We start from the raw sequence: 115,343 nt of genomic DNA, 5'->3' as shown, positions 1-115,343 counted from the left end.
CGAGGTGTGCCGCACGGCGGCGGCTCCCGTCGCCGCCAAGTACACCGGTGTCCTCGCCGCCGCCGACGTCTTCACCACCACCAACGCCTTCTCGCTCGTGGAGTCCATGCGCCTGGATCTCGGATACGCCAACCAGATCCACCCCTGACAGCCGGCGCCGGGACTGTCACCCGAGCCTGCTGCGCCGAAGGCCGGCAAGGCCCGTCACCGGCTGATGTCCCGGGCTGTTGAACGCCGTGCGCCCGCCCGCCCCCATGCGCGCGCGGAGGCGGGCGGGCACACGGCACCCACCACATCTCAGCACGAACGACGCCGCGCCCGGCAGGGAAACCGCGGAGGCGGACGGCGTCCCGCAGACAAAGGAAAACGTCACCATGTCCGATCTGAAGATCGCCGTCATACTGGGCAGCACCCGACCGGGCCGCAACGGCAAGGGGGTGGCCGACTGGGTCGTGAGCAAGGCGGCCGGACGCTCCGGGGCGGACTACACGCTCATCGATCTCGCCGACTACCCGCTGCCTCACCTCGACGAGGCGATGCCGGCGTCCATGGGGCAGTACGCGGGCGATCACACGAAGAACTGGGCCGCCACGATCGCCGGCTTCGACGGATTCGTCTTCGTCACGCCCGAGTACAACCACTCCACGTCAGGCGTGCTGAAGAACGCCATCGACTACCTCTACAACGAGTGGAACAACAAGGCCGCCGCGTTCGTCTCCTACGGAGCCCTCGGCGGCGCCCGCGCCATCGAGCACCTGCGCGCCGTCAGCAGCGAACTGCAGATCGCCCACGTACGCCAGCAGTTGAGCTTCTCGTTGTTCAGCGACTTCGAGAACTTCTCGACATTCGCCCCGCAGTCGCTGCACGACGACGCGGCCACCATGCTGTTCGACCAGCTCGAGGCCTGGGCCGGGGCACTCAAGGGCCTGCGGCAAGCGGCATGAGTGACACCGCGAGGACAGTGAACGCAACCGGTCACGACGGTGAGCGGCGGGTCGCCGTCGTGACCGGGGGGTCCGGAGCGATCGGGTCCGCGATCGTCACGGCGTTGCGCGAGGCCGGCCTGAACGCCCTGTCGCTGGACCGGGACGGCGACGTGTCCGGTGACCTCTCCTCCGAGGAATCGACCCGGGCGGCCGCCGCGCAGGTCCTCGAACGGTACGGGCGCTGCGACGTGCTGGTGCACTGCGCGGCGGCGTTCGACCAGGCCGCGCTGGCCGACGTCGAGTTGAGTACGTGGCGTCATGTGCAGAGCGTCAACGTGGAGTCGATGCTGTGGCTGAGTCAGGCGTTCACCCCCGGGATGGCCGAGCGCGGGTTCGGCCGCCTCATCCTCATCACGTCGGACACCGTGTGGATGCCGCCCGATCCCGTTCTGCTGCCCTACATCACCAGCAAGGCGGCGCAGTTGGGCATGATGCGTGTGCTGGCTCGCACTCTCGGTCCCTCGGGCATCTCCGTCACGGCTGTCGCGCCCGGTCTCACCGACACGCCCGGTTCCCGCACGGTCAACAGCGACGAGCAGTTCGAGGCCGTTGTCGCCCAGCAGGCCCTGGCCCGCCGACTCGTTCCCGAGGACACCGCTGCGGCCGTGACCTTCCTGGCCTCGGACGACGCGGCAGCGATGACCGGCCAGGTGCTGTGCGTCGACGGCGGCCTGGTCATGCGCTGACACGGCCGACGCCCCGCACGGTCCGGGACGACTGACCTCGATCCACGCCGACGACCCACCGGGTGCACCGGGACTGGAGACTCTCATGACAACCATGCCGGTGATCCTGCTCGACGAGCAGCGTCGGATCGTCCTGTCCGAACGGCCCGTGCCCGCCCCCGGCTCCGGACAGGTCCTGGTGGATGTGGACCTGTGCGGGATCTGCGGCAGCGACCTGCACTCTCCCGACCTGCCCCAGGTCTACCTGGGCGGGTTCGTGCTCGGACACGAGGCGAGCGGAGTGGTCAGGGAGGTGGGCGCGGATGTCGAGGGCTGGGCGGTGGGACAGCGTGTCGCGGTCAACCCGAACGGCAACGTCTGCGGGGTCTGCGCCTACTGCCTTTCCGGACGCTTCAACTTCTGTCACCAGGCGACGATGAAGACCGCTCTGGGATTGCAGGCCGACGGGGCGCTGGCACCGGTGATGGTCGCGGCCTCCTCGACGCTGCGGGCGCTCCCCGATGCGATGGGCCGCGTCGAAGCGGCGTGGGTCGAACCGACCGCGACCGCCCTACGGGCAGTGCTGCTGGCCGGGGACCTGGCCGGCGCGACCGTGCTCGTCTCCGGCGGTGGACCGATCGGCCAGCTGGTCTGCCGCATCGCCGCCCACCTCGGAGCCGGCCGCGTCGTGCTGGTCGAGCCGACCCCCGAACGGCGCGGGTTCGCCCCTGCCTCCCGCGTCGACGTGGCCCTCACTCCCGCCGAAGCACAGACGCGGCTCACCCACGCCGACGACCCCCTGCGAGCCGACATCGCCATCGAGTGCTCGGGCAACGCCTCGGCGACCACGCTGGCCCTGACCGCGCTGCGACCGGGCGGTGTCCTCGTCGTGGTCGGATCCGGAGTGGGGGCGACCCTGGACCCGCTGGTCATCCTTCTCAACGAGATCACCGTGCGTGGCTCGTTCACCTACGTCGACGAGTTCGAGCAGGCCATCGACCTCCTCACCAGCAAGGCCATCCGCGTGGACGACCTCACGACCGCCGTCGTCCCCCTGTCCGAAGCCCTGGCGGCCTTCGAGTCACTGCGCGCCGCCCAGACCATGAAGATCCTCATCGAGCCGCACCACTCTTCCTGATTCGCCGGCCGGAGAGCCCGAGCAGACCAAAGCGTGTGACTGGCATGAGTACAACCGGACAGAACGAGCTGTTCGACGTCATCGTCGTCGGTGGAGGGCCCGTCGGAGCGGTCCTGGCGAACAGACTGAACTCCAGCCCCTCCCGCGCGAGTACACCGAGGTGCCGAGCGACGCACGGGTCGGGGGAGACCGGCGACCACTGACTGGGGATACGTCGCAAGCACCGTTCGACCCGACCAGCAGATCCCGTGACTGTCCGGCCCCCGCATCATCCGCCGGAGCGGTACGGAAACAAGCCACAACCCTCTTTGTCGGAGGCGTCTGCCCCGCGCGTCTTGTGACGGCTGCCATGAGGAAGCTGGCGGAATCCCACGCCTCGCTTGCCGAAGACGACATAGAGGCCCCCCACATGTCTCTGCACATCCCAAGGAACCCCTGTGCCCTTCACCCCCCACAGCGCCCTCCCTCCCGGCGCGAAACGTGTGTTCCGTGCCGCCATCGCCGCAGTCCTCGTGGCAGTCGCCGCCGCGATCGGCCCGATACCGGCGGCCTTGGCCGGCGAGACCGTGTCCGCCGCTGTCTCGTCCACAACCGTCCCGTCCGCCGCCGTCCCGTCCGTCGGCGGCGCCAAGCCCGCCGAGGACAAACTCGGTTCCAAGGACGCCGAGTTGCTCTCCGAGAGCAAGGCCGACGGCGACAAGAACGTCACCATGATGATCGCCACCGCTCCGGGACAGACCGAGCAGGTCGCCCAGCGGATGGACGCGGTCAACGGCGGTTCCGTGGGCCGTACTTACGACAGACTCGGGTACGTCCGCGCCACCGTCCCCACCAAGAAGGCGGACGCGGCCATCGCCGCCGCCGCGAAGCTCTCCTCCGTGCACGGCATTGATCTGGGTGAGCAGATACCACTGGACGACCCGCCACTTGGGGCCGCCAGCACGAAGAGCGCGTCTACGAAGGCGACCGCGGGCACCTATCCCGGGCCCGACGCGAACACCCCCGCCAAGAACCCGTACAACCCGTCCTTCGAGACGGGCGCCGTCGACTTCGTGAAGAAGAACCCCAAGGCGGACGGCCGCGGTATCACCATCGGCATCCTCGACACCGGCGTCGACCTCTCCCACCCAGCACTGCAGAAGACCACCACCGGCGAGCGGAAGATCGTCGACTGGGTGACCTCGACCGACCCGGTCACCGACGGCGACGGCACCTGGCGAGCGATGACGAACCCGGTCTCCGGGCCCGTCTTCACCTACGGCGGCCGCACCTGGCAGGCCCCGGCGGGCGACCACCTGGTCAACGTCTTCCGGGAGTCCGTCACGGCTCGCGGCGACGCCGAGGGTGACGTGAACCGCGACGGCGACGCCACCGATGTCTGGGGCGTGCTGTACGACGCGGCGGCCGGCACGGTCACCGTCGACGTGAACGACAACGGCGACTTCACCGACGACGAGCCGATGAAGCCGTACAAGGACGGCTACCAGGTCGGCTACTTCGGCACCGACGACCCGTCGACCGACGTCGCCGAGCGCCAGCCGTTCGTCGTGGAGATCCGCAAGGACGTACCCATGGACCCGTACGGTGGCGACTGGGTCGGCAAGAAGGCCGACTTCGTCAACATCGGCATCATCTCCGGCGCGCACGCCACCCATATCGCCGGCATCGCCGCCGCGAACGGACTGTTCGGCGGCAGGATGAACGGCGCCGCGCCCGGCGCGAAGATCGTCTCGTCCCGCGCCTGCGAGTTCGGCCCGGGCTGCAGCACGGTCGCCGAGACCGAGGGCATGATCGACCTCGTCGTCAACCATGGCGTCGACATCGTCAACATGTCCATCGGCGGCCTGCCGGCGCTCAACGACGGCAACAACGCGCAGGCCGAGCTGTACACACGGCTCATCGACACGTACGGCGTCCAGCTGGTGATCGCCGGGGGCAACGATGGCCCGGGAGCCAACACCATCGGCGAGCCCGGCCTGGCCGACAAAGCCGTCTCGGTCGGCGCGACCGTCTCCAGGGACACCTGGGCCGCCGACTACGGCTCGGCCGTGGAGAAGAAGAACAACCTGTTCACGTTCTCCTCGCGCGGCCCGCGTGAGGACGGCGGCTTCACGCCGACCCTGTCCGCGCCCGGCGCCTCGGTCAACGCCACACCGACCTGGCAGCCCAGCGTCACGACGGCCGAGGCGGGCTGGTCGCTGCCGCCGGGCTACTCGACGCACTACGGCACGTCAGCCGCATCACCGCAGGCCGCGGGCGCGAGCGCGCTGCTGCTGTCGGCGGCGAAACAGCGGGGCATCGACCTCACCCCGGTGAAGCTGCGCACGGCCCTGACCTCGACCGCCCACCACATCGAGGGCCTTCAGGCGTACGAAGAGGGCGCCGGCCTCATCGACATCGTGGACGCGTGGAAGGCCATCAGAGCCGGGGCCACCGCGCACGAGTACACGGTGAAGGCCCCGGTCGACACCGCGCTCGACCAGGCACTGAAGACCCCGGGCTTCGGCACCGGCATCTACGACCGCGAGGGTGGCCTGAAGGCCGGGCAGAAGAAGACGTACGACGTCACCATCACGCGTACCTCCGGCGCCGACAAGGCAGTCCGTCACACGCTGCGCCTCAAGAACAACGCCGGCGACACCTTCGAGATCGTCGGTTCCGACGAGGTGCGGCTGCCGCTGAACAAACCCGTGACCGTCAGGATCCAGGCGGCTCCGCGGGCCGCGGGCGTCAAGAGCACGATCCTCCAGGTCGACGACCCGAAGACCAGGGGCGTCGACAAGCAGATCCTGTCGACTGTCGTGGTCTCCACGCCGGTCGAGTACACCTTCTCCGCTTCGGACTCGGTGCAGCGCAACAGCTACAAGTCGTACTTCGTCACCGTTCCCGAGGGCGCCCACACCCTTGAGGTCGCGCTCGGCGGGCTGAAGGACAAGAGCCGGACCAGGTTCCTCGCCATTCACCCGTACGGCATCCTGCCCGACGGCGAATCGACGGAGGGCTGCTACAGCAACTACCTCGACGACAAAGGCTGCCGTGCTGACCTGCGTTCGTACAGCGCTCCGCAGCCGGGGGTCTGGGAGTTCGAGGTCGAGGCGCACCGTGCGTCGCCGCTGCTCGACAACCCGTACAGGCTGAGCGTCGAGGTGCTCGGCGCGGACTTCGCCCCGGAGACCGTGAAGGTCCCCGAGGCCAGGGTCGGCACCCCGTCGGCGGTCTCCTGGCAGGTGACGAACAGCCACGCGCCGGTCGACGGCACGGTGGAGGGCGGCTCGCTCGGCTCCGCCAGGACCGCGCGGCCGACCATCGGCGAGGGCGCCACGCAGACCACCACCGTCGAGGTGCCCGAGGGCGCCACGTCGCTGGACGTCGTCATCGGCGGTGCCTCCGACACGGCCGCCGACCTCGACCTGACGGTCTACGACAAGGACGGCAACCTGGTCGGGCAGGATGCGGACGCCGACTCCGACGAGGCGGTCTCCGTCCTCGACCCGGTCGCCGGCGAGTACACCATCGAGGTGTACGGCTTCGCGGTGCCGGGCGACTCCACCGCTTACGACTACCGCGACACGTACTTCTCCGCCACGCTCGGCACGGTCGAGGTCAGCGGCTCGGCGCCGGTGAAGCTCGGCACGGGCGACTCGGCGGCGGTGGCCGCCGACGTCACCGCCGCGGGTACCGGACCCGACGGACGCGACCTGATCGGACAGGTGCGGCTGGTGAACGCGCGCGGCACGATCGCGGGCGTCGGCACCGTCCTGATCGAGAAGGTCACGCCCTGACCTTCGGCTGCTGACGAGGGTGGGCGCCCCGTACACCGGACGCCCATTCGTGATCCACATACTGCTGGCCGACCGACACCACGCGGGCCAGACATAAATCGCACACGAGAGGAATACTTACGATGTCCAAGACCATGGGAAACCGTTCGTCCGCCAAAACCTTACGACGCACGGCTGTGCCGCTGTTGGCGTTGGGGCTGCTCATCGGCGGGGGCCCGGCGGCCACTGCCGCTGCCACGGGTGGCGCCACCAGCACTACTGCCACTACCGCGGCAGCCGGCGCCTTTACCGGGCAGGAAAAGGTCATCACACTGCCCGGCGCCACCTCGGCCGAGGGCATCGCCGCCGGAGCAGGGTCGACCTTCTACGCAGGCGACCTCTTCCGCGGCGACATCTACCGCGGTGACATCCGCCGCGGCACCGCGGAGCTCTTCATCGACGTACCCGAGGGCCGGGTGGCGGCCGGCATGAAGGCCGATGTGTGCCGCGGTCTGCTCTTCGTCGCCGGCGGAGAGAGCGGCAAGGGGTACATCTACAACACCCGCACCGGCGCGACCGTCGCCACCCCGCAGCTCAGTGCCGTCGGCGCCGGCTTCATCAACGACGTGGCCCTCACTCGCGGCGGCGCCTGGTTCACCGACTCCTCGCAGGCGAAGCTCTACTTCCTGCCCATCAACAGACACGGCACGCCGGGCAAGGTCCGCACGCTGGACGTCACCGGCCCGGCCGGCGGGACGAGCGGCGCCTTCAATCTCAACGGGATCCAGGCCACCCCCGACGGGAAGACCCTGATCGTCGCCAACACCAGCACGGAAGGGATCTACACGGTCAACCCGGCCACCGGGGTCAGCACACTCATCGAGGGCATCGGCCGGCGGCCCAACGCCGACGGCCTCATCCTGGACGGCCGACGGCTGTGGGTGGTGCAGAACTTCGATAACAAGATCGCACGCTTCGAACTCAGCAGGGACCTGAGCCACGGCACGCTGCAGAAGGAGATAACCAGCCCGCACTTCGGCGTCCCGACCACAGCGGCGCTCTTCGGCCCCCACCTCGCCGCGGTGAACGCGCACTTCGACACCGGAGTACCGCCGACCGCACCCACCTACGAAGTCGTCGTCGTCAAGTCCTGAGGACGACGTGACCGCGGGGTCCTGCCCACGCAACAGCGTGGCAGGACCCCGCAGTCACCCATGTACTGACCGGCTCACAACAACACGTACGTCATCGACGGCGACAATAAAGGGCTGTCCCGTAACGGCCGGGGTGTGACAGTCGGGTTCAGACTGCGCCGTGGTCTGCGCGGCAGCCCAGCGACGGATGTGCTGGTCGGGATGGGCCTGGGAAGACGATCGTGGCCGTTAATAAGGACGCCGACGCCCCGATCTTCGACCTGGTCGACTACGGCGTGGTCGGTGACCTCTTCGACGTCGTCCCCCAGCTCACCGAAGAGATCAGGAGCCGCAGAGGCTGACCCGGGGAACCGTCTCGTCCAGCCTGGTTCCATGGACGATCGCCATGCGGTTTCGCCGGCATCCAGGAGTCGAGGTCGCTGCCGCGGCACTCGGTCATGAACCGGCCTGCCTGTGGAAGAGGTTGTGGCTGCCCATGCGCCCGAGGCAACGGATCTCCCGCAACAGCCGCCCGACCGGTACACCGCGGGATCCTCGGCACGGCTCCGGGCAAGTGGTCGCGGCAGGGGTCGGCCCGGCAGGCACGGTACGGGGGCGGCGACACAGACATGAACCGGCCCGGCGCGGGCTCCGCCGGCCAGCCGCACGCGACCGGTGCTTCGCCCTGCCCTCGCCTCACACCCCTCTATTTGTTGACACGTCAAGCACCTTGGCCAATAATTGACACATCAACAAGTCGCTGCTGTGTGGCAGCCGAGCGGGATGACAGTCGCGGCCCTCGAAGGGGGGCTTGGCTTTCGGCATGTCGAGCACTACCGCCCGGTCCACAACGACAGTGCCTCTCCCCCCCACACAGAGGTGAAGGATGACCATGACCAAGCGCGGCACGCGCCGTCTCGCCCGCCTGACCGGAACAGCCGCGGCCGGCGCGGCACTCGTACTGACCGCCCAGGCACCGGCATCGGCCGCCGGCCCCTACCCGGTCTACTTCAAAACGAGCACGATTCCGGATGAGTTCAACAGCATTCGGCCGGTCCACCCCAATGTGAGTTACCCCTGCAACACGGTAGTGCGGTCCGCGTCCAGGACCGCTGCGGCGGGAAGCTACGGCCCGCTGATGAAGGCAAAGGGAAACAAGCAGGAGTTCCAGGGCTACACGAGCACGGACTGCTCCACGGGCGGGGGCACCTCTGTCACCGTGACGTTCGGCGATCCGACGATGACCGAGCCCAGCAACGGCCAGCCGTACTACCTGCTCGACTGGCGCTGAGACCGACCCGCAAGTGTCCCGGGGCCGGGCTGGATCGCCCGGCCCCGGGGCGGATCGGGAGTGTCTAATCAACGGCGGATCTGCTGATCAAGGAGATGCGTCTGATGACGGAGACCGTCGTGGAGAACGAGCAGGCCGAGCAGGTGGTTCAGGCACCGACGAGTGCGGTGTCGGACGAGCAGCTCGTTGCGATGCTCGTTGACCGTGCCCGAAACGAGGGGCTGCAACTGACCGGCGAGGGCGGGCTGTTGCAACAGCTCACGAAGCGAGTGCTCGAGTCCGCTCTGGAGGGCGAGATCACCGACCACGTCGGCTACGAGAAGCACGATCCGGCCGGGAAGAACAACGGCAACAGCCGCAACGGGACCCGGGCGAAGACCGTGCTGACCGATGTCGGCCCGGTGGAGGTGAGGGTGCCGCGCGATACCGCCGGCAGCTTCGAGCCGCAGATCGTCAAGAAGCGCCAACGGCGTCTGACCGGCGTCGACGAGATGGTGCTCTCCTTGTCCGCGAAGGGCCTCACTCACGGAGAGATCTCCGCTCATCTCGCCGAGGTCTACGGAGCGGAGGTGTCCAAACAGACCATCTCCACCATCACCGATAAGGTCATGGACGGCATGGCCGAATGGCAGAACCGGCCCCTCGACCGCGTCTACCCCGTCCTGTTCGTGGACGCCATCAACGTGAAGATCAGGGAAGGAAAGGTCGCGAACCGTCCGATCTACGTGGTGATGGCGGTGACCGTGGACGGCACCCGCGACATCCTCGGCATCTGGGCCGGCGACGGCGGCGAGGGCGCGAAGTACTGGCTGCACGTGTTCACGGAGCTGAAGAACCGCGGCCTGGACGACGTGCTCATGCTCGTCTGCGACGGGCTCAAGGGCCTTCCCGATGCGGTGGAGGCCGTCTGGCCCCGCACGATTGTCCAGACGTGCGTGGTTCACCTGCTGCGCAATTCGTTCCGTTACGCCGCCCGTCAGGACTGGGACAAGGTCGCAGGGGCGCTCAAGCCCGTCTACACCGCACCCAGCGAGGATGCGGCGACGGAGCGGTTCCTGGAGTTCCAGGAGTCCTGGGGAGGGAAGTATCCGGTGATCGTGAAGCTGTGGTCGGACGCCTGGGCCGAGTTCGTGCCCTTCCTCTCCTTCGACGTCGAGATACGCAAGGTCATCTGCAGCACGAACGCGATCGAGAGCGTTAACGCCCGCATCCGCAGGGCTGTCCGCGCCCGCGGGCACTTCCCCAACGAGGCCGCCGCTTTGAAGTGCATCTACATGGCGCTGATGAGCCTGGACCCGACCGGCAAGGGCCGCAAGCGGTGGACCATGCGCTGGAAGGCGCCCCTGAACGCCTTCCAGATCGCCTTCGAAGGCCGCCTCACCCCGAGCAACAACTGACCTTCAACAACCAAGATCAGCCGTTAAGTTGACACACCCTCAGGCGGCTTTGAGTGGACGTCCGCCTCAGCGGATGCCCTTCCCGCTTCGGGTACGAGCGCGTTCCTTGCGTTCGGCAGCCAGGACGTCGCGGTGGCGGGCGTTGGCGTTACGCCAGCGCAGGTAGGCGTGCAGGACCCGGTCCTTGTTGGTGGCGGTGCGGCGGGCCAGGGACACGACACTTGTCGCCGTCGATGACGTACGTGTTGTTGTGAGCCGGTCAGTACATGGGTGACTGCGGGGTCCTGCCACGCTGTTGCGTGGGCAGGACCCCGCGGTCACGTCGTCCTCAGGACTTGACGACGACGACTTCGTAGGTGGGTGCGGTCGGCGGTACTCCGGTGTCGAAGTGCGCGTTCACCGCGGCGAGGTGGGGGCCGAAGAGCGCCGCTGTGGTCGGGACGCCGAAGTGCGGGCTGGTTATCTCCTTCTGCAGCGTGCCGTGGCTCAGGTCCCTGCTGAGTTCGAAGCGTGCGATCTTGTTATCGAAGTTCTGCACCACCCACAGCCGTCGGCCGTCCAGGATGAGGCCGTCGGCGTTGGGCCGCCGGCCGATGCCCTCGATGAGTGTGCTGACCCCGGTGGCCGGGTTGACCGTGTAGATCCCTTCCGTGCTGGTGTTGGCGACGATCAGGGTCTTCCCGTCGGGGGTGGCCTGGATCCCGTTGAGATTGAAGGCGCCGCTCGTCCCGCCGGCCGGGCCGGTGACGTCCAGCGTGCGGACCTTGCCCGGCGTGCCGTGTCTGTTGATGGGCAGGAAGTAGAGCTTCGCCTGCGAGGAGTCGGTGAACCAGGCGCCGCCGCGAGTGAGGGCCACGTCGTTGATGAAGCCGGCGCCGACGGCACTGAGCTGCGGGGTGGCGACGGTCGCGCCGGTGCGGGTGTTGTAGATGTACCCCTTGCCGCTCTCTCCGCCGGCGACGAAGAGCAGACCGCGGCACACATCGGCCTTCATGCCGGCCGCCACCCGGCCCTCGGGTACGTCGATGAAGAGCTCCGCGGTGCCGCGGCGGATGTCACCGCGGTAGATGTCGCCGCGGAAGAGGTCGCCTGCGTAGAAGGTCGACCCTGCTCCGGCGGCGATGCCCTCGGCCGAGGTGGCGCCGGGCAGTGTGATGACCTTTTCCTGCCCGGTAAAGGCGCCGGCTGCCGCGGTAGTGGCAGTAGTGCTGGTGGCGCCACCCGTGGCAGCGGCAGTGGCCGCCGGGCCCCCGCCGATGAGCAGCCCCAACGCCAACAGCGGCACAGCCGTGCGTCGTAAGGTTTTGGCGGACGAACGGTTTCCCATGGTCTTGGACATCGTAAGTATTCCTCTCGTGTGCGATTTATGTCTGGCCCGCGTGGTGTCGGTCGGCCAGCAGTATGTGGATCACGAAGGCGACGAAGGCGAAGCACCTGGTCGCGTGCGGCTGGCTGGCGGAGCCCGCGCCGGGCCGGCTTCGGCGGCCCTCGCGATTCCGTCGTTCGTGAGGAAGAACCGTCGATATCTGTATGCTCGTCCGCACTCTCCGAGCGCGAGCTTCCTGCGCTCGAAGGCTGGTGCGCTCCTTCTTGTGCTCCTTCTCGGGGTTGTGGTGGGCGTCGGCTCGTGCGGAGCGGCGGTTGCGGACGAGCGGGAAGGGGTTGACCAGCAGCGATCCGGTGTCGCGGTCCAGGTGGAACTCGTAGAACTGCCGACGGTGGGCTTGCCGGTCACCGGGTTCGGCGTTCCCTGCCTGGGGCTATGAAGATCTTCGCCCGCGTTCAAAACGGTACCCGCGCGCAGACCGCAGAACTCAGCCCCGTGCTGGACGCGGAAGAGACCGAGCCGGGCCGCGCCGGCAACCCGGCACCACGCACTGCCCGGCGGCCGGGCATCCATGGACCGCGGCAGTGTTCAGAACGGGTACCGCTCGATCTTCGCCTGCGCGGTCACCCACTGCACCTCTGTGAAGGTGTCGAGGTTGGCTCCGCCTCCGAAGCGGCCGCCGGCCGCGGAGGCCTTGGTGCCGCCGAAGGGGGCGACGGCCTCGTCGTCGACGGTCTGGTCGTTGATGTGGACGGCGCCGGACTCGATGCGTTCGGCGAGTTCCAGAGCGCCGAACACATCCTGGGTGAGGATGGCGACCGACAGGCCGTACTCGGAGGAGTTGATGATCTCGATGGCCTCCTCGACGGTCTCGTAGGTGGTCACGGGGGCTACGGGGCCGAAGATCTCCTCGGTGAACGCGGGCGCGTCGTGAGGAACGCTGGCGAGGACGGTGGGCCGGTAGAACAGCCCGTCGTAGGTTCCGCCCGCGGCCAGGCGCGCGCCCTGGGACACGCTGCGGGTGACGATGCCGTGGACTCTGTCACGCTGGCGTTCGTCGATGAGCGGGCCCAGGGCGTTGTGCGGGTCGGCCGGGTCGCCGACGGTGATCGCCGCGGCCTTCTCTGCGAGCTTGGCCACGTACTGCTCGGCGACGGAGGCGTGCACCAGGTGCCGTCCCGTGGTCATGCAGATCTGGCCCTGGTGCAGGAACGACCCCCACGCGCCGGCCGACGCGGCCGCGTCGAGGTCGGCGTCGGGCAGGACGAGCAGGGCGTTGTTCCCGCCGAGTTCCAGGTGCACCTTCTTCAGCAGGGGTCCGGCCGCCGCGCCGATCGCCCGGCCGGCGGCGGTGGAGCCGGTGAAGGAGATGCACGGCACGGCCGGGTGGGTCACCAGCGCCTCACCGACATCGGCCCCGCCGGGCAGGACGTGCAGTACTCCCTCCGGCAGGCCTGCCTCGGCCAGCAGTTCGGCGAGAGCCAGTCCGCCCGAGACCGGGGTGCGCGGGTCGGGTTTGAGGACGACGGCGTTGCCGAGGGCGAGCGCGGGCGCCACTGAGCGCATGGAGAGGATGGCGGGGAAGTTGAAGGGCGAGATGACCCCGACCACCCCGAGGGGGATCCGGCGGGCGAACGACATCCGCGGCCGGGTGCTGCGCAGCAGTTCGCCGTAGGGCTCCGCGGCGAGCGCGGCGGCCTGGAAGAGCTCGGAGACCACCAGAGCGGTCTCGAAGGCGGCCTTGCCCATCCCGGACCCGGCCTCGGGAATGAGCCAGCGCACCAGCCGGGCCGGGTCGGCCTCCAGCAGGGCCGCCGCCTTGCGGAACACCTCCGCCCGCCGGTCGTAGGGCAGCCGGGCCCAGTCCCGCTGGGCCTTCGCCGCGAGCTCGGCGGCCCGGTCGACGTCGGCCGGGGAGGCGGCGCCGACCGTGGCGAGCACCTTGCCGGTGGCCGGTGCGGTCACGTCGACGGTCCCGCCCTGGCCCTTAGCCCAGGTGCCGTCGAAGATCTTGCCGTCCCATGGCGGACGGGCGTGGGCGGATGGCGGTTCAACTGTCGTGGTCAACGTGGTCTCCGGGGTTCGTGGGCGGCTCATGGGTGCGGGGGGATCAGTGCGCGTCGCGGAGGGCGGACACGCTCTTGTCGAGTACGGTCTGGTCGGCCCAGCTGCCGTGGAAGCCGAACGGCACGCGTACGGGCAGCCCGACCCGGGCCAGGGGCTGGGCGACGAGGTCGGACGCGTCGTGGATCAGCAGCTCGCTCAGACCCGTCTCGGGGTTCCACCACAGGGACAGCAGATAGCCGTCGTCCTCGCCGCGCGGGTCGGTCCGGGGGACGAACACCGGCTCGCTGGGGCTGGTGAGCGGGTGCGGTCCCTCGACGACGACCGTGGAGTCCTTGAGGTAGTCGTGGCGGGCCAGGCCGTCGGTCATGGTGTCGGGGGCCAGGTCACGGGTGGTCACGAAGTAGCCGTACCGGTGCTGCCGGCCGACGTAGCTGTCGTTGATCTTCGGGAACTCGCCGGCGATACCGGAGACCCGGCCGTCGGCGACCTTGCCGGTCGCCGTGTCGATCCGCCACTGCCAGGAATAGCCCGGGGGAAACCACTCGTGGGAGCTGAGCGGAGTGAGGCTGTCGGCGGGGCTGCCGATGCGGGAGATCCGGTGCATGTCGATGACGACCTCGTCACCGGTCTCGTAGGCGTTGTAGAAGTGCGTGGGCGCGAACATGCCACCGGCCTCGTACCACTTCACCTCGTGGGTGCGGCGGTCCATGAGCACGATCTGTGTGCCGTGCGGCAACGCAGACTCGTCCCAGACCACGCCGGGCCGGCCCTGGGCGACCAGGTCGAGGCGGAGCAGGTTGGGCGCGACGAAGAAGATCGCGTAGTTCTCACTCACGACGAAGTCGTGCATGAGGACCGGGATGCCGATGTCGATGGTGTGGGAGTCGATGACCTGTCCGGTCCGGACATCGGCGCGGTACCACGTGATGACGGGGCCGGTGGCGGCGAAGAACAGCAGGTCGCCGGTGGCCGGGTCGGTCTTGTAGTGGGCGGTGCACAGGACGTCGATGCCGCCGTGGAAGTCGTAGGTGCCGTACGTCTCCAGGGTCTGCGGGTGCATCGCCATCGGCAGACCGCCCTCGAAGCAGACGAGCAGGTGGTCGTCGAAGATGCCGACGCTGGTGTTGGCCACGTTCTTGGCGGGCGGGGCGCCCTTGGGCAGCCGCCCGGGCGTGCCGCCGTTGACGAAGCCGCTGTAGACGGCCTCGCCCTGCTCGACCTCGAACTTCATCGAGTCCGTCGCCACCCAGCCGGTACGGAAAGCCGCCTTGCCCTCACGCAGATAGAGCGCGGCCACCATGCCGTCGCCCTCCCACCAGTGGTAGCGGTCCAGGTTGCGGGGCTGGAAACGGGGGTTGGAGGAGACACGGAACAGGGCGCCGGCGAGATCGTCCGGGATCTGGCCCTGTACCGGGAGGTCGTAGCTGTGGCTCTCCTCCGTCCACGGGGCGAACGGGCCACGCAGCCACTTGTTGTCCGTCGGCCAGTTCTGGTCGGGGCCGCCGCGCGGGGCCTGCGGCGCGACGGACATCGGCGTGGTCGCGATGACGGGGACGGACGGGGTGTTCATAAGGTCCCTTTCACGGGGAACAGGCTCTGCGAAGAGGCTCGAAGGCCGCGCCGGTGCAGGTACGGCAGCTGCGTGGCGACCGGGGCGAAGGGCCGGTACGCGCCGGGCCCGCAGCCGCCGTGCTCTGATGTGCCGGGCAGGCGCGGGGACTTGGCGGCTCATACATCGCTCCGTAACCCGGTGGGCACCTCCTCGTGCCCGGCCCGGTCATCTTCCGGCGCCGCACGCCGGTCGTCCTCGGTGCCGGACGACAGAATCGGGGTTCGGTTTTGTCGCCGCAGCGCAGTCAGCGGCGGTACGGGGTGCGACAGCCGTGGCGAGGCCCGTGCGGTCTGCGGTCAGGGAGTGATGATCCGGCTGATCTCCAGCGCCAGTCGCAGCGGCAGATGGTCCTGCGGCAGGGGCCTGCCCATCAGCTCTTCGGCCCGCTTGACCCGGTAGGCGACGGTGTTGGGCGCCACGAACAGTTCCTCGGCGGCGAGGGTGCGGCTGCGGCCGTGCGCCAGATACCGGCGGAGTGTCTCGCGGATCTCGGCAGCCTTGGGGCCGGGGCCGGCCAGCGGTCCCAGGACGTCGCGCATGTAGCGCTCGGCGTGCTCGGTGTCGGCGGTCAGCAGCGACAGCTCGGCGATGTCGGCGTAGGCGTATGTACCCGGGTCGCCGAGGGCCTGTGCCACCCGCTGGGTCTCCCGGGCGGCGACGTGGCTGCCCCGGAACCCCTCGTCGCCCCGGGCCGGTGGTCCCAGAGCGACGTAGATGCCGCCGGGGTAGTGCTCTGGCCTCGCCCTCGTCTCCTTACGGATCAGGGAGACGAGATCCGTCGGCGGTGGGTGTGGCCAGCTCAGCCATGCCCACAGTTCGGACGTTCCCGTCGGCAGGACGAGGGAGCGCACGGCCTGCGAGACGCCGACGAGATCGGCGGCGAGCCGGTGCAGCGGCACGGAAGCGCTCTGCCCGTCCCCCTCGGCGTCTGTCCACACAACGGCGGCCATGTGGTGGTGGCCGAGGTCGAGGCCCAGGGTGTTCACCACTGTCGCCGGGTCGGCGTGGAGGCCGGCGAGGAGGTCGTCCACGAGTTTGCGGCGGGCGGCCATGAGACTGCCCGCCCAGTGCTCCCGCTCCGCCGCGTACTGGGTGGCGAACACCGCGGTCAGCTCTTCGACGTAGGCGAAGGACAGCCGGGCGACGCGCTCGCTCTCGTCGGGCCACCGTTCCGCTTTGACGAGGAGCCGCAGAGCGGACAGCAGCCGTCCGTAGGTGTGGACGTGAGAGGTCCACACGGCCCGCAGGATACGGTCCAGCGGCACGCCCCGGTGCACCAGATCGCGGTTGCCGTCGACTGCCTCGGGCGGGGCGTCGATGCGGCCGGCCGGCGTGTCGTTGAGCAGCCCTCGCAGGATCGCGATGCAGCACGCCTCCACCGATCGGCGTGCCGTCCGCAGGCCCACCGGTCCATCGGCGACTTCGGGAGACTGCCGGGCGCACTTCTCGGCGGCCCCGGCGGCCGTCTCCACCACCCAGGCCACGGGACCGGGGCCCAGGTCGGCTTCGGCCTCCGCGACCGTCGCGGGGGACAAGGCCGGCGCCGGGTGGTCCGCGTCGCTGTCCGGTCGCAGTCGCAGCAGCCATTCGCCGGCGCCCGTCATGACTCTCACCTCGCTCATCTGCGGCCCATCATCCTCCCGATCACGGCAGACGGTGCGATGTCAGTACTCATTCATGCGGGGCCGGACCGGGTCCGGGCGGGGCACTGTCGAAGAGGGGGGCCAGCAGCTCGCGCGCCTTCTCGGGGGTGATGACGTCCGCCGGGTCCATCTTCTCGATGCGGCGGCTGCCGGTGTCCTCGTAGATGTGCTCGCCGATCAGGCGGCAATCCGCGTCGTACGGCCAGAACGACGCCATGTAGTGAGTGAGCTGGTAGTAGGCGTCCGGGTCGTCGATGTCCTCGCCCTGCTCGGCCAGGACCCGGCCGGGGAGATGGTGGCCGAAGAAGGATTCGATGGCAAGGCCCCAGTCCGCGACGGCCACGTGTTCGGTGATCGGGCCGAAGACGTTTGCGCGGGCTTCGGTGATGCCCGCGTAGAAGGCGCCGATCTCGGCCGTGCCGCGCAGGCGGAGCGAGGTGCCGTTCTCGTTGATGCGGTAGCAGGGTTCGTCGACGGTCATGTCCGGCCGGAGAATCTCCTGCCAGCGCCCGGAGACCTCCAGCAGCGCGTGCCGGCGGAAGTTCAGCAGGATCGCCCGGTGCCGCTGGTTCTCGGTGACCGCGAGCAGCGCGTCGGGCTGTCTGACGATGTTGCGTACGTCGAACACGTTCATGTGCTGGCCTTTCGAGCCGAGTGGTTCACAGGCGGATCTGCATGGGGTCGCTGGCATCGACGCCGCCGTCGATGACATGGACGGCGCCGGTGATGTACGGCGCCTCCTCGCTCAGCAGGAAGGCGACCAGGGCGGCGACCTCGTCGGCCGTGCCCATGCGCCCGAGCGGGCTGTGCGTGCGCAGCGCGGCGGCGGCCGCCTCGCCACCCAGCGCTTCGGCGAGGGGCTGCTGCAGCGGCGTCTCGATCAGGCCCGGCGCGACGACGTTCACCCGCACCCCCAGGGGTGCTCCCTCGATCGCGGCGCTGCGGGCCAGGCCGATCACGGCATGTTTGCTCGCCGTGTAGGGCACGACCGCGGCGCTCGCCCGCAGCCCCGCGAGGGAGCTGGTGACGACGACGGCGCCGGGGCGGGCGGTGGCGCGGAAGTGGCGCAGCGCGTCGCGCAGACCGAGGAAGACACTGCGCTGGTTGACCGCGACGACCTGGTCGTAGTCCGTCACGTCGAGGTCGGCGAACGAGCCGAAAGGGCCGGGGATTCCCGCGTTGAGGTGGAGCAGATCGACGCGGCCGAAGTGGGCGACGGCGGCCTGGAGGTACTCCGCGGCGTCGGCCTCTGCCGACACGTCGGCTGCGATGGCCAGCGCCCGCCGGCCGCACTGCGCGGTCACGGCGGATGCGGCGTCACCGTCGCGGTCGACGAGAGCGACCGAGCAGCCCTCGGCGGCGAGGCGCCGCGCGGTGGCCGCCCCGATGCCGCTGCCGGCACCGGTCACCACCGCCACACGCCCGGTAAGCCCGGCGAAGGACATATTGACCCACCACGCCCTTCAGGTGTCCTGTTATTTAGGACTAGCATTTTGTTTAACAGGACACTAGCCTGCGGCCACACGTCGGTCAACGACATGGAAGGAGCCGCAACAGTGAACATTTCGGACACCGCCCTGACCGTGCAGGAACTGGGAAAACACTTCGGCGGCGTGACGGCGCTGGAGGGCGTGGACCTCACAGTGCGCCGTGGCGAGGCGGTGGCGGTCATCGGCCCGAACGGCGCCGGGAAGAGCACCCTGCTCAAACTGATCGCCGGGGTGCACCGCCCGGACTCGGGGAGCATCCATCTGGGCGAGCGCCCACTGGACCGGCTGGCGCCGCACCGCATCACCAGACTGGGGGTGGCCCTGGCCCACCAGGTCCCAAGGCCCTTCCACAGCCTGAGCGTCCGCGACAACGTGCGGATCGGAGCCATGGCCGCCGATCCGCCCATGCGCGCACCGGAGCTCACCGACCTGCTCGCCCTGTGCCGACTGGACACCAAAGCCTCCCGCGCCGCGGACTCGCTGCGCGTCCTGGACCTGAAACGGCTGGAGGTCGCCCGTGCGCTGGCCACCCGGCCGCAGGTGCTCATGCTCGACGAGGTGGCCGCCGGGCTGGTCGGCCGCGAACTCGACGAGGCGATCGACCTGATCCGCCGGGTGCACCAGCGCGGCACCACCGTGATCCTCGTCGAGCACATCGAACGGGTCGTACGCGAGCTCGTCGACCGCGTCCTGGTGCTCAACTGGGGGCGTCCGATAGCGGAAGGCACCCCGGCGCAGATCGCCCTCGACGAGCAGGTGCGCGCGGTCTACCTCGGTGACAGCGGCTCATCAGAAGGAACCGGCCCCACCCCCCGAGCCGCCGGCCGTTCCCCTATGGCCGCTCAGGACACACAGGGCGTACAACAGGACACCGCGGCAACCGCCGCACAGGGCGACACGGACGACGCGCTGGTCCTGGACGGCGTCACCTCCGGATACGGCGACATGCTGGCCCTGCGGGACTTCTCGCTGCGCCTGAGGCCCGGGCAGATCGTCAGCGTGCTGGGGGCGAACGGCGCCGGGAAGTCCACGCTCTGCGGCACCCTCATGGGCACCGTCGGCACCCGTACGGGCCGCATCATGGCGTTCGGCCGGGACATCACCCGCCTGCCGGTGCACGAGCGGGCCCGCCTGGGCATCGCCTACTGCCAGGAGGGCCGCCGCGTCTTCGGTGACCTCACCGTCGCTGAGAACCTGCAACTCGGCGCTCCACTCTCGCTCGCCAGGGGTGAGGTACACACCCGGATGGAGCGGGTGCACGCCGTGTTCCCCGTGCTCGCCGAACGCGCCGGGCAGCGCGCGGGCACGATGTCCGGTGGGCAGCAGCAGATGCTCGCCGTGGGACGCGCCCTCATGGCGAACCCGTCCGTACTGATCTGCGACGAGATCTCGCTGGGCCTTGCCCCGGTCGCCATCGACGCGCTGTACCAGGCACTCACCGACATCAACGCCCAGGGCGTGGCGATTCTGCTCGTCGAGCAGAACGTCAAGCGCGCCCTCGGCATCTGCGACCACGCGGTCGTCCTCTCCCGGGGGCGCGTCTCCTACCGCGGCGGCCCGGCCGGTCTGCTCGACGACGCCGACCTGGACGCCGCGTACTTCGGCACCTCCGCCACAGACGCCGCCTCCTCCGCCACCGTCCCCCCGACGCACCTCGGCGTGCCCACCCGCACCCGCACCACTGGAGAACCCTCATGAGAACGCTCAGACCCTCCCTGCGTCTGGCCTGCGCCACCGTCTGCGCCGCGTTGCTCGTCGCCGGCTGCGCCGGCAACGACACATCGAGCGCGGGCAGCGCGAACAGCACCGGCCCCATCGTGATCGGCACCAGCATCTCCCTGTCCGGCAACACGGTGCTGGCCTCCATCAAGGACGGCTACCAACTCGCCGTCGACAAGGCGAACGCCGCCGGCGGGGTCACGGTGGGCGGCGTCAAGCGCAAGATCAAGCTGGTCGTGCTGGACAACCGCAGCGACACCAACACGATGGTGCAGCAGGTCCGCTCCCTGGTGCTCAGCGACCACGCGGTCGCCCTGCTGGGTTCCTGCTGCCAGCAGAACATCGACATGCAGGGCCAGGCCGACGCGCTGAAGACCCCCCTGATGATGGGCGCCCTCCCGGTGGAGCTGCTGCCCAAGGGCAAGGGCTACACCTGGGACTCCTTCCAGTCCCTGGCCGACGGCGCCGACAAGTTCTACGAACTCGCCGACACCACGTCCACCAACAAGAAGATCCTGGTGGTCACCAGCAACGACGCCCAGGGCAAGTCCACCGGGCAGCTGTGGGCCGGGCTGGGCAAGAAGAACGGCTACACCATCGCCTCCACCAAGGCGGTGCCCACCGGCACCACCGACTTCTCCGACGTCATCCAGTCCGGCAAGTCCACCGGCGCGCAGGTCCTCATCGCCTCCATGGCACCGCAGGACTGCTTCGCGATGTGGAAGCAGATGAAGGCGCTGGCGTACAAGCCGAAGCTCGCCATCGGCCTGCAGTGCGCCCAGACCCCCGGCTGGAGCTCGCTGGGCACACTCGGCGACGGCACGCTCGTCCAGCTGAACTGGACGGACTCCGCAGGACTCCCGGACACGCAGATGATCGTCGACAAGTTCGCCAAGAAGTACCCGGCCCTCAACGACCTCGGCTCGGTCGCGCTCGGCTACCACGAGGCCCAGGTCCTGATGAACGCCATCTCCCGCTCCGGCGACGCCACCGCAGCCTCCGTCAACAAGGCCCTCGCCGCCACCGACATGACGTCCGCTCTGGGCCCCGTGAAGTTCACGGCCAACAAGAGCACCACCCCGTCCTTCATCGGGCAGTGGGAGAACGGCAGGATCCAGCAGGTCTGGCCCGCCAAGGGCGCCGTCCCCCTGAAGTCCCTGGCCGGCCTGCGCTGAGCCGTCCGCCGCAACGACACAAGGGAGCCGAGACATGAGCCTCGACGTGCTGGCCGCCGGCATTCTGGCAGGCGGCCTGTACGCCCTGATCGGCCTGGGAATCTCCCTGGTCTTCGGGGTGCTCGGACTGATGAACCTGGCACACGGCGAACTCGTCATCGGCGGCGCCTACCTGGCCTCGCTGCTCGTCGTGGACGCCGGCTGGGACCCGCTGGCCGCGCTGCCGCTCGCCATGGCCGCCATGGCACTGATCGCCTACCCCCTGCAGCGCTACCTGCTCACACCCCTGCTGAGGGGCAGCAAGAGCGCCCCGCTGGTGGCCACCTTCGGCCTCTCGCTGCTGGCGCAGGCGCTCTTCCAGGCCGCCTTCGGCACCCACCCCAAGGCGCTGCCCGCCTCCTATGCCGACACCGGCCTGTCCGTACTCGGCATGCGGGTCCAGACCGTCTACGTCATCGCCTTCGGGCTCACCATCGTGCTGTGCGCCGCGACCCACCTGGTGCTCACCAGGACGCGGGCCGGCAGCGCGGTGCGGGCGGCCTCGGCCGACCCCGACACCGCGGCCGTACTCGGCATCGACGTCAACCGCGTCTACGCCATGACCTTCGCCGGTGCGGCGGCGCTCGCCGCGGCCGGCGGAGTGCTCACCGGCGTGGCTCAGAGCTTCACCCCCAACAGCGGCCTGCCGCTGTTGCTCACCGGCTTCGCCGTGATGGCCCTGGCAGGCATCGGCAGCGTGGGCGGCGTGCTGATGGCGGGCGTGGCGCTGGGTGTTCTGCAGTCCGTCAGCGTCGGCCTCTTCGGCGGCGGCTGGCGCGACGTGGTCGTCTACCTGGCCTTCTTCCTCGTCCTCGCGGTCCGCCCGCAGGGCCTGTTCCGAAAGGCGCATGCCGGATGACACTCACGCCCACTCTGCGGCGCTGGTGGCCGGCAGCCGCACTGCTGCTGGCCACCACGGTCTGTTTCGCCCTCGGGGGCGTGCTCGACAACGGCACCCTCGACCTCGGCGTCACCCTGCTGTGCTACCTGGCCATCGCCCAGGCATGGAACATCCTCGCCGGCTTCGGCGGCCTGGTCTCGCTGGGCTCCGCAGCTTTCGTCGCCACCGGCGGCTACGCCGCCGCGCTGCTGCTCGTCCACACCGGCCTGAGCTGGCCCCTCGCCGTGGCGGCGGCGCCAGTCGCCGCCATGCTGCTCGCCCTCCTGCTGTCCGCCGCGCTGCTGCGGCTGCGCGGCGACTACTTCTCCATCGGCACCCTGGCCATCGCCATCGCCCTCCAGGCACTGATCCGCAACTGGGACTGGGCGGGCGGCGCCAGCGGTGTCACCCTGCCGGTCGACGCCGTGCCCAGCGGCGGCAACCTCTACCAAATCGCCGTACTCGTCGCGGCGCTGGCCATGGCACTCACCCTCTACGCGCGCCACAGCGCTTTCGGGCTCCGGCTGGCAGCGATCCGCGACAACGAACCGGCCGCCGCCGGACTCGGTGTCGCCGTCCGCCGCCACCAGCTCGCCGCGCTGCTGCCCGCCGGCGCGATCACCGGGCTGGCCGGGGCGGTGATCGCCTTCCAGTTCGTCGTCATCTCCCCGGACAGCGTGGCCAGCGTCTCCTGGAGCCTCAACGCCGTGCTGATGGCCGTGGTCGGGGGAATGGGCACCGTGCTGGGCCCGCTCCTGGGCGTGGCCGTCGTCTACTACGGCCTCACCCGCGAACTGCAGAGCCAGCAGACGCTCTCCCTGGTGATCGAGGGCATCCTCCTCATCGCCATCGTCCGCTTCGCCCCGCAAGGCGTGTGGCCACTGCTGTGCCGGGCCACCCGCCGCCTGCTCGGCCCACGCCCCGGCAGCGGCCGTCCGGCGGCCGACAGCGGCAAGGAGACCGAAACCGCCCCCCCGGGGACCGAGCCTCTCGCCGTGGACCTCGCATGAATACGCGGGAGTTCGCCGGCCGCACCGTTCTGATCACCGGGGGCGGCGGCGGCATCGGCTACGCCACCGCGGAGCTGCTGGCCGAGCGCGGAGCCGCCGTGGTGGCCCTCGGGCCCGACGACCCGGGCCTGGACAAGGTCGCCCAACTGCCCCGGTCGGCCGCCGTTCCCGGTGACGCCGCCGACGAGAACGACGTACACCGCGCGGTCGGCGTCGCACTCGGCAACGGGGGCCGGCTCGACGCGGTGGTGTGCTGCGCCGGCATCGGTACCTTCGGCACCGTCCTGGACCCGGAGCCCGTCTGGCGGGACACGCTGCGGGCCAACCTGGACACCGCCTATGTGACAACGCGCCGCGCACTGCCCGCGCTGATCGACACCGGCGGGGCCATCGTGCTCGTCTCCTCGCTGGCAGGGACGCTCGCCGTGCCCGGCTCCGCCGCCTACACCACCTCCAAACACGCCCTCATCGGCCTCACCCGGTCGCTTGCCGCCGACTTCGGCCCCCTCGGGGTACGCGCGAACGTGGTCTGCCCCGGTGCCGTGCGCACCGCGATGCTCGACCGCGTGATGGACGAGGCCGGCTCCCGCTCCGGCCTGGACCGGGATGCCGCCTACCGGCATGCCGGCTCACTGGTGCCCCTGCGCCGGGCCGCGGAGCCGTCGGAGATCGCCGAGGTCATCGCGTTCCTCGCGGGTCCGCGGTCGGCGGTCGTCACGGGGGCCGTACTCATGGCGGACTGCGGTGTCTCCGCGGTCGACCTGAGCCTGTCGGCACTCGACCAGAACATGACCCATTAACAGAGACAGCGGTCCTGAAAAAGGAGATATCGGCAATGATCACCGGTCTGGGACACACCGGCTTCTGGGTGCACGACCTGGAGAGGATGCGCGACTTCTACAGCCGCGTGATGGGGCTGACCGTCACCGACGAGGACGAGGAACGGGGGATCGTCTTCCTGTCCGCACGCCCCGACGAGGAGCATCACGAGTTCGTGCTCCAGCGCGGCCGCACGGCACCCGACGGAGCCAAGCTCACGCACCAGGTCTCCTGGCGGGTCGACTCCCTGGAGTCGGTCATCGACTTCCACCACCGCTTCCGCGCCGAGGGCATCGAGGTCCAGCAGGAGGTCACCCACGGCAACGCCATCGGGATCTACTTCTTCGATCCCGAGGGCAACCGCAACGAGGTCTATCTGCGGCTGGAGCGCGACGTCCGGCAGCCCTTCCGCAAGACGATCGACCTCGACCAGTCACCCGATGAGGTCCTCGCCGAGGCCGAGCGGCTGCTGGCCGAAGGGGGCCCCGCGTACCAGCCCGTCCAGTGAGCCCGCCGCCCGTCCCGACGACCCCACGGAGCCCACTTCATGACCGAACCGACACCGGCAACCGGCCCTCTTCTGGCCCAGGCCCGGGCACAGACTCCGGCCGCTGCCGGCCCTGCCGTGCTGATCGTCGGCGCGGGCCCCGTCGGCCTGACTGCCGCCCACCTCCTGGGCTCGCTGGGCGTACAAGTCCTGCTGGTCGAGCGCAACTCCACCACCAGCGACGACGCCAAGGCGATCAGCCTGGACGACGAGTCGCTGCGAACCCTGCAGTCCGCGGACCTGGCCGGCGCCGTGTACCCGATCATCGTGCCCGGCACCGGCACCAAGTACTTCGGTGTCGGCGGCCGCACCCTGGTACACGCCCGAGGCAGCGGCGACCGCCGCTTCGGGCACCCCTTCAAGAATCCCTTCGCCCAGCCGGACCTGGAGCGCGTGCTGCGCACCGAACTCGTCCGGCACCCGAACATCGAGGCCCGGTTCGCCACCGGCCTGAGCGGACTCACCCAACTCCCGCACGGGGTCCGGGTGACGCTCCACCGGGGCGACGGCCGGCATACCGAGGAACTCACGGCCGACTACGTGCTCGGTTGCGACGGCGGACGCAGCACGGTGCGCCGGCTGCTGTCCGTCCCGATGCGGGGGCGCAGCTTCCCCGACGACGTGTGGCTCGTGCTGGACACCCAGGAGGACCCGCACCACGAGCGATACGGCATGCACATCGGCGACCCGTCCCGCCCGACGGTGATCGTGCCCGGCCGCGACGGCCGCTGCCGTTACGAGTTCCTGCTCCGGCCCGGCGAGGGCGCCGCCTGGCAGGAGCCGCCGTTCGAACTCGTGCGACGTCTCCTCCAGCCGTACCGGGAGATCACTCCGGCGCAGGTGGAGCGCGCGGTCGCGTACAGCTTCCACGCGCTGCTCGCCGAGCGGCTGCGGGTGGGCCGCTGCTTCCTGCTCGGCGACGCCGCGCACATGATGCCCCCGTTCGCCGGCCAGGGACTCAACTCCGGTGTCCGGGACGCGGCCAACCTCTCCTGGAAACTCGCGGAGGTACTGGCCGGGCGGGCCGGCGACGCCCTCCTGGACACCTATGACGTGGAACGCCGACCGCACGCCCAGGCCGTGATCGACCTGTCCGTCCGGCTCGGCCGGACCGTCATGACCACCAGCCGCCCGCAGGCGTACCTGCGGGACCTGCTGGTACGCGCCGCGTTGCTGACCGGCCCCGGACGCCGCTACTTCACCGAGATGCGCTACCGCCCCGACACCCGGGTACGGACCGGAGCCGTCGTCCGGCCGGGGGGCCGAGCACACCCGCTCGTCGGCGCGCTGCTTCCGCAACCGAGGGTCCTGCACGGGCCCGGCTACCGACTCGCCCTGCTCGACGACGTCCTGGGCACCGGCTGGAGTCTGCTGGGGGTGGGCCTCACCGAAGCCGACTGGACCTCCGCGAGAGGGGCCGGCCTCCCGTACGGCACCGAGGTGGACGTGGTCATCGGCGACCGGGCACTCGGCCGCGTCACCGACCGGCCCGAGATCACGGACGCCGACGGCGGGCCCGGGGCATTCCTCCAGGACCTGGCAGGGCACTTCGTCCTGGTGCGGCCCGACCGCCTGGTCGCCGCCGTCTTCCCGCCCCACCGAGCCGCGCAGGTCGGCCAGGAGCTTCGCCGCTTCGCGTTCGCCCCCACGGCGGACCCTCCTCCCAAGATCTTCGCCCCTGGCAGCCACACCGACACCGGTATCGAAGGAGCCACCCTGTGAAGCTGAGCACCGTCCGTCTTTCCAGTGACCGTGAGAGCACCACTGCCGCCCGGCAGGAGGGCGATGCACTCGTCCTGCTGCCGTACTCCGACGTCGGCGCCCTGCTGGCCGCGGGCGACGACTGGCCGCAGCTGGCCGCAGGGGACGGGGAGCGCGTCCCGCTCGACGGGGCGTCCTTCGCCCCCGTCGTGCCCCATCCCAACAAGATCGTCTGCCTGGGCCTCAACTACGCCACCCACATCAAGGAGATGGGCCGCCCGACCCCCGCGTACCCCACCCTGTTCGCCAAGTACGACGGCTCGCTGATCGGCCCCCATGACGACATCCACATGCCACCGGTCAGCGACGACCTCGACTGGGAGGCCGAACTCGGTGTCGTCGTCGGGCGCCGCGGCCGGCACATCCCGCGCGAGAAGGCCCTGGAGCACGTCGCCGGGTACACGGTTGTCAACGACGTCACCGTACGGGACTGGCAGCACCGCACCCGGGAGTTCCTCTCAGGCAAGACCTTCGAGGCCACCACCCCCGTCGGGCCGGCACTCGTCACTCCCGACGAACTCCCGCCCGGTGCCTCGGGGCTGACCATCTCCTGCCGCGTGGACGGCCACACCATGCAGAAGTCCAACACCGCCGACCTGCTCTTCGACGCCGCCGACGTCATCGCCTACGTCAGCGCCATCATCACGCTGCTGCCGGGCGACCTGATCTGCACCGGCACCCCTGGAGGCGTCGGCGCCGGCCGCGACCCCAAGGTGTTCCTGCGGCCCGGGCAGGAACTCGTCACGACCGTGGAGGGCATAGGCGAACTGCGCAACACCGTGGTCAGGGACCGGCTGTGAGCGTGACGGACATGCCCCCCACCGGACCGAGCCCGGCCGGTAGAGTGTCCGGCATGTCAGGAACAGCGTCCCCCAGTTACCGCGACCGTAACTCCACGGCCGACCGCGCCCTCGACATCCTGACCATGTTCGACGACACCCACCTCGTTATCTCGGGAACCGAAGTGGCCGAGCGGCTCGGAGTCGCCCGCTCCACCGCGTACCGCTACCTGCAGAGCCTGGTCGCCGGACGTTTCCTGGAAGAAGCGCCCGGCGGCGGCTTCCGGGTCGGCCTGCGGGTCCTGGAGATCGCCCGGCTGGCACGCCGCAGCTACGGTCTCTCGGAGGTCGCCCTCCCCTCGATGCGGAAACTCGCCGAAGAGGTGCAGGAGACCGTCCTGCTCACCCGCCGCGCAGGGGACCTGGTCGTGTGCGTGGACCTCGCGGAGAACGAGACCCGGGCGGTACGCATCTCCTACGAGCGCGGCAGCGCACTGCCCCTCAACGCCGGAGCGGCAGCCCTGGTCCTGCTCGCCTGGAGCGCCGAGGACGAGGCACGCCGACTGCTGGAGGCCGCCGAGCTGCACCGCTTCACCCCGGCCACCCTCACCGACGTCGACGCACTGGTCGAACGCCTGGGCCGCATCCGCCGGCTCGGCTACTCCATTACCCGCGGCGAACTCGACCCCGACATCGTGGGCATCTCCGCGCCGATCCGGAACGAGGACGGGCAGGTCGTGGCAGCGGTGAGCGTGGCCGCCCTCGCCTCCCGCCTGTATCCGGAGGCGGAGGCGGAGGTCGCCCAGAAAGTGCTGGCCATGGCAGGCGAGATCAGCGAACGTCTGGCCCTTGCCGCCGCCTGACGCCCTTGCCGCATTTGGGGATCGGCCTTCCCCCGCCCCGTCGAAACGGGACGGACTGCTTGGCGGCCGCGGCGCGTGGCGCAGGACGTCCCACGGTGTCAGACCGCATTGGGCAGGTACAGCCAGTCCGTATGGGTGTAGTCATCCACGGCCCGGCCGGTGAAGATGTGGTCGCGCAGGGTTTTGCCGATCCCGTCCGTGTGCCAGATCTCGCCCCAGCTGCGGGCGGTGCGCTGAACGCCGGTGGCGCGGGGCACGCGCTCCTGCTCGTAGGCGGCCAGCACCCTGCCGTAGTCACCGCCGTGAGCGCCGAGCAGACGGCCGAGGGCTTCGGCGTCCTCCAGGGCCTGGCAGGCACCCTGGCCCAGGTACTGCAGCATGGGGTGCGCGGCATCGCCGAGCAGCGCCACCCGACCGGCGGTGAAGCGGTCGGCGGGGTCGCGGTCGTACGTCTTCCAGTGCCGGCTGCGGTCGACGAGCCCAACGCCGCGACGCACCTGGTCGCAGGTGCCGGCGAACCGTGCGTCGAGTTCGTCCGGACCGCCCCAGTCGTCCTCGCCACGGGCGAAGGCGTCGCTGCGGAACACGGCGACGGTGTTGCGGAGCTCGCCGCGACGGATGGGGTACTGGATCATGTGCAGGCCGGGGCCGATCCACAGCACGACGCTGCTGGCGTCGATGTGCTCGGCGGCGCCCTCCGCCGGCAGGGTGCCGCGGTAGGCGGCGTAGCCGGAGCACACCAGCTCGTCCTGGACGACGAGCGGCCGGACGGCGGAGTTGAGGCCGTCGGCGCCGATCAGGGCCTCTGTCTCGTACGCGCTGCCGTCGGCGCAGTTGACGCGGACGGCTCCGGAGGCGGGGTCGCTGACCTCGGTGACCTCCTTGCCGTTCTCCAGCGTCACCAGGTCGCTGTCGCGGCACGCCTGGAGCAGGATGTCGAGCAGGTCGCTGCGGTGCATCACCACGTACGGCGCTCCGTAACGCTCCCGGAAGCCGGTGCCGAGGTCGAGGGCTGTCAGGTATTTCCCGGTCACGGCGTCCATGAACACCCCGCGCTCGGGGAAGACCGCGACCTTCTCGATCTGCGGGTAGAGGCCGAGACCGGCCAGGACCCGGATGGCGTTGGGTCCGACCTGGAGGCCGGCGCCGATCTCGGTGAACGCGGGGGCGCGTTCCAGCAGCCGCACCTGCTGTCCTGCGCGGGCCGCGGCGAGGGCGGCTGCCATGCCGCCGATGCCGCCGCCGACGATGAGCAGCGGGACGCGTGTCGCGTTCGTCATGATGCCGTCCTCGTGGGCTCGTCGGTCACTTGTGGCTGGGGGCGGGCGGCGGAACGGGGCCGCGGGAGGCTCCCGAGGTGGGGCAGGGCACGGCGCCCTCGGCCGACACCGCCACACGCAGGCGGCCGATGCGGGCGACGGTCAGTTCGACGACATCGCCGTCCTCGACGGGGGCGACGCCGGCAGGGGTGCCGGTGGTGAGCACGTCGCCGGGCTCCAGCACGGCGACCGTGGAGGCGTAGGACAGGAAGCGGGCGGCCGACCAGATGAGTTCGCTGGTGCTGGCCTTCTGCCTCGGTTCGCCGTTGACGGTCAGTTCCAGGTCGATGTCCTCGGGGGAGCCGAGTTCGTCCGGGGTGACGATCCACGGCCCGAGCGGGGTGAAGGTGTCGAAGGACTTGCGGGTGGAGCGGTCCTCGCCGCCGCGCATGGTGATGTCCATCAGGCCCGTATAGCCGAAGACGTGGTCCAGTGCCTGCTCGGGTGTGACATGGCTGGCCCGGCGTCCGACGACGAGCGCGAACTCGGCTTCGTGGTCGAAGCGCCGGTCGGTGTAGGGCAGGCGCACGGTGCCCTCGGGGTCGAGGATCGAGGACGGTGACTTCAGGAAGAAGCCGAGCGAGCTGATGTGGTACGCCTCGTTCATCTCCGACTGGTGGTCGCGGTAGTTGACCGGTGCCGCGACGATTTTCGTCGGGTCGGGGACGGGGGCCAGCAGCCGTACCTGGCCGAGCGGGAAGCCGTCGCCGGGGCCGGCGGCGGACGCTGTCTGTTCCAGCAGCGGCCGGACGGTGGCGAATTCGGTGATCAGGCGGCGGGCCAGGCTGTACGGGGCCGGGGAGAGGCGCTCGGCGAGCTGGTCGGTGACGTCGAGGACGCGGCTGTCACGGACGATGCCGATGCGATCCTCGTTGAAGCGGGCGATGCGCATGGGTCTCCCAAGGGTGAACGGTCAGTTGCCGGCGACGGTTTGGGCGTCTTCCGTGACCTCTTCGGTCCGGTACAGGGCGAGGGCTTCCAGGACGGGGGCGTCGCTGACGGTGAACAGGTCGAGGGCTTCGTGTGCGAGCACGCGCACCGCCGTCCAGGACGGGACGGCGATCAGGTCGCCGGGTTCGATGTCGTGGTGCGTGCCGTCGAGGGTGACCGTGCCCGAGCCCCGGAAGACGGCGACGAGGGACGAGCCCGTGCGCCTCACGGCGGGCGCGGTGTGGCCGGGCAGGTAGCGGTCCATCTCGCAGCGCATGGTCGGCATCACGTCGCGGCCGCTGGCCGGGTCGGCGTAGCGGATGTGCGCGTGGCCGGAGCGGGTGGCCCGGGAGGCCGGTTCGGAGAGTTGGCCGGCCAGGGCGCGGTCGGTGTCGGCCCATCGGTAGCGCAGCAGGGGGGAGTGCGCGGGCGGCGAGGCGGTGGTGCCGCCGGGCAGCAGGCCGGGACCGCCTCCGAAGCGGCGCTCGGACGCGGAGTGCCCGGCCGGTGAGGTGGTGGCAGCCGTCCTGCCGTCGCCGCCTTCGAAGAACACCGCGCCCAGTCCTTCCACGAGCGGCAGGTCGAGGGCGTCGAACCAGGTCATCGGGGTGTCGCCGGGGTTGTGGTGCTCGTGCCAGGTCCAGCTGGGGGTGAGGATCAGGTCTCCGGCGGACATGGCCAGCGGGTCGCCGTTCACCGCGGTCCACACTCCCTCGCCCTCCAGGACGAAGCGCAGGGCGGCGGGGGTGTGGCGGTGGGCCGGCGCCGTCTCGCCCGGTCCGAGGTACTGGACCGCGCCCCAGAGGGTCGAGGTGGCGTACGGCAGTCCGCCCAGGCCGGGATTGCTCAGGGACAGCACCCGCCGGTCGCCGCCGCGGCCCACGGGCACCAGACGTCCGGCCCGCTCGCCGAGGTCGCGCAGGTCCTTGCCCCGCCAGAGGTGGGGGACGGCCTTGACGGCAGGGGTGGGGGTCAGCAGCCCGCGCAGTCGCCACAGAGGCTGGAGATCCTTTTCCGCGAGGTCGTCGTAGAGAGCGTGCAGCGGGGGATCGGCAGGTGCGTCAAAGCGTCGAGTCGTCATCTTCCGTCTCCATCTCATGTCTCCCCGTTTTGCCTCTCTGCGGTCTTCTCCCGCAGGTCAGTTCGTGCAGTTACTAAATACGGAAGAAAAAGCCCGCGGCTACGGCCGGGTGATCCTCCTGAGCAGTGCGAGCAGTTCCCTGCGCTCGTCCGCGGTGAGTTCCGCGGTCAGTTCCTCCTGGACGCGCAGCACCGCGGGCGTGACGTCCCGCAGAACCTGACGTCCCTGCGCACTGAGCGTGAGCAGCCTGCGGCGGGCATCGTTCGGGTCGACGTCGCGCAGGACTTCACCGCGTGCGACGAGCCGCTTCACGATCTCGCCGGCGGGCGCCTTGGCCAGGGCGATGCGGTCGGCCAGCGTGGTCTGGTCGATGCCCGGCTCCCGCGCCAGGCGGTAGAGCACGCCGTACTGGGGGGAGGTCGGCCTATCGCCCACGGCGGCCGTCCAGAATTGGGTGTGGCGCTGCTGGGCCACTCGGACCAGGTGGCCGGGGATACGGGACGGATCCGCGGGCAGGCCGACGATTTCGGGCAGCTTCTGCCCAACCGGCTGACCGGTCGCCACCTCGGCGACCGTCCCCAGCAGCCGCAGAAACCGCCCGGTCCCGGCATCACCCAGCGGGGCGGTCAGCCGCAGTTGCACCTGCGCCGCCCAGGGCGCACAGGCCCGCAGGGCGGTGTCGCCGGCCACGGTGAGCCGAAGGCTGTTGCGGCGCGCGTCCGCCGCGGCGCGCTCTCGCTCGATCAGCCCCGACTGTTCGAGCCGGGCGACGAGCTCGGCGACGGTGGCCTTGTCGAGGCCGGCGGCCTCGCCCAGGGTGCGCTGGTCGATGCCCGGCCGCAGCGCCAGCCGGTGGAGCACCGCGAACTGCGGCGAGGTGCAGCCGCCGGGCACCAGCTCCTGCCACAGACGATCGTGCACCTGCTGCGCCGTGCGCAGCAGGCTGCCCGGAGCGAAGACCTCCTCATCGGGGACGAGCAGCCGGTCCGCCATCGCCGCACATCCTTTCGACGGTGCCACCGCGCCGCTGTTGGCTCGGAGTCTTTGGTTCGTGCCGTTACTAATACTGGCATGAAGGTTCCTCGCTCTGTCAACTCGCGGAACGGGCCACTCGTGCGGCGGGCGGAATGTTTTCAGCGCGGGCCCACGCCGGTCATTCGTGGGACTTGGCCGCCCGGAGCCCGTGACGGTCCAACCGCTCATCGGGACAAGCGACTTGATCGCTGTGCAGGACAACGTCGGCAAGGCCGTCCGCGGGACCGCAGAACGAACAGCTGACGGAGGCAGCCCATGTTCAGGATCCGGGCCGGGGCCGCCTTCGGCAAGGAGCATCATCACTGCGTGGCACTGGACACCCGAGGCGAACAGCGGCTTTCACACCGTACCGGCATCGACGAGCCCGAGCTGCTGGAGTTCATCCGGGATGTGCCGCTCGCGTGCTGGCCAGGGACCGCATCCGTGCGTGGCGGTCAGGGAGGGCGGGTGCCCTGCACCAAGCCCTGCGGGTACTGGACCAGGACGCCGGAAGGGCCCTTCACCGGTGGAAAGGGCCCTTCGGCGGCCTACTCCGAGCGCAGACCGTCCGGCCGCATCAGCCTCAGCAGCGGCGGCAGGCTGAGCATGGTCACCAGCAGGACGACGGCGGCGCCGATTCCGGTCATCGACAGCACACTCGTCCAGTCCACGTCCACCGGCCTGTTCATCATCTTCAGCAGGACCGCGCCCAGTGCCAGCCCGACCGCCGTGGCCAGCGCCAGGCCGAGACCGATAGGGATCGCCGTCTGCCACAGTACGGACATGCTCAGCGTGCGGCGCCGGGTGCCGAAGGCGATCAGCGACGACAGCAGCTTGCGGCGCTCGCGCAGCTGCTCCAGCTGCGACACCAGCAGACTCGCGCCGATCAGGGCCAGCACGCAGGCGGCGCCGACGAACAGGCCGGTGCGGATGGAGGCGTAGCTGTCCGCGCGCTTGCTGGACACCGACATCACCGGGTCGCCCGGCAGGCCGAGACGGCGGGCCGTGTTCCGCGCGTAGTCGGGTGCGTCCGCCAGCCTCTGGTCGAGCGCGAGGTAGATCCGCCCGGAGACACCCTGCGCGGCGCCCGAGGGCAGTGCGCCCGGCGTCACCAGGAAGCCACCGCGCTTGAACCCTTCCGGGTCCTTGATCGACTGCGCCTGCTTCATGTCCGCCGGCACGGTCAAGGGCGTCGGCCTGCGAATGCCACCGGAGCCGAAGACAACGCCGAACCACAGCGTGCTGCCGGGCTTGGACATGCCAGGCGCACTCTCCCCATCGCGGCCACCCCGGACGACGAAGGAGTCACCGTCCTTGCAGGAGGGTAGGGAAGCCACCATGCGCAGCGATGCGCAGTCGGCGACGGTGACCCGGGAGACATGGCGAGGGGATTCGCGCCGGTCGGTGACGTGACCCTCGTCGAAAGCGTAGGCGTTCGCAACGCCCTTGGTCGCCTTGAAGGCGGCCGCCGCTCGGGCGAGCGGGACGTGGTTCCTCACCTCCGTGTGCATCTGGGCCCGGGTGAGGTCGTTGGTCGTGGGCTTGGTGTACTCGGCCTCCAGTGCGGAGAACAGCATCTGCAGTGCGATGGCGCCTGCCACCGCGACCGCGATGCCGTTGACCATGCGGGCGGCCGTGCCGCTGCTCAACTGGAGCCGTCGGACGGCAAGTTGCCAGGCGATCCCCCCGGAGCCGAGCCGGCTCACAACCCTCTCCACGACCCACGGCAGCAGCGCGGTCACCCCGACGAGCAATAGCAGGACGCCACCGGCGACCTGGAACTGGTTGAACTCTCCGCTGTCGCGGCCTTTGCCGATCATCGGGTAGAGCATTCCGATCCCGCCCAGCGGCAGCAGCAACCGCCACCACAGCCGGCGCCGCGGAGGCTTCGCGGTGCGCACGACGCCGAGCGGCTCGATCATCACGCCCCGCAGCGCGAACAGGGTGACCAGCACGGCGGCCGCCGGTACAGCGACCGCGACCAGCAGGGCGAGCAGGGGGGAAGGGGTCAGATAGCTCGGGAACACGCTCACGTCGAACAGGTCCACGGAGCCGGCGATCTCCCGGCAGATCAGGAAGAAGACCGTGCCGAAGACCAGGCCCGCCACGGAGCCGGCGAGGGCCTCGCCCGCGGCGATCCGTCGGGTCATCCGGCTGTCCGAGCCCACCAGCCGCAGGGCCGCGAGTCGCCGGTCCCGGCGCTCGCCGCCGAACCGTACAGCCGCGGCGATGAAGACGCCGACCGGCATCAGCAGCACCAGGAACACGACGAGGGCGAGCAGGACGAGGACGGGGTCCGTCTTCTCCGGGGCCAGACGGGGGACACCGAAATGGTCGATGCGGGCGATCCAGCCGTTGTCCTCCGTGACCACGAGGTCATTGGCGCCGCGGTAGAAGGCGAGTTCGTGGGAACCGATCAGTCCGGGCTCGGCGATGGTGCCGACGATCCGCTCCGGCAGCCGCTCCCGCAGCATCTTCCCGTCGCCGGATGCCAGCAGCCGCTTCAGCGCGGGGGAGACCACCATCTCGCCCACGCCGGGGAACTTCGAGACCCCCGGCGGCAGATGCGCCTCGGGGCCCTCGGGCTGCAGCGCCCGCCCGCGCACCTCCTTGTCGCGGAAGGTCGTGCTAGCCACGCCGACCAGCAGTGTGTCGTCCGCCTTCTTCATCGGCGGGTTGCTGCCGGTGATGTCGGTGCGCGCCTTTTCCCGGTCGTGCCGGACGGCCAGCGCGTTCGGGATCGCGGTGGCGAGCAGCAACAGTGCCACTCCGAGTCCCACGCCGACGGCGGTGAGCAGCATTCGCGCCCAGCCGTCCCGCCCGCCAGCGAAGGCGAATTTGGCGCCCATGGTCAGGTCCCTGGGCCACTGACTTGCTCTCATACGGCGCGCTCCATGGCCCGGGACTTGCCGTCCCGTACGACGATCTCGCGGTCCGAGTAGGCGGCGACCCGTGCCTCGTGCGTGACGAGCACGACGGCCGCGTTGGTCGACCGGGCGGCCTCGGTGAGCAGCTCCATCACGCGCTCGCCGTTGAGCGAGTCGAGGGCGCCGGTGGGCTCGTCGGCGAACAGCACCCGCGGGCTGGTGACCAACGCCCGGGCTACAGCCACGCGCTGCCCCTGGCCGCCGGAGACCTCGCCGGGCCGCTTGCCCTTGAGGTCGTCGACCTCCAGCCGTTCCATCCAGGACAGCGCGGTCCGCTCGGCCTCCTTGCGGGAGGTCCCGTTGAGCCGGAGCGGGAGCGCCACGTTCTCGACGCAGGTGAGTTCCGGGACGAGCTGCCCGAACTGGAACACGAACCCGAACTCGGTGCGGCGCAGCTGGCTCCGCTGTGCGTCGTTCATGCGGGCCATCTCGCGCCCGTTGTACGTGATGGATCCGGAGTCGGGCGGCACGATTCCGGCGAGACAGTGCAGCAGGGTCGATTTGCCGGACCCGGACGGGCCCATGACGGCGACGACCTCGCCGGGGTGGATCGAGAACTCGGCGCCGTCGAGTGCGGTGGTCGGGCCGTAGGCCTTGCGCAGTTCGCTCGCGGCGAGCAGAGAACTGGGAGGGGTCGAGGTCATCGGGCCGTCACCGCCAGAGCGAGTTTGTCGAGGCGCGCGGCGGTGAGTTCCAGCCAGCGCAGATCGGCTTCGAGGTGGAACAGGGCGTGGTCGCAGATGAGCTGGTCGGCGAGGTCGCCCTTGCGCTTGCGGTCGGTGAGGATGCGCATCATCCGCAGGTGCTCGGCGCGCTGCGTGTCGAGGATGTCACCGGCGTTGCGGTGCGTGAGCAGCGCGAGGACGACCTTCGTGTAGAGGACCGACTGCAGATACGGCTCGGGCTTCTCGGGCGTCGCGAGCCACCGCTGTACGTCGGTGATTCCGGCGTCGGTGATGGCGTAGCGCTTCCGCTCGGGCCCGTCGCCGGCCTCGATGCCGTCGACCTCGACGAGCCCGTGCTTCAGCAGGCGGGACATCGTCGAGTAGACCTGCCCGTAGTGCAGCGGGCGATCGTGACCGAACTTCTCGTCGAAGGCCCGCTTCAGGTCGTAACCGTGTCGGGGGCCGGACTCCAGGAGTCCTAGAAGGGTGTGACCGATGGACATGGGGAGGACTATACGCACGAGGTATACGTCGCGTGTATACGCACTGTGTATAGATGACGATTGGGCGCATGTCCGTGCAGGTGGGAGCCGGTTGTCAAGATTAGGCAAAGGGAAATCGGCTCCGGCTGGTGTTGGGCCTGCAGGCCACGACGGTCACCTTGATCGCCGATTAGAACGGCCGCCCGTCCGGTGCCCTGCGTCCTGGCCGGGATGTACGAGGCCACCGCCGGAGTCAGCTCCGTCGAGATGGTGTCCCGCCGAGACACCGCTGGCGAATTTCGGTGTTGTCAGGCGGGTCGGATGCGGGTGATGTGCGGGGTCCTGGGGTGCTTCAATCTGTTCGGTCAAGGCCTGTGGGCTTGGTCAGGCTGCGTCCCTTGTCTGCGGGTGTCCTGTTCAGAACTGGGGCGCCCAGGGGCCAGGGGCGGATCTGCAGAGGCATCCATTGGGCCAAAGCCGCCCAGGCCGCAGCCGGGTCGTCACTTTGCTTGACCGCCACGAGCAGCTCCAGCAGCTGCGAATTTCACGCGTCCTTGCACGTATCGATCTCCTTGGCACGGTTCTTGCCCGATGCGTCTCCAGCCGGGAACCGCCCGGGCTCCCAGGTCCTGCGGGCCGGCGTTGCCGTACGCGAAGTGCTGTGCGCTCTCGTCACGGACGTTGGTGCGCAGCCGGATGTGCCGTAGTCCCTTGTACTGGTCGGCGTCGAGGGGCCTGTCGGGGTGGAACGCGAGCCGGTCGGTGACCAGGTGAGGGTTGGTCAGGGCCGGGCAATCCGACCGGATGTTCTGGGCCAGGACGAACAGGGGCGAGATCGCCACCGTCGCAGGACTCGGCCACGCAGTCGGCGAAGACTCCTGGATCTCCGGTTTGTCGAACGTGCGCAGACGGTTACATCCGGCCAGCATGACGACGGCCTGATGGTAGGTGACCCAGCCGGAGAGGGGCAGACGCACCATGACGTTGAGCCGGTCGGGCACGCTCGCCACGGCCAGGGGCATGACGGTTCGGAAATCACCGGTGCGGCGCACCACCCGCAGACCCAGGCAGGCAATGTCGGCCAGCTGATGCTCCGTGGTGCCCTGCCACGCCGGAGGCTGGATCAGGCCGGTCTGCCGGATCAGCAGGTCACCGACTGCCCTGCGGGTGCGTTCCCGCTGGCTCTTCGCGCTCTCCGCTTCCGTGCCGTCTTCCTCGTCGCCGCCGCTGTCCGGTGCGGCCGCGGCAGGTGGCACCGTGCCGCCGCCACCTCCGCCACGCCGCGCAGATCGAGGTGTTCCAGCGGCTGGTCGGCGTCCGCGTCCAGCAGCCACCGCCCGTGCCGCACGCACACCCGCTGCCGGCGCGGCAGATACCGCACCGCCCGCTGTGCCTGCCCGGTGCGCCGTGCGGTGCACGACCGGCAGGCGAACGCCGCGTCTCCCGCGACCGCGCCCGCCGCCTCGCCTGCGCCATTCGGTCTCCCGCCCGGTGCTGATCTTGGGATCGTCCACGGTGAAGGCGGGCAGAGCGCGCGCCAGCACCGCTGGTTCCACCCCGCACAGTTCGGCGAGCACATCCCGCCCGGCCTCGTTGAGGACGACCTCCGCGTCGGCCCGCACACCGCCGCCCTCGTGCCGGGCGGGGGAGTTGCGGCACGTCCACAGCCGCAGCACACCGGCGGCCGCCAGACCGTAGCGGTCCGCGACCCGGCTGATCAGTTCCCCGGCCAGCGGCACGGTCCGTACCACCCCTGCTGCCACAGCTCTCCCCGTATCCGTTCCTGTTCTCCTGCTACCGGCACCCCCGCCCCGGGCTACAGCTCGAACTTGAGGTTGAGGACGTCGGTGAGCTTCACTTCGAGGCCGTGGGCGCGGCGCCCGTTGTCGCGGGAGTACACCTCGCCCAGGGCTTCGGCGGCGATCTGGCGGAGGTCGTCCTCGTCGACGCCTGCTTCCTGGGCTTGGAGGAGGCGGGCGGCGTGGCGGGGCGGCAGGGCGAGGGTGAGGTGACGCACCCGGGCCTGGTCGGTGGTGCCGGGGGCAGCGGTGTAGCCGAACCGGGCGTGGACATCGATCATGATGCCGCTCGTGGAGGCGGCGGCCTCCTTCGCCCTGGCCCGGATCTGCGGCTGCCAGCGCGTGCGGACTTCGCGTTCGAGGCGCTCGGCGAGGTGCGGCCGGGGCTGTTTGATCTGGCTGTTCACATACCGTTCGACGGTGCGCTGGCTGATGCCGAGCAGTTCGGCCACGCGCCGGGTGCTGCGCTGGTGCTGGCGGACCAGGTAGCGCATCTGCGCCCCGGCGGACTTGGGAACGGGACGCGTGAACGCGCCCTGCACCGCCTTGTCGAGTTCTTCTGCGACCGTGACCATCGCCTTCAGGAAGTCGGCCGGGGACAGCTTCTCCGCGACGCCGAGGTCCGCCATGGTGGCGACGTAGGCGTCGCGCAGCCGCTTGTACCAGCCGTCCAGGAACCGGCCGCTCTCACGGCGCACCCACGCCTGAAGCGGCGTGACGTCGTAGCCGAGTTCGACGGCGTAGGCGACCGTCGGCGTGGCGTACCAGGCCGGGCCCTCGGGGCGCTTGCCGGTCGGCGTGAACGGGCTGGGCAGCAGCGCGCCGTCGAGGTCGCGCCACTGCTTGCCGACCTTCACACGGGCGAGGTCGACGTGGGAGAGGTCGACCAGCCAGGAGCCGGGCACCGCCGCATCGAAGGCGGGGCGGGTGACGTGCACGGGCGGCGTGGCCAGGCCGACGACGGCGCCGTTGGCGGCCGCGCCGAAGGCGAGGTTCACATCCAGGCCGACCAGGTGCCGCTTCATGCACTCGTCATCGCTCAGGTCCCGCGCCCAGTCGTAGGCCTCCTCGAACAGCCTCTCGCCGGGCCCGCTCGTAGTGCTGGACCGAGCGATGTGTTCGTGGCGGACACACGAGGTGCGTCAATGGCGACGGACAGCCGGAACATGATTGGCCATGGCAGCCATCAGGCGATTGGGTCGGCCAAGCCCGGGTTGGGGTGGTCGAGTTGGGTGTAGGTGCCGTGCAGGTCGGAAACGTTGGGTTCCACTTGAGTCAGCGGGCGGTCGTGGTGCCGTCCTGGTGTACGGGCGCGTCGGTGCGTGCCGTGATGGTCTCCAGGCTGACGCCTGGAGCGGTCTCGACCAGGGCGAGGCCGTCCTCGGTGATGTCGAGAACGCCCAGGTTGGTGATCACCCGGTGCACACAGCCTTCGCCCGTGAGTGGGAGCGTGCAGTTCTTGAGGATCTTCGGGCTGCCGTCCTTGGCGGTGTGATCCATGAGGACGATGACGCGACGGGCTTCGTGGACCAGGTCCATGGCGCCGCCCATCCCCTTCACCATCTTGCCGGGGATCATCCAGTTGGCGAGGTCGCCGTTCTGCGAGACCTGCATGGCGCCGAGGACGGCGGTGTTGATGTGGCCGCCGCGGATCATGCCGAAGGACAGGGCGGAGTCGAAGAAGGACGCGCCTGGCAGGACGGTGGCGGTCTCCTTGCCGGCGTTGATCAGGTCGGGGTCGACTTCCTCATCGGTGGGGTAGGGGCCGGTCCCGAGGATGCCGTTCTCGGAGTGCAGGACGACGTGAACGTCCGGCGGGAGGTGGCCGGGGACAAGGGTGGGCAGGCCGATGCCCAGGTTGGCGTAGGAGCCGTCGGTGAGTTCGGCGGCGGCGCGGGCTGCCATCTGGTCGCGGGTCCAGGCCATCAGGAACGCACCGTCCTCTTCTCGATCTGCTTGTCGGCAGCGTCATCGACGCTCAGTTCGACGACCCGCTGGACGTAGATGCCGGGCAGGTGGACCGCGTCGGACGCAGTTCGCCCGGTGCGACGAGCTCCTCGACCTCGGCGATGGTGATACGGCCGGCCATGGCTGCGAGAGGGTTGAAATTGGCGGCGGCCTTGCGGAAGACGAGGTTGCCGTGGTGGTCGCCGCGCCAGGCCCGCACGAGGGCGTAGTCCGCGGTGATGCTGTGTTCCAGGAGGTGCGGGCGGCCCGCGAAGGCCCGGGTCTTCTTGGGCGGCGACGCGACGGCGACCGAGCCGTCGGGGGCATAGCGCCAGGGCAGTCCGCCCTGGGTGACTTGGGTGCCGATGCCCGCGGGGGTGTAAAAGGCTGGGATGCCGGCGCCGCCGGCCCGCAGACGTTCGGCGAGCGTGCCCTGCGGCACGAGTTCCACTTCCAGTTCGCCGGACAGGTATTGGCGGGCGAACTCCTTGTTCTCGCCCACGTAGGAGCCGGTGACGCGGGCGATCCGGCCGGCGGCGAGCAGGACACCGAGGCCGCGGCCGTCCACGCCGCAGTTGTTGGAGACAACCCGCAGCTCGCCCGCGCCTTGTGTGTAGAGGGCACGGATGAGGACGTCGGGGACGCCGCTGAGGCCGAAGCCGCCGACGGCCAGTGAGGCACCGTCGGGGATGTCGGCGACCGCCTCGGCGGCGGTGTCGCGGACTTTGTTCACGTGCAGCCTTTGCAGGTGGTGGCGGGGCGATGCGCGCTTCGTGAGGCAGGCCGACGCCGATCAGACCTGGGTGTGCAGGGGGCCCGAGTTGTAGGTGATCGCGTCGGTGAATGCCTGGGGCAGGTCGAAGGGGTGGCCGGTGGTGTCGGCGTAGGCGCGGTGCAGGTTGAGGACGATGCGTTCCGCGTCGGGCAGGTCGGCGAATGGGCCGAGGCGGCAGGTGCGCGCCGCTTGCAGGGGTGTGAGGCCGTCGCGCAGGCCGGCCTGGGCTGTGGTGTGTACGAGTCGGTAGTACGCGCGGTGCTGGTCGAGCACCTCCGGCAGGGCGTGTGCGCCGACGACGGGGCCGTGGCCCGGTACCACGTGTTCGGGGGCGAAGGAGGCGATCCAGTCCAGGGAGCGCAGGGCACCGTCCAGGGAGCCCATGAACACCAGCGGGGTGACGCGGTGGAAGAGCAGGTCTCCGGCGAACAGCACTCGTTGTTCGGGGAGCCAGGCGATCAGGTCGCCGCTGGTGTGCGCGGGGTGGCCGGGGTGATGGAGTTCGATCGGATGGCTGTCGCTGTGCAGGGTGAGTGCTGTGCGGATGGTGAGATCCGGGGCGCGCCGGGTGATCGCGCCCCAGTCGGGCACGGGCTGCCAGATCGGCGGGCAGCCGTCGATGACGGTGTCGGTCAGGATGCCTTCGCGGGTGGCTTCGTGCGCGATGACCACTGTCGTGCGGGGCAGCAGGCTGTTGCCGTGGGTGTGGTCGCCGTGCAGGTGGGTGTTGACCAGGTAGCGGATCGGTGTGCCCGGTGCCGCCCGGCCGACGGCGCCCAGCAGGCCCCGGGTGCGGTTCTCGGTGGCGCAGGTGTCGATGAGGACGGTGTGGTCGTCGGTGGTGACGAACCCGGCGTTGTTGATCCACCAGGAGCCGTCGTGCTGTATCCAGGCGTACACGCCGGGGGCCACGGCGTGGGCGGTACCTGCAGTGTCCGGTGCCGGGCTCTGGGCGGGGGGCATCAGTGGCCTCCGTGGGGTGGGAGGGCGTGCGGGTGCGAGGTGGCCCGCAGATCGCCGGCGGGGCGCTCGGCACGCTCGGTCACGCGGCAGGTCTGGGTGCCCAGGTGCTCGACGCTGAGGGTGACGGTGTCTCCCGGGGCCAGGGGAGGGTGGGCGTCGAGTCCGCGGCGTCCCCACAGTTCGGCCAGGCAGCCGCCGCCGCAGGTCCCGGAGCCGAGGATGTCGCCGGTGCGGACCTCGGTGCCCCGCGAGGCGTAGGCGATCATCTGGGCGTAGCTGAAGGCCATGTTGCTCCACAGGTCCTCGCCGACGACGGTGCCGTTGACGGCCGCCGTCATCCGCAGGCCGTAGGCATTGCCCGCGCGGTAGGGCTCCAGTTCGTCGGGGGTGACGAACACCGGGCCGAGTGTGGTGGCGCTGTCCTTGCCCTTTGTGGGGCCGAGGCGAACCTGCATCTCCGTGAACTGCAGGTCGCGCGCGGACCAGTCGTTCATCAATACGTATCCGGCGATGTGGGACTCGGCCTCGTCGACGCTCAGGTCCCGGCCGCCTCGGCCGATCACGGCGGCGACCTCCAGTTCGAAGTCGAAGCGCGTGCAGCCGGGCGGGATGCGCACATCGTCCTGTGGGCCCTGGACGGCGTAGGGATTGGTGAAGTAGAAGGCCGGAGCCTCGTACCACTGCTCGGGCGGGCCTGTCTCCGGTCCGCCGAGCCTGGCCACGCCCTCGATGTGGCTCTCGAAGGTCATGAAGTCACGCACGGTCGGCGGCTGGGGAATCGGCGCCCGCAGCCTGAGCGCGGCGTAGGGGTGCACGGCGCGGGGATCGCGCAGCGCGTTGTCCGCGGCGTCGTGCAACCGCTGCGGGCCGTCGAGCAGGTCGATGAGACGGATACCGGGCGGCAGCGCGTGGACGAGGTCGTCGGCGTCGAGTACGCCGACGCGGTCGTCGCCGTCGCCGTCGTTTTCGGTGTAGGTGACGAAGCGCATGACTACTTTCCGGGCTGCTGGGGTTCCGGAGTCGTCCGGAGTTCCGACGACATACGGGCGATGAGGGCCCAGCCCTCCGGAGGGGTGCCGGGCAGGGGGCGCCCGGCGTCGGCGAGCCGGCCGAGGACTGTTTCGGCTGAGGCGTCAGCCCGTGCGAGCAGGGCCGGAAGGTCAGTGCCGGTGAGTCGGCCGTCGCGCTTGGCGAAGCGGCCGGCGACCAGGACGTGGCGGACGTCGGCGGGGGTGGTCTGGAAGACGAGGGTGCCGGCGGGGTCGAGATGCGGGTGCTGGGACATTCCGGGCCCGCCGGTCACGATGATGTCGGCCTGCTTGCCAGGGGTGAGGCTGCCGATGCGGTGATCGAGTCCTATCGCCTCGGCCGCGTTGACCGTGGTCCAGGCCATGGCCTCCTGCGCGGTGACGGTCACGGTCGTGGGGTCCGCGCCTGCGAGGTTGAGCTCCTCGGTGTCGGCCCAGCGCTGGAAGGCCAGGCCCATGCGGGTCTGGGTGAACAGATCGCCGGTGTTGAGGGAGACGATGTCGCAGGACAGGGTCGGTTTGATGCCGTGCCGGCGGGCCGCGGCGAAGGCGGGGCGGCCCATGCCCATGTTGAGTTCGGTCTCCACCGAGATCGACAGCTTGGCGCCGTGGTCGGCCAGCAGGCGCCACTCCTCGTCGGTGAGGGTGTTGCAGTGCACGTGGACCTGGTCCGGTCCGAGCAGGCCCGCCGCGGCGAATTCACGCACCCCGCTCGGCAGTGACCACACGCAGCCGGTGTGCGTGACGATCAGCGCGTCGCGTTCGCGGGCGGCGGCGATCTCGGCGCGGGTGGTGTCGAACGGCAGCGTGCCGTACTCGGTGAGCGCCACCCCGAGGGTCAGCAGCGCGTCCCGGCTCGGGAAGTGGGCGTCGGCGACGCGCCGGAAGTCCGCCAGGCGCAAGGCGTGGTCGGTGAAGTGCGGCGGCTGGAGCGGGTTCGACTCGAAGAAGCCGTAACCGAACACCGCGCGGATCCCCGCGTCCCGCAGCCCGGTGATCGCGGCGTCGGCGTGCTCGGGCGTGTTGTTGCAATGCGAAAAGTCCAGAATCGTGGTGACGCCGGAGTTCAGAGCGTCCAGGGCGCCGAGGTGATTGCCCAGGTGGACGTCTTCGGCGAGGTAGGCCGGTGAGACGCCGAGCCGGATGCCGAACAGGTAGTCCGCCAGGGTCCAGTCGGCGCACAGGGCGCGCAGCTGCGTCTGCCAGGTGTGCCGGTGGGTGTCGATCATGCCGGGTGCCACGATGTGTCCCGTGACGTCCACCGTCTCCGTCTCGTCGACGGAGAGGTCCGGTGCCACCGCGGCGATCACACCGTCCTCGATCAGCACGTCTCCACGGGGCAGGTTCCCCAGGTGCGGATCCATGGTGAGGACGGTGCCGCCGCGCAGCACAACGCGATGCCGAGCCATGATGATGACTCCTTCGTCATCCGAGCCACAGAGGCAGTGCCTCCCGTGGACTCACCTCACCAGAGGAGCACGCCAGGGATCATCAGCCGAAACGGTTGTGAACCGGCCGTGACCGAGGTGTTGACGGCCCGGCTTCCTCTGACGTAGACGGAAGCACCGGCTATGCGGGCGGTACCGAGCGGGAGGCACGGAGGAACAGGGATGGACATCCGGGCGCTCCGCTACGCGGTGACACTGGCGGAGGAACTGCACTTCGGCAGGGCCGCTCAGCGGCACTACATCAGCCCTCAGCCCTTCGGCCGCCACATCCAGCGACTGGAACGGGAACTGGGCACCCAGCTCTTCGAACGCACCAGCCGCCGGGTGACGCTCACCCCTGAGGGAGAGCGGCTGATCGCCGAGGCCCGGACTTTGCTCGACACCGTGGACTCCCTCACCGAACACCACCACCGCACCACCGACGAAAAGCTCCTCACGCTGGGCGTCCTGGGATTCGGACTCGCCGAACGCTGGCCGGACCTGACTGCGGCGGTGCACGGCCACGATCCCGGAATCGCCTTCTCCTACGCCGAACTGGACCTGGCCGACCAGTACGAAGCGGTCCGCAGCCACCGCGTCGACGTGGGCATCGTCCAGTACGTCGGCCCCGTCGACGGGCTCGTCTTCGAGCACGCCCTGACCATGCCCCGGGTCGTGGTCGTCCCCGCCCGATCCCCTCTCGCCGACGCCGACCGGCTGACCGAGGCCGACCTCAGTGACAGCCCGTGGCTGCCCACCGCCCTCGCCCATCCTGCGCTCGAAGCATGGTCCGGCCCCGCCTCCGACGGGTCCCACAACCGCGGCGCCCTGCGCCACCCCGCCGCCATACCGGGAGCCGTGGCGACAACCGGCCGCATAGCCCTGCACGCCGAGGCCGCCGGCCGCTTCTACCCCCACCCGGACGTCCGGTTCGTCCCGCTCGACGGACCGCCTGTGGAGATCGCCGTCGCCACCCGCGCCACCGACGACCGCCACGCCATCGCCGCCGTCCGCCACGCCACGCGCCTTCTCGGCGGAGCTCGGTAAGCAGGCCAGAAGATCCACGGGATTCTTCAGCCACCACGTCCCCCACCTGCGGGGCCTGGACGGCCGCGACCTGCACGCCCAACTCGCCGCCCACATCGTCCCCTTCGCCCGTAAAGCCTGGGCCGACCTGCAGCACTCCGACGACGGCGCGGTCCGCTTCGACCACGACCACTACCTCAAAATCTGGGCCCTCACGAGCCCGAAAATCGACACCGACTTCCTCCTCCTCGACGAGGCCCAGGACACCAACCCCGTCGTTGAACAGATCTTCCTCGACCAGCGTGACCACGCCCAGCTGGTCATGGTCGGCGACTCCGCCCAGGCCATCTACGACTGGCGCGGCGCCAAAGACGTCATGACCGGATTCGACGGCACCCAGCTCGCCCTGTCCCAGTCCTTCCGCTTCGGCCCCCGGCTCGCCGAAGAGGCCAACCGGTGGCTGGCCATCGCCGACGCCCCGATCCGCCTCACCGGCACCGAGACCGTGCCCACCGAACTCGGTCCCCTCAGCCGTCCCGACGCGGTGCTGTGCCGCACCAACGTCGGCGCCATCGCCCAGGTCATGGACCTGCTGACCACCGGATACCGGGTAGCCCTGGTGGGGGGAGGGGACAGCCTGCGCGCCCTGGCCCTGGCCGCCCACGACCTGAAGGGCGGCCGCCGCACCACCCATCCCGAACTGGTCCTGTTCCCCTCCTGGGGACAACTGCAGGACTACGCCGCCCACGATCCGGCAGGCCGCGATCTGCAGCCACTCGTCGACCTCGTCGACACCCACGGCACCGACGCCATCCTCGCCGCTGTTGCTCAACTCGTTCCCGAGCAACAGGCCGAGGTCACCGTCTCCACCGCCCACAAGGCCAAGGGCCGCGAATGGCCCCGTGTGAGAATCGCCGACGACTTCACCCCGCCCAAGGACAGCGACCAACTGGACGACACCGGCCGCGCCGTTCCCGGCCCGATCGACGACGGCGAAGCCCGCCTCGCCTACGTCGCCGTCACCCGCACCCGCCACCGACTCGACATCGGAGGCCTGTCCTGGATCGAGGACCACCCTGCCGCATCCCTGACACCACCACTGCGGGCCGGGGACAGGGACGCGTAGGCCTCACCCCACCGGCGAGGCCGAATACCCAGACTCTGAGCAGACCACTTGCCGCCTGGCCCAGACCGCCTCCACAGGACCACGGGTCATGCCGCGACGGCACCGGGGCGTCCCGTCCTCCCGTCGCTCGCTCTGGTGACCGTTCAGTTCGAGACAGCGCACGTACGCGGGCTCGCCGTGCTGCCAGGCGGCAGATGACAACAGTCGTCTCCTGCGACTGTCAGACGGGTCGCTGGCCGTCATCCCTTCTGCTGGAGTCCCGCTCGGTGAGCAGCCGCAGTATCCGTTGGCGCACTTCGGGCGGAACACTCGCGAGGCCGTCCCTGACTCGGGCGCGTAGGGAGTCACCTTGGCGGGGTGGCAGGTCATAGACGCTGAGAAGTAGCTCAACTGGCGCTTTTGCCCGTCGCCTCGGTTGCCGTAAGCAAATGAGTGACATCGTCCAGGCAGTTGCTGGCCTGCTGTCCCATCAGCAGACGCGGACCTGACGCCGGCGCGGCAGATATGAACACCGAGCCCTGCCACCATCTATGAACACCGAGCCCTCGACGTCTCACCGCCAACCATGAACGAACTCGTTAGTGGTCTCGCATCCACCAAACGATCCCTGAGATCAGCGCCGAGCCGATCGCGGTGGCGATGCCGCGTACTAGACCGAACATGGCCGTGCGACCGAGTCGTCGTACAGTGCGGCCGTTTCCCTGGAGCCGGCTGGTCCTGGAGCCCGTGCCGCAGTTCGTCCGTGCGTTCATCTCGCCGTTCATTGTGAACCTTTCGTAGAGGCAGACGTTCGTAGTCGTGCCGCATTTCTTCGGAAGCGGGCGATCGGGACTCTTTGCCCGGAACTCGAGTTCGTCGGCTGGTAGGGCCCTTACGCTTCCGCGCGGGACGACAAACGAACGTGAGGAGGCGCCGCGTGACGGTGAAAGCCCCGGCCTGTCGATGCCCGGTGAGGAGCAGATTCGACTCGGCCTCGGCCAGACTGCCTCACAGCGGCAATCGAGTCCCCGTGCAGCGGGCAGGTTCGGAATACCGGTCCGAAACACCAGGTGGGAAGCGGTCGTTGGAGCTCATCTCCGGAGTGCGCCGGAGCCGTCGTACACGAGCGCTCGGATGACTCGGCCCCTCGACGGGAACGACACCGTGCAGGAACAGCGGCGCCGACTGGGAAGGCGGCTGCGCACATTGAGAGTCGATTCCAACATGACACAGGAGGCACTCGCCGACCGGATCGGGTCGGCACCGCAGACACTCTCCGATCTTGAGAACGGACGGGGAAGAAGGGCGCCCGCCCGTCCCCTGTTCGACGCTTACACCAAGGCGTGTCTGAACGCGTTGCAGGTCAGCCAGAAGGCGAAACAGGACCGCTGGGAAAGCCTGCTCGGCGACTACCTCCTCCTGAGGAACCTGCTGGCCCGGTCACCCGGCGGCCCTGATCCTGAGCTTCGTCCCGCCGATTCGGCGTCATGCCCCGGCCAGCCCCCTGTGTGCCCGTATCCGGGCCTGCACGCCTTCACAGAGGAGACCACGGGATGGTTCTTCGGGCGGGACGCTCAGATCGAGGAGTTGTTCGGGCTCCTGAAGACGCGACTCCACGGCGGGCCGCCCCTGTTCCTGACCGGGGCGTCGGGCGCGGGCAAGTCCTCGCTACTCAGCGCCGGACTGGTGCCCGCCCTGCGCCAAGAACGTTCGCCCCAGCGCGGTGAGAGCGCCTCGGCGGTCCTGCGCATCACCCCCGGGCCTCACCCACTCGAAGCGCTCGCACGGCTACACCCGGAGACGCCGTACGAGGGCGGGGTCGGCCCAACCGTGCTAATCGTCGACCAGTTCGAGGAAATCTTCACCCAGTGCACGGGCCAGGAGGAACGCCACGCCTTTGTGGCCCGCCTACTCGAGCTGGCCCTCGGTACCGGGGAAGCCGCTCGGCCGATTCCGGTCGTGCTGGCCGTACGCGCGGACTTCTTCCACCGTTGCATCGCAGTCCCGGGAATGGCCGAGGTGATGAGCAGGAAGAGTGCTGTACTCGGACCGATGACCGAACCGGACCTGCGGGAGGCTATCGTCGGACCGGCGCGTACGGCAGGTCTGGAGCTCGAACCGGGACTGGTGGAGAGGCTCCTGCGTGACCTCGGTGTTCAGGGCGGTGGTCATGACGCGGGAGCCCTGCCGCTGCTGGCCCACGCCCTCCAGGCCACCTGGGCGCAGGGGGACGGCCGCAGGATGACGCTGGCCGGCTACCAGGCTTCTGGAGGCATCCGGGACGCGGTGGCCACCACCGCCCAGGGTGTGTACGACGCCCTCGAGCCGGAACAGCAGCAGGCGGCCCGGCGGCTTCTGCTCCGGCTGGTCACCGTGGACGAGGGCGGCGGCGCGGTGCGGCGCCGGGTCGGTGAGGACGAACTGGCCCACGAGGGCGCCGCAGCCCAGGTGGCTCTGCAACGCCTTGTGGAGAAGCGCTTGGTCACGGCGGACGACGGAGTCGTGCAGATCACGCACGAGGCGCTCGTCCGGGCCTGGGACCTGCTGCGGGGATGGCTTGCCGAGGATCACGACTGGTTACGTGTGCACCGTGACCTCACGGCGGCCGCGGAAAGCTGGCAGTCACTCGGACGCGATCCGGGCAGCCTTTATCGGGGACACCGACTGGTCCGCGCCTCCGACATGGCGCAGGGGCGCAGTGCTGACCTCAATCCCTTGGAGTGCGAATTCCTGGAGGAGAGCGAAACGGCCGTCGCGGCCGAGATCGACGCGGCGGTCGCGGAGGCGGAAGCAACCCGCCGCAGCAACCGGCGCCTGAGGCGACTCACCGCGGCGCTCGCGCTGCTGGTCCTCGCCTCCCTCACCGCCACACTGGTCGCTGGCTGGCAGTGGCGGACCGCCGAGCGAGAGCGCAGAACAGCCGACGACAAGAGCCGTACCGCTCTCGCAAGCGGTCTTGCCGCCCACTCCCGAGCTCTGCAGGGAACCCGGCCGGGGCTGGCCGGACTCCTCGCCCTCGCCGGGCTGCGGTATAAAGCCAATGACGCCACCAACGCCGCTGTGCTGGGTGCCCTGGCCGTCCCCACGCATCCGGTACGACCCTTGATCGGCCACTCGGGCAAGGTCACCGCAGTGGCCGTAAGTCCCGACGGCGGCACAGTGGCGACCGGCGGCACGGACGCAGACCTCAGGCTGTGGCGGGCGGACCAACACTGGAGGCCCGTCGTCCTGCCGGAACACACGGGCGCGGTCACCGCCGTCGCGTTCAGCCCCGGCGGCGACGTCCTGGCCGCGACCACCGCCGAAGGCACCGTCGGCATCTGGGACGTGCGCACCGCCGCACCAGCACTCCGACTGCGCATCTCTGTCACCGGGGTTGACGCCCTGGCGTTCGGACCCGACGGCAGGACCCTGGCCACTGGCTCCACAGACGGCACCGCCCAGCTATGGGAACGGCGCACGGGCCGCTCCCTCGCCAAGTTCACAGGCCACACCGGCAGGGTGAGCGCGGTGGCGTTCGGCCCCGACGGCCGGACCTTGCTGACCGGCAGCTGGGACGACACCGCCCGCCTGTGGGACCTGCGTGGAAAGCGGAAGCCCACTGTCCTGCGCGGTCATCGGGGCGAGGTCTATGCGGTGGCGTATAGCCCCGACGGGAAGACGCTGGCGACCGGTTCTGCCGACGGCACCGCCCGGCTCTGGGACACCCGGACCCTGCGCAATTCGGTCACGCTGCGCGGGCACACCCGTGTGGTGAGCGCGGTGGCGTTCGGCCCCGACGGCCGCACCCTGCTGACCGGCAGCTGGGACGACACCGCCCGCCTGTGGGATCCGCGCACCCACCAGGAAGTCGGCGTCTTGGACGGCCACACGGGCGGCATCAACGCGGTGGCGTACGCGCGGGACGGGAAGACCGTCGTGAGCGCTTCCTCGGACGGCACCGCACGCGTGTGGGCCACCACGGTCCGGCGCGCGGGAACCGCGCTGACCGGACATAGCGGGTACCTCGACACCGTAGCCTTCGCCTCCGATGGGCGCACACTTGCCACCGGGAGCAGGGACGGCACCACTCGGCTGTGGGACGTGAACACCCGCCGCACGACCGCAGTCCTCGCCGTGGGAACCACCCCGGTGCTCACGGTTGCCTTCCAGCCCCACGCCCCTCATCTCGTGACCGGCGACCAGCAAGGCAACACCCGCCTGTGGGATACCCGCACGCGCCGAGTGTTCGTGACCCTTCATGGGCACACCGGCGCCGTGGACGCGGTTGCGTTTAGCCCTGACGGGAGGACCCTGGCGACCGCGTCCACCGACGGCACAGCCCGCCTCTGGGACACCCGCACCCACCGCTGCCTCGGCGTCTTGCGCGGACACGGCGGCTGGGTGGACGCGGTTGCGTTTAGCCCTGACGGGAGGACCCTGGCGACCGCGTCCACCGACGGCACAGCCCGCCTCTGGGACACCCGCACCCACCAAACGACCGCGCGGTTCGACCACGACGGCCGCGTCCTTAACGCCCTGACCTTCAGCCCCGATGGCAGGACGCTCGCTGTCGCGCCGAGCGACGGAACGGCCGTCTTGTGGGACGTCACGACCCATTCCGTCGTCCGCACGATCACCGGCCACACCGACGAGGTGACCGCCGTGGCGTTCAGCCCGGACGGCATGACCCTGGCGACCGGGAGCCGCGACCGCACGGCCCGTCTCCACAGTCTCAAAGACCCCGAGGACCATGGCGAGGACCAGGGAAGCCACCCCCTGGCCACGCTTGGCGACGCGACCGGTTGGGTGACGGCCGTGGCGTTCAGCCCCGACGGGGGCACCCTGGCCACGGCCTCCTGGGACCGGACCGCCAGGCTCACCCCAGTGCCGCAACAATGGGCGCACGAGCTGTGCCGCCGCGCGGGCCGTAACCTGACCCGCCAGGAGTGGACTCTCTACGTCGATGACACCCCCTACGAACGGCTGTGCCCCAACTACCCGCCGGCACGGACGAACTCCCCCTGAAAGGGCAGACGAGGTAAGTGGTTGTTGTCGTTCCGGCGTTGAGGGTTGCGTTTCCGCTGGTCGGGCGTGGGGTCGGGGGTCTCGGGGAGTGGTGACGTGTCGAGTCGTCGCTCAGGTGGAGGTCGGGGATGCCGTCGGTCGTGGGGCTGCTGGAACAGCGTGAGCTGACCGCTCGCCGTCGTATGGACGAGCTGCGGGAGGAGGCCGACCGCATCCAGGCTGAGCTGGTCGTGGTCGAGCGGGAGTGGAACGAGTGGGTCATCGCCCGCTCGCGTGTCGGCGAGGTCCTGGCCCCGGGCGATGACGATGCCGGCTCCGGCGCCTGCGAGGAGCGGTCGGATCGCGGTGATCTGCCGGCAGCGCCTGGGACCTCGGGGGCCGCGAAGCCGAAATCGGTGGTGCCGATGTGGCGTGCGGGACTGGTCTGGTCGGCACTGTCGGCGGACTACCAGCGGATCCTTCAGGTTCTCGCGGACCGGAACCGTCTCGGTCAAGGACCGTTGACCTGCCAGGAGATGGCCGCCTGCTTCGGCCTGGACCCGGTGCCCGCGAAGATCGAGGCGTTGCGGTCGAAGGCGAAGCGGCTGGTGGCCCGGGGCTGGCTGGTCGAGTCGGCGCCGGGCCGGTTCACGCTCGCGAAGAGCGTGGCCGGGCCAGGCGGCGGGTCATGAGCCGCGTCATCGACCAGTAGACCATCGCCTCCGCACTGCTGGTGGACCGCTCGAAGTCCCGCACGAGGCGGCGGCTTTGCATCAGATGGGCAAAGAACCGCTCCACGATCCAGCGCTTGGGCAGCACGACGAAGCCGCGCATGTCGTCGCTGCGCTTGACGATGGTGAGGACCAGGGCGAGGGCGGCGAGACAGTGTTCGACGAGGCTGCCGGTGTAACCGCCGTCGGCCCAGACCAGGGCCAGCAGGTGATGCGCGGCGGCGACCTGGGCCAGCAGGACCTGGGCCGCCGCACGGTCCCCGACATCCGCGCTGGTGACCATCACCGTGAGCAGGAGGCCGAGGGTGTCGACCACGGCGTGCCGCTTGCGGCCGTTGATGAGCTTGCCGCCGTCGAAGCCGCGGGTGCCGGCGCCGACGACGGCGTCCGCCTTGACCGACTGTGAGTCGATGACCCCCGCGCTCGGCTCCGGGGCCCGCCCTGCCTGCTCGCGGACCTTGCGGCGGAGGCGGTCGTGGAACTCCTTGACCATGCCGTGGTCGCGCCAGCGGCGGAAGAAAGCGTAGACCCGGTCCCACGGCGGGAAGTCGGCCGGCATGGCCCGCCACTTGATGGCGTTGTCGACCAGGTAGCGGATCGCGTCCAGTGTCGCGCGGTGGCAGTACGCCTCCGGCTGCCCGCCCCGCCCGCGCAGCCAGCCCGGCACCGGCAGCAACGGTCTCACCACCGCCCACTCCGCCTCCGACATGTCGGTCGGGTAGCGGCGCTCGCGCACCGGGTGGTCGCCGGCGTTCCCGAACCGGTGAGCCAGGCAGTCACACGCAAGGGTGGTCGAAGTGGACTCCACCCACATGATGTCGTAGAACTGCGACAACAGGGCCTCCTGGACAGCTTTTTGGCGTAGACACCCTTTGAGCTACCAAGAGGCCCTGTTCTCATGCGCGTCGGCCGCCGCAGTCACCCGATTGAGACTCCGGCCGACCGATACCGATCAGGATCGGGCCGGCGACAGCCACCGAGCTCGTGAGCCGAAGGCCGCGGGCAGGCGACAGCAGGTCGCCGTCATCGCCGGAACAGCTGGGGGTAGGGGCAGACATCCAGGGGCTCAGCCGGCCGATCCGCCCAGTGCCACCAGGTGTGACCCTCCGGGCACCTCCAGGCGTGTCGGCACACACGCTGCTTGTCCTCATCGCGGAGAGACAGGACAAGGCCCAGGCTCTTCATCACGCGCCCGCAGTCAGGGCAGTTCAGCGGCTCGGGGGCGTGGTCCACGGCGGACAGGCTAGCTCACCCGATCGAAACTCCCGTTCGGTCCACACCCCTCAAGATCGGAACGACAACAGCCTCTTACGCCTTCTCGGGCAGGTAGGCGGCCAGCGCCCGCAACCCCTCCAGCACCTCGTCGGCTGTGGGCGCGGACTGCGGGTCGGTGAGGTGCTGCATCATCAGGCCGCTGACGAGGGCGAGCTGTACCGAGCCGATGGTACGGATCGTCTCTTCGGAGAGCTCGGTCTCGGCGGTTCCGGTGACCTCTCGCGCCATGCCGCTGCGTCCCTGCCGCAGCCCGGCGGCCATCTGCTCACGCAGTTCCGGATCGCGCTGAGCGCGCAGGACGGTCTCCAGATTGGCGATCCAGAAGGTCTTGTTGACCGAGAACGCCTCGATCAGGCGACGCCATAGTGCGCCGAGGTCGGTGTCGCCCGCCGACGGTCCGAATGCCTGGTCTCCCGAGTCGAGCGCCTCGAAGAGCGCCTGGTTGAGCAGCTTCTCCTTCGAGCCGAAGTGATAGCCGATCGCCGCCATGCTGACGCCCGCCGCGGAGGCGAGGTCGCGGACCGTCGTCCGTTCGTAGCCCTTCTCGAAGAGGCACTGCCTCGCGGCCTGCAGCAGCTTCTCCCTGTTTCCCATGAGGCAGACCCTAACAGCAATCTGCACGTTTGCGTCAGGCGATCGCCTTAGGCGAATGCCTTGGGCAAACGTCTTGTGCATCTGCCCAAATCCTGATTACCGTTCCGAGCATCGAAGAACACACCGATCCCAGGAGCCCGAATGAGCACCGGAAAGTCCCGCGTCGCCGCCCTTGCCGCAGCCACCGTCTCTGCGACGCTCGCCGCCACGGTGATCACGGCAGGCCTCGCTTCTGCGCACCCCAGTGCCCAGGTCTTACCCACCCGGGTGATGACCGCCGAGGGCCCGGTGCAGGGCACAGCCGCCGGTGCGGTGCGCACGTTCCAGGGCATCCCCTACGCGGCCCCGCCGACCGGAGAACGCAGGTGGAAGGAGCCGCAGCCGGTGCGCCCCTGGTCGTCGCCGCTGGACGCCCGCGCCCCGAAGAACGCCTGCGCACAGCCGACCGAACAGCCCATCTCGATCAAGGGCGGCAGCGAGGACTGCCTTTACCTGAACGTCACGACTCCGGCTGGGCGGACGACGGGACGGCTGCCGGTCATCGTCTGGATTCACGGCGGCAGCTTCACCTACGGGGACGGCGCCACATACCGCGCGGCCAAGCTGGCCGCCGCGCAGCAGGGCGCGATGGTCGTGACGATCAATTACCGGCTCGGTGCGTTCGGCTTCCTCACCGCGCCCGGCCTGCGCGCACCGGCCAACCTCGGTCTTCTTGACCAGCAGGCCGCACTGAAATGGATCAACCGCAACGCCAGTGCCTTCGGCGGCGACCCGCGCAATGTCACGATCATGGGGCAGTCGGGCGGCGGCTACAGCGTCTGCGCCCAGCTGGTGTCGCCCGGCGCCCGCGGGCTCTTCAGCAAGGCAATCGTGCAGAGTGCGGGCTGCGTCGGGCCGGACGGCTCGTTCACCCCCACGCAGGCGAAGACGAACGGCCTCGCCCTCGCCAAAGCCGCGAAGTGCGACGCTGCGCGCACCGTGGACTCCTGCCTGCGGCACAAGTCCACCGCCGAGCTCGTCGAGGCATCCGTCTCCGGACACGACGGTTACCGACCCGTGGTCGACGGCAAGGTACTGCCCGAGGCCCCGGCGCAGGCGATCGCCGCCGGGCGGTTCGCCCGGGTACCGGTGCTGCACGGCTCCACTCACGACGAGATGAGCGCCCTGGCCGGACTCGACGAGACCAGGACAGGCAGGCCGCTGACCGCCGAGGGCTACACCAAGAAGGTCACCGAGCAGTTCGGAAAGGACGCTCCCGCGGTCTTGGCCGAGTATCCAGTGGCCAACTACCCGGCGCCCGGGGCGGCGCTGTCGGCCGTACTGACCGACTCGGAGTGGTCGACCGCGGCGCTCGACACCCAGCGCGCACTGGCCCGCTACACCCCCGTCTACGCCTACGACTTCGCGGAGGCCAAGGCCCCGTACTTCAAGAGCCTGCCGCAGCCGGCGAGTTTCTCGCTCGGTACCGGCCACATGGTCGACCTGGCCTATCTGCTCGACAACGACCTGTTCGAGCCGCTCGACGCCACGCAGGACAGGCTGTCGAACACGGTGACCGCCTACTGGAGCCGCTTCGCGGCCACCGGACAGGTGAACGGACATGGCACGCCCCTGTGGAAGCGGTTCACCAACCGTGGCCCCTACGTGCAGTGGCTCGCGTCCGACCGCATCGGTCACACCGACTTCGCGGCCGACCACCACTACGCCTTCTGGAAGGCACAGCCCCTGACGGTGAGATGAAGCCGACCCGTGGTCAGGCTCATGGTCGGGGGTACGACCACGTGCCCACCATGAGCGGGCTGCTGCAGCCGACGGGCGATCGGTGCCCGTTCCGGCGATCTTTCTGTGGCGTAGCTGGCGCTGTTGCTTAATGATCTTGTTTCGGAACAGAACTGCGTAAACGCCCTCTGCTTGTTCTTTATGGTCTGGCCTGGTCGCGTTCGGTGATCGTCTCGGGTCGTTTCACGGTTTTGCCCACGTCGTAGCGGGTGGCGAGCCGCCGGTTCTTGGAGCCGAGCGGTCTGCCGGGGCCTGGCCGGGTGTGTTTCGGCGCACGGGCGGGGCAGCTCAGGGCGGGGCGGAGGTTTCTGAACCCTCGGCGGACCCGGGCCGGGGTGAGCCGGCCGGGCTCCGCGGGCTTCTCCCAGGGGCGGCGGAGGTCCTCGGCGAGCGGGCGGGTGAGCCGGAGTTGGGTGTGGGCGGTGATGACCAGCCACGTCCAGCGGTCCGCCGCCTCAGGAGTACGGACTTTCGGCCGGGTCCAGCCGAGCGTCTGCTTGATCATGCGGAAGGTGTGTTCAAGATCGAATCGGCGCAGGAACGCCTGCCAGCGCAGATCGACGTCCGCGCCGGTCATCCCGGTCTTGGAGGACCACAGCCAGACCGGCAGCGGGTCCCCTCCGCCGGGTAGGTGATCGACCTGGAGGCGGATCAACGTCCCCTCAAGGATGGGGAGTTCACCGTCATGTCCGATCCAGGCCGACCGGGTAGTAAGCCGCGGGTGGATCCGGTCCCAGGCCATCGTCTGCGCGGTGCCGTAGCGGTCGGTGACCTGCGTGGTGGCCGTGTCCGGCTCGCCCCACGACTCCGGTTTGGCGAAGCGGAACTCCTTGCCGTGCTTCGGAGGCCGTCCGCCCTGGGGCAGTGAGATCCACGGCACGGGGACGGGCCTGCGCATCACCCGGTCCGAGCGCATCCTCCCGAGCACCTCGACGGGCAGCCCGTGAAGGAGGTGGGCCATGCGCGGGGCGTCGTAGCCGGCGTCGAAGACGATGAGGATGTCCAACTCGCCCGGGCGCCACCGCCCGCCCGCGATCAGGTCCTGAACCACGCGGCGGACCTGGACTGCGGTGACCTCGGCGACGTCGCCGGCGGGGCCGAGGCGGACCGCGTCCAGCAACTGGCACCACGACATGCGCCCGGATTCGAGCGCGGCGACGAACGAGTACGGCCAGCCGGGGATCATCAGGTGCTGATCCTTACTACGGCCGTAGGTGTGGCAGAACAACCTGTCCGCGCTGCACTCGGCGTCCGGCCGCAGCCAGTTGGACACGTCCACGGCCAGCACGAGCCGCCCGTCGGCCGCCTTGGGCTGGGGCAGCGCGGCCAGCGTCCGCCGCAGCCGCCCGGCGTCGATCCGGCCACGGTTGAGAGCCTCGTACAAGGCGCCGTGTCCACGGCGGTGCTCGGCCAGCAGCGTCAGGTCCACCGGCGTCCTCACCGGCCCGTCCGCGCACAACAACGCGTCGGTCAGTTCGAACAGTTCGTCACGGCGGGCGGTCAGACCCGCATAGAAGTCGTCCCGGAAGTGTGACGCCACCGCGAACGGCTCCCGCTGGGCATCGTTGTGCAGAAGACTCATTCCCCACGGCCTTCGTACTGGTCAAGTGCCTCTTTGGTCGGAGCACAGGATCAGGCGAAGGCCGTGTTCACGTCCCCGGAATCTCCGTACGAGCGATCACGTTCGAGTCCTCGTTCGAGGTCAGACCAGTAAAGACAAGCTCAACGTTGGCGGCGGTGGAGCTTCAGGGTGGTGACGACCGCCACGCCGAGGGTGATGTGCATGAGGGACAGGGCTGCGACGGTGCCGCCGTCGGCGCCGGACGACAGCGGGCCGGCGACCGACAACAGTGCCAGTCCACCACCCACGTACTGCGCGATCCGCAGGAAGACCGGCTTCCACAGGGCCATCAAGAGGGCAGCGCCCGTCCCGACGACCAGCGGGACGACGGAGGCGCCGATGACGCCCCCGACCGTGATCAGGTGCTCTTCGCCGCCGTCGACGACGATGAGCGAGGCACCGGCCAGCTTGGCGGCGGCAAGAACGATCAGATTGACTACGGCCGCGCCGACCGCGCCGGTGACCAGCGCCTTCCACCAGGTGAGGCCGGAACGGCGGACCGAGGGTGCGGCGGGCACAGCGGGGCCGGAGTTTGGAACGGCACTGCTCGACATGGGACTTCCTCCAACGTGTGAAGTGCTGCGCTGCCCTACGGCCAGCGGCATACGAAGAAGCCTCCAATCTGAACCGCACTTGAGGTCAAGCCCTGTCCCGGCCCTGCGAGGTCAGACCATAAAGAACAAGCTCTGAGCTTGTTCTTTATCTACCAAGATCTTCCAGGGAGCACACCTTCCGCTTCGCGAAGCAGACCCTCGGCTGGACCACCCCGAAACTCCGCACCCCGGAGGTGGCGGACCGCTGGACCTGGCTCCTGATCGTCGCTCACACTCAACTCCGGCTCGCCCGGCCCCTCGCCGCGGACCTCCGCCGGCCCTGGGAGAAACCCACCACCTCCAACCGGCTCACCCCGGCCCGGGTCCGCCGAGGGTTTCGGAACATCCGCGTTCACCTCGCCTGCCCGACCCGTGTTCCCAAACCCCGAGGCGCTGGCGCCGGACGGCCGCCCGGCGCCAAGAACAAACATCGAGCACCCCGCTACGACGTCGGCAAGACCGTCAAACGCCCCGAGACCCTCAAGGCCATCGGCAAGGATCGAAGCGGCGGAGGAATGCCTGCCAGAAACGGTCCACATCATCGGGGGTGGCGCCGGTCTTCGAAGACCATAACCACACCGGCGTCCCGTTCCTTCGACAGGTGCTCGACCTCCAAACGGACCAACGTGCCCTCCACCAAGGGGAGTTCACCCTCGTGGTCGAGCCCATGAGGAACGGTGAGTGAGTCGGGGGTGGACCCGGTCCCATGCCTGGGTTTCGGCCTTGCCGTAGTTGGTGGTGTCGGTGATCGCGGGCTCGGGCCAGGTCTCCGGCTTGGTGAAGCGGAATTCCGGTCCGTGTTTGGGCGGCCGGCCGTTGACGCCGTGCGTCCTGGGTGGTTTCGGTAGACGCCTGACGCGGTCGGAGCGGACCCTGCCGACCAGCTCGACGGGCAGGTCGCGCAGGACCCAGGCCAGGCGGGTGACGTCGTAGCCGGCGTCGCTGACGATCACGATCGCCGGGTTCCCGGCCTGCCACTGGCCCGCGGTGATGAGCCGCTCAACGACTCCTCGGAGCTGGGCGGCGGTGATCGCGGTCGCGTCGTCCGCCGGCCGAGCCGGATCGCGTCCAGGATCGCGGTCCAGGACGTGGCGCCCGGCTCCAGCACGGCCACGAAAGAGTAGGGCCAGCCCGGAATGAACTGCGACGCCGTCTTCGCACGGCCGTAGACGTGGCAGAACAGCCGCTCCGCTGAGCACGGCGCGTCCGAACGAAGCCACGGCGACACATCGACCGCCAAGACCAGGCGCCCGCCGTCGAAACGCGGCAGTGACAACCTGGCCAGCACCGTCCGCAGCCGATTGACGTCGATCTGGCCGTGGTTCAAGCCGCCGTACATCGCTCCGTGCCCACGACGATGCTCGGGCAGTAACGTCAAGTCCACCGGGGACTTCGCCGCCCCGTCCGCACACAGCACCGCATCCACCAGCTCGAACAACTCGTCGCGCCGAGCGGTCAGACACTCATAGAACTCACCCCGGAAGGCTGACGCTTCCGCGAACGCTTCCCTCCGGACAGCAACAGGCAGCAGACTCACCCTCACGGCCTTCGTCTTGGTCACGTGCACCTTGGTCGGAGCACATGATCAGACGAAGGCCGTTCCTGCGTCCGGTGATTGTCGGGCTTACGATCAAGTTCGACGGCCGTTCGAGGCCCGCATGGGGGCGCAATGTCAGAGATCGCTCAGTGGCTCGAGGACTGGCATGCCGCACATGAACACGAGCTTCGCTCTCGTGGAATCAGCTCTGCGGTGAAGCGGCCCGTCCCAGGAACCCCGTCCCGAGGGCGGCCGAAAGCCACGGCAGTGAGCCTCACACTGGAATCAGAGGAGCGCACGGGGATGGTGTTCCTCTGGGAATCGGGCGCCACTTCACTGCTCTTCATCGAATCCGGAACTGAGCACACCTGGCAGGACCAACCGGTGCTCACCTCCGAGAACGACCTGCCACAGATCCTGGCGCCACTCGTGAAGCTAGTCGAAGCAGCTACCGACGGTAGTTAAAGAACAAGCGTACGTCCAGCAGTCCGGGCGTCATTGCAGCTCAGAAGGGGTGCAGGTGATGTAACCGGGCGTCAAGCTCAGGATAGCCAGCCGGTGTGAGTCCGGTCCGGGGAGACGCCAGGGTCCCCGGTAGCCGACTCCCGGCGTCGCTCGAAATGGTGGCGTCGAAGTGGAGTGACAAGCGCCCATCGGGGGCGTGCAACCGACCAGTCCGCAACATGAAGTGAAGCCTGCAGCGTCGTCATTTAACCCCCGCTCCGCTGGGGCGGGCCAAGGAGGAGCCGAGCCTGTGCTTGTTTGGCGAAGGCCACGGAAGACGATCTCGGACCTGGAGCGGTCGTCGAAGAACCTCCCGGCGTAAGGGGCGTGGAATGGTCGGAAGGTTGTCCTGGGAACTGGAGAGAGCCTCCTCGGCCCCGGGTTTGCGGCCCGGGAAGCGTGGCCTTCCTATAACCGGCAGAACCGGGAAATGGCAGGTTGTCGAGAGGCAGTCGGAGGGGGTCGTAGTAGTGACGATCGGTGGGACAACACAACCCGCTGGGAGCGAAGGGCCCCTGCTTCATCGATGCGATTCGCCAACAGGGAGGGACCCGGATGAGTGCCGTTTCGGCTAGTTCCATCCGCCGGGAGGAAGGCGCCGCAGGACCGGGACGCCGTCCTCTGGACAAGGTCCGAACCCTGCAACGGACGCTTTACCGCTGCGCCAAGCAAGAACCCGAACGCCGGTTTCACGCCCTGTATGGCCATGTCCACCGCATGGACGTTCTTCGGCGGGCGTGGGCCGGTGTGTGCGCAAACCGGGGTGCCCCCGGCGTGGACGGCATAACCGTCGACGCGGTGGAAACCTCGGGAGTGGATACATTCCTCCAGGACCTTTCGCAGAGACTGCGGACGCATACGTATCGTCCGTCAGTGTTGCGGCGGGCCCAGATTCCCAAACCGGGACGGCCGGGAGAGTTCCGGCCGCTTTCGATCCCCACAGTGGCGGACCGAGTGGTGATGACGGCTGCGAAACTGATCCTTGAGCCAGTATTCGAGGACCGGCGGCTGGAACTGCTTCCCCGCGTGGAGGGTAAGGAGCGTCACAATGGGTAGTAGGTTTGTGACATGGTGCGTGGTGATCGTGTCGATAGCGTCGAGTACGCCCGGCGGGTCAACGCCGCCGCGGATCTGACCGGGGCGGGTGTGCCCGTGGCCGCAGCCGCCCGCACGTTGGCGAGTAGGTACGGGGTGTCGGTGCGTCAGGCACGCCGGTATCTGGAGCAGGCCGTGGCCGCAGGACATCTTGAAGTCCCTGAGTCGAGCGTGGTGTTCACCGTCAAGCTGCCGGAATCTCTGGCAGGACAAATCCGCGCCCGTGTCCACGAGAGCGACCGGGCGATCTCCGCGGTGGTGGCCCAGGCCCTGGCCGAGTTCCTGCAGCGGGATGCCCCGGAGGGCCGGCCGGGCAGGTGAGCGACCGGCCGGTTCAGGTGGAGGCGGTCTTCGACCGTCATGCGGCGGCGGACCTGGCCGCGGCCTACGCGGTGTTGGTTCCGCAGCGGCGAGCCCGGATGCAGGACCGCCTGGAGCAGGCAGGAGTGAGCGATGACAACCAGTGTGGCGATCTACGCCCGGGTGTCCTCGGCCCGGCAGAAGAAGGACCAGACGATCGGCTCGCAGACCGCGGCCCTGCGCGCGCACGCTGCCGAGAAGCGTCTTGAGCTGCCCGAGGAGTGGGTGTTCGAGGATGAGGGCCATTCCGGGGCGACCCTGGTCAGGCCCGTGCTGGAGCGACTGCGCGATCTTGTCGCCCAGGTCGGCGTGGACGTGGTCCTGTGCTACGCGCCTGACCGCCTCGCCCGCAAGTTCGCCTACCAGGCCCTGCTGATCGAGGAGTTCGCCCGAGCCGGCACCCGGGTGGAGTTCGTACGCGGCCCGCGTGGTGACAGCCCCGAGGACCAGCTGATGGTCCAGTTCCAGGGCATGTTCGCCGAGTACGAGAAGGCCCAGCTGATGGAGCGCTACCGGCGCGGGAAGACCTACCGGGCCCGCTCGGGGTCGGTCAACGTGCTGGGCGGTGCCCCGTTCGGCTACCGCTACCTGCGCAAAACCCCTGAGTGCGGGGCCACCTACGAGATCGTCGAGTCCGAGGCGGTGCTGGTGGTGGAGCTGTTCCGCCGCTACACCGACGAGGGGGCCTCCATCGCGGACCTGACCCGCTGGCTCACCAGCAGCAACATCCCCACCCGCACCGGCAAGACCCGCTGGGACCGCAGCGTGGTCTGGGGCATGCTCCGCAACCCCGCCTACGCAGGCCAGGCCGCCTTCGGCAAGACCCAGACCCTCCACGAGTCCCCGGGCCTCAACCGCCGGGCCCGTCTGGAGGGCCGCAGCACCCCCCGCGCCGTCAAGGCCGCCGACCGACCCCACGAGGAGTGGATCACCATTCCCGTTCCCGCGCTCATCACCCCGGCGACCTTCGAACGCGCCGCCCAGCGGCTCGCCGACAACAAACGCTTCGCCTCGCGCAACAGCAAGATCCCTTCCCTCCTTCAGGGCCTGTCGGCCTGTGTGAGCTGCGGATATGGCTACTACCGGACCTCGACCACCACGTCGTCCGGCAAGAAGATCTACTACTACCGGTGCCTGGGCTCGGACGACTACCGCTACGAGGGCGGCCGGGTCTGCGCCAACAAGCCCGTCCGCGCCGACTACCTCGACACCGTCGTCTGGGACCACATCATCGGCATGATCGCCGACCCGCACCTGATCCGGACCGAGATCGACAAGCGGCTGGAACGCGCCCGCACCTCCGATCCCGCCACGCGGCAGCGCGGCCGGCTCGAACTGGCCCTGGCCAAGGCCACCACAGCGATCACCCGCATGATCGAAGCGTTCCAGGAACAGCTGGTCACCCTCGACGAACTCCGCTCCCGGATGCCCGATCTGCGCGCCCGCGAGAGCAACCTGCGCGGCCAGCTCGCCGCTCTGGACGCATCGATCGCCGACCGGGACGCCTACCTCAAGCTCGCCGACGACCTCGAGGGCTTCCTCGCCCAGCTCCGCGACAACGCCGAAAGCGCCGAGGTCCCCGAACGTCAGCGCGTCCTGCGACTTCTCGTCAAGGACGTGCTCATCGGCCCCGAGAAGATCACCATCCGGCACCGTATCCCCGTCCGCGAACGCGCCACCGACGACGGCCAACATCAAGATCAAGACGCTACGGAGGGTGACTCACGCCCGAGTTACCCATTGCGTTGGGGGCGTCGTTTCCCCGCTGCTGGCGAATATCGCGCTGCACGTTCTCGATGAGGCGTGGCAGAACGAAGGCCGCCGGCTGGGGATGCTGGTGAGGTACGCCAACCTATGCCGAACTCGGCATAGGTCGGCGTACCGGCAGATCCGGTAGTTGGGCTTGCCCGTTGCCCGCCGGTGGGCCCTGCGACTGCGGGTGGCGTTCGGTCCTCCCGGACCCGCCGCGACCGCCTCGTCCAGTACGGACAGAGCGATGTTGGAGATCACGGGTGACAAGATCCCGCCTTGCGGTGCACCGGCCCTCGACTCCTTCAGCCCGGAGTCCTCGGTGAGGATCCCGGCCTTGAGGAACGCCTTCACCAAGTCCATGACGCGTTTGTCCCCGACCCGGGCCCGCATCCGTCGCAGAACGGGTGCATGCCCGATGTTGTCGAAACACGCCTCGATGTCGCCCTCGACCACCCACTCATAGGAGCGGGAGGCCAGATGGTGACTCTCGGCGATCGCGTCATGGGCCCGGCGCTTGGGGCGGAACCCGTAGGAACACGGGAGGAAGTCCGCCTCGAAGATCGGCTCCAGGACCAGCTTCAAGGAAGCCTGGACCACCCGGTCGCGGATCGTATTGATCCCCAGGTAGCGGACCTTGCCGCCCGCCTTGGGGATCCCACGCTGCCGCACCGGCAAGGGCCGGAAGGTGGCGGGCCTTCAACTCGGCCCGCAACTCCGCAAGGAAGCCCTCCAGTCCGCGCACGTCCTCGATGTAATGGGCGGTCACGCCGTCCACTCCGGCCGTGCGCGCACCCTTGTTGCTCCGCACCCGCATCCACCCTGCAAGCAGGAAGGCCGGGTCGCAGACGAGATTGTGCAGGTCATCAAACCGGCGAGAGGATCCTCCGCCGCCCAACGGTGCAGCTTGGCCTGGATCTTCAGTACCCGGCGTTCGGCCGCATACGCGACCTCCTCCAGCTCGTCGGTATTCACCAACGACCTCCTGGCATTCCAGCTTCCGCACTGCCGACTTGCTGGACCCCTTCGCCATGTACGCGACTCTCGCGCGCTCGGACTACTACGGATCCTCCGCCCCACCACGAGACCGCCAGCCGGCGACGGGCCTGACCCCACTCCCGGCCCGGAAGACCGGTGCGGGGGCGGCCTCGGATGGTTCCCACGTTCCCTGTGTGCCGATCGGCCAGGATGGGTGCCCTGCTTTGCCCCGGCAGCCTCGCCGTGCCTACGCCGCAGTCCTTCGGCACAGCCACCGGACCCGAAGACTTCTCGGGCTCCGGAGTCGGCGGCCCGCATGTAGGGCAGCCGCGTACTGCATCCCGGCCCAGATCCACCAGGTTGGAGCCGGTACAACGCTTACGGAGCTTTAACCGCAGGTTCCTCACGTACACCTTCTGGCCTCGCTTGCCGGACCCGCACCGTCTGGCAGTACCGGCGCGTCCCGTCGTTGTCGGGGCTGCTTCCCGCCCTCCCCGGCGTCCCCCGGGTCGGACTGCCCCCAGCTTCTACCGGACCGCTGCGACGGCCCGGCGGCAGTGGCCTTGCACCACCACTCGGTCACACAGAACTTCGTGGCGCACCCATGCATCGCTTGAGGACATCACGCTCCATCTCCAGCTCGCGGATCCGCTTGTTCTTCTCCGCCGCAGCCGCTCCAGCTCGGCCCGCTCTGGTTCGCGCAGCCGCCCGCCCGGTGCGGGCTCGGCAGGCTGGTCGGACGACGCCGACCCGTTGCGCCGCCACCGCGACACCCAGCTGTGCAGCGTGCCGGAATGCACACCGAGCTCCTCGGCGACCTCCGGGATCGGCCTGCCCGTCTCGATCACAATGCGTACAGCACCCTCACGGAACTCAGGCGTGTACGTCCGTTGCTTGGACCCCATGAACCCCAACTTCCCCTGCAATCACGGACTCCACGCTACGAGGGGAGGGACATCATGAGGGCGGCCATGGACGACGTCGAGCTCAACGACTTGGTCAGCGGTTGAGGACCATGAGAACGCAGGGGAGGCCCGCGAAAACTTCTCGGTATGGCGGACCTTGAACCTCCATCCGCACCGATCCACTAACTGTCTGCAAGCAGACGAACCAAACCGGTGTCACATGAGGAGACCCGTCCGGATGCACGGTACTCAGCCAGACGTTCTTCTCATCCGCTCATCTCACCCGCGCACTTCTGCCAGAACGCCTCGGTCGACGGCCCGGACGCCTCGCGCCTTCGCCCTACTCCCGTGGGACTGGACCGGCCAGTCCGTTCTCCCAGGCCCAGGCGGCGATACCCACCCGGTTACGGGCCTTCAGCTTCGCCTGGACGTTAGCGACGTGGGTCTTGGCGGTGCCCGCCGAGATGAAGAGCTTCTCGCCGATCTCGGCGTTGGTGAGGCCCTCGGCGACCAGCCGGGCGATCTCGTCCTCCCGGGCGGTGAGAGGCGACAGGGCCGTGGGCGCTGCCGGGGCGGGGGCAGGGGCGAGGGTCTGGAGCAGCCGGACCGTGATCTGGGGGCTGATGAGGATGTCCCCGGCCATCGCCGCCCTGACCCCCTCGATCAGCAGCCCGGGACCCGAGCGCTTGAGCAGGAATCCGCAGGCGCCGTCGTGCAGTGCCGTGCGTACGTAGTCGTCGTGGTCGAAGGTGGTGGCGACGAGGACACGCATCGGGTCGGGTACGCCGGGGCCCGCGAGGCGCCGGGTGAGTTCGAGGCCGTCCAGGCCCGGCATCCGGATGTCGGCGAGGACCAGGTCGGGGCGCAGGGTGCGGGCGAGCTCGATGGCGGTGAGGCCGTCCGCCGCCTCGCCGACCACGGTCATGTCGGGCTGCGAGCCGAGAATCAGGCGGAAGCCGCTGCGTACGTCCTCCTGGTCGTCGGCGATCAGGATGCGGGTCGGACCGAGGGACGTCGTCATGGGGTCTCTTTCGGGAGTGCGGCAGGCAGGACGGCGGTGAGCTGCCAGCCGCCCTCGCCGTGCGGCCCCGCCGAGAGGGTTCCGCCGAGGGCCTGGGCGTGCTCGGTGAGAGCGGGGAGGCCGAGGCCGCCCCGGGAGACGCGGCGGTGGGCCGGGGCGGGGCGGGCACCGCGGTCGTTGGTGACCCGGATCTCCACAGTGGTGGCCGTGGGGGTGAACGCGACGGTGGCGCGGGAGGCGTCGGGGGCGTGCCGGCGGATGTTGGTCAGCGCCTCGACGACGATGCGGTACGCGGCAGAGCCCGCCTCGCGGGAGAGCGCCTCCGTGACCAGGGAAGGTAGGTCGAGATGCGCCTCGGTGGCGCCCGCCGAGGTGAAGTTCTCTATCAGCAAAGGCAGTTGGGACACATCGGGGAGCGGCTCGGTGGTGGGTGCCTCCGGACCGTGCAGCATCTGCACGGTCCGGTCCATCGCGGCCAGGGCGCTCAGGCCCGCCTTCTCGATGCGTTCCAGGGCGAGCACCGCCCGGGAGGGGTCGGTGGCGGCGACGAAGCGGGCCGCCTGGGCCTGGACAACGATCCCGCTGATGTCATGGGCGACGAAGTCGTGCAGGTCGCGGGAGAGCTGAAGACGCTGGGCGCTGCGGGCCTCGGCCACCGCGCTCCGGCGACGCTGTTCCTGGCGGCGGGGGTAGGCACCGGCCGCCACCGCGGCGGCTACGGGGAGCAGCCAGAAGGTGGCGATTCCGATGGATTCCAGGAAGGACTCACCGGTGACCAGCGGCAGCGGCCAGAGGGTCACCGCGAGGGCGGTCAGCGGGAGGGCCGACTTGAGTTCGCGGAGGGGCGACCAGCGGGTGACCCCGGCCACGAGGAGGAGCAGGACGGCGGTCTCCGCCAGCTTCCAGCCGGAGCCGAAACCAGCCTTCGGCAGGGCGAAGCTGGTGGTCAAGGAGAGGACCGCGCAGACCGCGGTCGGGCGTGCGAGGCGGCCGAGCCGCTGACGAACCGCGGCACGGGGGCCGGCGACGGCCCACGCCAGCGTGCCCGCGGCCGCGAGCGACGGCAGAGCGCCAATCACCGTGACGGCCGGGCCGGTTGATTCCCACATGGTGATCAGCGTACGGGTGTGCGATATGGCGGGGCTCTCTGCCGAACGGCATAGAAGGGCCGGGCGGCGGCGCGATCTTTGTGCCGATCGGCGGATGGGATGGCGGGGGTGCCGGAGGTGAAGCTTGAGCCGTTCAACCGACCACGGCAACACAAACACCCTCCAGAACACGGGAGTTCATTATGCGCAAAACCGCAATCGGCGCTACGGCAGCCGTCGCCGTCCTCGCCGGGCTGGTTGCCGCCGGGCCCGCTCCTGCGGCCCCGGCTGCGTCCGTCGAGAAGAAGCCGGCGAAGACCGCGAGCGTCCATGGGGAAGCGCGCATCTCCTACATAGAGTCGATCGACGACGACATCCGCTTCACCATCCATGCCGAACAGACGCCGTTCACCCGGCCGGTGCCCCCCAACGCCCCCGAGGGACTGCCCACGGATGCCCGGGGCACGCTGAAGTTCTCCCACACCCCCCGGGGCGGAGCCACGGGGTGGGCGGAGGCCCGGGTGGACTGCCTGGTCACCAGCGGGCGGACGGCGACCCTGACCGCGGTCGTGACGAAGTCGAACGTCGAGGAGGTCGGCGCCCGGCTGGGCATCAGCGTCCAGCAGGGCGGCAAGGGCGAGCCGGACCGGCTCGGCTTCTCCTGGGGGGTGGTGAACGTCGACCCGGGGAACGTCGATGAGAACGGCTGGCCCGTAAGGCCGCAGGCCGGTACGTGCATGGCCCCCGCACCGTTCACGACCGTGATCAAGGGCGGCTTCAAGGTGGTCCACGCCGAGATCACCAAGTCTCCCGCGCAGCCCGAGGCGGCGATCCGCCGTGGCTGACACCCTGGTCGCCGGGACGCCCGTCACGGCCGCGCCCCAAGTCCCCCGTTCCGTCCGCCTGGCGGCGCACGCTGCCGCGCTGACCCTGGTGCCGTCCGGGCTTTGGCGCATGGCCATCGCCCTGGGTTGGGACTCCGGATTCACCGACGAGTTCCTTGGCCCGGGAAACTTCCCCGGCGCCGGGTCCTTCTACCTCATCGGCCTCAGCCTGCTGGCCGAGGCACTCGGACTGCTCACCCTGGGCCTGGTCCACAGATGGGGCGAGGAATTCCCGCACTGGGTGCCGGCCCTGGGCGGCCGGAGAATCCCCGTCATGGCGGCGGTGATCCCCGCCTCGCTCGGCGCGGCTCTCGTCACCCTCATCACGTTCACCGGCGCGTTCGCCTGGAACGACGCGGACAACATGGGTGCCGCCGGATCCCCCGATGACGGCCACTACTGGCTGATGACCGCCTGCTATCTCCCCCTGCTGGCCTGGGGTCCGTTGCTCACGGTGGTCACGGCGGCCTACTACCGCCGCCGACGTCGGGGTCGCTGAGTCCCGCCGTCCGCAGATCCTGGAACATGCGCTCGAGCCGTGCTCCGGAGGAGCGATCGGCCCGCACAGACAGGCTAGACCGGACCGGCGGGCCGGGCAGGAGCAGTGAACAATCCTGCGGATCTCGACGTGCATCGCGCGGGCATCAGTCGCACCTCCCGTATCGGTCAACCTCCGAGACGGCCGCCGAGGGGAATGCGACTCTCACAAATGGTCGTCTGCGATAGACCCGCGGCCGACGGCCGCCCCGGACACATCGCCCCAGGTGACGGACCAACAAAATCCCATCACATAATCAAGGCAACGAAACACTGCCCGTCGACGGGTTTCGATAGAGTCCCAGTCATGGGACACAAGATCGGTTACGCGAGGGTGAGTTCCGCGGACCAGACCCCCCGCCTTCAACTCGACGCGCTGGAGGCCGAGGGCTGCCTGAAGATCTACACCGACACCGACACCGACACCGCCACCGGCACCAAGGCCGACCGACCGCAGTGGAACGCCTGCCTGGCGGACCTACGGCCCGGGGACACTTTGGTGATCTGGAAGATCGACCGGCTCGGCCGCAACCTGCGCGACCTGATCGACATTGTCACCGCCCTGGACACCAAAGGCGTCGGAGTCAAGTCCCTGACCAACGGCATCATCGACACCACCACCGCGCACGGCAAACTGGTCTTCGGGATGTTCGCGCTCATGGCCGAGTACGAGGCCGCGCTCATCAAGGAACGCACCCAGGCCGGCCTGGCAGCCGCCCGTTCCCGAGGCCGCAACGGCGGCCGCAAGCCCAAGATGACGCCCGACCTGATCGACAAGGCCCAAAGGATGTACGACTCCCGCCAGTTCACCATGGCTGAGATCGCCCAGTCCTGCGCCGTCACCCCCATGACCATCTACCGCAACATCCGCACCCGCGAACCCGTCAACAGCTAAGTGCCACGCCATATACCGCTGCAGATTCACCGCCAGACAGCTCCGAAGATCACAGGTTTCGGGATGTCCCGTCTCATTGGATCTAGCTCTCGACCAGTGCTTTTAGCAGGCATGATGCATCGTGTGGTGAGACGGTCCGAGGCTGGCGTCTCAGTTTTTCGTGTTCGCCAACTGTGAGTGGGCGACTGTGTCTCAGTTCATCGTGTCCACGGGTGTGAAGTCTCCCTGCGAGATCCGAGGGGAGGTTCTGGCGCTCGGTTCCGAGGGGCGATTGCCCGTTGCGGTCGTGGTCAATGACGAGGTAGAGCCTGCTCGCCATCAGAATCCAGCGGCAGTTGGGAATTACTCGTTGGCTGGCGGGTCGTCGGCAGGTCTCGGGATCGCCGGATCGGGGAGAAGACCAGGATCAGTGCGGCGAGCGGGATCCCCGCTGTCGTGAGGGCCATAGCGGTGCGGAGGCCGAGTGCGGTTCCGAGCGCGCCGCCGAGCAGTGCTCCGACGGGGATCGTTCCGTAGCTGAGGAATGCGGTGCTTGCGGTGAGGCGACCGAGGAGATCCGGCGGGCAGTAGCGTTGCTGGAAGCTCGCCTTGATGATGTTGCCGGCCACGACGCCTGCGGAGACGCTGAAGCCGCCTGTCACGAAGAGCAGGATCCCGGCTCCATCGACGGTCAGCGGGATGAGCAGAGCGAGCATGGGAAGTCCCAGTTCGAACAGCAGTGTCGCGCGGGCCGTGCCGATCCGGTGGGCGACTCGGCGTGCGGCGAATGCCCCGGCCACGCCTCCGGCACTGGTGGCCGCGATGAGTGCGCCGACGGTCCCTGGGGTCAGGCCGACGCTCCGGACCAGGAAGACCACCTGGATCGACTGATATCCCATAAGGGCCAGGTTGGAGGCGGCTCCGAAGAGTGTGAGCGTGCGAAACCAGGGGTCGACGGCGATCAGCCGCAGACCTTCTCGGACTTCACTGACCAGTGAATTGGGGCGATGTTCGGTTCTGGTGACGCGTGGCTCGCGATGCCGGATGCCTGCGAGGCAGAGGAAGGAGACGAGGAATGTCGCGGCGTTGGCGATCATCCCGTTCACCGCACCTGTCAACTGTGCGATCAGGCCGCCGGAGCCGAGCCCGGCAATCTGCGCGGCGGACGCGCTGCCGTGCAGTTTGGCGTTGCCCTCGGGCTGGTCAGCGGGTTCCAGAATGCTGGGGAGATAGGCGCTGTAGGCGGTCTGGAAGAACACAGCTGCCGTGCCCGTCAGCAGTGCGACGGCCAGCAGTAGTCCGATACTCAGCCAGCCGGACCAAGCGGCGACCGGGACGCTGGCGAAGAGTAAGAGGGAGAGTGCGGCGGCGGCCAGCATGATCGGTCTGCGCCGCAGCCGGTCCACCCAGACACCGACTGGGAGACCGATGATCAGCCAAGGGGCCCAGGTGGCGGCGCTCAGCAGGCCGACCTCGAACGTGCTGGCGTGCAAGCTGGAGACGGCAACCAGCGGCATCGCCACCCCGGTGACGGACGCGCCGAACTTGCCGGCTGTCTCGCCGCACCACAGCAGACGGAAATCGCGGTGGCGGTGCAGGAGGCCACCGCGTATGCCATGGCTCATGCGGTGCCACGCTCCTTGCGGGGGAAAGACTGGAGCTGCACGACGACAGCGAGCGCGTCCGGGGCGGGCTCGGCGTCCGGGGCAGGGGTATGGCGGGCGATGACAGCCATCAGCTCCGCGTTGAGCGCCTCCAGCTGAGTCGGGGTCATCCGCAGGTCACTCCAGTCCGAGACGGTGCCGGCGCTTCGCCACGTGTCGTCCCAGTCCTCGCTGATGTAGTTCACGACCCGGCTGAAGTACTGCTGCACCAGTTCGTGCAGGTAGACCGAGAGCGCGCCCCGGGTGTCGGGATCGTCGCGGAAATCGGCAGTGTTCAGCTCATTCGTGACGTCGACCCTTCTCCACCAGCGCTCGCGTTTCGTGCCCCGCCCGGTTTCCTCCTCGATGAAGCCGTGCTCGGCGAGGTGGCGCAAGTGCCAACTGATGGTGCCGGTGTTCTCCCCGAGGCGTTCGGCGAGTTTGGTGGCGGTGGCGGGGCCGTCCAGATTGAGAAGCTCAAAGATGTTCATTCGCAGCGGATGGGCCAACCCCCGCAGGCTGCGCGCATCGAGGCGCCGGGCGGGCTTGGCGGGCTGTGGTGTGCGTTCGGGTGCGTCAGACATGCCAACAGCGTAAGTTGCAGAGTCTTCTCTGCAGAGGATCCTCTGCAGAGAAGACTCTGTAGATATTCACCACAGCTTGGCGTGTCCTCGCTGCCGGCTCGGTGGGCCGTATGAGGGGGCGAGAAAGCATTCGACGAAAGCTTCATTTCGCGGCTTTGAGTGTGATGTAGCCATAGATTGTGGATCGTCCGATCTTGAAGGTCTGGGCGATCTTCGGGACGGGGGTGCCGGAGTCGTAGAGCTGTTGTGCCTGCTCGGCCTGTTCAGGAGTGAGTCGTGGCGGTCGCCCGCTGGTCTTGCCGCGCGCGCGGGCGGCGGCCAGGCCGTCGTTGGTGGCGGCGCGTACGAACTCGTGGTGCAGGCTGGCGAAGACGGACATCATGCCGAAGAAGTCACGTCCTTCGAGGGTATTGCTGTCGATGTTCTGCTCGACGGCCTGGAGGCGGATACCGCGGTTGCGCAGGTCGGTGCCCACGATGATGAGGTTCTGGACGGAGTAGAAGAGCCGGTCGAGCCGGGTGACCGTGATGGTGTCGCCGGAGCGGAGCCGGGGCAGCAGCAGGTCCCGCTCGGGCCAAGTGGTTTTGTGGCCGTTCGTGTTCTCGATGTAGATGGACTCCTCGGCGACGCCAGCCTGCATGAGCATGTTGATCTGTGGGACGGGGTTTTGGCCTGCGGCCGTGCGGACGTAGCCGACGACGGCCGGGGCCGACGGCGTCCGCCGGAGCGAAGGTGCGGTCGTCATGAGACGCTCACCTGCTCAGGGGCGGGACGGCCCGGAGGGCGCCAGGGATAGAAGGGCAGGCCGCGGTCGGAGGGTTCTTCCTCGATCCAGCGGACCAGCGGGTCGCGTTTGCCAGCGGCTTCGAGGCTGTAGCCGGTGGCCGCCCGCTCGCGGACTTCCCTGATGAATCGTCGCAGGTCCCGTTCCTTGCCCGTGAAGGGCAGGAACCGCAGATGCGGCGAGGCGAAGAGACCAGCGAGGGCGACGATGTCCGGGTAGGTGCAGGCGACGAGCTCCATGTCCTCTTTGAAGGCGTGCCATTTCGGGCCGCTGAGTTCGGTCATGCGCCGACGCCATCGCCGGTCGAACCGGTCGCTGTCCCACCAGCGGAAGGAGATGTCGGTGGCTTCGGCCATCGCGTAGGTGACAGTCGGCTGGCCGTGGCGGCGGACGAGGTTGTATTGGTGACGCTGGGCGCGGATCACCTCCGGGACGGTGCGCAGGTCGAGCTGCTGCCCGTATCGGCCGATCCAGCGGCCGTGCCGCAGGCAGATGTTGGTGCTGACCGGGACGTGGTGTGAGGCGTGGGTGGTGATGCCGAGGCCGGCCAGGCAGCGGGTGCAGACGGGCTGGCTCGTCCAGCCTTTGTCGGGCAGCGGCTTGAGGGGCTGCGCGGTGAAGCGGGCGGTCAGTTCCGCGGTCCGCAGGTCGGGCAGGGCTTGCAGGAGCCGGTCGACGGGGTGCCCGGACAGGCAGTGGATCGCGTGCAGGGAGGTGAGCTTGCCCGGGTGGATGCGGTCGGGGTCCTGGATGTGCGCGGACAGCTCCTGATGGGAGATGCGGTTCGCGGCGGCGAGGCGTCCCAGGTAGGAGCCGAAGGTCTCGCGGTGGAGCGGTTCGATCGTGCGGGGCAGCTGCCGCAGCCGCGGGCCGGGAAGGACCGGTGTACTCACGCGGCATCCTCGATCCCGTCGTCCTCGCCGTCGGACGGGGCCGGGTTGTCGGACTGGGTGCTGTGGTCGACCGGGACTGAGTCGAGCAGGCGGCGGGTGATGCGTTCGCTGCCGTCGATGATCGCGCTGATGGCGGACGCCCGGATCAGATGGGACAGGCTGCTGATGCTGCCGCCGGTGCGCTGGTAGAGATACTTCGCCTGCCCAGGGAGGGCCCCGCTGGGGTGCCGGTGGAGCCGCACCAGCACGTCGAACGGGGTGGAGTCGATCTCCATCAGCTCGCCCGGTCGGCAGACGGTGACCTGGTCGAAGGCCCCGTCGGGCTGGCTGGCCAGCGAGCGACGCGTGCGGGCCGAACCGGTCGTGTGCCGCCCGGCCTCCAGCCGGTTGAACAGGCGGTAGAACGTCGCCCGAGACGGCATCGTGACCGGCGGCCCGTCGAGCTTCTTCACCGCCCGCCCGACCCGTGTGAAGTAGTAGCTGACCGTGCGGGTCGAGCCGTCTGCGGCCTGGTCCATCAGCTTCCGCAGTTCGTCCACGACCCTGGAGTCCACCTGCCCCCGTGGCGGACGGCGCGGAGCATGACGCCCGTCCACCATGCCCAGCACTCCGCGTTTCTGGTAGCGCTGGCGGCGGCGCCGCACCGTGTGTCGGCTCACCGGGTGCCCCAACTCGACCGACAGCTCAGCAGCCTTGGTCGCCTCCCGGTCGGCCAGCGACGACGAGGCCGGGTCGTACTCGGGACGCGGGACCGTGCCCGCCGGGGCGTCCGGGGCCAGTCCGGTCAGCACCTCGGTCATGTGCCGGTGCCACCACAGGGCCCTCTCCGCCAGACCGGCCTCCAGCCCGTCCAGCAGCCCCGACGGCAGCAGCCGGCCCGGTCCCGAACCGACCACCTCGAAGCCGGGCGCCGTCATCAGCGTCGGCAGATGCATCGCGCTGGACTGCCCCAGCCCGTCCGCGAGCCGCACCAACATTCCGCTGATTCCCACGACCGTGTGCACCGCTCCGTCGAACCGCACCCGGTCCCCGGGCCGGACCACGGGAGGCCTCCGGACCACGCTCACCGAACAGGCTCCGCAGGTCCGACCACGCTGTCAGGCCCCAACATCCCCTTGTCCAGGTCGACATGGAGGAGCTGCCGCCAAAGCAGGTGATAGAGGACAGGAAGCACCTCCAGCCGGTCGCCGACCCGGCCCACCCCCGCGAACAGCGCTTCCGGTGCTGCGAACACCTCCAGCAGGGACTGCCTCAGCTCCGGCCGGTCGTAGCGGGGATGACGGTAGCCCGCCAGCCACTTCACATTCGCCAGCAGCACCGCATCAACCGCCCCCACCCGAGAAAACCGCCATCCGGCCAGCTCGCAGGCCCGCGCGGTCGCCGCGAACGCCTCCGCGTCATCCGGTTCGATGCGGTCGTCCGGACGGACGTCGACCACCAGACCCTCCCCGTCCGCGCGGCGGGCGAAGAAGTCCGGCACGTGCCCGTGCCGCCCCCGGCGTGTGGGCCAGAACAGCCGGAACGGCTGGGTGGCCAGCCCCGTCACCTGCGGATCGAAGTCCAGCAGCATCGCGTGGTGACGCTCAAGATGCGACTCCACCAGCAGAGGACCCCGCGTCGTCGCGGCCCAGTACTGCCGCGTCACCGACTTCTGCCCCGGATATGTCCGCACCGTACGAACCGGCGGCAGCCGCCCGGACGGCTCTGCCCAGCACTCGGCCAGCCCGACCCGACGGCGTACCCCATCGGCATCGAAGTACTCGACCTCGAACCCCTCGGGCCCCTCCGACAAGGCCACCGCCACACCCCCCTCGACGCTGTACGGACGCTGATTACGAGGGAGCCACAGCAACAGCCGAGCCAGTCAGGAAAACCGCCCCAAACCGCCCTCGCGGGCGAAAGTCAGGTGAGACGGAACGGCCCCGCATACACGAACCGCGGAGACAAAGCAGTCCGACGGACACGATCCAGTGAGACTCGTTGTGTCACGTCACCCCGCACGGACACCACCAGATGAGACCAGCAGCGAATCCGACAAGACACGGTGATAAAGGGACGGGATCACGTGAGACGGGACAGGTGCATCCCCCTGGCTCACGTCACGGGCAGCATCGTCCGGGTGTCGGCAAACGATCGTTTGCCGACACTCCCGAGCCAGTCGGCTAGCTCGGGCAGATTGCGGCCTCGATGTGGGCGAGTTGGGCGGCGAGGATCTCTTCGAACGCGGCGCGGCGGTCCACCCCGAGGGGGCGGACCTCGCGGGCGAAGTGGGCCAGGGCCGGGAAGCGTTCGGGGTCGGCGCCGAGTACCGCGACGCGGAACAGCTCCATGCCCTGTTCGTATTCTTCGGGGGTGACGGTGCTGGCCCCGGCCTCGGAGGCGATCAACGCGGCGATGAGGACCGCGATCCGGTGGTAGTGCGCCGGGATCTCCTCGTCGGGCAGTCCCGACGCGCGCAGAGCCTGCAGCGCCTCTTCCATGACCAGCCGGGAACCGGTGCCGCTTGACGCGTAGCGTCCCCAGACCGCGGCGAGCTGGGGCTGCTGGCCGAAGGCCTCTCTCACGCGCAGGGCCAGGGCCGTGATGCGCTGCTTCCAGTCGCCCTCAGGGCGGTGGCCGTCCATGGCCGCGAGAAGAATCCGGTCGGCGACCGCACGCAGCAGTTCGGTCTTGCTGCGGAAGTGCCGGTAGAGGCTGGAGGAATCGGTCCCGAGGGCTGCGGCTAGCTTGCGCACGCTGAACGAATCCGCGTCGCTCGTGCGCAGCAGCTCCGCCGCCGCATCCAGGATCTCTTCGGTCGACCAGCGCCTTCGGCCTGCCATCTTGCTCCTCTCGCCGGATCTCAGCCTAACCTATGCACTTGGCGTTGCACGCACCGCGTGCATAATGAGGGCATGGGCATGCCGGGCGGCCCGGCAGGAGGCGGGCCAGCGTGCCACTCGTGCCCTGTTATCCGGGTCAGGCGACCGATGCGGAGCTCACCCCGGGGAATACGAAAGGACGCATGACGTGAAGAGCCCACTGGATTCCGCGGCGCTGAACGCAGCCATCAAAAACGTCCACCGCGCCGGGATGCCGGGCCTGTTCGCCGAGGTGCGTGACGGCGACCAGGTCTGGCGCGGTGCCGCCGGGGTCGCCGATGTCGCCACCGGTCGCCCCGTCACCGCCGACATGCGGCACCGGGTCGGCAGCGTCACCAAGACCTTCACCGCCGCCGCGGTCCTGCAACAGGTCGAGAGCGGTCAGATCGGTCTCGACACATCGATCGGCCGGTACCTTCCGGGGCTGGTTCCCGGAGAACGCGGTGACGCGATCACGGTCCGGATGCTGATCAATCACACCAGCAGCCTCGCCGAGTACCTTCCGTACGCCTACCCCTCCCTCAAGGCGTTCCCCGCCCTCGCGGACACCGGACCCCAGAGCCTGGACGACCACCGGCTCACGCGGTTTCACCCCACTGAACTGATCGAGATGGGGGTCACCGCACCTGCTGTCGGCACCCCGGGCAGTACGCCGGGGGTGTACTCCAACACCAACTACCTGCTCCTCGGCGAACTCCTGGAACAGGTGACCGGCACTACGGCCGAGCGGTACATCACCCGGAACGTCATCGAGCGCGCCGGGCTCCGGGACACCGAGTTCCCCGCCGGACCGTACGTCGACGGGCCGCACTCGAAGCTCTACGAGGCGTGGTTCGGCATGATCGACCCGCCGCGCGACTACAGCGTCTACGACATGTCATGGGTGGGGCCGTCGGCCTCGCTGATATCAACCGTTGCGGACCTCAACCGTTTCTACGGCATGCTGCTGGCCGGGGAGATCGTCAGCCCGTCGTCGCTGGCGCAGATGCAACGCACTGTCCCGGTCGTCTCCCAAGAGGGAAGGACGATCGACTACGGCCTCGGCCTGCACCCGATGGAGGGGCCCGGTCAGGGCATCTTCTGGGGCCATGGCGGCACGGTCTGGGGTGGTGGAGCGCTGGCCATGACCCGTGCCGACGGCAAGCGGCAGATGGCGGTCGCGGTGAACCTGCAGAGGTGGAACAGGCTCGACTCCTCCGGCAAGCCGCAGCCCCATCCCATCGACGACGCGCTTGTGGCTCTCTACCGCGTGGCGATGTACGGCTGACCCGGCCGGGAGAGTGACGGCCCCCGTCCGGACGCCTTCTACCAGGTCCGGCCGCCGTGCCGGGGCGGTTCACGGATATCCGCGTCCGCTGTACAGCACCGCCTCTACCGTCCAGCCCGAGTGCCGATCACGGGGGTGACGGAAGGGGCTGGGGTGGGGCGGGATCTGGGTCTGGACGGGGTGGTGGACCACTTCACCCTGTCCGGTGACAAGGCGGGCTGGTTACGAAACAAGAGCGGGTCCACGAGGCTGGGCTTCGCCGTTCAGCTGAAGTTTTTTGACCTGGCGCGGACGGTTCCCCAAGACCCGTCTGGAGCTGCCCCCCGACGCGGTCGAGCACGTCGCCAAGCAGGCCGGGGTCGCGGCCTCGGAGCTGGGGTTCTACGACTTCACCGACCGCACCGCCCAGCGGCACCGCACCGAGCTGCGGAACCTGACCGGCTGGCACAAGTGCTCGAAGACCGACACCCTCAAGCTCGTCTCCCACCTGGTGGACGCGATCTGGCACGACGAACGGCGTGAGGAGCAGGTACGGGCCGAGTCGTTCCGGCAGATGCGGCACGAGCTGATCGAGCCCCCGACCCCGGACCAAGTCACCTCGATCATCCGTTCCGCACTGCACCAGGCCGACGAGCGGGCCGTCGCCGAAGTCGCCGCACGCCTTGCGCGAGAAGTGGACTGTCCCCGCCGGCTGGACGCGTTGGTCTTCACCGACCCGACGACCGGCGACCACACTGAGCCGGGCGACGGGGCGGCCGTGGACGACGGCGCCTCGGAAGAGGACGAAGACGATGTGGAGTCGGTGCTCTCGGACATCAAAGCGCATCCGGGCAACGTCAGCCTCAACTCGCTGCTGGACGAGATCAAGAAGCTCAAGTAGGTCCGTGCCGTCGGCGTCCCGGCCACGGTGTTCACCGGCATCGGCGTGCAGGTCATTAACGCCTGGCGGGCCCGCGCGTCGGCCGCCTCCCCGAGCCACCTGCGGCGCTTCGACGACCCTGTACGGCACGTCCTGCTCGCAGCCCTGCTGTTCCAGCGCCAGCGGGAGATCACCGACACCCTGGTGGAACTGCTGAACTCCACCGTGCACCGCATCAACGCGCGCGCCGAGAAGAAGGTGACCGAGGCATTCGTCGCCGAGTTCACCAAGGTCCGCGGCAAGTCCGGACTCCTGGGAAAGATCGCCGAAGCCTCCCTCGGCGCCCCCGACGGCTCGGTCCGCTCCGTGGTCTACCCGGCGGCCGGCGGGGAGAAGACCCTCAAGGACCTGGTCGCGGAGATGAAGGCCACCAACGCGGAGTTCGCCCGCTCCAAGCGGGAGGTGTTCAAGTCCTCGTACAGCAACCACTACCGCAGCGGCCTGATGAAGCTGTTGGGCGTACTCGACTTCCACTCCTCCAACGACCAACACAAGCCCGTCATCGAGGCACTGGCCCTGATCGAACGGCACAAGGACTCCTCCACCACCTACCTGCCGCTCGGCGAGACCATCCCGCTCGACGGCGTCGTCCGCAAGGACTGGATGGAGTTCGCGATCTTCACCCCCGACAAGGGGCCCAAGCGCGTCATGCGCACCGTGTACGAGGCGTGCGTCTTCCAGGCCCTGCGCGACCGGCTGCGCTGCAAGGAGATCTGGGTGGCCGGCGCCGACAAGTGGCGCAACCCCGACGAGGACCTGCCCGACGACTTCGAGGTCCGGCGCGCGGAGTACTACGAGAAGCTCAACAAGCCGCGCGATGCCAAGCTGTTCATCGCCCAGCTCCAAAGCGAGATGCGCACCGAGCTGTCCGCCCTGGACGCCAGGCTGCCGAAGCTGCCGTGGGTGACGATCAGCGGCAAGCACCGCAACGGGGCGATCAAGTTCACCGAGCCCGAGCCGCAGAAGGAACCGAAGAACCTGCGCAAGCTCAAGAAGGCGATCCGCAAAAAATGGGGCACCGTCGCCCTCATCGACATCCTGAAGGAAGCCGCCCTGCGCACCGGGATGCTCAAGGCCCTCGCCCCGATCGGCACGAGAGAGGCGATCGACGAGGCAAAGCTCCTGGAACGCCTGCTGCTGATCGCCTACGCGTACGGCACCAACTCGGGGATCAGCTCGGTCGCCGCCGGCGAGCATGGGCACAGCGAGGAAGAGCTGCGCTACACCGCCCGCCGCTACCTGACCGCCGTCGGTCTCAAGGCCGCCGGTGTCGAGATCGCCAACGCCACCTTCGCCGTCCGCTCCGAGACCGTGTGGGGACAGGGCACGACCACCGTGGCATCGGACTCCACGCACTTCAAAGCCTGGGACCGCAACATCTTCACCGAGTGGCACTCTCGGTACGGGGGCCGCGGCGTGCTCGTGTACTGGCACATCGAGAAAGGCTCGATGGCCATTCACAGCCAGCTTCTGAACTGCACCGCCTCGGAGGTCGCCGCCGCGATCGAGGGCATGATGCGGCACGCCACGACGATGCAGGCCGAGGGCAACTACGTCGATTCGCATGGCCAGTCGGAAATCGGGTTCGGACTGACGAGGCTCCTGGGCTACGACCTGCTGCCGCGCATCAAACAGATCAACAAGGTCAAGCTGTACCGGCCCAGCCGCGAGGACGAGGACAGCTACGAGCGCCTGACCGACGCGATGACCCGCCCGATCCGCTGGGACGTCGTCGAGAACAACTACGACCAGCTCATCAAGTACGCCACCGCGATCCGGGTCGGCACCGCCTCCACCGAGGCCATCCTGCAGCGCTTCACCCGCACCGCCTCCCACCCCGTCTACCAGGCCATGCTCGAAGTCGGGCGTGCCCAGAAGACTATCTTCGTCGCCCGCTATCTACGCGACCGCGACCTCCAGCGCGAGATCCAGGAGGGCCTCAATGTCGTCGAGGGCTGGAACGGCGCCAACGACATCATCTTCTTCGGCAAGAGCGGCGAACTCTCCTCCAATCGCCGTGACCAGCAGGTACTCTCCGTCCTCGCGCTCCATCTCCTGCAAACCGCGCTCGTCTTCGTGAACACCCTCATGATCCAAGACATGCTCACCGACCCCGAATGGGCCGACGTCCTCACCGACGAGGACAAACGCGCTCTGACCCCACTGTTCTGGATGCACATCCAGCCCTACGGCGAGGTCCGGCTAAATATGGGCAGCCGCCTCCAGTTCGCCCACCCTGTGCCGCAGGAACCGGACCCTGAGCCAGCCGCGGCCTGAACACCAGTGCACAGCACTCGGCCCCCTCGCTACGTCCCAGCAAGGGGGCCAACCTTCGATCCGCAGGCTACTGGCGGGTTACTTGTCGGTTGGTTCGCCGTTCGTTAACGGCATCCCTACATCACCAAAGCTGAGGGCGGCCGATGGTCACTTGCCTTCCTCAGCCAGCCGCGCTATTTCCTCGGCCAGCTGCCGCGAGGGCACTGTCACGTTGGCTGACCGGTGGGATGATCTTCGGATCGATCAGCCAACGTGACAGTGCCGTCCGCGGAGTTCACTGGCCCAGGCCGTGGTCTGGTCGTGCTTGGCTTGGAGGCCCGCCAGGAGTTCGGTGATGTTCACGCGGCCAGCTCGAGGGTGTCGCGCCAGGACGGACTCGCCGTGGTGAGGCGGAGGTGTCGGGGCGGTGGTCGTACTCCCGGGCCAGACGGCGGTGCAGCATCAACGTGCCGTTGACCTGCTCCACGATCCACCTTTTCGGCTGCGGGACGAAGCCTTTGCCCGGTCATCGGCGTTGCGGCGGACGACGTCGACGTCGATGTCCAACAACGCGCCACGGATGAGGACTTCGTCCTTGAAGCCCTGGTCCACCAGTGCGTTCTCCAGACGCATCCCGCACCGCTCGGCGGCCAGGTCGAGCAGGGCGGTGCCGGCCGCGTTGTCGTGGGCGGATGCGGCCGGCACCACGACGCCGATGATCAGCTCCAGAACGTCGACGGCCAGTCCCCGCTTGCGGCCCGACACCTTCTTGTTGGCGTCCAGCCCCGTCATGGTCTTCGGGACACCTGCTGCCGCGCGGACGGACTGGGTGTCGATGATCACGATAGACGGGTCCTCTCATCGCTTCGCTCTCTCCCGCACCTGGCAGCGCAGGAGTTCGGAAATCCGCTGGTCGAGCCCGTCCTGGCGCCACAGGCCGAAGTAGTAGAACACCGCCGACCAGGACGGCAGATCATGCGCAAGGTAACGCCACTGGCAGCCCGTCCGGTTCTGGTAGAAGATCGCGTTCACGATCTCCCACAGATCGCAGGATCCGGGATCTCCGGTCGCTGACCGTGCCACCCGGTCCTGTTTCCAGGCCGTGATCATCGGCTCGATCAACGCCCACTGCTCGTCCGCTAAGTGAAGTTCCCCCCGCGAACTGGACAGCGGGTGTTTACGCTGCCGGGGCGAGGTTCTGCCTGAGCAAGGATCTCGTTTCGAGCGGGGTGACGTACCCGTAGTCGGGGTGTCGACGGAGCCGGCTGCGGTTGTACTCGACCTCGATGTAGCGGAAAACGTCGGCCCGGGCGGCCTTGCGGGTCTCCCACATGGTCGTCCCGATCTCCGCTTTCAGGATGGCGAACCAGCTTTCCGCGGCGGCATTATCGTAACAAGAGCCGACGCGCCCCATCGACTGCCTCATGCGCAACTTGCGTATTTCGCTGCGGAATTCGTCACTCGTGTACTCGCTGCCGCGATCCGTATGCATGACGCAACCCTGCTCCAGGCCGCCACGCCCGGCCGCCATCCGCAAGGCGGCGACCGGCAGCTCGGCGCGGTGGTGGTCGGCCATCGCCCAGCCGACCACCTCCCGCGTCGCGAGATCGATACAGGTCGCCAGATACAACTTCCCTTCCAGCGTGCTGAGTTCAGTCATGTCGCCGACGAGCCGTATCCCGGGCCGGGGCGCGGTGAAGTCCCGGCCGATCAGGTCGAGCGCGAACACCGCCCGCTTCGCCTGCCGGGTCAGGCCCCGCCGCCGACGGCGGGTGATCCCGACGATCCGGTGCTTGCGCATCAGCCGCTCGACCTTCTTGGAGTTCACCACCCGCCCGGCCCGCCGCAGGGCGGCGTGGATCCGCGGGGCCCCGTAGGCGCCGCGAGATCCGGCGTGAAGCACCCGGATCTCGCCCACCAGCACCTCCTCGGCCCGCTCCCGCACCGACCGGGCCGGCCGTGACGCCCTGTGCGCGTAGTAGGTGGAACGGGGCACTCCCAGCACACGTCACAGAAACGCAACGCTGTGACCTGCAGGATTACCCTCCGATGCCTTCTCCGCATCGATGAAACGACACCGTGCCACGGTGTCTACCTCATCTTGTCCTGCGCGAAGAAGGCGGTCGCTTTTCCCAGAACCTCGATCGTGGCCTCCTGCTCGCGAACCTTCCGCCGCAGCCGGACCAACTCCTCACGCTCCGCAGTGGTCAAAGCCCCGGCGGGTCCCTCACCGCGGTCGACCTTCGCCTGCTTCACCCACCCGCGCAGCCCTTCGGGACTCACGCCCAGATCCCTCGCGACCTCGGTGACCGTCTTCTCCGAGGACAACGCCAAGGCGACCGCGTCCCGCTTGAACTCGGCCGTGTACCGCTTACTCATGTTGCTCTTGCTGCTCACTACCTGTGACTGCTTCCTCCGGGACCATCCGTCCCAGTATCAAGCTGTCCGGCTGGCAGGGGGAACCTCAAGGGGTAGCGCCCGGCACAGCCTCGCCCCGCAGTACGTGCGCTGGCAGGTCTGCCGTAACCGAGCCCAGCTCGGGCGCGACCGGCTGGACCTGGTCCTGCTGCACAACCCCGAGCGCGCCCATCCCGGCGACCGCGCAGCCCTGCACCAGGCGATCAGGGCCGCGTTCGAGGCCCTGGAGGAAGAGGCCCACAGCCGGGCACGTGACCGGGTACGGCGTCGCCACATGGGCGGGCCTGGAGGAGGAAGCGTTCACGGTGGGGGAGATGCTCGCCCTGGCCGCCGAAGCCGCCGGCGGACAGCACCACCTGGCCGCCATCCAGCTCCCGGTCAGCCTGGTGATGATGACGCCGATCGTGCAGGCCCTGCACGGCCGGGGCCCGCTCCCGGCCGCCGCCGGCGCGGGCCTGCGGGTGATGGCGTCGGCCCCGCTGCACGGCGGGGAACTCCCCGGCATGGTCGACCAGGAGCTCGCCGACCTCATCCGACCAGGCCTGACCCCCGCACAGGCGTGCATCCTCGCCGTCGCGTCATGCCCAGAACTGCTTCTGGCTCAGCCTCGGAAGCGACGCCGGCCCCTGGCAGTACCCCAGCGGCCGGCTGAACCCGTGGTGGTCCGCAGGTCCGCGCCTATGCCGTCAGGCCTGAGTGGGCGCGGTGGACTCCACCGTGCATCCGGTGCGTGGACCGGTGGCCGGGTGGGAGTGGAGTCCATTGAGCCTTCGCCGCAGTTCCCTCACCTCCGCTCGAGCTACGCAATCGGGACGGCATCTCAGTTTGCGGCGGTCGAACAGGGACAGTTCGTCCGAAGTGCCTCTTCGCGGTTGGCTGACAGCTACGCTCTGGTCATGGGCGACCACATGTTTGTGCAAGTGCCAAAGGATTTCTGGGAGTTGCTGGACGCGGCGGACTTCGATGAGGTGGAGGTCGGCTCCCGCTCGGCCGATGAGTGGGCATCGGTGGCGCAGGCCGCAGTGTCCATCGGCAATCAAGGTCTGTCCGTCACAGCCAACCTGGTGGGCGTCTATCTCGCCCGCGACCAGATCAGAGAATTCACTCAGCGAGCCGCCGCCTGGTTCGGGTTCCGCGCCCCCGTTGAAAGATCCGCACCGCCACTCGTCTTCACGATCACCGGTGAGGCCGGGGCCCAGACCCGCATCGAAATCACCTCCAGGCCTGGACCCGACGGAGTGCCCGCCCTTGACACGGCCGCCCTCAGCAGCGCCATCGTGACCGCGATGGGCACCCCCTCCCGGACGGCCGAATGATGGGGTTTTCTGTGTCGCCCCAAGAGGCTGAGTTCAATCAGATCCAACAAGCGACAGACGCTTTGCAGGAAAGAGGTCGTCGTCACGGATCTGGCGCCGTGGCCGACGATATCTGGCGGCTCATGCGGCACTGCATGGACAAGATGGTCCAAGGCGATCTCGCTTATGCCCGGCTCGTCTTCCGTACGTCTCGAATGTCCTTCGGCGTACACGCCGAATTGGGCCAGTGGTTTTTCGCGTCCGTCTCCAGCATGGCGTTCGTCGGCGCGGTAGCCCTGATCGACGCGGAGAACACCGCGAACGACGTGACGTTCCCCGAGGAAGCGCTTCCCGACATCCAGGCGATGGCGGACATGTCCGTGGACGTGGCGCACCGCGCCGGTGTCCCGCTCGTCGGCTACTTGGTCGCGGAGGGACTGACCGGTCGACAGATGGGTGACCGCACCATCGCCCGCGAACTGGTCACCTTTCTCCGCGGAGAGGACACGGTACGACGGGTGCATGCGCTCCGCCGCAGCGTGCAAGCTGCTGCCGAGGAGACACTGAATCTACCGACCGGGGTGGACACCGTCGCGGCGTTGCGGGTGCAGGCGGACATGATGCTGATCCAGCAACTGGATCAGACGCTCGCGGAACTGTCGGGCGGGGACAGCCTCTACTCCGGGGCTCGCACCGTTTCCGCCGTGCTCGCCGCAGGCCGGACGGCGCGCTCGGTGCTCTACATCGCACCCGGAGTCGAGGGCGGCACGGCAATACGGCTCGATGCGCCGGAGACCGGTCATGAGCTGTGCCGGAGCATCGCCCTGCCCGCCCTGGGGCTCGAAGAGGTCCAGAGCCACCTCGAAAAACTGCGCGCCCCACTGGCAGCGGAACCGCCACTGGTCAAGAGGCGTGACCGGGCGGTCCGCGAAGCACACGCCACCGTCGCAGACGCCGTGTGGAAACCGGTGCTCGATGCCTGGCCGGACCTCTTGGGCGGCCGCGTCGCCCTGGTGCCGCTAGGGCAGAGCGCCCTTCTGCCGCTGTACTCCGCACCGGTGAACGGCATCCCGGTCTGCGGACTTCTCGACCTCACCGTCGTACCCTCCGGCAACGCCCTCATGTTCGCGGCAGGGTGGCCCCGGCCGGCGCGCATCGACCCCTTGATCGTGGCCGATCCCTGGTATCACGATGGGGCCGGCGGCAAACCGATCCCATTCACCGTGCCTGAGGCCCGCAGGATCGCAGCCGTCCACGGCGTGAGGCCCCTCATCCTCAGAGACCAGAACACAGGTGCTGCCGACCCCGAAGGGCACGACCGCCTGCGCGGTCTCACCGGGCCGTCCGACGGCGCCGCCGGACGCTCCGCAAGTCCCGCACCGCCGGGCCTGGCTCAACAGATGACGTCCTCCAACCTCATCCATCTCGCCGGCCACGGATCCCTCGACGGCCAGAGCCCACTGGAATCCACCATCCTTTTGGGGCAGCCCCTGACCCTGTCCTCGCTCCTCGGGCACGACCTGCAACGTGGAACCACAGTCGTCCTGTCCGCCTGCCACCTGGCCGGCATCGGCACCCAACTGCCAGGTGAACAACTCGGCTTCCCCGCAGCACTGCTCGCCATGGGAGCAAGCTCCGTGATCGCCGCCCTCTGGGCTGTGCCCGACTCCGAGCAGACCGTCCAGATGATGGCCACTCTTCACGAGGAACTCCGGGCAGGAAGACCGCCCTCCGCCGCACTCGGCAAGGTCGTGGCTCGCGCTGCGGCCGACGGATTCCGCCCCACGGCCTGGGGACCCTTCACCCACTTCGGCGCCTGAACCGCATCACCCTGCTGCCCGTGTGGAAAGAGTGGACCGGCCTCTGTGCCCGTCGCGCCTCCGTAGGTAGGGCATGGTCAAACGCGATCCCTGCCGGGCTGTGTTGTTCCAGAAGGTGACACCAACGTGGGGAGTGTCATGAATTAGGTGTGATCCTTCCCGAAGGAGTCATCTGATGAATGCGACGACAGGTCACCTGATTGAGGCCGTAGACCGCGTGTCGCTTGCCGTGGCCGACGGCAGTGTCCAGGGTGCCGACGTGAAGTCGATGCCGGTGTCTGAGAACGGTCTGTCCAGCGAATTGCTGGAGGAGCTGGCCGCGCTCGCGGCCGAGAAGGTCCATGGCGGCGAAGGGCTGCGGCTGATGGGCGAGGGCGGGCTGCTGCCCGAACTGGCCCAGCATCTGATGCAGGCCGCCCTGGAGGCCGAGATGGACGAGCACCTCGCCGCCGAGGCCGGCCGGGTCGGCGGGCGCGGGTCCCGCTCGGGCGGCAACATGCGCAACGGCTACCGGGCCAAGAAGGTCATGACGGAGGTCGGCGCCGTGACGGTGCAGGTCCCCAGAGACAGGCTGGGCACCTTCCGGCCCCGGCTGCTGCCCGTGCACGCCCGCCGCACCGGCGCGCTGGACGACCTGGTGCTCTCACTGACCGCGAAGGGCCTGACCTCCGGCGAGATCGTCTCCCACCTCGCCCAGACGTACGGGATGACGACCACGAAGGAGACCATCTCCACGATCACCGACAAGGCCCTGGAATCGATGGCGGAATGGCGCACCCGCCCGCTCGATCCGGTCTACCCTGTCGTCTTCATCGACGCCGTGCACGTCAAGATCAGGGACGGTCACGTCGCCAACCGGCCGGTCTACGTGGCCGTCGCGGTCACCGCGGACGGCTACCGCGAGATCCTCGGACTGTGGGCCGGCAACGGCGGCGAGGGCGCCAAGTACTGGCAGACCATCCTGACCGAGATCAAGAACAGAGGCGTCCGCGACGTGCTCATGCTGGTCTGCGACGGGCTGAGCGCCCTGCCCGACGCGGTGAACACCGTCTGGCCCCAGACCGTCGTGCAGACCTGCGTGGTCCACCTCATCCGCGCCAGCCTGCGCTACGCATCGCGCCGCGACTGGGCCGAGGTCGCCCGCGACCTCAAGCCCGTCTACACCGCCGTCAACGAGGAAGAGGCCCGGCAACGGCTCGCGGACTTCGACGCCACGTGGGGCAAGCGCTACCCCTCGATCGCCGGCACCTGGCAGCGGGCCTGGAGCGAGTTCGTACCCTTCCTCGGCCTGCCCGACGCCATCCGCCAGGTCGTCTACACCACCAACGCCATCGAGTCCCTCAACGCCCGCTACCGGCGCGCGGCCCAGGCCTGCGGGCACTTCCCCAACGAGCAGGCCGCCCTCAAACGCCTCTACCTCGCCACCCTCGCCCTCGACCCCACCGGCCGCGGCCGCCAGCGCTGGAACAACCGCTGGAAGTCCGCCCTCAACGAGTTCGACGTCCTCTTCGACGGCCGCCTTACCGCCGGACGAGTGTAGGCCGAACAGCCCACCCACCAACTCGTAGGCCAAACAGACGAATCACACCTAATTCCTGATAGACCCCCAACGTGAAGCTGCGGCTGATCGCGCAGGCACTGGTGGACACCACACTGGGCAAGGAGATGCCCGAACCGGTGCGCGCTCACGTGAGAGCGGCCGTGGACGCGGTCTGCGGCGCGGAGGGGCAGGCCAGGAGCGCTTCAGCACTGGCGGGTAGCTGGTTGAGTGGCTGGCGAGGATGCGGCGGTGTGCCTGGGGAGGTCAACGCCGCATCCTCGCGATTTGGTCGCATGGGTAGTCCTGGGGGCGGTCACCCGGCCGGTGCGGGGTTAAGCAGCAGCCTCGAAAGGGCCCTTCGCAACATTGTGGTGCGAAGGGCCGCTTTGATCGGCCACGCGGGTGGCATGAGAACGCGATGGCATGGTCTGGCTTCTTGCGGGCAGGCGGCTGTGGTGTCGTGTGCACCTGCTGAGGTCGTCTCGCAGGTGAGTTCCGCCCTGATCCAGGCCGGCTTTGATGTGCTGGGTGACGCGGACACCAGCGTCCCCGGGTTGCGTGTGACCAAGGTGCCCGCGGGCGCTTTGGTCAGCTGGACGGCCTCGGACGGGTTCGCCTCGCTTGCCCGCGAACAAGCCACGCGAACCGGGAGCGACGACAGCATGAGAGCGATCGTGCGGACGGCAGTGGCAGGGCTGCTAGCCCAGCTCGGACACACGGTCACCGAAGCGCCCCATGCAGGTGACCTGGTAGTCCATGCCGACACAGCGGAAATGGTCGGCGGCTAGGCCGTTTCTGATGGCTCTTGGACGGTGTCTCGGAGCCAGATGAGGATCGCGGTGACGGTCAGGGTGCCGTTGAAGATGTAGTCGCGCTTGTCATACCTGGTCGCCACCGCGCGGAACTGCTTCCACTTGTTCACGCACCGCTCGACCGCGTTGCGACGGCGGTACTGGGCCTTGTCGAAGGCTGGCGGCCGGCCACCGGATCGTCCCCGCCGCTGGCGGTGGAGCCGCTGGTCATTGGGCTGAGCAATGGTGGCCTTGATCCCGCGCCGCCGCAGGTAGGCGCGGTTGTCCCGGCTGGAGTACGCCTTATCGCCGCGCACCCGGTCCGGCCGGCTGCGCGGACGGCCCGCACCTCGACGCCGGATGCGTAAGCCGTCCAGCACCGGAGCGAACATCGGGCTGTCACCCCGCTGACCGGGCGAGGTCAGCCAGTGCAGCGGGCGGGCCCGGTCGTCGGAGAGCACATGGACCTTGCTGGTCAACCCGCCCCGCGAGCGCCCCAACGCCTCGCGCCCATCTGCCTCCTCACGCGCCCCACCCCCTTTTGCGGGTGGTCGGCCGGGGGTTTGCGGGGCGCTCCGGCCGCGTGCTGATGCGCCCGGCACGAGGTGGAGTCGATGTTCACAGCCCACTCCTGACGCTCCGCCCGGCGGGCGAGCGCCCCGTCCGGATCGCCGGCATCCGCCTCGATCTGTAACTCCTGAAGGACGGCCTGCCAGGTGCCGTCGGCCGACCAGCGGCGATGACGCTCGTAGACGGTCTGCCAGGGCCCGTACCGTTCCGGCATGTCAGGCCAGGGCACCCCGGTCCGGGCCCGGAACAGCACCCCGTTGATCACCCTGCGGTGATCCGCCCACTGCCCACCCGGTTTGCCGTTGCCGGGCAAGAGAGGCTCGATCTTCCACCACTGCGCGTCCGTGAGCTCATGTCGCCGCACCATACGAGCGTCCTGCCCGACCGACCACGAGATTCACCCAGCCAACCAAGAGCCATCAGAAACGGCCTAGCCCCCCGGCGCCGACCGCTGCCGGGGAAGCGTTGTTGAAGCGAGGCTCCGTGCCCTGTTGAGCTTTGCCATCAGCGGCCCATCCCCGTGCCGCTGCCACCGCCCGCACGGCGCGCGCCCCTGACAAGCCGCCGTGCGGGCGCCCCGCGAGATTCCGACTTTCCCCTTGCAGAGGCAGGCAGGCGATGGCCCACGCGCAGGTCCGCGACACCCCCCGCGCCACCCCGGCTCCGGTGGACCTCGCAGCACAGCCGCCCGCGCCCCAACGCCCAGGCGCCCCCGCGACGGCACCGCCGGGCTTCCGCGCCGTGCTGCGCCACCGATATTGCAGCCGCCTGTTGATCGCCTCGGTGACGGGGCGCCTGCCCCTGGGCATGGTGCCCGTCGCCCTGATACTGGCGGCGCGAGCCGACGGCCATTCTCTGGCGACCGCCAGCCTGCTGGCCGCCCTCTACGGCATCGCCCCGGCGCTCGGACTGCCCCTGCTGGGTCGGCTGGCCGACCTGCGCGGACTGCCCCTGCCCTGCCACCTGGGAGCCGCACTGGTCGCCGCGGCCCTGGGCGCCGTGGCCCTGGTGGGCACCTCCCACCTCGCCTTCACCGCCGTGTGCGCCGCCCTGGCCGGAGCAGGATGCCCGCCGCTGGAGGGCGGCTTGAGATCGTTGTGGCCCACCCTGCTGCCCGACGCCGCTCACGTCCGTACCGCCTACACCCTGGACTCCTCCGCCCAGGAGATCGTCTACGTCACCGGACCCGCCCTGGCCATCGCGATGGCCACCTGGCTCTCCCCGGCCGCCGCCCTCGCCCTGGCGGCCGCCGCCACCCTGGCCGGCTCCCTCGTCTTCGCCACCGCGCGCCCCGCCCGCACCTGGCGGGCCGTGCCCCGCCGCCCCGGCCGGCTCAGTGTGCTGCGCCCCCGCCATGCGGCCCCTGCTCACCGCACTGGCCTTCCTGGGCGCCACGATCGGCGCCCTCGACGTCGCCGCCATCGCCATCGCCGACCGCCAGCACGCCTCCTGGCTGGCAGGCGCGCTGCCTGCGACGTTCTCCGCCGCGGGACTGCTCGGCGGCATCCTGTTCGCCCGCTTCCAGCCCGCAACCGGCCCGAAACCCCGTCACCTCCTGCTGCTGGGAGCAGCCTTCGCGGCCTGCTGGCTCCCCCTGCTCGCCCCGCTCCCGCCCCTGGCCCTCCTCGCCCTGGCGATGCTGCCCGACGCCTTGTTCGTCCCCCTGCTGACCGTGGCCAGCCTGACCGTCACCTCACTCACCCCGCCGGGCACCTCCACCGAAGCAGTCGGCTGGATATCCAGCGCGATGCGGCTGGGCCTGGCCGGCGGCACCCGCCCTGGCAGGCCCCCTCGGCGGCCACTTCACCCTGCCCCTCCTGGCCGCCGCCGGGTGCGCCCTCCTGCTCGGGGCACGCCCCGTCTCCGCCCCCACTCCAGTCACATGAGCCGTCCGCCTTCTCGCCACGACCACAGTGGGACTGACGTTCGGCGGACGGCAGAGGGGCTGGGAGTGGGCGCGGAGATCAGGGGAAGTGCACGGCGTCGCGGGGACCTGGACACATGAACTCCCCGACACCCCAGCCGGAATGGCCGCGGGCCAAGGCGGTCTGCACAGGATTGCCTTCGAGCACTCCGACGTGCGTTCTGCCTTCCACCACCTCTGACATCGCAACTCGCGTGCCCCATTCCTCCTTGCCTGTGCGATAGACATGGAACGCAGTACATACGCTGCGAGCGTGGGCTGTTTTCAGGAGGAGCTGACCGGATGATCGACAACCCGTCCGTACCCGGGCCGCGCTCGGACATGGCGATGGAGAAGTTCGGAGCGCTGCTTACGGCCGCCGGCTTCCCGGTACCCACGACAGTGCGGGATCTGTCCGAGCTCTACCTGACGTGGGGTCTGGCTCGCCGGGAGGAGACACCGACCGGCACCCGGTGGTCGATGCCCGTCGCACTGCCGTTGCCTGGCGACCTGCTGCCGCTGGACGCCGACCTCACCAAACGGCTCGACCACATCCGGTGGACGCTGCGCACCGGCCCGCTCGTCGACAGGTTCATGAACTATCTGGTCGATGATCTGGATGAACCGCAGGAGGTACTGACCTCCCTGGACCGCCTGGCGGCCGCCACCGGCCAGGGGGCCGACGACGTCCGTATCGCCGTTACGGACCTCGTCCAGGCCGGTGACGCCCTGGTGTACCGAGGCCAGGAGCTGGCCGACGCGGAGCGACTGAAGACGCATCGACGATTCCGCCTGGTCATGGACTGGGACCACCTCCACGCGACACGGATCGCGTTGGTGGGAGCTGAGCCGACGGCGGGAGAGTGAGAGGGCCCACCGCACCACTGAACTGTGCAATACCCCCGGACAGCAAGGAAGAAGCGCAGCCGCACGGCGGGCTGTCGCTGCGAGGAGCCGGCCGCCGCGACTGACCGCGGGGGCCTGCTCCGCCCGTCTCGGATACGGACGTTGGCGTTTTTCAGCCACGGTCTGTTGCTGTGGCTGGTTTGGGTGCATGGTGTGAGGGTGGGCACCGAGCCACCCCCGGGTGAGGTTGCCCCTCTGCCGGGTCCTGCCGTCGCTGACGGCAGGACCCGCCACGCCTCCCGGCTCTCCACGGGAGGCCTGCGGCTGCCCGCACTCCGGCGGCCCGGCTGCCCGGGAGCCGGGCGGTTGCAACCGACGATGGGTACCCGCGTGGACGGTGCGCCATGGCGTGGCGCGCTACACCTGGGCGGCGCCGCACACGCTGCTGCCCGCCGTGTTGCCGACCGCCCGCACCTGGCTGACGTGGACGTGGCGGACGCCGAGGGCCTGCATCTCGGCGCGGGCCCGGGGTACCGGCGTGCCCGCGGGGGCGGCTTTCTTCGTGCCCGGGCGGCGCGAGGTCTGCGGTGCCCGGGCGGCATGCGCACGTGCCCCGGCGGCCGGTGCGGCAGCAGCCGCCGGGGCAGCGGCGGGGGCGGCCTTTTCGGTCTCAGCTGCGGCCGGATCAGCGTCAAGGAGAACACGCGTGCGTAACCCCCCGACCCTGTAACGGAGTTCCGACGGCCGTGTAACAGTCGGCCGACGGAATTCTTGCCTTCTTCTCGTCTATTGAGCACCTGATCACCCCTCGGCATACTCCGTGTTCCGGGGGGCGTACGGGCATGCGTACGAGACCACCCCCGGCCGGGTGAACGGGGAATTCACCCGGTTCTTCTGCAAGGGGGAAACTTGCGCAGACAAGTGAAAAGGGCGTACGCCGCCACAGTCGCCACCGCGGCGGCCGTGGCTCTGGCGGCGGGCATGACCAGCCCGGCGTCGGCCACAGGCGAGCAGGCGGCAGCGGCCGCCAAGCCGGTGTCCCTGACCGCCAAGCACCGCGTCACACTGATCACCGGCGACCGGGTCGTCCTGGACGCCAAGGGCCGTGTCATCGGCCTGGAGCACGCCAAGGGCCGGGAACACGTCCCCGTCCAGATCCGCAAGCTCGACGGCCACACCCTCGCCATCCCGGCCGACGCGGCCCGCCTGGTCGCCACCGGCAAGCTGGACCAGCGGCTCTTCGACGTCACCGAGTTGAACAAGTCCACCATCCGCAAGGCCCAGAAGAAGGGCCTGAAGGTCATCGTCGGCTACCGCGGCAGCGCAGCGGCCACCAAGGCCGACGTCCGCGACGCGGGCACCCTGAGCCACACGCTGAAGTCCGTGAACGCGGACGCGGTGCAGACACCGCAGAAGGACACACCCGAGCTCTGGGACGCGCTCACCAACGGCGAGAACACCGCCTCCGGTATCGCGCACGTCTGGCTCGACGGCGTCCGCAAGGCCAGCCTCGACAAGTCCGTCCCGCAGATCGGCGCGCCCAAGGCGTGGTCGGCCGGTTACGACGGCAAGGGCGTCAAGATCGCCGTCCTGGACACCGGTGTCGACGCCACCCACGACGACCTCAAGGGTCAGGTGATCGGCGCCAAGAACTTCACCACCGCGCCCGACGCCACTGACAAGGTCGGCCACGGCACGCATGTCGCCTCTATCGCGGCCGGCACCGGCAAGAAGTCCGGCGGCAAGTACAAGGGCGTCGCGCCCGGCGCCAAGATCCTCAACGGCAAGGTCCTCGACGACGGCGGATTCGGCAGCGACTCCGAGATCCTCGCCGGCATGGAGTGGGCCGCCTCCGAGGGCGCCGACGTCGTCAACCTGAGCCTGGCCGGCGGCGACACGCCCGCGATCGACCCGCTGGAAGCGGCGGTGAACAAGCTGTCCGAGGAGAAGGGCATCCTGTTCGCCATCGCGGCCGGCAACGAGGGCCACTTCGGCGAGCAGACCGTCGGCTCCCCGGGCAGCGCCGCCGCGGCCCTGACCGTCGGCGCGGTCGACGACAAGGACAAGCTGGCCGACTTCTCCAGTCGCGGCCCCGGCATGGACGGCGCCCTCAAGCCCGACGTGACCGCGCCCGGCGTGGACATCACCGCGGCCTCCGCCCCGGGCAACCTGATAGCCCAGGACGTCGGCGAGAAGCCGGCCGGCTACATGACGATCTCCGGCACGTCGATGGCGACCCCGCATGTCGCGGGCGCGGCGGCGATCCTCAAGCAGCAGCACCCGGCCTGGAAGTACGCCGAACTGAAGGGCGCCCTCACCGGCTCCACCAAGGGCGGCAAGTACACCCCATTCCAGCAGGGTTCGGGCCGCATCCAGGTCGACAAGGCCATCAAACAGTCCGTGATCGCCGAGCCGGTCTCGGTGAGCTTCGGTGTGCAGCAGTGGCCGCACACCGACGACAAGCCGGTCACCAAGGAACTGACGTACCGCAACCTCGGCACGACGGACGTCACGCTGAAGCTGACGTCGACAGCCACCAACCCGAAGGGGCAGGCCGTCCCGGCCGGCTTCTTCAAGCTCGGCGCCACCTCGGTGACGGTCCCGGCCGGCGGCAAGGCCTCCGTGCCGTTCACCGTCGACACCAAGCTCGGCGGCACGCTCGACGGCGCGTACTCGGCGTATGTGACGGCGACGGGCAGCGGTCAGACCGTCCGCACGGCCGCGGCGGTCCAGCGCGAGGTCGAGTCGTACGACGTCACCCTGAAGTTCTTGGACCGCGACGGCAAGGCGGCGAAGTACTACAGCGCCGACCTGACCGGGATCGCGGGCCTGGGCAAGGGCAAGGGGGCCATGCCGTACGACGAGGACGGCACCGTCACCGCCCGTGTCCCCAAGGGCACCTACATCCTCAACACGAGCGTCTACGCGGGCGACGACCCGGAGAAGTTCGAGGGCGCAGACTGGCTCGCCCAGCCCAAGCTGAACGTCGGCAAGAACACGACGATCACGCTGGACGCCCGCAAGGCCAAGCCGGTGGACATCACCGTTCCGGCCACGGGCGTCAAGTCGGAGTTCGCCTCGGCCGACTACACGGTGGAAGCCGGTGACAACACGTACGTCTACGGCTGGTGGCTGGACTCGTACGACAACTTCCGCACCGCCCACGTCGGCCCGCAGATCACCGACGGTTCGCTGACCCAACAGTGGGACGGCCACTGGTCCAAGGGCGACAAGGAGGAGTACGACGTCATCGCCGGCGGTCCGGTCAAGCAGCTCGCCACCGGTTTCACCAAGCACTACAAGACGAGTGAGCTCGCCACGGTGAAGGCCGGCCTCGGCGCCTCGGCGAGCGGCAAGAAGGGCGCGATCAATGCGGTGGGCTGGATGCCGTGGAGCTCCAGCGCCTCCTCGATCGGCATGCCGCAGACCCTGCCCGGTACGCGCACGCTCCACCTGTCCGCCCAGGGCGGCGTGAAGTGGCAGCTGGAGTTCAACCAGTACGGCGGCGTGGACGCGGACGGCTTCCCGATCGACGATGCCGCCTACACGCTGGGCACGCACAAGTTCGCCGCCGGCAAGAGCTACTCGCAGACCGTCAACACAGCCGTCTTCGGACCGCACCTGACCAGCGACTTCGGTGTCATCCGTGAGGGCAACCAGATCTACGGTTCCCTGCCGCTGTTCGCCGACGGCAAGGGCAACGTGGGCTGGTCCAAGTTCTCGTCGGTCAACACGACCCTGTACCGCAACGGCACCAGGGTCGGCAGCAACGACGACCCGCTGTTCGGGGACAAGCAGTTCAAGGTCCCGGCCGGTGAGGCCGAGTACAAGCTGACGACGTCGGTCAAGCGCAGCGCCAAGGTCGCCGCTGCATCCACCCGCGTCGACGCCAGCTGGACGTTCAGCTCGAAGAAGACCAACGGCATCACGAAGCTGCCCGTCTCCACGGCCCGCTTCCTCGCGACCACGGGCCTGGACAGCAAGGTCCCGGCCGACAAGACCGTCAAGGTCCCGGTCACCGTCGAGGGCGCGGCCAAGGGCAGCAACCTGAAGTCGCTGTCGGTGTACGCGTCGTACGACTACGGCAAGACCTGGAAGAAGCTCACCGTCAAGGACGGCAAGGTGAGCGTCAAGAACCCGGCGAAGGGGAAGGCCATCTCCTTCCGCGCCAAGATCGCCGACAAGAAGGGCAACAAGTCGACGATCTCGATCTACAACGCGTACTACGGCAAGTAAGCGGTAGCGCACGCGCGCGGCCCGTCGGAAGCTTCGGCTTCCGACGGGCCGTCCGCGTCTGCGGGCACGTGGAGGACCGGGCCTGACGAGCGGGCGCGCTGATGCGGGGCCACCTCGCCGTTCGCGACCGAGGGGGTGGCCCTCACCCCGACGGTGTCGAAGCCCTCGTGCCGGAGCGGGTCGCGTCCGCCCCCGCTGATATGGACCTGGCCTCTTTCGACCCCCGCGAGGCGGCGGTCTCCCGCTCCCGCCGCCTGGCCGCCGCCCAGTCCTATCGCGACCAGTACGGCCACCTCGACGTCCCCGCCGACCACATCGACCCCACCGGATACCGGCTGGGCACCTTCATCACCACCATGCGCCAGGAACTCGCCGCGCAGCGCGCCGACGCCCTCAACGCCCTCGCCCCCGACTGGCGCCTGCCCCACGGCGCGGACTGGCACCGCAAATATGGCCTGCCGCGCGCCCACCTCGCCACCGGCGCCGACCCTGCCGCCCTCACCCGCGACATTCTTTTGGCCGGCGTGAAGATCGGCTCCTGGCTGCACCGCCAGCTCACCACCTGGCACACCCTCCACCCCGGCCAGCACCACCTGCTGGCCTCCCTCGGCCTCACCCCTGAACGCAACCCGCTCACCCCCGTACGCCGCACCCGCCGCAGCTTCGAGGAGACCGTCCAGCTCCTGGAACTCTTCCTCCACCGCGAAGGCCGCGCCCCCGCCGCCCGCGACAGCATCCGCGTCGACGGCGACACCGTCAGGATCGGCGCCTGGCTCGCCAAGACCCGCACCAAGCACTGCTCAGGCCAACTACCCGATGAACACGTACACCTGGTCGCCGCCCTGTTCGACGGCGACTGGACGGACGAGACCGCCACTCCGGCCGCCCTTGTGTGAGCGCTGTCCTGCGGGCCCACAGGGTGCGGCCGGGGCGGAGCGGTAAGGTCCGCGCGGGCAACTGGCCGGGCTGCAGGGTGAAGCGGAGCAGGTGCATGCCGCCCGGCACTTTCCCGCCCCGGCACACAGTGGGGTCACGGCCAGGAGAGGGCCGGGCGGGTGCCGTCCGGTACGGGGACATCGGCCAGGGCGCACGGTACCGGGGTTCCGCCGACCCTGGTGACCCCGAAGCGCCAGTCGCCGTTGGGGGTCTGCCGCCGGGGCAGTGGACGGACGGCGTCGACGAGGGCCGCGGCCCGGGGGTGCGGGAGGCGAGGCAGCGCTCCGCCCTCCGGTGCGCCGCTATCCCGGCTGAGCGCCCGGGGCAAAGCAGGAGACAACGGCAACAACAGGCAGAAGGCCGTACATAGTTGCGCACTCCCAGAGTCCGAACGGGCTGGTTCCTGTCCACGTTGCTGCACCTCGGCCATCCGCATCGACAGCCGCTGGTGGTGCCAGCCGTTCACCTGTTCCCGGGTTGGGCGGCAGTGGTGAGTGCTGCGCCCGGTCAGTGTTGGCGTATCAGCGACTCGGGCAGGTAGGGGGACCGGATGCCCAGCTCCCAGCCGTGTGTCTGAGTAGCGAGCGCGGCCAGGGTGAGGGCTCCCACCGGCAGCAGGCTCCGGGGGACGGGGTCGGGCCTGGCGTTCTCGCGGTAGGCCACGAGCCGTTCTCCCAGCGCCTGTTCGAACGTGCCCTGGTCGTCGTCGAGCAGGACGCGCAACAGCTGCTGGTCCGGCGTCAGTGCCCCGGCCGCGTCCAGCCGCCCGGCCGTACGCGCCCGCGCGGCGGCGTCGGGCTTGCCCAGCGGCGCCGGACCGGGCAGCGCACCGGGACGGGGTCCGTGCACGACGGTCAGGTAGCCGCACAGCGCGTCCATCTCGGCCAGGTCGGCCGGGGTCGATACGGACTCCCGCGTCGAATACGGCACGCCATCGCGGATAGCAGGCGCGCAGTCCTTGCGCAGCACAGCACCGATCACCCGGTCCCGCTCCCCTGTCAGGCCGCTGATCACACACCACGCGAACGCATCGATCCACGTCCGCGCCGTGGTCGCCGGACGGGGCGGCTCCCATCTCTCCTCGTAGTGAAGCTCATCATTGAGGACCCGCCATCCTGATTTCTGCTGGTCGGCGGGGCTGGTGTGCCGTCTCGTTGGGGTACTCGTGCTGGGCAGGGTAGAGATCGGTAGCACGTGATCGTCCGTCAGGGGCGTCTTCTGGGCTTCCCGGGTGCGGGCCTCGGCTTGCGTCTGGCAGACGCCCTTCGCGCGGAGCGCGCCGTCGGCCTTCTCTCCGGTGGCGATGCGTCCCACCCATGCCACACCCCCGCTACGCTCCCCTCCACCAAGCGGTTTGACCAGGAGGAACACAGAAGTCCGGCTGGAGTATCAGGCGGCGGACTGCTCGCGCAGGTTGTGGGCGACCGCCAGGAACAAGTGCAGGTTCGTGATGTCCTTGGCCGGGTGGTGGGACCAGCGGACAGGGTCGCTCGAGGAGCCGGTGGTCATGATGCGGACCAGGAAGCCCGAGGCCTGGACCTCCCGGACCTTCGGCCAGGGCAGGCTGCCCTTCCCGGGGGCTGACACGGCCGTGCGGGAGAGCGAGAGCGCTCCGAACCGGACCGTGCCGCCCTCGCGGAGCATCTCCAGCACGGCCGCTTCCTGCGCGCGCACCACCGCGTCCTGCATCCAGGGACCCCAGGCGTCGGGATCCTCATAGAACTCCGTGATCCGCACCGACCCCTGGCCGGGGGCGCTTGCCGAGTAGACGTATCTGGTCGGGTGGGGGCGGCCGTAGACGATCAGCTGGGTGATCTCCTGCTGGAGGCGCAGGGAGTCCCAACGCAGGGCGACCGGCTCGCCGCCGGACGGCGGGTGCACGACCAGCCCCTCCTCGAACAGGTGCAGCCGCTGGGCGGCCCGCTTCCGGCTGAAGTCGGGGAAACGGCGCATCCAGAACCAGTAGTACAACAGCCCGGGGACCAGGAAGAACGGCATGAGCATGAGGCAGTTGAAGACATGGGCGGCGAACACCGCGCGACGGAGGCGCTTCGGCGCGAACACGCCCTGGACCGGCCCTAGCCGATGCCGGGCGGCCAGGTCGGCGACCTCGGGAGACACGGGGGTGACTGGAGTCATGAGGACGAGCCTCCAGTCCGCGTCCACGCGTGACAACCGTGAGTCTACGTAGATCGGTTACGTATCTTCCGACCACGGCCACGCCCCACGCCTGTGGGCCCACTGTCAGTGAGATGTTTTCATCCTGATTCTGCAGGTCACGGGGACTGGTGTGGGCCCGCGGTGACGTGCTCGCTCCGGTCAGGGGCGTGATCTTCCGCGGGAGATCGTCTGTCACCTGTGGACTTCGGTGTTCGCCAGGACGAGCAGGGCGCGCAGGAGGGTGGTCGCGTGCCGGGCGTTCATGCGGACCTTGGTGAGAAAGCGCCAGGACTTCAGGTTCGCGAAGCCGTGCTCGACGGCGGCGCGTTCGCGGTTGAGCAGGCGGTTCGCTTCCTTCTCGGAGTCGGTGAGGCGGTGGTTGCGGGTGGCCTTGCGGCCGGTGATGATCACCGGGTCGTCGGGGTCGTCGTCCAGGCCGACGAAGCCGAGGTCGGCCAGGGCTCCGAGTCCGGCCTCGCGCAGATGGCCGGTGATTTTGTTGTGGCGGGCGGCGGTGATCTCGCTGGAGCGGCCGGGTTTGGCCGCGGAGATCCGGATCAGGTTGCCCTTCTCGTCCGTCAGAGCGAGAAACAGCAGGCCATGGGCTTTGTGCTTGCCGGAGAAGTTCTTCCGGTTGTCCGCCCCGGTGCGACGGCGGGTGCGGACGATGGTGCCGTCCAGCAGGACCACGATTCCGCCGCTGCGGGCGATCGACAGACAGGGGGCGGTGCCGGCGTTCACCGCGGCGCGCAGCTTCTGGTAGGCCGTCTCACCCGCGGGGTTGACGAACTTGACCTGTGTATCGGGGTGCTCCTTGTTCCACACCTTGGTCTGGGCCTCGATGCCGTCGGTCCAGCTCCAGAACTCCAGGGTGACCTTGCCCTTGGTGGCCTCGGTGGCGGAGTCGGATTCGGAGTCGCCGCCCCCGCAGGCGGCCAGCAGGAGGGACAGGGATGCCGCGGCAGCCGCTGCGGCGAGGGCTCTGGCACGGAACTGGGACATCGGTCCTCCACGGACGGACAGGACGGCGCTTGGGGTGGGGGAACTGGCGCGGTCAGCGGTGAGGCAGGGAAGGCAGGAACGCGGTGGCGCTTCCCGAGGAGTAGTAACCGGTTGTTGTGGGACCGTGGGCGTGAGTGGCCGAAACCACAAGAGGGCCAGGCCGGTTTGTTTCGTCTAACTTTCAACAGCGTTACCCGGCTACCGAGTCGACCTGCTTTTTTCCAGGCATTGTCACTGGGGGTGAGCCCTGAACCCGCGCGAGTGGTATCCCGCATCCGGCCATTGACCTGAGGGATGATGGCTCTCTAGCGTAGAAACCGTTTACTCTCCCTAGGTCCTCTTCGGCCTCGTCCTCATCCTCGTGTCCCAGCAGGAGCGCCATGCCCCCGCAATTGCTTCCACCCGCCGTGTTCGCCATGGACCCGGTGCATCTGCCGGAGCTCTTTCCGGCCCCGCTCATGACGCGGCTACGGCAGCTCGTGACGATCGATCCCGCTCTCGTCGTCCGGGACTTCACCGATCCGGCGGCCGTCCGTGCACTGGCGCGGGCCGAGGTGCTGATCACCGGCTGGGGCTGTCCGCACATCGGCGCGGAGGTGCTGGACGCGGCGCCCCGGCTGCGGGCCGTTCTGCACGCGGCCGGCAGCGTACGCAGCCTGATCGGCGAGGCCGTCTGGGAACGCGGACTCACCGTCTCCAGTGCCGCCCGGGCCAACGCGCTTCCCGTGGCCGAATACACCCTCGCCGCGATCCTCTTCGCCGGCAAGGACGCCTTCGGGCTCCGTGAGCGCTTCCGGACCGAACACGTCTACCCCGCGCTGGGCGCGTACGCGGCCATCGGCAACCTCGGCCGACGGATCGGGGTCATCGGCGCGTCACGTGTGGGCCGCCGCGTGCTGGAACTGCTGCGACCCTTCGACCTCTCGGTGGGCCTGTACGACCCGTACGTGGACGAGGCCGGGGCGGCGGCGCTCGGTGCGGTTTCACTGCCTCTCGACGAACTGCTGCGCACCAGCGACATCGTCAGCGTCCACGCGCCCGACACCCCGGAGACCCACCGGATGCTCAGTCGCGAACGGCTGGCCCTGATCCCCGACGGCGGCGTACTGATCAACACCTCGCGCGGCGCCCTCGTGGACCCCGAGGCCCTCACCCACGAACTCGCCGGCGGCCGGATCAGCGCGGTCCTCGACGTCACCGAACCGGAGCCACTGCCCGCGGACTCCCCCCTCTACCGCCTGCCCAACGTCTTCCTCACCCCGCACATCGCGGGCTCCCTCGGCAACGAACTGGCCCGCCTGGGCGACACCGTCGTGGAGGAACTGGAACGGCTCGCCGCCGGGCTGCCGCTCTCGCACGGCGTCCGGCGTGGGGAGCTCGCGATCAGCGCGTGAAACGTCGTCCCGGCCTGATCCGGCCGGGACGACGAAGGGACGGCCGAGGTCAACCGACGTCCAACGCCCGGCGACGACATACCCGTCGACCAGGCTGACGCCGACGCCCTGCACCCGCACCAACACCAGCCCCGAGCCGGGAACGGCCTCGGGCGTGGCGTCATGCCAACGGCGACACTGTGCAGTGATGCTCGGTGCATCGCGCGACACCAGGGTCCGAGGTCACTCCCGAAGGAGACGGGCCGACTACAGGCACTGATCTCCAGCAATCCGCAACTACCGGAGATCTAGGGCGATGGGTTTTTTCCGAGGGACGCTCCCATCGGTGTCGGTTGAAGTTCAGCCGGTGCCACAAGCTGCGGCTACGCTCAGTTGCCCTGGCAGAGATTGGCGGATACCGACACTCTGACGTCAGCCGTCAGGTCCGACGGAGCTTTCCGCCTGAGGCACTCGCTGTGTACGGCTGGACAGCCGTGGCGCCGCGACCTGATTGCTCGGGCGGTGGCGCCACGGGCCTGCCGGGACCGGGTTCGCCCGGGGGATCAGCTGGCCGGTGTCAGGATGATCGCCTGTCCGCCGGCGCTGGTCATGGTCACGTTCAGTGTGGTGGCCGAGGTGACCGTCTGGGTGCTGACCACGGTGGGGGTCGCTGACGGGGTGCTTCCGGCCGTTCCGTCGGCGTAGACGGTGGCGGTGTAGCTCGTGCCGCTGTCGAGGAAGTCCAGCGGGAGCGGCAGGGTGCGCGCGGTCTCGTTGTTCATTGCCCCGAGGAACCAGGTGGTTCCGCTGCGGCGGGCGACCGCGACGTACTCGCCGATGGAAGCCGCGACGGCCGTGCTCTCGTCCCAGGTGGTGGGGATGGCGCCGAACCAGGCCAGGCCGGGCCAGTTGGCGGTGGTGGCGTAGGCGGATGGCTTGGAGTACCAATAGAGGAAGTTCAGCGGCTGGTAGTAGACGGCGGCCATCGCCATCTGGTGGTTGTTGGTGGTCTGGTCGCGGGACTGGCCGTAGCAGATGGTGTAGTCCATCGGGCCGCCTACGTTGCGGGCCAGTGGCAGCAGAACGTTGTTGGTGGCGGTCGGGAACTGCTCGTTGCCCCGGACGCCTTCCAGGCTGATCCAGTTGGGGTAGGTGCGCTCGTAGCCCCACGACCGGACGTCGTCATGCATGTCTATCAGCAGGTTGTACTTGGCGGCGGTCTTGGCCCAGGTGATGATCTGGTTGGTCATGGTCTGGGTGCCGTCGTTGATGAAGCCCAGTTTGATGCCGGCCACGCCCCAGCTCTTGTAGAGGGCGAAGAGCGTGTCCGGGGCCGTCAGGGCGATGCGGTTGACGTAGAGGAAGACACCGATGCCGTTGGCCGTGGCGTAGTCGATCACCGTCGTCAGATTGATGGCCGAGATCGAGGCGCTGGCGTCGGTCGTGGTGAACTCCGGTCCATACCATCCCGCGTCGTACTCGATGTAGTCGAGGTTGCGGGCGACGGCGAAGTCCACGCCCTCGGTGCCGGCGGCGGTGGTCAGTTCGCAGCGGAAGACCTTGCCGGGCTTGATCCAGGAGGTGTCCGACAGGGCGCAGGGCGGGGCCAGATTCAGCACCAGTTCGGCGTTGTCGATCAGGTCAGCCTCCTCGGAGCCGAGCACCAGCACCCGCCACGGTGTGGCGAAGGGCGTGGTGACGGTCGAGGTGGTCTGCGTCGTGCCGGAGGAGCGGGCGGACTTCTGCATCAGGTAGGTCTTGAGCGTGTTGCTCTCACCGGTGACCGAGCTGAGCATCGAGCGCGGGTAGTTCACACGGGAGGACTCGCAGATGGTGGCGAAGAGCCCGCTGTCCAGGGAGGCCAGCAGCGGCAGGTCGCTCAGGTAGCCGTAGTCGGTGCTGGAGGTGCCGGTGTACGGGATGGCGTCCGGCGCGCTCGCGGTGTAGGCGGCCTCGTCGCGGGCGCTGTAGACCGTGGTGTTGTCGGGGAAGGCCCAGGTGGTGAGCTCGTCGGAGATGGTGGCGCTGCCGGTGTCGAGCAGGACGTAGCGCAGCGCGACGCCGGTGTTGTAGGCGCGGAGCTGGACGCTGAAGTTGACGCCGCTGGTGCTGTCCTGGAGGTTCCAGCGCATCTCCTGGTAGTAGTCCCGGATCGCGGCGTTGCGGCCGAAGACCGGGGTCCAGGTGCTGTCCTTGGTCCAGTGCTGGTAGTTCGTCACCGTCGTGCTGCCGGTGCCCAGTGTGGTGCCGCTGCTCAGCTTCAGGCCCAGGACCGAGGTGTCGATGACGGTCGTGGCACTGCGCTTGGCCGACCACTGGAGCACCCCGCCCACCAGAGACGCCGTGATCTTGTTCTTGCCATCGGGCGACGTCGCGGTCATCGAGGCGTCCGCCGCGGCAGCCGTGCCCATGGTGGCGAAGCCCACTGCAGCGGCACCCGCCGTGACCGCCGCTCCCTTGAGGAGCCCCCGCCGGGACAACGCCCCCGAGGGGACGGCCCGGTGCCGGTTCGGCTGGTCCTGGTTTCCTGACATTTCCATGGCGTGGCGCACCTCTCCATTGAGTGAATCGCACGAAAAAGAGAGCAGAGTGTCGCGTCGGCCCGGCGAGCGCCGCGGGCGGAAGGCGGGGTGGCGTGTCCTCGCAACGCCCGAAGCCCACTGCTGCTCAAACAAAAAGAACCATGAACTAACGTTTCCTGACGCGCTTGGGCTGTTGTACGTCCTACTCGTTCAAAGGGTCAATCGCTGGACGGTTAGGTTCCGGCATCGTTATATATGTGCGCGTCCTATGAAGCCAGCGTAAAATCTGACAAATCGGCACCGATGCCGCTCGGAGGAAAGCTCGATACCGACAGAATCGAGCACGCGTCTTGACGCGAGATCACATGGGCGACTGACATTGACCCGCCCATCATGCGACGGATGTACCTTTCGAGAGGTCGGTCCGGAGCGTGATGGTATAGGGCTGGCATCAGCCCTCTTGGAGATGACGTGCACCAACCCCGCCCGATCGGCCCGCCGGCTTCCGGCGCCCAGGTGGTCCGGCTCACGTGCTTGCAGACAGTTCACCGAAGGCGGCCAGCCGGGCACCGTTGTGCGCCGCCTCCTGGATGAGGGCGACGGCCTTGTGGACGCCGGCTCGCAGGTCGAACCCCACCGGGGCCGCAGTCACCACGGCCACCTTGTACGGGTCCTTGCCGACATCGACCGCGTCGTGCGGCGACGTCATGCCCCGGGCGGTGGCTGCGGCTGCGGGGGAGGAGAGGGCCCCGAGGCTGGTCCCGACTGCTGCGGCGGTACGCGTCACGCTTCGCCGGTTGAGGGGATGGGACATGTCGCTTTCCTCCGTCGTGTAGGTCCTCCGGAGCAGCAAGCGCCTCCGGGACACGGAGAAGCTAGGTGGGACAGCCGATGCTCGGACGAAGTGGAGACGATCGTGGCAAGCGCGGCGCGGTAGAGGTGTACGGCTGGGAGCCGTGCAGGGTTGGCTCGCACCCGGGAGGCGCTCATGACTGAAGAGCTGGGTGAGTAGCTGTTGTCGTTCCGATCTTGAGGGGTGTGCGTCGAACGGGAGTCTCGATCGGGTGATCGCGGCCGGTGCCGGGCATGGGAACAGGGCCTCTTGGTAGCTCGGGGTTGCGAAGCCAACCGAGATCTAGTACTCCAGCCGTAGATCGTTACGGGCGTGGCGGCGTGCGGCAGTTACGCATTGCCAGGCCCGTCCTACTCAGGGTGCGGGCCTGCCCAACCACGGCCTTAAGCCCCGCTGCGCGACCCGCAGCACGTCATCAGGCGGCAGTCCATCGGCTGGTTCGATCACAACGAGTCCCCAGTTCTTCCGGCCGACGGTGTCGAGCGTCACCGCACGCTCGCGCAGCAGGTACTTCACCGCCGACGCGACGTCAGCCACTGGAGGGCTTACCTCGGAGCGGGCGAGCTTCTCGACATACCAGTCCAGCCACTGCTCCCCTTCTCTCCTGGCGGCTCGGGACAATGCAGCTTCGGCGTTCCCATCGAGAAAGACCATGACCGGGCAGAGCGGCGCGAGCACCTCTGTGAGCTCAGTCATGAATGCATCGATCGTCTCTTCGCCGTGCCCCATGGCCAGCAGCGTCGGCACGAACGGCATCAGGGCGTCCGCGATCACCACGTCATCGCCGGTCGCCAGAACCGCGTCAACGAACTCGGCAGTTGTTGCGATCAACGTCCCCAGGTCGACGGCGCCGGTCGCCTTGAACTCCTCAGCCACCGGGGCAAACTGCGGCCTGGTCAAGATCTCTTCCTCGCGGAAGTGGTCCACCCGCAGTCCCGCATCGGCAAGCCATCGGGACAGGCCGGCGCAAAGCGTCGACTTGCCCACTCCGGGAGATGCTCCCCACACGGTGATCAGAACCGTCATGGCAGCCGAGCCTAGGAACGGCAGTCATCGCTGCCAACCCCGCCGCGTCTCTGCCGCAGGTCCTGCCCTTCATGCCGGAACGGATCGGCGCTGGTAGTGGCTGGTCCGGGATCGGGCCTGATGGCGGCGGCGCCAGTCGGACCAGCTGAGCCGATGGGCGATGTCGGGGGCGGGCCGGACGACGAGCGTAATGAACAGGCGCTGGATCTCGTTGCAGGTGAGCTGTATGAGGCCGTCCGGTGTGGGGCTGCGGGCGTGTTCGTCCGCGCGGACGACGGCCAGGAAGGCATGCGCGAGCATGGCGAGGGTGACCCAGCGGGACCAGGATGCGTAGCGGCGGACCTGGTGCTCGTCCAGGGCGGCCAGGCCCTTTCCGGCCTGGAAGAACTCCTCGACTCGCCACCTGGACCCAGCGACTTGCACCAGCGTGGTCAGGGGAACCGGTTCGGGCGAGTAGCAGCGGTAGTAGGCGACTTCGCCGGTACTGCGGTTGCGGCGGATCAGGAGTTGGCGACTGCCGGGTCCGGCATCGGTGAGATCAATAACGGCCCAGTCGTAGAAGCGGTGGCCCTTTGCCCCGGCCCCGGCGGACAGCTTCTGCCAAGCCCGCTTGGGCACCTTCTTGGCGAGGCTGTCCGCACGGAACTTCCTGGCACCGGTGGTGACGCCGTGTGAGCACGCCACCGCGAGCACGTAGCTGATGCCGCGCACCTCCAGCGCGGTTCGCAGTTTCGGGTCGCCGCCGTAGACCTCGTCGCCCGCAACCCAGGTGGCACGGTGGCCGGCGTCCAGAAACCGAGTGACCATGCGGGCCGCGAGCTCCGGCTTGGTGGCGAAGCGCGTCTCTTCTCTCAGCCCTGCGGCGCGGCACCGGTCAGGATCCGAGGTCCAGGAGCGCGGAATGTAGAGTTCCCGGTCCACGGCCGCATGCCCGCGCTGACCTGCGTAGACCATGTAGACAGCGACCTGCGCGTTCTCGATCCGGCCAGCGGTGCCCGTGTATTGGCGCTGGACGCCGACCGTGCTGGTGCCCTTCTTCACGTCCCCGGTCTCGTCGACCACCAGAACCGCTTGGTCGTCTGCCAGATGCTCCAGGACATAGCCGCGCAGGTCGTCGCGGACCTGGTCGGCGTCCCACTTGGCCCGCCCGAGCAAGTGCTGCATGCCGTCCGGGGTGGATTCCCCGGCCCACTCGGCCATGCTCCAGCAGTTCTTGCGCGGCAGATCCGAGAGCATTCCGAGCACCAACTGCCGGACCCGACGCCGCGGTTCGACCCGACTGAACCGGCCTGCAATCTGGCTCATCAGGCCCTCGAACGCCTCCTGCCAACGGGCAGGGTCTACGCTGTGACCTGCGGCCACCGCATGATCGTTTGTCTTCACACACCGATGATCAACGGTGGCCGTACCCATGTCCGCACCGACCCCCACGGACAAGATCACAATCTACGGCTGGAGTACTAGCCCGCGGTGACAGCGGCCCTGATGGACCCGACGCACTGTGAGACAGCGACGCGGTGGGCCGCAGTTGCGTGTGCCGCGTAAAACGTGTCTCAAACCTCGGTGCGCTGTGGTGGGGGAGAGGTGACCCCGCCCCCACCACTCACGCGGTGTGGGTCAGGTGTTGTAGATGGAGCTGATCCGGTCGTTCCAGCCCGAGTACATGACACCTTCCGAGTGCCAGGCGTTGGTGTTGCCCGGGTACCAGTACCCGCCACCACCGGTGTGCTCGGCCAGATGGGCGTTGCAGCTGCCGATCCGGTACGACGACGTCTTGTCGTTGAAGTCGTAGTCGGTCAGGTTCTGCCAGTAGCCGCGGTCGTAGAAGGACAGTGTGCGACCGTTGGCGCTGCCGTTGTAGTTGAACTCACCGTGCTCGTACAGGCGCAGCGGGGTGGAGCAGGAGGCGGCGGCCACGCTCGGAGTCTGGCTCCGCGCCAGCTCGGCGGCTGCCTGCTCCTGTGCCTTGGCGGTGCGGAAGCACTGGACCTCGCCCTCGGTCTTCCAGATCATGCATGCCTTCGCGGCTCCCCAGTCCTTCGACAGGTCGATCGTCCTGCCTTCGAACTGTGCCTGTACCCCCGTCGTCTGCGCCGCCTGGGCGCCCCCGGCCTGTGCTGCCGGCGCCAGGACGAGCCCGGTCGTTGCGATCAAGGTGATTCCGCCGAGCGCGAGGCCGGCCTGTGTGAGCGTTTTCCGCATGTCGCAAGGTCTCCTTCGGTCAGTTCGAGGCTGGGCAACCGTGGCTTCTTCCCCATGCCCATGCCACGCTTCCTGACTGACGGTGCAGGGTGGGCCTGCGGTGAACCTGGGGGAAACCTTGAACCGGCTGGTGGCTTTCGGACTGCTGGGCACTGTCGAGGCGCGGGTGCAGGGCCGGCTCCTCGACCTGGGCCACGCACGGCAGCGGTGCGTACTGGCGGTGCTGCTCGTGGAAGCCGGCCGTTCCGTGCCGGTCGGAGAGCTCGTCGACCGGGTATGGGCCGATCCTCCCCGGCAGGCCAAGGACACGCTGTACGGCTATGTCTCCCGTCTCCGGCGCGCGCTGGCGGACGTGGAGGGGGCGGACATCGTCCGGCGATCCGGCGGCTACGTCCTGGGCGTCGAGCGGGCGGCGGTGGACTTGCACCGCTTCCACGACCTGGTGGCCGGTGCCCGGACGGCCGGACAGGACGACCGGGCCGCGGCCCTGTTCGACCAGGCTCTGGGGCTGTGGCGGGGAGACGCACTCGCCGGCCTCGACACCCCATGGATCAACACTCTGCGCACCACCTTGGACCAGGAGCGCCGCGGGGCCGAACTGGACCGCACCGACATCCAGTTGCGGCGCGGGCAGCACACCGACCTGCTGGCCGACCTCGCACGCCGCGCGGAGGCGCATCCGCTGGACGAGCGGCTCGCCGGCCAGTTCCTTCTCGCCCTGTATCGATGCGGCCGCCCGGCCGACGCTCTCCACGGCTACGAGTGGCTCCGGCAACGGCTGGCCGGTGAACTCGGCTGCGACCCGAGCCCTCCGCTGCGGCGGCTGCACCAGCGGATGATCACCACCGATCCCGCACTCGACCTCCTCGCCGCCGACCCCGTACCGGTCTCCGCCGCCGTGGCCGTGCGGCGCCGCGGAACCGTCGGCCGACTGGTCGGACGTACCACGGAACTCGCGCTCGCCGAACGGGCGATCGAGGATGCCGTCGCGGGGACGCCAGGAGTGCTGGAACTTGTCGGAGAGCCCGGCATCGGGAAGACCCGGCTGCTCGGTGAGATCGGCGAACAAGGGCGCCGACGGGGCCTGACCGTCCTGACCGGGCGGTGCGGGGAGTGGGATCAGGTTCCGTACGGCGTGTTCGTGGACGCGCTGGACGATCACCTCGGCGTACTGGGCGAATCGTCGGGTCTCCCGCTCGGCCTGCTGGGCGCGGTCTTCCCCGCCCTGTCCGGGTGGTGTCCCGACGGGCCGAAGTCGGTGACCGCCGAGAGGCACTGGTTCCACCGGTCGGTGCGGGAGTCGCTGGAGACACTGGGAGGCGCCGGGGGCCTCCTGCTCGGGCTGGACGACCTGCACGGGGCGGACGCGGCGACCGTCGAGCTCATCGACCATCTGGTACGGCACCCGCCGCGCACACCGCTGCTGCTCGTGCTCGCCCACCGGCCCCGGCAGGCCCCGCCACGGTTGATCGCGACGCTGTCCCGGTCGAAGGCCGAGGGACGGTCGGCCAGGATCGAGATCCAGCCGTTGTCGCGGGCAGAGTGCGCCGAACTGTGCGGCGCGGCAACGGAAAACGAGCAGTTCGATCGGCTGTACGAGGAGAGCAGAGGCAATCCGTTCTATCTGGAGGCGCTGGCCCGTAGCACCGGCACCCTTCCGCCGCCGGCCCCTGCCGACCCCGGGTCGGCCCCCGACGGACTGCCGCAGTCGGTACGGGCAGCACTCCAGCAGGAGCTGGAAGGCCTGTCGGACACCGCACGCGCCACCGTGGGCGCCGCCGCGGTGCTCGGCAACACCTTCGACGTGGGCACGGCGGCGGCCGTGGCGCGGATCTCGGACACGCGGGCGCTGGAGGCCCTGGACGAACTCACGGACCGGGATCTGGTACGTCAGTCGGACGTCACTCGGCGGTTCCAGTTCCGCCATCCGCTGGTGCGCGCGGCCGTGTACCAGGGCCTCGGGGCCGGGTGGCGGATTGAGGCGCACGGCCGGGCCGCCGACAGCCTGGCCGCGCGCGGTGCCTCCTTGATCACACGGGCACCCCATGTCCAGTGCTCGGCCCGCGAGGGTGACACGGAAGCCGCCGACCTCCTCCTACGGGCCGCACGGCAGGTCCTGACCCTCGCGCCGGTCACCTCGGCCTCCTGGACCGGGGAGGCACTGCGCCTGCTCGGCGGCCACCACCCGGCGCGACCGGAACTCCTGCTCCAGCAGGCCGATGCCCTCGGTATGGCCGGACGGCTGCAGGACAGCCGGGACCTCCTGCGCGAGGCCGCCGCCCTCCTTCCCGCCGACGCGCACGGCCCGCGGGTGCGCACGACCGCCTCCCTCGCCCGCGCGGAATGGCAGCTCGGCCGGTACCAGCAGGCAAGGGACCTGCTCCTGCGGGAGCTGGCGAACAGAAACGGGCGGCTGGCCTCCGAGACCGTGGTCCTGCACCTGGGGATCGCGGCCGTCGCACTGCGCACCTCCGACTTTTCCGCCTCCGTCGACTGGGCCGAACGCGCCCTGCGCGCGGCGGAACACCACCGGGACGCGCCGCACATCGCCGAGGCGCACGGCCAGCTGGCGCTGGCCCATGTCATATCCGGGAACCACACACGGTCGACGGAACACCTCGACCTGGCACACGACGCGCTGGACGACGCCGACGACCAGCAGTTGGCCGACCACCTCAACACCCTTGTCACCGTCTGCTGGACACAGATGTTCCAGGGCCACTACGAATCCGCGCTGCACGCGATCGGACGAGGACTGCGGGTCTGCCGCCACACGGGCCAGAGTGTCTTCCGCGCCGACCTGCTGGAGACCGCCGCCTACGTGCAGCTGTGGCTCGGCCGGCTGGACGACGCGGCGGCGTACGCCGACGAGGCACTGGAGGCGGCCACGCTGGTCGGGAGCGACGAATCCTGCTCACTGGCCACCGTGGTGAACGCCGCGGTGCTCATGTGGCGAGGGGACGGCGCCGGAGCACTGAAGACCTGTCAGGAGTCACTGTCCCGGGCCGTCACCGACCCGGGCTCCCGAAGGCCGGCGGTCACCGCGCTGCTCGGTCAGGCCATGCTGCTCACCGGCGATCCGGCCGGCTGCGTCCGCACCGTGGTCGAGGGCGGCGGCGGGCCCGGGCTCGCCGGCTACGAGGCCCCGGTACGTCCGCTGTGGCTCCGAACCCTGGCCGCGGCGGAGCTTGCCCGGGGCGATGTCCCCGCCGCCGAGCGCTGGGCACGTGCCGCTGCCAAGGCCGTGCCCTCCGACGGACCCCCGTCCTGCACGGGCTTCGCCCTGCTCGCCCGCGCCGAGGTCCAGCTCGCTCGGCGGGACACCGACGCGGCATCCACCGCGCTGCGAGCCGCCGACGCGTTCTGCGCGGCCCGCATGCCGCTCTACGAGGCCTCCGCCCGGCTGACGGCAGGCAACGCCCTGTCCTCCTCCGGCCGTCCCACCGACGCGTCGGCCCAACTCCTCCAGGCAGGGGCGCTGTTCACCCAGTGCGGTGCCGAAGTCCTCGCGGAATCGGCCCACCACGAACACAGCCGCATCGCTGTCGCGGACCCGGTGTGACGGTCCCTACGGCGTGTCACGTGCCGCGACATCAGGACCAGTCGCAGGCACGGGCGGCACTGCGGGGCGCGGTCGTGGGCCATCCGGACGAGGCGGATCGCGGCGTCGCGCGCCGGATCCTGGTGCACTCCACCGGCAACGTCAAAGGTCAGCAGCGGGCCCAGGACAAACGCCTGGCCAAGGCCCGGGAAGAGCTCGACAAGCTGCAGCGCGGGGCCGGCGGCCGCTTACTACAACACCGCCGAGAAGATCGCCGCCCGCATCGGCGTGATCGCCAAAACCCGCCGCGTCACCGGCTGCCTGCGTACCTCCATCACCACCGACGACACCGGACGGCCCACCCTCGACTGGCACTTCGACCAGGACGTCCTCCAGGCCGAAGCGGCCGTCGACGGCTGGTACGCGCTGCTGACCACCCTCACCCTCGAACAGGCCGACGCCGCCGAGATACTACGGCGCCACAAGGGTCAAGGCACCGTCGAGCGCCGCTACGGCGACTTCAAAGGCCCCCTGGCCGTCACCCCCCGTCTTCGTGCAGGACAACAAGAGGGTCGCCGCGCTGGTGACGGTGATCTGCCTGGCCCTGCTCGTGTTCTGCCTGATCGAGCGCCAGGTCCGCCGGGCCCTCGGGGGCGAGCAGAAGATGCCCGGGCTCTATCCCGGCAACCAGCAGGTCCGGCCCACCGGCCGGATGATCCTCTACCACCTCTCCGGCCTGCGGCTACGCGTCGGCAGCGCCACTGACCCACTCACCATCGTCATCAGCCGCGGCGTCCAGCTCCATCTCCTCGATCTCCTCGGCCTGGAACCGACGCATCCCCGCTGGCCAGAGACCTGAACGAGCTACCCGCGAAGCACGGAGCTAGTCGTCCCCGCGCCCGCGGGGGTAGCTCTATCTCCGTCGGTGCTGTTCCGACGGACGCGGTGTCGTCCCCGCGCCCGCGGGGGTAGCTCGCTCCGGGCGTATTCGAAGGGCCGGGCCGACGTGTCGTCCCCGCGCCCGCGAGGATCAGCCGACGATCCCGCGCGGCGGTTGAGAACTCCACAGGGCGTTGTCACGTTGTTGGGTGTGGGGTTGTTTGACGGTGTGCCGGGGCGTGGTGGAGTCGGGTTCCGGCTGTGTACTTACGGCGCGGCGGGCTGGCCGACAACGCCGGTGATCTGCTCCCAGATCGCGAAGCGGACGGTCATCTCGGATCGGTAGCCGGCAGCGGTCATCAGATGGCGGCGAGGCCGGAAGTGGGGTGAGATGCCGCTGAACGCGGACAGGAACCGCTGGGCAGCGCCGGTACTGCGGAAGCCTTCATCGCGCGCTCGCGCTGCCTGGTGGGCTGGTGGCTGTTCTCGGCCCGGTTGTTCAGGCCCTTGTGGGAGCGGTGCTCGACGGAGGGCATGATTTCGCGGTGGGCCGCGCCGTAGGAGCGGAGCTGGTCGGTGACGATCACCCGCGGCACCGCACCCGTGTTCTTCAGCAGGCGGCGGAAGAAGCGTTCGGCCGCGGCGGTGTCCCGCCGGTTCTGTACGAGGATGTCGAGCAGCATCCCGTCCTGGTCGACGGCCCGCCACAGGTACCGCAACCGCCCGTTGGTCTTGAGGAAGACCTCGTCCAGGTGCCATTTGTCGCTAGGCCGGGGCTGCCTGCGGCGCAGGGCGCCTGCGTAAACCTGCCCGAACTTGGCGCACCAGCGGCGGATGGTCTCGTAGGAGACGATCACGCCGCGTTCGAGCATGAGTTCCCCGACCTCACGGAAGCTGAGCGGGAAGCGGTGGTACAGCCACACCGCCTGGGAGATGACCTCGACCGGGTACCGGTGCCCCTTGTGCAACGGTGACACGTTCCCCACGGACAGCCTCCTCCAGCATGATCAATCCGAAGATCTTCCCACCCCGGTCAGCGAACGTGACAGTGCCCTTGAGTTCTCCGTTTAGTCGGCGGAGCCCTCGTTGAGGAGTGAGGCAAGGCCGTCGAGGAGGCGCTGGAGGCCGAACTCGAAGAGGGCGTCGAGGTCGAGGTCGTAACCGGCCGTGGCAAGGCGTGAGAGCGCGGGGAACCGGCCGGTGGCCAGAATCGCCAGGAGCGCGGGCTCCTGAGTGTCCATCCACTCCTCGCTGTCCAGGCCGCTGTGCGCCTCGGCCTCCTGCTCCGACTCCAGGTGGACTGCGACACCACGGGCGTAATTGAGCAACATGAGGTGCGCGGTGAAGGCGGACTGCAGGTCGAGTCCGTGGGCGTGCAGGGTGGCAAGCATCCACTCGCTGTACGGCAGCGCTGAGGTGATCATCTGAGGGCGGGTCACCGACAGGGCCGGCGCGAACCACGGGTGGCGGCGGAACAGGTCCCAGAGCTGCCGGGCCGCTAGCTCGATCGCCTCGCGCCAGCCCTCCGGCGGGCCGGCGGGCAACGGGTACTCCGCGATGACCGTGTCCATCATCCGCGTCAGCAGATCGTCCTTGTCGGCCACGTGCCGGTACAGCGACATGGTCGCCACCCCGAGCTCGGCGGCCACCCGGCGCATCGAGACCGCAGCCAGCCCCTCCGTGTCGGCGACCGTGACGGCGGCACCGACGATCCGTCCAAGCGTGAGTGCCGCCTGGCCCGATGACGCATCAGACGGCCTGCCCGGGCGTGAGGCGGCCGCGGGGCGGGCGGCCCGCACCGGGCGGCTCGGGGCCGCCACAACCGTCCCGACGCCAGGGACGGCACGGACCATCCCCTCCTGGCGCAGCTCGGTGAGTACCTTGGTCGCGGTCGCCATCGCGACGCCCCACTGCTTGGTGATCTCGCGGGTCGAGGGCACGCGATCGCCCGGCGCCAGTTCACCCGTCTCGATCCGCTGCCGCAGTTCGCCGACGATCTGGCTGTAGCGCGGTACCGCCTGTCCGCCCACCGACACCCCCCGCACTAGTGCACCTGGATGGGCGCCATCCTAGCCCTCGACGCCGGGCGATCCCCCCATGCGAACACCTTCCCCGTCTCTCAGCACTAGTGCAGTACCGCTCAATACCTCATCCTGAAAAGGGATTTCATGCTTGTGTACCATCTTGCGTACGGCGTACTTTCACCATCATGCCGAACAACGAGATACTCATCTGCGGGGCTGGCATCGCCGGGCCCGCGCTGGCGTACTGGCTACGCAAGGGAGGCTCCAGGGTCACGATCGTGGAACGCGCGCCGGAACCCCGGCCGGGCGGGCAGACCGTGGATCTGCGCGGCGCCGGCCGCACCGTGATCGAGCGGATGGGTCTGATGGACGGGGCCAGGGCGGAGAGCGTGGACCAACGCGGCCTCGCACTCGTCGACGCCTCCGGCCGGACCACCGCGCGGGTGCCCGCCGACAGCTTCGGCGGCGAGGGAATCGTCTCCGAGATCGAGATCCTCC

General features: G+C 69.2%; 90 protein-coding genes and 10 pseudogenes (2 of these 100 running past the window's edge). 46 read left to right on the top strand and 54 right to left on the bottom strand.

Translation table 11 applies throughout. From position 1 onward, the window contains the following. From OG622_RS01230 to OG622_RS01190, 9 genes and pseudogenes are all read left to right on the top strand, one after another. Positions 1-148, top strand: partial view of an MBL fold metallo-hydrolase gene (locus tag OG622_RS01230; RefSeq protein ID WP_371572454.1) — the 3' end only. The gene continues 938 nt to the left of window position 1, outside the view; only the last 148 of its 1,086 coding nucleotides appear in the window; the start codon falls outside the window, past its left edge; the stop codon is at positions 146-148. A gap of 226 nt (positions 149-374) precedes the next feature. Continuing rightward, positions 375-944: an NADPH-dependent FMN reductase gene (locus OG622_RS01225; RefSeq protein WP_371572452.1), complete on the top strand. Its 570-nt coding sequence runs from the start codon at positions 375-377 to the stop codon at positions 942-944. Positions 945-961: 17 nt separating this feature from the next. Continuing rightward, positions 962-1,672, top strand: a complete 711-nt coding sequence (locus OG622_RS01220) for an SDR family NAD(P)-dependent oxidoreductase (protein WP_371572450.1) — start codon at positions 962-964, stop codon at positions 1,670-1,672. Between the two features lie 85 nt (positions 1,673-1,757). Beyond that, the gene (locus OG622_RS01215; RefSeq protein WP_371572448.1) at positions 1,758-2,789 is read left to right on the top strand and encodes a zinc-binding dehydrogenase; all 1,032 of its coding nucleotides are present in this window, start codon (positions 1,758-1,760) and stop codon (positions 2,787-2,789) included. Between the two features lie 437 nt (positions 2,790-3,226). Further along, on the top strand, positions 3,227-6,571 hold the full coding sequence (locus OG622_RS01210) for a S8 family serine peptidase (RefSeq protein WP_371572447.1): 3,345 nt from the start codon (positions 3,227-3,229) through the stop codon (positions 6,569-6,571). Between the two features lie 122 nt (positions 6,572-6,693). Beyond that, positions 6,694-7,704, top strand: a complete 1,011-nt coding sequence (locus OG622_RS01205; protein WP_371572443.1) for an SMP-30/gluconolactonase/LRE family protein — start codon at positions 6,694-6,696, stop codon at positions 7,702-7,704. 212 nt (positions 7,705-7,916) lie between these two features. After that, positions 7,917-8,045 (top strand): annotated as a pseudogene (locus OG622_RS01200) (electron transfer flavoprotein subunit alpha/FixB family protein); the annotation flags it as partial. A gap of 524 nt (positions 8,046-8,569) precedes the next feature. Continuing rightward, positions 8,570-8,974, top strand: a complete 405-nt coding sequence (locus OG622_RS01195; RefSeq protein WP_371572445.1) for a hypothetical protein — start codon at positions 8,570-8,572, stop codon at positions 8,972-8,974. 191 nt (positions 8,975-9,165) lie between these two features. Further along, positions 9,166-10,371, top strand: coding sequence for an IS256 family transposase (locus tag OG622_RS01190; protein ID WP_371583975.1), 1,206 nt, complete (start codon positions 9,166-9,168; stop codon positions 10,369-10,371). Between the two features lie 66 nt (positions 10,372-10,437). Here OG622_RS01190 and OG622_RS01185 read toward each other — a convergent pair. Beyond that, positions 10,438-10,563: pseudogene (locus OG622_RS01185) on the bottom strand (IS630 family transposase); the annotation flags it as partial. A 136-nt stretch (positions 10,564-10,699) separates the two neighbouring features. Next, positions 10,700-11,710, bottom strand: a complete 1,011-nt coding sequence (locus OG622_RS01180) for an SMP-30/gluconolactonase/LRE family protein (protein WP_371572443.1) — start codon at positions 11,708-11,710, stop codon at positions 10,700-10,702. On the opposite strand from OG622_RS01180, the gene OG622_RS01175 reads away from it, so the two are divergent. After that, complete coding sequence (locus tag OG622_RS01175) at positions 11,697-12,137, top strand: hypothetical protein (protein WP_371572441.1); 441 nt, start codon at positions 11,697-11,699, stop codon at positions 12,135-12,137. The two genes, OG622_RS01180 and OG622_RS01175, sit on opposite strands and share 14 nt — an antisense overlap. Before the next feature lie 149 nt (positions 12,138-12,286). On the opposite strand, the gene OG622_RS01170 is transcribed toward OG622_RS01175, so the two are convergent. The 5 genes from OG622_RS01170 to OG622_RS01150 form a co-directional block, all read right to left on the bottom strand. After that, the gene (locus OG622_RS01170; RefSeq protein ID WP_371572439.1) at positions 12,287-13,795 is read right to left on the bottom strand and encodes an aldehyde dehydrogenase family protein; all 1,509 of its coding nucleotides are present in this window, start codon (positions 13,793-13,795) and stop codon (positions 12,287-12,289) included. 13 nt (positions 13,796-13,808) lie between these two features. Continuing rightward, positions 13,809-15,335, bottom strand: a complete 1,527-nt coding sequence (locus OG622_RS01165; protein ID WP_371572438.1) for a carotenoid oxygenase family protein — start codon at positions 15,333-15,335, stop codon at positions 13,809-13,811. Positions 15,336-15,673: 338 nt separating this feature from the next. Further along, positions 15,674-16,999, bottom strand: a complete 1,326-nt coding sequence (locus OG622_RS01160) for a PucR family transcriptional regulator (protein ID WP_371572436.1) — start codon at positions 16,997-16,999, stop codon at positions 15,674-15,676. Between the two features lie 49 nt (positions 17,000-17,048). Beyond that, a complete protein-coding gene (locus tag OG622_RS01155) occupies positions 17,049-17,654 on the bottom strand; it encodes a hypothetical protein (RefSeq protein ID WP_371572434.1) in 606 nt (201 codons plus the stop codon). 25 nt (positions 17,655-17,679) lie between these two features. Next, complete coding sequence (locus OG622_RS01150) at positions 17,680-18,465, bottom strand: SDR family NAD(P)-dependent oxidoreductase (protein WP_371572432.1); 786 nt, start codon at positions 18,463-18,465, stop codon at positions 17,680-17,682. A gap of 111 nt (positions 18,466-18,576) precedes the next feature. Between OG622_RS01150 and OG622_RS01145 the strand changes: the two genes are divergently transcribed. The 9 genes from OG622_RS01145 to OG622_RS01105 are packed head-to-tail and all read left to right on the top strand — an operon-like array spanning position 18,577 to position 28,102. After that, complete coding sequence (locus tag OG622_RS01145; protein ID WP_371572430.1) at positions 18,577-20,208, top strand: ATP-binding cassette domain-containing protein; 1,632 nt, start codon at positions 18,577-18,579, stop codon at positions 20,206-20,208. After that, complete coding sequence (locus tag OG622_RS01140; protein WP_371572428.1) at positions 20,205-21,404, top strand: ABC transporter substrate-binding protein; 1,200 nt, start codon at positions 20,205-20,207, stop codon at positions 21,402-21,404. The genes OG622_RS01145 and OG622_RS01140 overlap by 4 nt, the downstream gene beginning before the upstream one ends. Positions 21,405-21,438: 34 nt before the next feature. Next, a complete protein-coding gene (locus OG622_RS01135) occupies positions 21,439-22,302 on the top strand; it encodes a branched-chain amino acid ABC transporter permease (RefSeq protein ID WP_371572426.1) in 864 nt (287 codons plus the stop codon). Then, entirely contained in the window at positions 22,299-23,333 is a 1,035-nt protein-coding gene (locus OG622_RS01130; protein ID WP_371572425.1) for a branched-chain amino acid ABC transporter permease, read from the top strand. The genes OG622_RS01135 and OG622_RS01130 overlap by 4 nt, the downstream gene beginning before the upstream one ends. Beyond that, positions 23,330-24,133: an SDR family NAD(P)-dependent oxidoreductase gene (locus tag OG622_RS01125; protein WP_371572423.1), complete on the top strand. Its 804-nt coding sequence runs from the start codon at positions 23,330-23,332 to the stop codon at positions 24,131-24,133. The genes OG622_RS01130 and OG622_RS01125 overlap by 4 nt, the downstream gene beginning before the upstream one ends. 35 nt (positions 24,134-24,168) lie before the next feature. Further along, positions 24,169-24,660 carry a VOC family protein gene (locus OG622_RS01120; RefSeq protein WP_371572422.1) on the top strand — a complete coding sequence of 164 codons (492 nt, stop codon included), beginning with the start codon at positions 24,169-24,171 and terminating at the stop codon, positions 24,658-24,660. 39 nt (positions 24,661-24,699) lie between these two features. Then, positions 24,700-26,421 carry an FAD-dependent monooxygenase gene (locus OG622_RS01115; protein ID WP_371572420.1) on the top strand — a complete coding sequence of 574 codons (1,722 nt, stop codon included), beginning with the start codon at positions 24,700-24,702 and terminating at the stop codon, positions 26,419-26,421. Then, complete coding sequence (locus OG622_RS01110; protein WP_371572419.1) at positions 26,418-27,260, top strand: fumarylacetoacetate hydrolase family protein; 843 nt, start codon at positions 26,418-26,420, stop codon at positions 27,258-27,260. Before OG622_RS01115 ends, OG622_RS01110 begins: the two co-directional genes overlap by 4 nt. A gap of 53 nt (positions 27,261-27,313) precedes the next feature. After that, entirely contained in the window at positions 27,314-28,102 is a 789-nt protein-coding gene (locus tag OG622_RS01105; protein ID WP_371572416.1) for an IclR family transcriptional regulator, read from the top strand. 98 nt (positions 28,103-28,200) lie between these two features. Here the strand turns inward: OG622_RS01105 and OG622_RS01100 are convergent, their stop codons facing one another. The 15 genes and pseudogenes from OG622_RS01100 to OG622_RS01030 all read right to left on the bottom strand — a co-directional run bounded on the left by OG622_RS01100 (position 28,201) and on the right by OG622_RS01030 (position 44,441). Next, positions 28,201-29,382, bottom strand: a complete 1,182-nt coding sequence (locus OG622_RS01100; RefSeq protein WP_371572415.1) for an FAD-dependent monooxygenase — start codon at positions 29,380-29,382, stop codon at positions 28,201-28,203. Between the two features lie 25 nt (positions 29,383-29,407). Then, complete coding sequence (locus OG622_RS01095; protein WP_371572413.1) at positions 29,408-30,313, bottom strand: fumarylacetoacetate hydrolase family protein; 906 nt, start codon at positions 30,311-30,313, stop codon at positions 29,408-29,410. Between the two features lie 21 nt (positions 30,314-30,334). Continuing rightward, on the bottom strand, positions 30,335-31,432 hold the full coding sequence (locus OG622_RS01090; protein WP_371572411.1) for a cupin domain-containing protein: 1,098 nt from the start codon (positions 31,430-31,432) through the stop codon (positions 30,335-30,337). 99 nt (positions 31,433-31,531) lie between these two features. After that, positions 31,532-32,425, bottom strand: coding sequence for a MarR family winged helix-turn-helix transcriptional regulator (locus OG622_RS01085; protein ID WP_371572410.1), 894 nt, complete (start codon positions 32,423-32,425; stop codon positions 31,532-31,534). 569 nt (positions 32,426-32,994) lie between these two features. Next, positions 32,995-35,328, bottom strand: a complete 2,334-nt coding sequence (locus OG622_RS01080; protein ID WP_371572408.1) for an ABC transporter permease — start codon at positions 35,326-35,328, stop codon at positions 32,995-32,997. Further along, entirely contained in the window at positions 35,325-36,017 is a 693-nt protein-coding gene (locus OG622_RS01075; protein ID WP_371572406.1) for an ABC transporter ATP-binding protein, read from the bottom strand. The genes OG622_RS01080 and OG622_RS01075 overlap by 4 nt, the downstream gene beginning before the upstream one ends. After that, on the bottom strand, positions 36,014-36,541 hold the full coding sequence (locus OG622_RS01070) for a PadR family transcriptional regulator (protein ID WP_371572404.1): 528 nt from the start codon (positions 36,539-36,541) through the stop codon (positions 36,014-36,016). The genes OG622_RS01075 and OG622_RS01070 overlap by 4 nt, the downstream gene beginning before the upstream one ends. Before the next feature lie 479 nt (positions 36,542-37,020). After that, positions 37,021-38,283, bottom strand: a complete 1,263-nt coding sequence (locus OG622_RS01065; protein ID WP_371572402.1) for a hypothetical protein — start codon at positions 38,281-38,283, stop codon at positions 37,021-37,023. A gap of 53 nt (positions 38,284-38,336) precedes the next feature. Next, entirely contained in the window at positions 38,337-38,894 is a 558-nt protein-coding gene (locus tag OG622_RS01060) for an XRE family transcriptional regulator (protein WP_371583974.1), read from the bottom strand. Continuing rightward, positions 38,892-39,410, bottom strand: a pseudogene (locus OG622_RS01055) (transcriptional regulator); the annotation flags it as partial. The pseudogene OG622_RS01055 and the gene OG622_RS01060, both read right to left, overlap by 3 nt. Before the next feature lie 184 nt (positions 39,411-39,594). Beyond that, a complete protein-coding gene (locus OG622_RS01050; RefSeq protein WP_371572400.1) occupies positions 39,595-40,245 on the bottom strand; it encodes a CoA transferase subunit B in 651 nt (216 codons plus the stop codon). Further along, positions 40,245-40,999: pseudogene (locus OG622_RS01045) on the bottom strand (CoA transferase subunit A). Before OG622_RS01045 ends, OG622_RS01050 begins: the two are co-directional and overlap by 1 nt. 60 nt (positions 41,000-41,059) lie before the next feature. Beyond that, the gene (locus tag OG622_RS01040) at positions 41,060-42,004 is read right to left on the bottom strand and encodes an MBL fold metallo-hydrolase (RefSeq protein ID WP_371572398.1); all 945 of its coding nucleotides are present in this window, start codon (positions 42,002-42,004) and stop codon (positions 41,060-41,062) included. Then, positions 42,004-42,993 (bottom strand): fumarylacetoacetate hydrolase family protein, encoded by a 990-nt coding sequence (locus tag OG622_RS01035; RefSeq protein ID WP_371572396.1) that lies wholly within the window; start codon positions 42,991-42,993, stop codon positions 42,004-42,006. The genes OG622_RS01040 and OG622_RS01035 overlap by 1 nt, the downstream gene beginning before the upstream one ends. A 2-nt stretch (positions 42,994-42,995) precedes the next feature. Then, complete coding sequence (locus OG622_RS01030) at positions 42,996-44,441, bottom strand: amidohydrolase family protein (protein ID WP_371572394.1); 1,446 nt, start codon at positions 44,439-44,441, stop codon at positions 42,996-42,998. 201 nt (positions 44,442-44,642) lie between these two features. Between OG622_RS01030 and OG622_RS01025 the strand changes: the two genes are divergently transcribed. The 4 genes and pseudogenes from OG622_RS01025 (at position 44,643) to OG622_RS01010 (ending at position 52,268) form a co-directional block, all read left to right on the top strand. Then, positions 44,643-45,506 (top strand): LysR family transcriptional regulator, encoded by an 864-nt coding sequence (locus tag OG622_RS01025; RefSeq protein ID WP_371572392.1) that lies wholly within the window; start codon positions 44,643-44,645, stop codon positions 45,504-45,506. Between the two features lie 31 nt (positions 45,507-45,537). After that, positions 45,538-46,611, top strand: a pseudogene (locus tag OG622_RS01020) (UvrD-helicase domain-containing protein); the annotation flags it as partial. A 942-nt stretch (positions 46,612-47,553) separates the two neighbouring features. Then, positions 47,554-51,597, top strand: coding sequence for a helix-turn-helix domain-containing protein (locus tag OG622_RS01015; RefSeq protein WP_371572391.1), 4,044 nt, complete (start codon positions 47,554-47,556; stop codon positions 51,595-51,597). 128 nt (positions 51,598-51,725) lie between these two features. Further along, entirely contained in the window at positions 51,726-52,268 is a 543-nt protein-coding gene (locus OG622_RS01010) for a hypothetical protein (protein WP_060902901.1), read from the top strand. On the opposite strand, the gene OG622_RS01005 is transcribed toward OG622_RS01010, so the two are convergent. Both OG622_RS01005 and OG622_RS01000 read right to left on the bottom strand, forming a co-directional pair. Continuing rightward, entirely contained in the window at positions 52,225-53,142 is a 918-nt protein-coding gene (locus tag OG622_RS01005; RefSeq protein ID WP_371572388.1) for an IS5 family transposase, read from the bottom strand. The genes OG622_RS01010 and OG622_RS01005 overlap by 44 nt on opposite strands. 473 nt (positions 53,143-53,615) lie before the next feature. Further along, entirely contained in the window at positions 53,616-54,176 is a 561-nt protein-coding gene (locus OG622_RS01000) for a TetR/AcrR family transcriptional regulator (protein ID WP_371572386.1), read from the bottom strand. A 141-nt stretch (positions 54,177-54,317) separates the two neighbouring features. Here OG622_RS01000 and OG622_RS00995 point away from each other — a divergent pair, with 141 nt between their 5' ends. Continuing rightward, positions 54,318-55,916, top strand: a complete 1,599-nt coding sequence (locus OG622_RS00995; RefSeq protein ID WP_371572384.1) for a carboxylesterase/lipase family protein — start codon at positions 54,318-54,320, stop codon at positions 55,914-55,916. A 178-nt stretch (positions 55,917-56,094) separates the two neighbouring features. On the opposite strand, the gene OG622_RS00990 is transcribed toward OG622_RS00995, so the two are convergent. Continuing rightward, the gene (locus OG622_RS00990) at positions 56,095-57,537 is read right to left on the bottom strand and encodes an NF041680 family putative transposase (protein WP_371572383.1); all 1,443 of its coding nucleotides are present in this window, start codon (positions 57,535-57,537) and stop codon (positions 56,095-56,097) included. 140 nt (positions 57,538-57,677) lie between these two features. Beyond that, entirely contained in the window at positions 57,678-58,130 is a 453-nt protein-coding gene (locus OG622_RS00985) for a DUF6069 family protein (protein WP_159058600.1), read from the bottom strand. Between the two features lie 155 nt (positions 58,131-58,285). On the opposite strand from OG622_RS00985, the pseudogene OG622_RS00980 reads away from it, so the two are divergent. Further along, positions 58,286-58,666 (top strand): annotated as a pseudogene (locus tag OG622_RS00980) (transposase); the annotation flags it as partial. Position 58,667: 1 nt separating this feature from the next. On the opposite strand, the pseudogene OG622_RS00975 reads toward OG622_RS00980, so the two are convergent. Beyond that, a pseudogene (locus OG622_RS00975) lies at positions 58,668-59,706 on the bottom strand (transposase); the annotation flags it as partial. A 1,572-nt stretch (positions 59,707-61,278) separates the two neighbouring features. On the opposite strand from OG622_RS00975, the gene OG622_RS00970 reads away from it, so the two are divergent. Together OG622_RS00970 and OG622_RS00965 are read left to right on the top strand one after the other, a co-directional pair. Next, positions 61,279-61,626 carry a hypothetical protein gene (locus OG622_RS00970; protein ID WP_371572381.1) on the top strand — a complete coding sequence of 116 codons (348 nt, stop codon included), beginning with the start codon at positions 61,279-61,281 and terminating at the stop codon, positions 61,624-61,626. Positions 61,627-61,758: 132 nt separating this feature from the next. Continuing rightward, positions 61,759-63,465: a recombinase family protein gene (locus tag OG622_RS00965; protein WP_371572379.1), complete on the top strand. Its 1,707-nt coding sequence runs from the start codon at positions 61,759-61,761 to the stop codon at positions 63,463-63,465. Here the strand turns inward: OG622_RS00965 and OG622_RS00960 are convergent. The 5 genes from OG622_RS00960 to OG622_RS00940 all read right to left on the bottom strand — a co-directional run bounded on the left by OG622_RS00960 (position 63,388) and on the right by OG622_RS00940 (position 67,427). Then, positions 63,388-64,086: a reverse transcriptase domain-containing protein gene (locus OG622_RS00960; protein WP_371583973.1), complete on the bottom strand. Its 699-nt coding sequence runs from the start codon at positions 64,084-64,086 to the stop codon at positions 63,388-63,390. The two genes, OG622_RS00965 and OG622_RS00960, sit on opposite strands and share 78 nt — an antisense overlap. An 833-nt stretch (positions 64,087-64,919) precedes the next feature. Then, entirely contained in the window at positions 64,920-65,297 is a 378-nt protein-coding gene (locus OG622_RS00955; RefSeq protein ID WP_371572378.1) for a transposase, read from the bottom strand. 94 nt (positions 65,298-65,391) lie between these two features. After that, entirely contained in the window at positions 65,392-65,541 is a 150-nt protein-coding gene (locus OG622_RS00950) for a hypothetical protein (RefSeq protein WP_371572376.1), read from the bottom strand. A gap of 96 nt (positions 65,542-65,637) precedes the next feature. Beyond that, complete coding sequence (locus tag OG622_RS00945) at positions 65,638-66,318, bottom strand: response regulator (protein ID WP_371572375.1); 681 nt, start codon at positions 66,316-66,318, stop codon at positions 65,638-65,640. After that, positions 66,315-67,427 (bottom strand): sensor histidine kinase, encoded by a 1,113-nt coding sequence (locus tag OG622_RS00940; RefSeq protein WP_371572373.1) that lies wholly within the window; start codon positions 67,425-67,427, stop codon positions 66,315-66,317. Before OG622_RS00940 ends, OG622_RS00945 begins: the two co-directional genes overlap by 4 nt. A 182-nt stretch (positions 67,428-67,609) precedes the next feature. Between OG622_RS00940 and OG622_RS00935 the strand changes: the two genes are divergently transcribed. From OG622_RS00935 to OG622_RS00925, 3 genes are all read left to right on the top strand, one after another. Next, the gene (locus tag OG622_RS00935; RefSeq protein ID WP_371572372.1) at positions 67,610-68,251 is read left to right on the top strand and encodes a hypothetical protein; all 642 of its coding nucleotides are present in this window, start codon (positions 67,610-67,612) and stop codon (positions 68,249-68,251) included. After that, positions 68,244-68,789 (top strand): hypothetical protein, encoded by a 546-nt coding sequence (locus OG622_RS00930; protein WP_371572370.1) that lies wholly within the window; start codon positions 68,244-68,246, stop codon positions 68,787-68,789. The genes OG622_RS00935 and OG622_RS00930 overlap by 8 nt, the downstream gene beginning before the upstream one ends. 345 nt (positions 68,790-69,134) lie before the next feature. Beyond that, the gene (locus OG622_RS00925) at positions 69,135-69,722 is read left to right on the top strand and encodes a recombinase family protein (RefSeq protein WP_371572368.1); all 588 of its coding nucleotides are present in this window, start codon (positions 69,135-69,137) and stop codon (positions 69,720-69,722) included. 290 nt (positions 69,723-70,012) lie between these two features. Here OG622_RS00925 and OG622_RS00920 read toward each other — a convergent pair whose 3' ends face one another. From OG622_RS00920 to OG622_RS00890, 7 genes are all read right to left on the bottom strand, one after another. After that, entirely contained in the window at positions 70,013-71,326 is a 1,314-nt protein-coding gene (locus OG622_RS00920; RefSeq protein ID WP_371572366.1) for an MFS transporter, read from the bottom strand. Then, complete coding sequence (locus OG622_RS00915; protein WP_371572364.1) at positions 71,323-71,928, bottom strand: ArsR/SmtB family transcription factor; 606 nt, start codon at positions 71,926-71,928, stop codon at positions 71,323-71,325. Before OG622_RS00915 ends, OG622_RS00920 begins: the two co-directional genes overlap by 4 nt. A 142-nt stretch (positions 71,929-72,070) precedes the next feature. Next, positions 72,071-72,673, bottom strand: coding sequence for a recombinase family protein (locus OG622_RS00910; protein WP_371572362.1), 603 nt, complete (start codon positions 72,671-72,673; stop codon positions 72,071-72,073). After that, positions 72,670-73,605 (bottom strand): TniQ family protein, encoded by a 936-nt coding sequence (locus OG622_RS00905; protein WP_371572361.1) that lies wholly within the window; start codon positions 73,603-73,605, stop codon positions 72,670-72,672. The genes OG622_RS00910 and OG622_RS00905 overlap by 4 nt, the downstream gene beginning before the upstream one ends. Beyond that, positions 73,602-74,648: a hypothetical protein gene (locus tag OG622_RS00900; protein WP_371572360.1), complete on the bottom strand. Its 1,047-nt coding sequence runs from the start codon at positions 74,646-74,648 to the stop codon at positions 73,602-73,604. Before OG622_RS00900 ends, OG622_RS00905 begins: the two co-directional genes overlap by 4 nt. A gap of 20 nt (positions 74,649-74,668) precedes the next feature. After that, positions 74,669-75,403, bottom strand: a complete 735-nt coding sequence (locus OG622_RS00895; protein ID WP_371572358.1) for a TnsA-like heteromeric transposase endonuclease subunit — start codon at positions 75,401-75,403, stop codon at positions 74,669-74,671. A gap of 364 nt (positions 75,404-75,767) precedes the next feature. Continuing rightward, positions 75,768-76,427 (bottom strand): TetR/AcrR family transcriptional regulator, encoded by a 660-nt coding sequence (locus OG622_RS00890; protein WP_371572356.1) that lies wholly within the window; start codon positions 76,425-76,427, stop codon positions 75,768-75,770. 187 nt (positions 76,428-76,614) lie between these two features. Between OG622_RS00890 and OG622_RS00885 the strand changes: the two genes are divergently transcribed. The 3 genes and pseudogenes from OG622_RS00885 to OG622_RS00875 form a co-directional block, all read left to right on the top strand. Next, complete coding sequence (locus OG622_RS00885; RefSeq protein ID WP_371572354.1) at positions 76,615-77,733, top strand: serine hydrolase domain-containing protein; 1,119 nt, start codon at positions 76,615-76,617, stop codon at positions 77,731-77,733. 277 nt (positions 77,734-78,010) lie between these two features. After that, positions 78,011-78,613 (top strand): DUF4158 domain-containing protein, encoded by a 603-nt coding sequence (locus OG622_RS00880; RefSeq protein WP_371572352.1) that lies wholly within the window; start codon positions 78,011-78,013, stop codon positions 78,611-78,613. A 15-nt stretch (positions 78,614-78,628) separates the two neighbouring features. Beyond that, positions 78,629-80,929, top strand: a pseudogene (locus OG622_RS00875) (Tn3 family transposase); the annotation flags it as partial. Between the two features lie 441 nt (positions 80,930-81,370). Here the strand turns inward: OG622_RS00875 and OG622_RS00870 are convergent. The 4 genes from OG622_RS00870 to OG622_RS00855 all read right to left on the bottom strand — a co-directional run bounded on the left by OG622_RS00870 (position 81,371) and on the right by OG622_RS00855 (position 83,305). Continuing rightward, positions 81,371-81,751 (bottom strand): transposase, encoded by a 381-nt coding sequence (locus OG622_RS00870; protein WP_371572351.1) that lies wholly within the window; start codon positions 81,749-81,751, stop codon positions 81,371-81,373. Positions 81,752-81,766: 15 nt separating this feature from the next. Next, the gene (locus OG622_RS00865) at positions 81,767-82,030 is read right to left on the bottom strand and encodes a transposase (RefSeq protein ID WP_371572349.1); all 264 of its coding nucleotides are present in this window, start codon (positions 82,028-82,030) and stop codon (positions 81,767-81,769) included. A gap of 55 nt (positions 82,031-82,085) precedes the next feature. Continuing rightward, positions 82,086-82,904 (bottom strand): IS3 family transposase, encoded by an 819-nt coding sequence (locus OG622_RS00860; protein WP_371583972.1) that lies wholly within the window; start codon positions 82,902-82,904, stop codon positions 82,086-82,088. Positions 82,905-82,999: 95 nt separating this feature from the next. After that, positions 83,000-83,305 carry a transposase gene (locus OG622_RS00855; protein WP_371572347.1) on the bottom strand — a complete coding sequence of 102 codons (306 nt, stop codon included), beginning with the start codon at positions 83,303-83,305 and terminating at the stop codon, positions 83,000-83,002. 326 nt (positions 83,306-83,631) lie between these two features. Here OG622_RS00855 and OG622_RS00850 point away from each other — a divergent pair, with 326 nt between their 5' ends. The 4 genes from OG622_RS00850 to OG622_RS00835 all read left to right on the top strand — a co-directional run bounded on the left by OG622_RS00850 (position 83,632) and on the right by OG622_RS00835 (position 88,769). Then, positions 83,632-84,642, top strand: a complete 1,011-nt coding sequence (locus OG622_RS00850; RefSeq protein ID WP_371572345.1) for a hypothetical protein — start codon at positions 83,632-83,634, stop codon at positions 84,640-84,642. A 98-nt stretch (positions 84,643-84,740) separates the two neighbouring features. Continuing rightward, a complete protein-coding gene (locus OG622_RS00845) occupies positions 84,741-86,441 on the top strand; it encodes a CHAT domain-containing protein (protein WP_371572343.1) in 1,701 nt (566 codons plus the stop codon). A 268-nt stretch (positions 86,442-86,709) separates the two neighbouring features. Then, positions 86,710-87,981, top strand: a complete 1,272-nt coding sequence (locus tag OG622_RS00840; RefSeq protein WP_371583971.1) for an IS256 family transposase — start codon at positions 86,710-86,712, stop codon at positions 87,979-87,981. Positions 87,982-88,469: 488 nt separating this feature from the next. Then, positions 88,470-88,769 carry a hypothetical protein gene (locus OG622_RS00835; protein WP_371572342.1) on the top strand — a complete coding sequence of 100 codons (300 nt, stop codon included), beginning with the start codon at positions 88,470-88,472 and terminating at the stop codon, positions 88,767-88,769. On the opposite strand, the gene OG622_RS00830 is transcribed toward OG622_RS00835, so the two are convergent. Beyond that, a protein-coding gene (locus OG622_RS00830; RefSeq protein ID WP_371583970.1) for an IS5 family transposase occupies positions 88,766-89,706 on the bottom strand; the annotation gives its coding sequence in 2 pieces (ribosomal slippage) (positions 88,766-89,325 and positions 89,325-89,706; 942 coding nt in all). The genes OG622_RS00835 and OG622_RS00830 overlap by 4 nt on opposite strands. A 254-nt stretch (positions 89,707-89,960) precedes the next feature. On the opposite strand from OG622_RS00830, the pseudogene OG622_RS00825 reads away from it, so the two are divergent. From OG622_RS00825 to OG622_RS00805, 5 genes and pseudogenes are all read left to right on the top strand, one after another. Further along, positions 89,961-90,626: pseudogene (locus OG622_RS00825) on the top strand (MFS transporter); the annotation flags it as partial. 70 nt (positions 90,627-90,696) lie between these two features. Further along, a complete protein-coding gene (locus OG622_RS00820; RefSeq protein WP_371584463.1) occupies positions 90,697-91,347 on the top strand; it encodes a hypothetical protein in 651 nt (216 codons plus the stop codon). Between the two features lie 201 nt (positions 91,348-91,548). Further along, the gene (locus tag OG622_RS00815; protein ID WP_371572341.1) at positions 91,549-92,112 is read left to right on the top strand and encodes a DUF6042 family protein; all 564 of its coding nucleotides are present in this window, start codon (positions 91,549-91,551) and stop codon (positions 92,110-92,112) included. Between the two features lie 960 nt (positions 92,113-93,072). Continuing rightward, positions 93,073-96,327: a S8 family serine peptidase gene (locus tag OG622_RS00810; RefSeq protein ID WP_371583969.1), complete on the top strand. Its 3,255-nt coding sequence runs from the start codon at positions 93,073-93,075 to the stop codon at positions 96,325-96,327. A 200-nt stretch (positions 96,328-96,527) separates the two neighbouring features. Then, positions 96,528-97,223 carry a helicase associated domain-containing protein gene (locus OG622_RS00805; RefSeq protein ID WP_371572339.1) on the top strand — a complete coding sequence of 232 codons (696 nt, stop codon included), beginning with the start codon at positions 96,528-96,530 and terminating at the stop codon, positions 97,221-97,223. A 547-nt stretch (positions 97,224-97,770) separates the two neighbouring features. Here OG622_RS00805 and OG622_RS00800 read toward each other — a convergent pair. The 3 genes from OG622_RS00800 to OG622_RS00790 form a co-directional block, all read right to left on the bottom strand. After that, positions 97,771-98,577, bottom strand: a complete 807-nt coding sequence (locus OG622_RS00800; protein WP_371572337.1) for an immunity 49 family protein — start codon at positions 98,575-98,577, stop codon at positions 97,771-97,773. A 75-nt stretch (positions 98,578-98,652) separates the two neighbouring features. Further along, a complete protein-coding gene (locus OG622_RS00795; protein ID WP_159014965.1) occupies positions 98,653-99,402 on the bottom strand; it encodes a DUF6585 family protein in 750 nt (249 codons plus the stop codon). A gap of 213 nt (positions 99,403-99,615) precedes the next feature. After that, complete coding sequence (locus OG622_RS00790) at positions 99,616-100,425, bottom strand: transposase family protein (protein WP_371572335.1); 810 nt, start codon at positions 100,423-100,425, stop codon at positions 99,616-99,618. Positions 100,426-100,805: 380 nt separating this feature from the next. Here OG622_RS00790 and OG622_RS00785 point away from each other — a divergent pair, with 380 nt between their 5' ends. After that, positions 100,806-101,819, top strand: a complete 1,014-nt coding sequence (locus tag OG622_RS00785) for a hydroxyacid dehydrogenase (RefSeq protein WP_371572333.1) — start codon at positions 100,806-100,808, stop codon at positions 101,817-101,819. A 542-nt stretch (positions 101,820-102,361) separates the two neighbouring features. On the opposite strand, the gene OG622_RS00780 is transcribed toward OG622_RS00785, so the two are convergent. From OG622_RS00780 to OG622_RS00760, 5 genes are all read right to left on the bottom strand, one after another. Further along, positions 102,362-104,338 carry a glycoside hydrolase family 97 N-terminal domain-containing protein gene (locus OG622_RS00780; protein WP_371572332.1) on the bottom strand — a complete coding sequence of 659 codons (1,977 nt, stop codon included), beginning with the start codon at positions 104,336-104,338 and terminating at the stop codon, positions 102,362-102,364. Positions 104,339-104,846: 508 nt separating this feature from the next. Further along, positions 104,847-105,134, bottom strand: coding sequence for a hypothetical protein (locus OG622_RS00775; protein ID WP_371572329.1), 288 nt, complete (start codon positions 105,132-105,134; stop codon positions 104,847-104,849). A gap of 393 nt (positions 105,135-105,527) precedes the next feature. Then, positions 105,528-106,199 carry a hypothetical protein gene (locus OG622_RS00770; protein WP_371572328.1) on the bottom strand — a complete coding sequence of 224 codons (672 nt, stop codon included), beginning with the start codon at positions 106,197-106,199 and terminating at the stop codon, positions 105,528-105,530. Positions 106,200-106,268: 69 nt separating this feature from the next. Continuing rightward, positions 106,269-107,504, bottom strand: coding sequence for an IS701 family transposase (locus OG622_RS00765; RefSeq protein ID WP_371572326.1), 1,236 nt, complete (start codon positions 107,502-107,504; stop codon positions 106,269-106,271). 312 nt (positions 107,505-107,816) lie between these two features. Further along, positions 107,817-108,401: a hypothetical protein gene (locus OG622_RS00760; RefSeq protein ID WP_371572324.1), complete on the bottom strand. Its 585-nt coding sequence runs from the start codon at positions 108,399-108,401 to the stop codon at positions 107,817-107,819. A gap of 100 nt (positions 108,402-108,501) precedes the next feature. Here OG622_RS00760 and OG622_RS00755 point away from each other — a divergent pair, with 100 nt between their 5' ends. Next, a complete protein-coding gene (locus OG622_RS00755) occupies positions 108,502-111,963 on the top strand; it encodes a BTAD domain-containing putative transcriptional regulator (RefSeq protein ID WP_371572322.1) in 3,462 nt (1,153 codons plus the stop codon). 532 nt (positions 111,964-112,495) lie between these two features. Continuing rightward, complete coding sequence (locus OG622_RS00750) at positions 112,496-112,801, top strand: hypothetical protein (protein WP_371572321.1); 306 nt, start codon at positions 112,496-112,498, stop codon at positions 112,799-112,801. 287 nt (positions 112,802-113,088) lie between these two features. Here the strand turns inward: OG622_RS00750 and OG622_RS00745 are convergent. Both OG622_RS00745 and OG622_RS00740 read right to left on the bottom strand, forming a co-directional pair. Further along, a pseudogene (locus OG622_RS00745) lies at positions 113,089-113,807 on the bottom strand (IS6 family transposase). Between the two features lie 81 nt (positions 113,808-113,888). Further along, positions 113,889-114,851 carry a TetR/AcrR family transcriptional regulator C-terminal domain-containing protein gene (locus OG622_RS00740; RefSeq protein WP_371572319.1) on the bottom strand — a complete coding sequence of 321 codons (963 nt, stop codon included), beginning with the start codon at positions 114,849-114,851 and terminating at the stop codon, positions 113,889-113,891. Between the two features lie 179 nt (positions 114,852-115,030). Between OG622_RS00740 and OG622_RS00735 the strand changes: the two genes are divergently transcribed. Beyond that, a protein-coding gene (locus OG622_RS00735) for an FAD-dependent monooxygenase (RefSeq protein WP_371572318.1) crosses the window boundary here: on the top strand, positions 115,031-115,343 show its start. The gene runs 899 nt beyond the window's last position; the window shows 313 of its 1,212 coding nt (coding positions 1-313); it begins with the start codon at positions 115,031-115,033; the stop codon falls past the right edge of the window.

This window comes from Streptomyces sp. NBC_01314 (assembly GCF_041435215.1).
Taxonomy (GTDB): domain Bacteria; phylum Actinomycetota; class Actinomycetes; order Streptomycetales; family Streptomycetaceae; genus Streptomyces.
Note: the sequence above shows the minus strand (reverse complement) of the source record. Positions and strands in the feature narration are given on the sequence as shown.

Coding starts and splice junctions, on each gene's coding strand:
- OG622_RS01225 (WP_371572452.1), top strand. CDS start 375: ATGTCCGATCTGAAGATCGCCGTCATACTGGGCAGCACCCGACCGGGC.
- OG622_RS01215 (WP_371572448.1), top strand. CDS start 1,758: ATGACAACCATGCCGGTGATCCTGCTCGACGAGCAGCGTCGGATCGTC.
- OG622_RS01205 (WP_371572443.1), top strand. CDS start 6,694: ATGTCCAAGACCATGGGAAACCGTTCGTCCGCCAAAACCTTACGACGC.
- OG622_RS01195 (WP_371572445.1), top strand. CDS start 8,570: ATGACCATGACCAAGCGCGGCACGCGCCGTCTCGCCCGCCTGACCGGA.
- OG622_RS01190 (WP_371583975.1), top strand. CDS start 9,166: ATGCTCGTTGACCGTGCCCGAAACGAGGGGCTGCAACTGACCGGCGAG.
- OG622_RS01175 (WP_371572441.1), top strand. CDS start 11,697: ATGGTCTTGGACATCGTAAGTATTCCTCTCGTGTGCGATTTATGTCTG.
- OG622_RS01180 (WP_371572443.1), bottom strand. CDS start 11,710: ATGTCCAAGACCATGGGAAACCGTTCGTCCGCCAAAACCTTACGACGC.
- OG622_RS01170 (WP_371572439.1), bottom strand. CDS start 13,795: ATGAGCCGCCCACGAACCCCGGAGACCACGTTGACCACGACAGTTGAA.
- OG622_RS01165 (WP_371572438.1), bottom strand. CDS start 15,335: ATGAACACCCCGTCCGTCCCCGTCATCGCGACCACGCCGATGTCCGTC.
- OG622_RS01160 (WP_371572436.1), bottom strand. CDS start 16,999: ATGAGCGAGGTGAGAGTCATGACGGGCGCCGGCGAATGGCTGCTGCGA.
- OG622_RS01155 (WP_371572434.1), bottom strand. CDS start 17,654: ATGAACGTGTTCGACGTACGCAACATCGTCAGACAGCCCGACGCGCTG.
- OG622_RS01150 (WP_371572432.1), bottom strand. CDS start 18,465: ATGTCCTTCGCCGGGCTTACCGGGCGTGTGGCGGTGGTGACCGGTGCC.
- OG622_RS01140 (WP_371572428.1), top strand. CDS start 20,205: ATGAGAACGCTCAGACCCTCCCTGCGTCTGGCCTGCGCCACCGTCTGC.
- OG622_RS01135 (WP_371572426.1), top strand. CDS start 21,439: ATGAGCCTCGACGTGCTGGCCGCCGGCATTCTGGCAGGCGGCCTGTAC.
- OG622_RS01130 (WP_371572425.1), top strand. CDS start 22,299: ATGACACTCACGCCCACTCTGCGGCGCTGGTGGCCGGCAGCCGCACTG.
- OG622_RS01125 (WP_371572423.1), top strand. CDS start 23,330: ATGAATACGCGGGAGTTCGCCGGCCGCACCGTTCTGATCACCGGGGGC.
- OG622_RS01120 (WP_371572422.1), top strand. CDS start 24,169: ATGATCACCGGTCTGGGACACACCGGCTTCTGGGTGCACGACCTGGAG.
- OG622_RS01115 (WP_371572420.1), top strand. CDS start 24,700: ATGACCGAACCGACACCGGCAACCGGCCCTCTTCTGGCCCAGGCCCGG.
- OG622_RS01105 (WP_371572416.1), top strand. CDS start 27,314: ATGTCAGGAACAGCGTCCCCCAGTTACCGCGACCGTAACTCCACGGCC.
- OG622_RS01100 (WP_371572415.1), bottom strand. CDS start 29,382: ATGACGAACGCGACACGCGTCCCGCTGCTCATCGTCGGCGGCGGCATC.
- OG622_RS01095 (WP_371572413.1), bottom strand. CDS start 30,313: ATGCGCATCGCCCGCTTCAACGAGGATCGCATCGGCATCGTCCGTGAC.
- OG622_RS01090 (WP_371572411.1), bottom strand. CDS start 31,432: ATGACGACTCGACGCTTTGACGCACCTGCCGATCCCCCGCTGCACGCT.
- OG622_RS01085 (WP_371572410.1), bottom strand. CDS start 32,425: ATGGCGGACCGGCTGCTCGTCCCCGATGAGGAGGTCTTCGCTCCGGGC.
- OG622_RS01080 (WP_371572408.1), bottom strand. CDS start 35,328: ATGAGAGCAAGTCAGTGGCCCAGGGACCTGACCATGGGCGCCAAATTC.
- OG622_RS01075 (WP_371572406.1), bottom strand. CDS start 36,017: ATGACCTCGACCCCTCCCAGTTCTCTGCTCGCCGCGAGCGAACTGCGC.
- OG622_RS01070 (WP_371572404.1), bottom strand. CDS start 36,541: ATGTCCATCGGTCACACCCTTCTAGGACTCCTGGAGTCCGGCCCCCGA.
- OG622_RS01060 (WP_371583974.1), bottom strand. CDS start 38,894: ATGGTCACGGTCGCAGAAGAACTCGACAAGGCGGTGCAGGGCGCGTTC.
- OG622_RS01050 (WP_371572400.1), bottom strand. CDS start 40,245: ATGGCCTGGACCCGCGACCAGATGGCAGCCCGCGCCGCCGCCGAACTC.
- OG622_RS01040 (WP_371572398.1), bottom strand. CDS start 42,004: ATGCCCCCCGCCCAGAGCCCGGCACCGGACACTGCAGGTACCGCCCAC.
- OG622_RS01035 (WP_371572396.1), bottom strand. CDS start 42,993: ATGCGCTTCGTCACCTACACCGAAAACGACGGCGACGGCGACGACCGC.
- OG622_RS01030 (WP_371572394.1), bottom strand. CDS start 44,441: ATGGCTCGGCATCGCGTTGTGCTGCGCGGCGGCACCGTCCTCACCATG.
- OG622_RS01025 (WP_371572392.1), top strand. CDS start 44,643: ATGGACATCCGGGCGCTCCGCTACGCGGTGACACTGGCGGAGGAACTG.
- OG622_RS01015 (WP_371572391.1), top strand. CDS start 47,554: ATGCCCGGTGAGGAGCAGATTCGACTCGGCCTCGGCCAGACTGCCTCA.
- OG622_RS01010 (WP_060902901.1), top strand. CDS start 51,726: ATGCCGTCGGTCGTGGGGCTGCTGGAACAGCGTGAGCTGACCGCTCGC.
- OG622_RS01000 (WP_371572386.1), bottom strand. CDS start 54,176: ATGGGAAACAGGGAGAAGCTGCTGCAGGCCGCGAGGCAGTGCCTCTTC.
- OG622_RS00995 (WP_371572384.1), top strand. CDS start 54,318: ATGAGCACCGGAAAGTCCCGCGTCGCCGCCCTTGCCGCAGCCACCGTC.
- OG622_RS00990 (WP_371572383.1), bottom strand. CDS start 57,537: ATGAGTCTTCTGCACAACGATGCCCAGCGGGAGCCGTTCGCGGTGGCG.
- OG622_RS00985 (WP_159058600.1), bottom strand. CDS start 58,130: ATGTCGAGCAGTGCCGTTCCAAACTCCGGCCCCGCTGTGCCCGCCGCA.
- OG622_RS00970 (WP_371572381.1), top strand. CDS start 61,279: ATGGTGCGTGGTGATCGTGTCGATAGCGTCGAGTACGCCCGGCGGGTC.
- OG622_RS00965 (WP_371572379.1), top strand. CDS start 61,759: ATGACAACCAGTGTGGCGATCTACGCCCGGGTGTCCTCGGCCCGGCAG.
- OG622_RS00955 (WP_371572378.1), bottom strand. CDS start 65,297: ATGGGGTCCAAGCAACGGACGTACACGCCTGAGTTCCGTGAGGGTGCT.
- OG622_RS00945 (WP_371572375.1), bottom strand. CDS start 66,318: ATGACGACGTCCCTCGGTCCGACCCGCATCCTGATCGCCGACGACCAG.
- OG622_RS00940 (WP_371572373.1), bottom strand. CDS start 67,427: ATGTGGGAATCAACCGGCCCGGCCGTCACGGTGATTGGCGCTCTGCCG.
- OG622_RS00935 (WP_371572372.1), top strand. CDS start 67,610: ATGCGCAAAACCGCAATCGGCGCTACGGCAGCCGTCGCCGTCCTCGCC.
- OG622_RS00925 (WP_371572368.1), top strand. CDS start 69,135: ATGGGACACAAGATCGGTTACGCGAGGGTGAGTTCCGCGGACCAGACC.
- OG622_RS00920 (WP_371572366.1), bottom strand. CDS start 71,326: ATGAGCCATGGCATACGCGGTGGCCTCCTGCACCGCCACCGCGATTTC.
- OG622_RS00915 (WP_371572364.1), bottom strand. CDS start 71,928: ATGTCTGACGCACCCGAACGCACACCACAGCCCGCCAAGCCCGCCCGG.
- OG622_RS00910 (WP_371572362.1), bottom strand. CDS start 72,673: ATGACGACCGCACCTTCGCTCCGGCGGACGCCGTCGGCCCCGGCCGTC.
- OG622_RS00890 (WP_371572356.1), bottom strand. CDS start 76,427: ATGGCAGGCCGAAGGCGCTGGTCGACCGAAGAGATCCTGGATGCGGCG.
- OG622_RS00840 (WP_371583971.1), top strand. CDS start 86,710: ATGCCGGTGTCTGAGAACGGTCTGTCCAGCGAATTGCTGGAGGAGCTG.
- OG622_RS00820 (WP_371584463.1), top strand. CDS start 90,697: ATGCGGCCCCTGCTCACCGCACTGGCCTTCCTGGGCGCCACGATCGGC.
- OG622_RS00815 (WP_371572341.1), top strand. CDS start 91,549: ATGATCGACAACCCGTCCGTACCCGGGCCGCGCTCGGACATGGCGATG.
- OG622_RS00810 (WP_371583969.1), top strand. CDS start 93,073: ATGACCAGCCCGGCGTCGGCCACAGGCGAGCAGGCGGCAGCGGCCGCC.
- OG622_RS00805 (WP_371572339.1), top strand. CDS start 96,528: ATGGACCTGGCCTCTTTCGACCCCCGCGAGGCGGCGGTCTCCCGCTCC.
- OG622_RS00795 (WP_159014965.1), bottom strand. CDS start 99,402: ATGACTCCAGTCACCCCCGTGTCTCCCGAGGTCGCCGACCTGGCCGCC.
- OG622_RS00790 (WP_371572335.1), bottom strand. CDS start 100,425: ATGTCCCAGTTCCGTGCCAGAGCCCTCGCCGCAGCGGCTGCCGCGGCA.
- OG622_RS00785 (WP_371572333.1), top strand. CDS start 100,806: ATGCCCCCGCAATTGCTTCCACCCGCCGTGTTCGCCATGGACCCGGTG.
- OG622_RS00780 (WP_371572332.1), bottom strand. CDS start 104,338: ATGGAAATGTCAGGAAACCAGGACCAGCCGAACCGGCACCGGGCCGTC.
- OG622_RS00775 (WP_371572329.1), bottom strand. CDS start 105,134: ATGTCCCATCCCCTCAACCGGCGAAGCGTGACGCGTACCGCCGCAGCA.
- OG622_RS00770 (WP_371572328.1), bottom strand. CDS start 106,199: ATGACGGTTCTGATCACCGTGTGGGGAGCATCTCCCGGAGTGGGCAAG.
- OG622_RS00765 (WP_371572326.1), bottom strand. CDS start 107,504: ATGAGCCAGATTGCAGGCCGGTTCAGTCGGGTCGAACCGCGGCGTCGG.
- OG622_RS00760 (WP_371572324.1), bottom strand. CDS start 108,401: ATGCGGAAAACGCTCACACAGGCCGGCCTCGCGCTCGGCGGAATCACC.